The organism is Nocardia tengchongensis, from assembly GCF_054781395.1.
The window spans coordinates 401,953-513,386 of record NZ_BAAGUM010000005.1 but is presented as its reverse complement, the minus strand read 5'-3'; the positions used below and the strand labels follow the sequence as shown (position 1 = coordinate 513,386).

Here is a 111,434-nt window from a genome sequence, read left to right as displayed (position 1 = left end):
GACGCCTGGTTCGAGACCGTGCGCGCCACCGGAAGCTATGCGGCACTCCCCCGTTCGGCCTACGAGTCGGTGCTGGACCTGCTGGCGGGCCGCTACCCGTCCGACGAATTCGCCGAACTGCGGCCGCGCATCGTCTGGGACCGCGACGCGGGGACGCTCACCGGACGGCCCGGTGCGCAACGGCTGGCGGTGACGTCGGGTGGCGCGATCCCGGACCGTGGCCTGTTCCCGGTGTTCATGGTCGGCGAGAAGGCTTCCCGCGTAGGTGAACTCGATGAGGAGATGGTCTACGAGTCCCGCGTCGGCGACGTCTTCGCCCTCGGCGCGACGAGCTGGCGGATCGAGGAGATCACCTTCGATCGGGTGCTGGTGACCCCCGCGTTCGGCCTCCCCGGCCGGCTGCCCTTCTGGCACGGCGACTCCCTGGGCCGCCCTGCCGAATTGGGTGCGGCACTGGGCGAATTCGTGCGCCTCGCCGGGCAGGCCGTCGAACAGCATCGTGCGCCGGGCCGAACCACGGCGACGGGGAAGACCACCGGCACCACGAGCTCCAACCGCAGCGTGAAGTCCACGGGCGGCGCCGGGGGCAGCACGCCAGTCGAATTGGCCCAGGCCCTGGACGAATTCGCCACCGAGCACGATGTCGCGGCGGCGCCGCCGTCTCCGAAGTCAGGGAAGGCCCGCTCGTCGAAATCCGGTGCCGCCGGCACGAAAGCACCCGCCGGCAAGCCGAGATCCGCGCCGGAGTCCGAACTCGAGCGGGTGTCGCGGACGGCGGGTCTGGATGCGAACGCGACCGGGAACCTGGTGTCGCTGCTGGCCGAGCAACGGGAGGCGACCGGGCAGCTGCCGACGGACAAGACGCTGGTGGTGGAACGGTTCCGGGACGAGCTGGGTGACTGGCGGGTGGTGTTGCACTCCCCGTACGGCCTGCCCGTGCACGCGCCGTGGGCGCTGGCGGTGGGGGCCCGGCTGCGGGAGCGGTTCGGGGTGGATGCCGCGCCCACGCCGTCCGACGACGGGATCGTGGTGCGACTGCCGGACACGACCGACGATCCGCCCGGGGCGGAGCTTTTCGTGTTCGAGACCGAGGAGATCGACGACCTGGTGACCGAACAGGTCGGCGGCTCGGCGCTTTTCGCGTCGCGGTTCCGTGAGTGCGCGGCCCGGGCCTTGCTGCTGCCCCGCCGGGACCCCGGCAAGCGGGCGCCGCTGTGGCAGCAGCGTCAGCGCGCCGCCCAGCTGCTGGATGTGGCCCGGAAGTTCCCGGATTTCCCGATCCTCCTCGAGACCGTCCGCGAGTGCCTGCAGGACGTGTACGACCTGCCGTCCCTGCGTGACCTGCTGGGCCGGGTGGGGCGCCGGCAGATCCGCCTGGTCGAGGTGGAGACCGCCGCCCCGTCGCCCTTCGCGAATTCGCTGTTGTTCGACTACATCGGCCAGTTCATGTACGAGGGCGACAGTCCGCTCGCCGAACGCCGCGCGGCCGCGCTGTCCCTGGACTCCAGCCTGCTCGCGGAACTGCTGGGCCGCGTCGAACTGCGGGAGCTCCTGGACGCCGCGGTCCTCGAGCAGACCGAGCGTGAGCTGCAACGCCTCACCCCCGAACGCCACGCCCGCGATATGGAGGGGCTGGCCGATCTGCTGCGTCTACTCGGGCCGTTGACCGCCGCGGAGGCCGCCGAGCGGTGTGTGGACGATCCGCAGGGGTGGTTCGCCGAGCTGGTGAAATCCCGCCGGGCGCTGGAGGTTTCCTTCGCCGGTGCGCGGTGGTGGGTCGCCATCGAGGACGCCGCCCGACTCCGGGACGCGCTCGGGGTGCCGCTGCCCATCGGCGTCCCCGCGGCCTTCATCGAGCCGGTGGCCGACCCGCTCGGCGACCTGATCGGCCGCTTCGCCCGCACTCACGGCCCGTTCACCCTGACCCAGGCCGCCCACCGTTTCGGTCTCGGCCCGGCCGTGGCCGCCACCGCCCTGCACCGTCTCGCCCTCGAAAAGCGGGTGGTGGAAGGCGAATTCACGCCCGGTGCCGCGGGCACGGAATGGTGCGACAGCGAGGTGCTCCGCCGCCTCCGCCGCCGTTCCCTCGCCGCGGCCCGCAAGGAGGTGGAGCCGGTGGCGACCGCCACCCTCGGCCGCTTCCTCCCGTCCTGGCAGCATGTCGGCACCGGCGAGCTCCGCGGCGTCGACGGCGTCGCGGCCGTGGTGGAACAACTCGCGGGCGTCCCCATCCCCGCCTCGGCGTGGGAATCCCTCATCCTCCCGCTGCGCGTGCGCGACTACTCCCCCGCCATGCTCGACGAACTCATGGCCACCGGCGAGGTGATCTGGTCCGGCCACGGCGCCATCACCGCCAAGGACGGCTGGATCGCCCTCCACCCCGCCGAACAAGCCGCCCTCACCCTCCCCCCACCCGACGACATCGATCTCACCAACCGCCACATCGACCTCCTGACAGCCCTGGGCGCCACGGTGATCGGTGGCACCACGGAGTCCGGTAGCAACGCGGAGTCGGATGGCGGGGGCTCGGAGCCCGCCCGCATCGCGCTGCCTCAGGGCGAGTACCAAGTCGTTGCGGGTGGCACAGGGGGCGCGTACTTCTTCCGGCAATTGCTGGACAGCGTCGGCTCGGGGGTTGTGGCCAGTACTGGAGACGGCGCCGATGAGGCCGCGGTGACTGCCGCGTTGTGGGATCTGGTGTGGGCCGGGCACATCGGTGGTGACACGTTCGCGCCGGTGCGGGCGTTGCTGGCGGGGACGGCGCGGACCACGACGGCGCATCGGACTCCGCGGCGGGCTCCGCGCGGGCGGATGTACCTGCCGCGCAGTGGGATGCCGGCGCGCACGGCGGCGCCGCAGGTGGCGGGCCGGTGGTCGCTGCTGCCGGAGCGGGTGGCCGACAACACCGTTCGCGCGCATGCCACCGCGGATGTGTTGCTGGAGCGGTACGGGGTGCTGACTCGGGGGTCGGTGCAGAGTGAGGGGGTGCCGGGCGGGTTCGCGCTGATGTACCGGGTGCTGACGGAGTTCGAGGATCGCGGGCGTTGCCGGCGCGGGTATTTCGTGGATTCGCTGGGTGGCGCGCAGTTCTCGACGACCGATGTGGTGGATCGGCTGCGGTCGTTCGACACGGAACGCACTCGCGGGGCGGGTGACGGCTTCTCGCACGAGCCGGTGGGCAAGGCCGTGGTGTTGGCCTCCTGCGATCCGGCGAATCCGTATGGCGCGGCGCTGCCCTGGCCCAAGGCGGCGGCCGAAGGCGCGGGGCATCGGCCCGGCCGGAAGGCGGGCGCGTTGGTGGTGCTCGTGGAGGGCGACCTGGCGCTGTATCTGGAGCGTGGCGGCAAGACGCTGCTCACGTTCACCGAGGATCCGGCCGTGCGGACGGCGGCCGCGGCCGCCCTGGCCGGGCTGGTCCACGACCGTCGGGTCGACTCGCTGGTCATCGACCGGGTGAACGGGGAGTCCGTGCACGGCAACACCTTCGCGGGCTTCCTGGCCGAGGCCGGTTTCGCGGCCACGCCCAAGGGTTTCCGACTACGGAGCCGCCCGTGATCCGGACCGCGTTTCGGTCGCCGATGTCTGACACACCGGGCGGCTTCCGTGCCTGAGGGCGACGCCGTCTTCCACACCGCCGAGCGGCTTCGGAAAGCGTTGGCGGGCAAGGTATTGACGCGCAGCGACTTCCGGGTGCCGAGGTACGCGACGCTCGACTTGCAGGGGCAGCCGGTCGAGAGCGTCGGCACCTACGGCAAGCACCTGTTCGTCCGCACCCCCGAGCTGAGCATCCACACGCACCTGAAGATGGAGGGCGAGTGGCGGGTGTACGCGCCCGGACAGCGGTGGACCAAGCCGGGTTTCACGGCGCGGCTGGTGCTGGCCACCGCGGATGCCGAGGCCGTCGGCTTCTCCCTGGGCCTGGTGGAAGTGCTGCGCCGGAACGAAGAGCACACCGCCACCGACCATCTCGGCCCCGACCTGCTCGGTCCGGACTGGGATGCCGGCGAGGCGGTGCGGCGTTTGTCCGCGGATCCCGAACGTCCGATCGGCCTCGCCTTGCTCGATCAGACCAATCTGGCCGGTATCGGCAACATCTATCGGAGCGAGATCTGCTTCCTGCGCCGCGTGCATCCCGCGACTCCGGTCGGCGAAATCGAGGATCTGCCCGCCCTGGTCGCCGAGGCGCACCGGGTATTGATGCGGGCGGCCCACGAACCTCCTTGGCGGCCACTGGCTTACGGCCGTCAACGCCGCCCCTGCCGACGCTGCGGCACCGGCCTGGTCGTGCACCTGCTCAGCGATGCGGCCGACGCCACCCGCGCCGAGCGCGGCATCTACTTCTGTCCACGTTGTCAGCCCCGGCCATCCTGACCACCGCATCGCCCCGCTGCATCCGTTCCGACCATGTCCGCCACCAGAAGAATCCCGACCAGTCCGAACTGCAAGGATCTTCATGGGATAGACACATTTCACCGGCCCCGAAATGCGTTCCGAGCCCGGGTTTCCGGGCCTAGGCTGACGCCATGAAAATCGGAATCCTGGGCACCGGCTCGGTCGGGCGCACCCTGTCGGCGCGGTTGGCAGAGCTGGGACACGATGTGGTGATCGGCACCCGTGATGTGGCGGCCACCGAAGCACGGGAGGAGGAACCGTTTCCGGCTCCGCTGGCGATCGCGGCGGAGGCCGCGGCCGGTGCGGAGTTGATCATCAACGCGACAGCCGGGCAGGTCAGTGTGGCCGCCCTGGATGGCGCGGGCGCCGCGAACTTGGCCGGCAAGGTCGTGATCGACGTATCGAACCCACTGGACTTCTCGGAGGGCTTCCCCCCGTTCCTCGCGGTCTGCAACACCGATTCGGTCGGCGAGCGAGTGCAGCGGGCGTTCCCCGAAGCGCGCGTGGTGAAGACGCTCAACACCGTCACCGCCGAGGTGATGACGCACCCGGAGCGGGTGGCGGGCGGCGACCACACCATGTTCCTGTCCGGTGACGACGCCGCCGCCAAAGCAACCGTCACCGACCTGCTCCGCGAGTTCGGCTGGCGCGACATCGTCGACCTCGGCGACATCACCACCGCCCGCGGCACCGAGATGATGCTCCCCCTGTGGGTCCGGCTGATGGGCGCGCTGGGCACCACGGAGTTCAATTACAAACTGATGCGCTGAACGCCGAACCGGCGCCGGGGCATCGATTCCCGAGCGCCGGTCGCGGTCGATCAGAGGCCGCCGGTACCGATCGGCCTCAGACCGATTCGGGCTGGGTGAGCGGCACCGGGTCGAGCACCTTACGGCGCGCCTCGGGGGCTTCCGAGCGCAGAGCGTCCGCGGAGGCGTCGTCGGGTTGGGTCTGGGATTCGATCTCGGCCTTGACCCGGGCGTTGTAGACCTCGACCTCGCGCTGGATGTCGGCTTCGGACCAGCCGAGCACCGGGGCCACCAGCCGCGCCACCTCGTCGGCGGAATCCACGCCGCGGTGGGCGTATTCGATGCTGATCCGGGTGCGGCGGGCCATGATGTCGTCCAGGTGCAGGGCGGCTTCGGCGGCGGCCGCGTAGACGGCTTCGACGCGCAGGTAGCCGGGCGATTCGGTGATGGGTTGCAACAGATCGGGTTTGCCGGCGGCGAGGCCGAGGACCTCGTCGATGAGGGAGCCGTAGCGGTTGAGCAGGTGCTGGATCCGGTAGGGGTGCACGCCGTACTTCTCGGCCAGGTGCGGGGTCTGGTTCATCAGCGCGTGGTAGCCGTCCGCACCGAGCAGCGGCACCTTCTCGGTGATGGTGGGCGGGACGCGGCGCGGAATGTCCTGGGCCGCTTCGTCGACGGCGTCGTAGGCCATATTGCGGTAGGTGGTGTACTTGCCGCCCGCGATGGCGACCAGACCGGGGGCGATGCGGGCGACCGCGTGCTCGCGCGACAGTTTGGAGGTCTGGTCGCTCTCACCGGCCAGCAATGGCCGCAGGCCCGCGTAGACGCCGGTGATGTCGGCCTGGGTGAGCGGGGTGACCAGTACCTCGTTGATCCGTTCGAGCAGGTAGTCGATATCGGATTTGGTAGCGGCGGGGTGCGCGAGGTCGAGGTTCCAGTCGGTGTCGGTGGTGCCGATGATCCAGTGGTCGGTGCTCCAGGCGATGACGAAGAGCACGGACTTCTCGGTGCGCAGAATGATGGAGGTGTCACTGGCGATGCGGTCACGCGGGACCACGATGTGCACGCCTTTGGACGCTCGCACATGGAATCGTCCGCGTTGATTCGCCAGTGCCTGGAGTTCGTCGGTCCACACGCCGGTGGCGTTGATGACGACGCTGCCGCGGACCTCGGTGGTGCGGCCGTCCTCGCTGTCGCGCACCTTGATGCCGATCACCCGGTCGGCTTCCTTGATGAACCCGACCACCTGCGTGGAGGTCCGGATGACCGCGCCGTAGTGGGCGGCGGTGCGGGCCACGGTCATGGTGTGGCGGGCGTCGTCGACGACGGTGTCGTAGTAGTTGACGCCTCCGGTGAGGGCGTCGCGTTTCAGGCCGGGGGCCTGCCGCAGGGCCGCGGATCGGGTCAGATGCCGCTGTCCGGGAACGGATTTCGCGCCGCCCATGGTGTCGTAGAGAACCAGTCCGGCGGTGACGTAGGGCCGCTCCCAGCCCAGGTGGGTGAGCGGGTACAGGAATTTGAGCGGCTTCACCAGGTGCGGGGCCAGCGTGGACAGCGCCAGTTCGCGTTCCTTCAGCGCCTCGCGGACCAGCCCGAATTCCAGCATCTCGAGGTAGCGCAGCCCGCCGTGGAACATCTTGGAGGAGCGGCTGGAGGTGCCCGAGGCCAGGTCGCGGGCTTCCACCAGGGCGACTTCGAGTCCGCGGGTCGCGGCGTCCAGGGCGATGCCCGCGCCGACCACGCCGCCGCCGATCACGATGACGTCGAAGGTGTCCTTACCGAGCTGTCCCCAGGCGGCTTCACGCTGCTCTGGGCCGAGGAACTGCGATCGCGGTTGATTCGTCATGCGGAGACTCCTCCGGGCTATTTTTTGGCTACCCAGCGCTACCGTAGCCCACAGTAGCCCGGCCGGGCGGCCGCCGTCGGTTAGCCTCGATCAATGCGTCGCTATGTAGCCGCCATCGATCAGGGCACGACGTCGAGTCGCTGCATCGTGTTCGATCACCACGGCCGAATCGCCGGAGTCGCCCAGCGGGAGCACGAGCAGATCTTCCCGCAGCCCGGGTGGGTCGAGCACGATCCCGAATCCATCTGGCGCAATACCGAATCCGTGATCGCCGAGGCGCTGGACAACTGCGGCATCGGCGCCGCGGACGTGGTGGCCGCCGGCGTCACCAACCAGCGCGAGACCACCGTGGTGTGGGAGCGCGCCACCGGCAAGCCCGTTCACAACGCCATCGTCTGGCAGGACACCCGCACCGCCGAGCTGACCACCGTCCTGGCCGGCGATCAGGGCCCGACCCGGTACGCCGACCGCACCGGGCTACCGCTGTCCACCTACTTCGCGGGACCGAAGCTGCGCTGGATCCTGGACGCCGTGCCGGGCGCCCCGCAGCGCGCCGAAGCCGGGGAACTGTGTTTCGGCACCATGGACAGCTGGATCCTGTGGAACCTGACCGGCGAGCACATCACCGACGTCACCAATGCCTCCCGCACCATGCTGATGGATCTGCGCACCCTGCAATGGGATCCGCAGATCTGCGCCGAGTTCGGGGTGCCGCTCGCCATGCTGCCCGAGATCCGCAGCAGCTCCGAGGTATACGCGCCCATCACGTCCGGCGCGCTGGCGGGCGTGCCGGTGGCGGGCATCCTCGGCGACCAGCAGGCCGCCACCTTCGGTCAGGCCTGCCTGTCCCCCGGCGACACCAAGAACACCTACGGCACCGGCAATTTCATGCTGATGAACACCGGCACCACCCCGGTGTTCAGTGAGCACGGCCTGCTCACCACCGTCTGCTACCGGCTCGGCGAGCAGCCCGCGGTGTACGCGCTGGAGGGTTCGATCGCGGTGACCGGTTCGCTGGTGCAGTGGCTGCGCGACAATCTCGGCATCATCTCCTCGGCCGCGGAGATCGAGCCGCTGGCCCGCACGGTCGCCGACAATGGCGGCGCGTACGTGGTCCCCGCCTTCTCCGGCCTGTTCGCCCCGCGCTGGCGGCCGGACGCGCGCGGCGTGGTCGCGGGTCTGACCCGGTTCGTGAACAAGGGTCATCTGGCCCGGGCGGTGCTGGAGGCCACGGCTTTCCAGACCCGCGAGGTCATCGACGCCATGCGCGCCGACGCCGAGGCGCAGCGTCTGGACGTCGAGCAGGTCACCTTGAAGGTGGACGGCGGCATGGTCGGCAACGAGCTGCTGATGCAGTTCCAGTCCGACATCCTCGATGCCACCGTGGTGCGCCCGGTCGTCACCGAGACCACGGCGCTGGGCGCGGCCTACGCGGCCGGGCTGGCGGTCGGCTACTGGGCCTCGACCGATGACATCCGCGCCAACTGGGCCGAGGACAAGCGCTGGACCCCGGCCATGTCCACCGCCGACCGCGACCATCTGATGCGCGAGTGGAACAAGGCGGTGGAACGCACCTACGACTGGGCGTGAGCCGCGGCCAGCCGATCGACGGCCTGTTCGAGCGTCGCCGCACCGGATGTGGTGAAGCACAGGCGCATCGAGCGGGTGTAGTCGGTGGAGACGGCGAAGGCGTTGCCGGGGACGTAGGCGACGCCCGCGTCCAGGGCGCGCGGCAGCAGCGCGGTGGTGTCGGTGCCGTCGGTGAAGTCGACCCACACGAACATGCCGCCGGTGGCGTCGGTGCTGACCACCTGGTCGCCGAAGCGGTCGCGCACCGCCCCGACCAGCGCCTTGGCGCGGTCGCCGTACACCTGCCGGACCGAATCCACGTGGGCGGCAAGCCAATCGGTGTCGGCGAGCAGGTCGGCGGTGATCTGCTGGGTGAGGGCGGACCCGCACAGGTCCGCGCCCTGCTTGAGCAGTTCCACCGCGCGGCAGACCTGGACGGGGGCGATCATCCAGCCCGCGCGCAGGGTGGGGGCCAGGATCTTCGAGGCGCTGGAGAGGCGAATCACGTTGGGCGAGTAGGTCGCCACGGGTTCGGGCGAGGACCGGTCGAACCAGAGTTCGCCGTACGGGTCGTCCTCGATGATCCAGAAGCCGTACTGCTCGGCCAGCCGGGCGAGTTCGCGGCGACGCTCCGGAACCAGCGTCACGCCGCCCGGGTTATGGAAGTTGCTGACGGTGTGGACCACGGCGGGCCGCTGCCCCGCGGCCAGCCGGTCCCGCAGGATGTCGACCCGCATGCCCTCGGCGTCCAGGGGGACGGCCTCGATTCGCGCGCCGGCGGCCCGGAAGACCTGCAGCGCACCGACATACGCCGGATCCTCGACGATCACCAGCGCGCCGGGATCGAGCAGCACCTCGGACAGCAGCGAAAGCGCCTGCTGTGAGCCGTGGGTCACGAAGATCTCGTCGACGGGGACGGTGCGGCCCAGGCGGGCGGACTCGCGGACGGCGAGGACCTCGCGCAGCGGGCCCCAGCCCGGGGACTCGGTGTACTGGAGACGGGAGCGGTCGGACAGCGCCGCGTCGGCGGCGGCCGCGATGCGGTCGCGGGGCATGAGTTCGGCGTCCGGCAAACCTCCGGCCAAGCTGATGATGTCCGCGCGCGAGGTGAGCTTGAGCAGGTCGCGGATCGCCGAGCTCTGCAGGCCGTCGAGCCGCCGCGCGAGGGGCGGGAAGGTCGCGGACATGAACCACCTCCGAGGGAACGCCGGGGTATGCGAAACTCCACCATGTCACACCGCGACCAGGATGTGAAATCACTATCCCGGATATTGAGACGGGAGGTCCAGTTTCCAGGGCCTGGACCGCCGCGTTACTCGATCGACTGGATCAGGTGTTTCCCATCCCGTACCGCGGTGACGATGTGCTCCACGTACACCTCGGTGGTGCCGTCCGCCCGATGCTCGGTGATATCCACGTCATAGGACTCCGGGCCGGTCTCGACGATCTTCAGGCAGTAGGTGGTGCCGGGCTTGAGCTGGTCGATGCCCTTCGACTGCATGACCTCGGCGGGCGCCACGGTCGTCGCGTCGGGCACCACGAAGGAGCGCGCCTTCGCACCGCTGCGGTCGACATAGAAGGCGTACTGGAAGCCGAGAATCGCGTCCACCCCGCTGCCGGTGCCGCCGGGGCCGTTGCCGATGGTCAGCTTGCCGTCGTGCTTGGCCGGGCAACTCAGCGCGGCGACCGTGGGCGACGGCTTGCCGGTGGTGACCCCGGCTGTCGGCGCGTCGTCGGTGCCGCCGCGGGTCAGCGCATAGGTCACGCCGGCGGCGACCGCCAGCACCGCGACCACCGCGCCCGCGATCAACCCGATCCGGCGCCACGGCGGGGCCGACTCCGGATCCCGCTCCCGCTCCCGTTCCCGTTGCGGCGCAGGGTTTTTCGGTGCCAGCGCCTTGGCGATCGGATCGTCGGACCAGGACAGTGATTCCTCCCGGGGCGCAGTCGATTCCGCCGGCGGCGCGGGCGGGAAGCCGCCCGAGGTGGAGCGCCACCAGGAATCGACGGACGCCTCGGTCTCGGCGGGGGCCGAATGCCGTTCCGCGGCCACCGAATCCGCCGCGGCGATGCGGGTCGTCTGTTCCACGTCCCCGGCGGCCGATTGCGGGCCACCAGGCGGGATCTTCACGGTCGCTTCGACGTCGGGAGCACTCGGGGCCACCTGAACCGGAAACTGGCCCGTGGCGGGCCCGTTGACGGCCGGGAACTGGCCCGTGGCCGGCTGCCAGGCATCCTGGACCGGATACTGCGGCGCACCCGCGGGCCGCCACGCCAGATCCGGACTCTGGGGCGCGGGCGCCGGGCTCCAGCCCGGGCCCTCCGCGACCGGGGTGGGCCCGAAATCGTTGAGGGACGGCCCGAAATCGTTGAGCGAAGGCCCGAACTCGGTCTCCGGCTGCCCCGGTGCTGCCTGACGGTCCGCGGATTCGTCGTTGCCCGAAACCATCACCCGTCCTTTCGCCACAGACACGTGGGGCGGTCGCTTCCGACCGCCCCACGCGACGACACTGCTGACACCGGCGCTGTCGCCGGCACCGCACGATCTGCTGTCAGTACTGGACCGAACCGCCGGTCTGCGCGGTCACGCCACCGATGTCGATCGACTGCGACGCCCGCTCACCTTCGGGGAGCTTACCAATCTGGGCCGCCGCCTCCAGCACGGTGGCGCCGCCCGGGAGCAGGCGGATGAAGTTCTCCGCGTCGGCCTTCGCGGCGTTGGCCGCGGCCGTGTCCAGCACGAACTCCATCTTCTGATCGTTGTCCGGGCCGCTGCCCGCGAACGCCGTCACCTTGATCTGGTTGACCGTGGTGAAGTCCAGCGACATACCGGCCTCACCCAGCCCGCCCGGCGTGGTGTAGCCGATGGTGCCGACGTAGCCGTCCAGGTTGCTGAAGTGGTGGGTGTTGGCGGCCCAGCCCGGCAGCACCGCGCCGCCGTCGAGGTTGACGCCGAGTTCGGTGTGCGGACCGGTCATGGCGACCACCGGCGCAGCCGGGGCGGCCTCCACCGCGGGCGACTGCCACTGCGGCTGCGGCTTCGGGGTGGCGGCCTGCGGGCCGGTCATGGTGTCGGCGTCCGGGTTCTGCGCCGGGGTGGTGACGGCCGGGTCCGCGGCGCGGTCGTTCGGCTGCACCGGCTGGGCGCCCGGCTGACCCGGCTGACCCGGCTGGACCGTGGTCCCCGGCTGGGTCGGCGGGATGGCCTGGTCCTGCTGCGGGGTGACCACCGCGGGCTGGACCTGGGTCGACTGACCCGGCACCGGCAGCGGCGCGACGCGCGGCACGGTCACACCGGGCTGCGAGGGCCGCACCGACTTCGGCTGGCCCGGCTGCGGATTGGTGCCGGCCGGCTGCGCGCTCGGATCGTTCTTGGGCGCGGTCGCGTCCGGAGTCGGCACGGTGGCATCCGGCTTCGGGGCGTTGGCGTCCGGCTTCGCGTTGGCGTCCGGCTGGGTGGCGCCCTGCGGCTGACCCGAATCCGGCTTGCCCGCACCGTTGTCCGGCGCCGCGTTGTTCGGCGTGGTCGGGGTGGTGACGCCCGGCTGGCTCTGCTGCGGCTTGGTGGTGCCCGGCTGCGGCTTCTCCGGCTTGGGCGCGGGCACGGACTGCGCCTTCGGGTCCGGAGCCGGGGTGTCGGTGGGCTGGGTGCCGTCGGGCTGTTGCTGGTCGGCGGGTACGGCGCCCGGGTCGGCGGGCGCGGCGCTGGCGGGCGCGGACAGCAGCGACACCACCGCGGCCGCACCGGCCAGCGTCAGGGAGGTGCTCGCCTTGATCCGACTCGGCTTGCGGTGCTTCACGTTTCGCTCAATTCCTTCGTCCCTCGGCGGCACGATCGCCGGGGCATCGAGGAGCCTCGAACGAGGGAAACCGAACACCCCCGTTACGTAACACTCGCGACCGCCCTGCCGATCGCTTCCGCCGCGAACTTAATCACAAGGGAGACAAGGCAGCAAGACGGGCCGGTAACAAAGGGGGCGAAACACGTTGCGGCTAGTCCAGATCGTCGTGCCGCATGAGCTGCCGCGCGGCCTCGGTGACCGATCCGGTGAGCGAGGGGTACACCGAGAAGGTCTGCGCCAGATCGTTCACGGTGAGGTTGTTCTGCACCGCCAGCGCGATCGGCAGGATCAGCTCCGACGCGATCGGCGCCACCACGACGCCGCCGATCACCACACCGGTGGCCGGGCGGCAGAAGATCTTCACGAAACCCCGTCGCAGGCCCGACATCTTGGCCCGCGGGTTGGTGTTCAGGGGCAGCATGACCGTGCGGGCGGGGACCACACCCTCGTCGATGGCGGTCTGCGCGACACCTACTGTCGCGATCTCCGGGCGCGTGAACACCGCGGACGCAACGGTCTTCAGGCGAATCGGCTGCACGCCCTCACCCAGCGCGTGGTACATGGCGATGCGGCCCTGCATGGCGGCCACCGATGCCAGCGGCAGCAGGCCGGTGCAGTCGCCCGCGGCGTAGACGCCGGGCGCGGTGGTCCGCGACACCCGGTCCACCCGCAGATAGCCGCCCTTGTCCAGCTCGATGCCGAGCCGGGCCAGGCCCAGCCCGTCGGTGTTGGGGACGGAACCGACGGTCATCAACGCGTGGGTGCCGGTGACGGTGCGGCCGTCGGACAGCTTCACCACGATGCCCTCGGCGGTGCGCTCCACCGCGTCGGCGCGAGCGTGCTTGACCAGCTCCACGCCGCGTTCGGCGAGCGCGTCCTCCAGTACCAGCGCGGCGTCGGCATCCTCGCCGGGCAGCACGCGGTCCCGGCTGGACACGACCTTCACCTGCACGCCCATCTCGGTGTAGGCGGAGACGAATTCGGCGCCGGTGACACCGGAGCCGACGACCACCAGGGTCTCGGGCAGTTCCTTGAGGTCGTAGAGCTGACGCCAGTTCAGGATTCGTTCACCGTCGGGTTCGGCGCCGGGCAGCACGCGCGGGCTGGCGCCGGTGGCGATCAGCACCACCTCGGCCTCGATGACCCGCTCCTGGCCGTCTTCCAGGGTGGCCTTCACCAGGTGGGTGGCCAGCCCGGGGGCCTGGTCGATGAGTTCGCCGTAGCCGGACAGCACGGTCACGCCGGCGGTCTGCAGCTTGGCGCGAATGTCGGAGGACTGCGCCTGCGCGAGCGCCTTGACCCGCGAGTTCACCTCGGACAGCCGCACCTGCGCCTGCGAGGGATGCACGGTGATGCCCAGGTCCCGGGCGCGGCGCAGATCTGTGCGCACGCCGGTGGACGCGATGAAGGTCTTCGACGGCACGCAATCCCACAGCACGCACGCGCCGCCGATGCCGTCACTGTCGATCAGCGTGACGGGCGCCCCGTGCTGTGCCGCTACCAACGCCGCTTCATATCCGGCGGGGCCCCCACCGATGATCGCAATGCGGGTCATTGTTCCTCCGCTCGAGCTCCGGCCCCGGGATCTCCGTTGCCGGTCCTTAACGTTATCCGCCCAGCTCCCTGCTGCTTTAACCGCATCTCCGGAGGATTTTGTCACTGTGGCGCATCCCATTCGCGAAGGTCGCGCGTCATCGCCGGAGAGTCGCGTGCACCCGGCGCGGGCGCCCGGGCGAATCACGCCCGAACGGCACTTTTACGCAAACCGGCGATCTCGCGGCAATCGGTCATGCGGGGACGAACCGCCTTGTGATCGGGATCAGGGGAGGCTTCCGCCGTTTGTTCGATAGGCTCTTATGGTGCCGATTTACGCCGCCTATGGGTCCAACATGGATCCAGAGCAGATGCTCAAGCGCTGTCCGCACTCCCCTGTGTACGGAACCGGCTGGCTGGAAGGGTGGCGACTCACCTTCGCCGGGGACGACATCGGCTGGGAGGGACCGCTGGCGACGGTGGTCGAAGAGCCTGGACAACGCGTCTTCGTAGTCCTCTACGACGTGCCCGACGACGACGAGCTCAGCCTCGACCGCTGGGAGGGTTCGGACTTCGGTATCCACAAGAAGATCCGCCTGCGCGTCACCACGAATCAGGGCCCCACCCCCACGCCGGTCCTGGCCTGGCTCTACGTCCTCGACGCCTACGAGGGCGGACTGCCGTCCGCGCGCTACATCGGCGTCATCTCCGATGCCGCGGAGAAGGCGGGCGCGCCAGACGATTACGTGCACGCGCTACGTACCCGCAACAGTAAGAACGTGGGACCGGGCACCTTCGGAATGTAGGGGCACGGCGCCGCTGTTACGGGTACCGGAACGATCTTCGAACCGTCGAAAGAGGAAGCCGATGCCCGCAACCCCCGTGCCCGCCCCGATCGCCGAATTCCTGTCCCGGCCCAACCCGGCGGTGTTCGCCTCGAACCGCCCCGACGGCCAGCCGGTCTCGGTCGCGACCTGGTACCTGTACGAGGACGGCCGAATCCTGGTGAACCTGGCCGACTTCCGCAAGCGGCTGGACTACCTGCGCGAGGACCCGCGGATCACGCTGACCGTCCTCGGGGACGACAACTGGTACAGCCACGTCAGCATCCAGGGCCGCATCGTCTCCATCGAGAACGACGCGGACTCCGCGGTCATCGACCGCATCGCCGAGCACTACACGGGCGGACCGTACGGGGTGCGCGACCAGAAGCGCGTCTCGGTCTGGATCGAGATCGACCGCTGGCACGCCTGGGGCGACATCGCGACCCAGGCCAGGTAGGGCCTCGCCCCGCCGAATACGAAGCCGGGCCGCACCTTTCGGTGCGGCCCGGCTTTCTCGTCGAGGCTGTCGCCGCGTCAGCGGGCGTTCAGCACGATATTGGTGAAGACCCGGACACCGACCGCGAGCGCGCGCTCGTCGATGTCGAAGGTCGGCTGGTGCAGGTCGAGCTGCTCACCCGAACCGGACCAGACGCCGAGCCGGGCCATCGCGCCGGGCACTTCCTCCAGATACCAGGAGAAGTCCTCGCCGCCGCCGGACTGCTGCGTATCGGCCAGCCCGTCGGGGCCGAGACCGCGGATCGCGTCCTCGAACATGCGCACGGCCTGCTCGTCGTTCACTACCGGCGGCACGCCGCGCTTGTAGTTGAGCTGGTAGCGCACGCCGGTCGGGGCCAGCAGGCCCTCGACGATCTCGCGGACCATGGGCTCGAGCAGCGACCAGGTGGCGTGATCGCCGGTGCGGACGGTGCCGGTCAGCATGCCGGTCTGCGGAATCGCGTTGGGCGCCTTGCCCGCCGACACCGCACCCCACACCATGACGGTGCTGGTGCGCGGGTCGATGCGGCGCGAGAGCAGACCGGGCAGGCCGGTGATGACGGTGCCCATGGCGTAGACCAGGTCGCTGGTCAGGTGCGGGCGGGAGGTGTGGCCGCCCGGGGAATCGAGGATCAACTCGATGGTGTCGGCGGCCGAGGTGATGGCGCCGACCCGGATGCCGACCTGACCCACCTCCAGGCGCGGGTCGCAGTGCAGCGCGAACATGCGCGAAACGTCTTCCATGGCGCCCGCGGCGACCATGTCGACGGCGCCGCCGGGCATGACCTCTTCCGCGTGCTGGAACACCAGCCGCACGCCGACCGGCAGGTCCTCGATCTCGGCCAGCGCCAGCGCGGTGCCGAGCAGGATGGTGGTGTGCGCGTCGTGCCCGCAGGCGTGCGAGACGCCGGGCACGGTCGAGGCGAAGGGCAGGCCGGTGTACTCCTGCAGCGGCAGCGCGTCCATGTCCGCGCGCAGGCCGATGCGCGGGCCCTCCGGGCCGATGTCACAGATCAGGCCGGTGCCGCTCGGCAGTTTGCGGGGTTCGAGACCGGCCTTGATCAGCCAGGACTCCACGAATTCGGTGGTGCCGAACTCGGTGCGGGACAGTTCCGGGTTGGCGTGGATGTGGCGACGCCACGCCATCAGGTCGTCCATGTGCTCGGCGAGCCAGGACTCCACCACCTCGTGCCCGGAAGCCGGATCCATCGCGACGCTCGACGGCGGCTGCGTACTCACGCATGCCGCCGCGACTGGTCCGTTGACACGCGCCGCGGACCGGCCGGTTGTGCTCACCGAATGTCCTCCTGTCGCTGAAACTGCCGTTGACTGACTCGTTCCGACAACCTGTCCCTGTGCATTTTGTCGCCTGCGATATGTATCGCTGTGCGAGCCAGCGCCGTTGCCCCGTCCAACACGGCACGGTCGGCCGAGGCGTTCACGGCGGCGGCCGCGAACGCGGGCTGGTGGGTCACCGCGCCTCCGGCGTCGATGCCGATGACCGGGTGGATGCCGGCGATGACGTTGGTGACGTTGCCCATATCGGTGCTGCCCAGCGGCCTCGCCGCCTCGAATTCCGGGGCGATGGGCTCGCGGCCGAGCGCGGTGATCTGCTCGCGATAGGCACACAGTAGTGCGCTGTCGGGAGTGAGCTCGGTATATGTCGGCGCGAGCTTCCGGATTTCGTGGGTGCATCCGGTCGCCAGGGCACCTGCCTCGAAACATGCCGATGCTCGTTGCATCAGATCATCGAGGGTCGCGGAGTCGACCGCACGTAGGTAATACAGCAGTTCCGCGTGACCGGGCACGATATTCGGGGCGACGCCGCCCGACCCGACTATACCGTGCAGCTGCTGACCGGGAAGGAGATGTTGACGCAGCAAACCCAACGCAACTTGCGTGACGGTGAGGGCGTCGAGGGCGTTCCGCCCGTATTGCGGTGCGGCACTGGCATGCGATTCCCGGCCGTGGAACACCACCGACAGGTCCGCGAGGGCCAGTGAATGCGCGCCGACGATGTCCTCCGGGCCCGGGTGCACCATCATGGCCATGGCCAGGTCGTCGAAGACGCCGCGGTCGAGCATGAGCACCTTGCCGCCGCCCGACTCCTCGGCCGGGGTACCGAGCACCTTCACGGTGATGCCGCAGGCGTCGGCGACCGCGGCCAGGCCCAGTGCCGCGCCGACCGCGGAGGCGGCGATGATGTTGTGGCCACACGCGTGACCGATTTCGGGCAAAGCGTCATATTCCGCGCAAATGCCCACAACCAGATCGCCACTGCCGTATTCGGCGGTGAATGCGGTCGGCAGTTCCGCCACGCCCGTTTCGATGCGAAATCCGCGTTCCCGCAGCGGCTCGATCGTCTTGGCGACACTGCGGAATTCCTCGAACGCCAGCTCGGGCTCGGCGTGAATGTCGTGCGAGAGCGCGATCAGCTGATCGCGATAGCCGGCGATCGCGGCATCGGCCGCGGCCAGTTGCGCCGGATCGGCCGATGCCACCGCCGGATGCGACGACGAGACGGACGTCTCGTGACGTCCGATCGGTACGCAGGATCTCCGGTCATCGCCGTTGCGCGATGGTGACATCCCAACAGTCTGTCACTGCCGCGCAACTCTGTCGCAGCAGGTAAGCCGGAAATTCTCCGGCACCGGCGGGCGGTTACGGGTTGAACGCCAGGTTCTCGGGGGTGGTCTCGACGGCCAGCCCGGCCAGCGCCTGCTGATGCAGGGCCCGCTTGATGACCGGAAGGTTCGGCTTGCGGTTGCCCTTGAGCAGGTCGGCGCGCGCGATCGCGGTCGCCAGCAACGACTCCGCATCCGCCTTGGCGTCCACGATCCCGGCCGCGATGGCGTCATCGGCGGCGTACCGGCGGCCGGTGGTCATGGCCTCCACGGCGACCTGGTTGACCAGGCGGTTGACCAGCAGCGCGTTCATGGCGACCGTGAACGGCATGCCCAGGTGCACCTCGGGCAGGCACCAGAAGCCGCGGTCGGCCCGCATCACGCGGAAGTCGCAGGAGGTGGCGAGCATGGCGCCGGCGCCGAAGGCGTGACCGTTCACCGCGGCCACCGTCGGCATACCGAAGGCCAGCAGGCGACTGTAGAGCGAGTGCACACGGTCCAGGTACCAGCAGTTCTTGTCGAAATTGCCGAACAGCCAGTCGGTGTCGAGGCCGTTGGAGAAGAACTTGCCGTCGGCGGTGACCACCAGCGCGGCCGGACCCTCGGACGCCTCGACCTCGTCGAGCAGCGCGTGGACCTCGGTGATCCAGTCGGGGTGGAAACGATTCTCGCTGTCGATGGTCTGACCCTCGGTCCCGAGGAACAGCACGAACACATCCCCATCACGCTTCAAATACGCCATGCGCAGAGGGTAACGCCCGCAAAAGGGATTGCTACTCGCGGGTAGCAAGGCTCGCAGGTTCGCGGCCCGCCCCGGTCTGGACTGACGGAGCGGGGGAGCGAAGCGGAGGAGCGGAGGAGCGGAGGAGGGAAGACCGGGGTTACGAGGGCCGCGAACAGCCGTAGCGAAGCGGAGGCAATTAGACTCGGCGACATGCTAGCCGAGAAGGCCATGGGCGGGGTTTCCGAACTAGCCGCCACAGCCATTGCCGAACGAACGGGCGTGCCGCAGCACCGAATCGCGGTGGTGCTGGGATCGGGCTGGCAGGAGGCTGCCGCCGTCATCGGTGAGCCATCCACATCCATCCCCATGAGCGAGGTGCCGGGGTTCGGATCGCCCACGGCGCAGGGCCATCAGGGCACCATCCATTCGGTGACCGTCGGCGACTCGCCCGTGCTGCTGCTCATGGGCCGCCAGCACCTCTACGAGGGCCACGAGCCGAGCAAGGTCGTCCACAACGTGCGCACCGCCCTGGCCGCGGGCGCGCAGACCGTGCTGCTCACCAATGCCGCGGGCGGCATCCGCGACGGGCTCTCGGTCGGCGAGCCGGTGCTCATCAGCGATCACATCAACCTCACCGGGCGCACCCCCATCGAAGGCGCGAACTTCGTCGATCTGGTCGACGCCTGGGATCCCGAATTGCGGTCTCTCGCACGGGAAATCGACCCCAGCCTGACCGAGGGCGTGTACGCGGGCCTGACCGGGCCGCAGTACGAGACCCCCGCCGAGATCCGCATGCTGCGCACCATCGGCGCGGACCTGGTCGGCATGTCGACCGTGCTGGAGGCCATCGCCTGTCGCGAGGGCGGGGCCAAGGTGCTCGGTATCTCCCTGGTCACCAACCTGGCCGCCGGCGTCACCGGCCAGCACCTCTCGCACGCCGAAGTCCTGGCCGAAGGCCACGCCGCCGCACCGCGATTGGGCAAGCTGCTGCGCGGCGTGCTGGAACGCCTCTAGGCGCGCGGGCATGCTGCGCTTCGGAACCGCCGGGCTGCGCGGTCCCCTCCAGGACGGCCCGGACGGCATGAACGTGGACACCGTCTCGCGCGCGTCGGCGGGTATCGCCGCCTGGCTGCGCGACCGCTGCCTGGGCGGCGGCCTGGTGATCGTCGGCCGCGACGCCCGGCACGGCTCCGACGAATTCGCCACCGCCGCGGCGGAAGTCTTCGCCGCGGCCGGATTCTCCGTGCTGGCCCTCCCCCACCCGGTCCCCACCCCGGTGGTCGCCTTCGCGGTACGTGAGCTGAAAGCCGTTGCGGGAATTCAGATCACCGCCTCCCACAACCCCGCTACCGATAACGGCTACAAGGTCTACCTGGACGGCGGCTCACAGATCGTCCCGCCCGCCGACAGCGAGATCGAGCGCTGCATCGACGCGGTCCACGGCCACATCCCCCGCACCGATCCCGACCCGACCGCCCCGGACCCCGCCCTGCTCGCCCTCCCCGAGGGCACCTCACCGGATGCGATCGGCGACGAAATCGTCCGCCGCTACCTGACCCGCGTCACCCGGCTGCCCCGCCTCATCGGCGGCGACGCGCCACTCAGCATCGAGGACATCGAGGCAACCGCCGACGATCCCGCCGCGGCCGGGCGAGATGTCCGGCAACGCAGCGATATCCGGATCGTGCTGACCCCCATGCACGGCGTGGGCGGGGAACTGGGCGTCGCCGCACTGCGGGGCGCCGGGTTCGACGAAGTACTGGTGGTCGCCGAACAGTTCGCGCCGAACCCGGACTTCCCGACCGTGGCGTTCCCGAATCCCGAAGAGCCCGGGGCGGCCGATCTGCTGCTGGAGCTGGGCGAGCGGCTCGACGCGGACCTCGCCATCGCCCTGGACCCGGACGCGGATCGGTGCGCGCTCGGCGTGCGCGGGCCGCACGGGTGGCGCATGCTGCGCGGCGACGAAACCGGGGTGCTGCTGGGCGATTTCGTGCTGCGGACCGCGGCTCCCGATGCCCTGGTCGCCACCACGATCGTGTCCTCGCGGCTGTTGAGCAAGATCGCCGCCGCCCGTGGGGCGCGATACGCCGAGACCCTCACCGGTTTCAAATGGCTGGCCCGCGCGGGCGAGGGCCTGGTCTACGCGTACGAAGAGGCGATCGGACACTGCGTCGATCCGTCGGCGGTGCGCGACAAGGACGGCATCTCGGCGGCGGTCGTCGCGGCGGACCTGGTCGCGCAGCTGAAGGCCGACGGGCGGACCCTGCTCGACGTCCTCGACGACTACGCGGTGGAATTCGGCGTGCACGCCGGAGACCAGGTGTCGCTGCGCCTCGCGGACGCCTCGGCCGCCGCCGACGTGGTCGCGCGCCTGCGCGAGACCCCGCCTCGCGAGATCGCCGGCGAAGCGGTGACCTGCACCGACATGTCACAGCTGCGCGGCCGGATGCGCACCGACGCACTCGTTTTCGAGGCGCCTTCGTTCCGTGTGGTGGTGCGCCCGTCCGGCACCGAACCCAAGCTCAAGTGCTACTTGGAAGCGTTCGAGCCCGTCGCCGGCCCGGATGCGCTCGAAGCCGCGAAAGCCCTTGCCGCGCAACGTCTCACCGAGCTCCGCAAGTACTTCGAGCAGCTCTGACCGGGCCTCGGCCCCCGGGAGTCGTTCAGCGGGGGCCGAACTGGCGGTCGCCGGCATCGCCGAGACCGGGGACGATGTAGGCGTCGGAGTTGAGGCCGCGGTCCACCGAAGCCGTGACCAGCCGCACGTCGTGCCCCGACTTCTCCAGGGCGGTAATGCCTTCCGGCGCCGCCACCACGCACAGCACGGTGATGTCGCGGGCATTGCGCGTGGCCAGCAGGTCCAGCGTGTACACCATCGATCCGCCGGTGGCGAGCATCGGATCGAGCACGAACACCGGCATCGTGGACAGGTCGTCCGGCAGCGACTCCATGTACGGCGTCGGCTGATGCGTCTCCTCGTCGCGCGCCAGCCCCACGAACCCGATCCGGGCGTCCGGAATCAGATTCGCCGCCGTCTCCACCATCCCCAGCCCGGCCCGCAGCACCGGCACCAGCAGCGGCGGCGCGTTCAGCCGAGTTCCCTCGGCCGCGGCCACCGGCGTGGCGATCGGGAACCGCTCCACCGGCGCGTCCCGCATGGCCTCGTAGACGAGAATCCCGGTCAAATCCCGAAGCGCCGCCCGGAATGTTGGATTGGTGGTCCGGGCATCTCGCATGGTGGTCAACAACGCGGCAGCCAGCGGATGGTCCACAACGAGTGTGCGCATAGGAAAACGATAGGTCAGCCCCGCCCGCCAAGATCCCCTCCCGCCGCAATTCACCCGCCCCGGAACCGTCCGGCCCCCGCCCGCGTCCAAGCCGATACAGCACGACTCCGCCCTGCGACCGGCATGAAGGGGCTTTTCATGCGCATCTCGATCCACCCCGAGGGACTCACCGCCTACGCGGCGACCACCACCGTCCTCGCCGCCGATCTCGCGGCCGCCACCACCCGCACCGCCACCCCGGACCTACTCGCCCCCGCCTTCGGTCTCGTCGGCGCGGACTTCCTCACCGCCTACGCCGCCGCCCACACCACACACGTCGCCACCCTGACCGACCTCTCGGCAGTCCTCACCGCCACGAGTGCAGCCACCGAAACCGCCGCAACCACCTACTCCGCGCACGACGACGCCCACGCCGCCGCGATCCGCGCCGCTGCCACGGAGCTGGACGCGTGACGGCCCCGCCCGGTCCACGCTGGGCCACAATCCGATTCGCCGACCGGCGTGCCGTGCGCCGCCCCCGGGACCGGACTCCTCGGGGATCGGTCGAGCGAAAAGGTCGACAGCACTCGGTATCTCGATCCGGAGGGGTTGGATGACCGACGAGCCGGCGGTCTCCGGGCTGGACGCGCCGATCATCGAGCTGTTGCGGAGTCTCGGGTCCGGGCGCGGGGCGGGCGCCGCCGAGGTGTTGCGGGACAGCGCCGATGCCGTGGAGCAGGCGCAGGCCCGGAGCCGGGACAGCGTCGATCGGATGTACGACGCCTGGCGCGGGCGGGCCGGGGATGCGGCCATGGATCAGGCGTTGCGGACGCAGACCACGGCCGCGACCGCCGCCGAACGCGGGCGCGCGATGGCGGACATCGTGGATCGGGTCGATGCGGAGATCGAGAGCGGGCGACGGGAATTGCAGGAGATCCTGCGGTCCTTCCGGGCCGAGGTCGAAGGGTTGCGAGCCGGTGGATCGAGCGCGGGCGGGGAGTCGGCCGTGGTCGAGTCGGCGATCGAGCACATCGGCCGGGCGAAGCGGGTGGTCGAGCGGGTGCGGGCGCAGTTGGCGAGCGAGACCACCGCGATGGCGGAGCTGAGTTCGCCGATTCCGGCGCCGGCGGTGGTGCCACCGGCCGCGATCGGGGCCGACGCGATGACCGCTCCGGCAGCGGCGGGGACGGAAGCCGGTGGCGGAGTCCCCCGGGCGACGATCGTGGCGGCTGCCGACCGGACGCCTCCGGCCGATACCGGCGCGTCCGATGGATCCGGTGGCGTGCCACTCGGATCCGGGCGCACCCCGGTCGGTTCCGGAGACAGGCTGCTGGGTTCGCGAGCTTCGTCCCGGGGCGGACCGCGAACCGTTCCGGCGAGTGTGACCACGCCGAAAGCCTCAGGTCCCGGACACGATTCGCCGGCCGCCCGCCCGCGCGGTGGCGGAGTGTGGGTGACATTGCCGGACGGGAGCCGGGTCGAGGCGCCGAATCAGCAGGCGGCGGAGGCGGTTCGGAGCGCTTTGAGCGCGGTGGGGACGCCGTATGTATGGGGTGGGGTGACGCCCGGGGTCGGGGTGGATTGCAGCGGTCTGACCCAGTGGGCGTACGGGCAGGCGGGGGTTGCGCTGCCACGGTTGGCGCAGGAGCAGGGGATCGGGCACGCGAGTGTCCGTCCAGGGGACTTGATGCCCGGAGATCTCGCGGTGTGGGACGGGCACGTCGCCATGGTGATCGGGAACGGGCAGTTGGTGGAGGCGGGCGATCCCGTCCAGATCGGACCGATACGAACGGAGAATTCGGGTATGCGGTTTCTCGGCTTCTACCGGCCCACGGCATGAGCGGGGCGCCGGTGACGGTGGCGACATCGGGTAATCGGGCGGGCACCGTGACGGTGTCGGCCACCGATCAGGGGCTGCCGGTGGAGATCCGGTTCGAGTGCGCCGAATACCGGTACGGCGCACCGGCTCTCGCGGCCGAGATCCTGCGCCTGACGCGGCGCTCGGCCATCGTGGCCCGGTCGCGGCGGCGCGCGCTGCTGGCCGCGGAGGGTGTGCCGGACGCGGTGCTGGACCGGCTCGGCCTGCCCACCCGGCAGGCCGCGGTGGACAAGCTGGATCGGCTCGACGACACCGATACCGGACAAACCAGTTGGTTGAGGAACCGATGAGCGCCGAAATGGACGCCCTGATCCGAGGCGTCACCGACAAGCTCGAGGTCCTGGAGGCGACCCTGCACGGCCTCGGCGAGGTGCGCGGCCGCTGCGCCGCCGCGGACGGCTCGGTCACCGCGGAGGTGGACGCCGAGGGCGAGCTGACCGGGTTGTGGCTGGCCGAGTCGGTGACCGCGCGGGCCCCGGCCGAGGTGTCGCGGCTGATCGTGCGGGCGGCACAGCAAGCCGCGGCGGACGCGACCGCACAGCGTTCCCGGATCATCGCCCGACTGAACGACGCGCTGTCCCCGATTTCAGAAAATGTTGGGGGCGACCCGGATAGTGCCTGACGCGACGACTGGATAGGCTTCCGGTCATGGCTTCTGGAGACATCGTCCCGATCGCGCTCGGCCTGACCAAAGGCGATCTTGTCACCCTCTGGGCACCCCGCTGGCGAGACGGTGACGATGAGTGGCAGGCATTCCTCGGTCACGAGGAAGACCTCTACGGTTTCGACTCCGTAGCGGAGCTGGCCGCGTTCATCCGCACCAACTCCGACAACGATCTGGTGGATCATCCGGCCTGGAAGATCATCGCCGGATTGTCGGCGGCCGAGCTGGAGCCGGAGGAGCAGTACGTCTTCGACCTGGTCGGGGTGCCCGAGCTGGCCGCCGACGACCCGGACCCGGAGGTGGTCTCCGAGCTCGAGGAGACCCTCGAGATGGTCCGCAATATCGGCGACGTGTGCGAACTCGACCCCGTCACCAAGTTCTTCGGCTCGCACCCGGTGCTGGGCGCGCTGGCCGGCGGCGTGAGCGCCTTCCTGGGGCGCGAGGGCGAGGAGCTGTGGGACCAGGTCGGCGCGGCCATCGCCAAGGACTGGGAAAAGGTCATCGACGCCATCGACTCGGTGGTGACGGTGCCCGAGGTGGACGCCGACGCGGTCTCGGTGGCCGAGGCGGAACTGCTTGCGGCGCAGGAGAACATCGTCGACGCCGAGGACGCGGCCGAGGGTGACGACGAGATCGAGGAAGTCGATCTGGACGAGGACGAGGACGAGGACCTCTCGTTCTGGCACGAGGTCGGCATCGACCCGGTCAAGATCATCACCTCCGACGACACCCTCTTCACGCTGCGCTGCTACGTCGACGACGAGCCGATCTTCCTGGGCCGCGACGGATCGATCACGGTCTTCACCTCCGAGCGCGCGCTGGCCCGCTACCTGGCCGACGACCACGAGCACGACCTCAGCCGGGTGAGCACCTTCGGCGAGGTGCAGACCGCCGCCGTGGACGGCTCGCTCGAGGTGGAGGTCGACGAGGAGAACGTCTACGTGCTGCCCGGCCTGTCCGAGGACCTGGGGTCGGGCCCCAAGGCCGTGGACACCGATCAGCTCGACCTGGCGGTCGAATTGTTCACCGACGCCGCCGACTACGCCGACGACGACGCGGTGGAATCGGCGCTGGCGGTCTCCACTCCCCTGGGCTGGTACGTCTCCTACCTGCTCAACCCGGACCCGACCCGGATGGCCCCGAACCCGCCGTTCCAGGCCGAGTCCGAGGCTTGGAAGGCGCTGGAGTCGGTCTTCGAGGCCCGCCTCCAGAAGGGCTGACCCGCAACACGGTTGCACAACAGCATGATTCGGGCCGCACCTCTTGGTGCGGCCCGAATTGCTTTCCCGGGGACCGCTATCCCAGCAGTACGGCGTAGCCGGGCTTGATCACCTCGTCGATCAGCCGCAGCCGTTCCGGGAACGGAATGAACGCCGACTTCATGGCATTGATCGTGAATCTCTCCAGATCGCTCCAGCCGTAGCCGAAGGTCTCCGACAGCTTGAGCATCTCTTTGCTCATGGTGGTGTCGCTCATCAGCCGGTTGTCGGTATTGACGGTGACCCGGAACCGCAGCCGCGCCAGCAGATCGAACGGGTGCTTGTCGATCGAGGGCACCGCGCCGGTCTGCACGTTCGACGACGGACACAGCTCGAGCGGAATCCGCATGTCCCGCACGTAGTTCGCGACCACGCCGAGAACCGGTCCGGCGGGCCCGTCGGTGATGTCGTCGGTGATGCGCACGCCGTGCCCGAGCCGTTCGCAGCCGCAGAAGGCCACGGCCTCGTGGATGGACGGCAGGCCGAACGCCTCGCCCGCGTGAATCGTGAAGTGCGCGAGGTTGGCCCGCATGTAGTCGAAGGCGTCGAGGTGGCGGCTGGGCGGGTAGCCCGCCTCCGCTCCCGCGATGTCGAAGCCGCCGACGCCGCGGTCGCGCCAGCGCACGGTGAGTTCGGCGATCTCGCGGGAGCGGGCGGCGTGCCGCATGGCGGTGAGCAGGCAGACCACCGTGATGGGGGTGCCCGCCGCGGCGGCGAGGGCCTCGCCTTCCCGGAATCCGGCGATGGTGTGCTCGACCACCTCGTCGAGGGTGAGGCCGGCCTCGAGGTGCTGTTCGGGCGCGAACCGCACCTCGGCGTAGACGACGCCGTCGGCGGCCAGGTCCTCGGCGCATTCGCGGGCGACCCGGCGCAGTCCTTCGGGCGTCTGCATCACGGCGACGGTGTGGGCGAAGGTTTCCAGGTACCGCTCGAGCGATCCGCTGTCGGCGGCGTCCCGGAACCAGGCTCCGAGGCTTTCGGCGTCGCTTGCCGGTAGCTGGTCGTATCCGGCGGCGCGGGCGAGCTCCAGCACCGTCGCGGGGCGCAGCCCGCCGTCGAGGTGATCGTGCAGGACCGCCTTGGGAGCCTGGCGGATCGAGGCGAGAGTGAGGGGCGTCGGTCCAGTCATGTAGCAACGTTAGCCGCATTCCCGTTCCGCGGCAGGTCTGTTGACCCGACTCACCGACAGTTCGGCATGTCGTTGCCGTCACGTTGCTGACCGGCGGGAATCCTTCACCTTCCGGCTGTGATCCGGTCCAGGATCAGGGGCTGCGGCGGCAGCTCCGCGGTCTCGGCGATGGTGAACCCGCGCGCCAGGAGCTCGAGCGCCGGCTCGAACGCCTCCGGGGTGTCGGTGTGCAGGGTCAGCAGGGGCTGCCCCGCGGCGATGGAATCGCCTGGCTTGGCGTGCATTTCGATGCCCGCCCCGGCCTGCACCGGATCGCCCTGGCGGGCGCGGCCCGCGCCGAGCCGCCAGGCGGCCAGTCCCACGTCGAGGGCGTCGAGGCGGGTGAGGGTGCCGCCGGCGGGGGCGCGCAGGGTTTCGGTGTGGCGGGCCTGCGGCAGGGGCGCGTCGGGGTCGCCGCCCTGGGCGCGAACCATGGCCCGCCACTGGTCCATGGCGCGGCCGTCGGCGAGGACGTCGGCGGGGTCGATGCCGGTGATCCCGGCCTGCGCCAGCATCTCCCGGGCCAGGGCGAGAGTGAGGTCGACGACGTCGGCCGGGCCGCCACCGGCCAGCACGTCCAGGGATTCGCAGACTTCCAGCGCGTTTCCGGCGGTGTGGCCGAGCGGGGTGTCCATGGCGGTGAGCAGGGCCACGGTCCGCACCCCGGCGTCGGTGCCGAGTTCGACCATGGCGGTGGCCAGTTCACGCGCCTGCTCGGGTTCCTTCAGGAAGGCCCCGCGCCCGACCTTCACGTCGAGGACCAGCGCCCCGGTGCCCTCGGCGATCTTCTTGCTCATGATGGAGCTGGCGATCAGGGGGATGGATTCGACGGTCCCGGTTACGTCACGCAGCGCGTAGAGGCGTTTGTCGGCGGGGGCGAGGTCGGCGCCGGCGGCGCAGATCACGGCCCCGATGGCGGCATCGGACAAGAGCTCCCGCATGCGCTCGGCCGGAATATCGGCCTGCCAGCCGGGTATCGCCTCGAGCTTGTCGAGTGTGCCTCCGGTGTGCCCCAATCCGCGTCCGGAGAGCTGGGGTACGGCGGCCCCGCACGCCGCGACCAGCGGCGACAGCGGCAGCGTGATCTTGTCGCCGACGCCGCCGGTGGAGTGTTTGTCGACGGTGGGACGCCCCAGATCGGTGAAGTCCAAACGCTTCCCGGAGTCGATCATGGCCCGGGTCCAGCGGGCGGTCTCGCGCCGGGTCATGCCGCGCCAGACGATGGCCATGGCCAGCGCCGACATCTGTTCGTCGGCGACCTCGCCCCGGGTGAACGCGGCCACCACCCAATCGATCTGCGCGTCGCTCAGTTCACCGCCGTCGCGCTTGGCCCTGATCACGTCCACCGCCGAGTGCACCGTCACGTCCTCCACCCTGGCACGGGCCCGGCCCGCTTTCCACGGATTCCCGGGTGCGCCACGATGATCAGCGGTTATAGACGTCCGGCATCGAGGTCGTCGGGCCCGAAGGAGTCCGGCAGCAAGGTGTTCAGCGTGACGGGGCCGCTGTGGTGATCGACGAGCAAATCGCCGCCGCCGTGTTCGAGCAGGAGCTGCCGGCAGCGTCCGCAGGGCATGAGCACCGCGCCTCGGGAATCGCACACCGAGACCGCCCGGAGTCGCCCGCCGCCGCCCGAAATCAAGTTACCGACCAGTACACATTCGGCGCAGAGGCCCAAACCGTATGAGACATTTTCCACATTGCAGCCGCTCACCACGCGATCATCGGCGGTGAGAGCCGCGGCCCCGACGGGGAATCCGGAATAGGGGGCATAGGCGGCCTGCATAACTTCAAATGCTTTGTAGCGCAGGGCTTTCCAGTCAATATCGGACATATCGGACCATCCTTCCGGAGACGTGGGAGCACCCGCGCGAAAGCCGTTCCGTCTGGTCATGAAAATCAGGAAAGGCAAACCTAACTCACAACAATTTGGACCAACGAGCGGCACGCCGAATTAGTTCCCCTCCAAAGCTGGGTTTAGAGTTCACGACAGATCGGTTCAGGTTCCCGACAACGGGCCTGCAGCACTGCCACCGGATGTTGATTCCGCTCGTGAGCAGGTGGTTTCGACAGTCCGAAGGCTCCGCGGCCGGATTCTGACCGGGTCCATCAACGACGTTGGAGGCACCGCACTCTATGACCACGCTAGAAGCTCCGGCCAAGCCGAAGCGGACCCTGTACCGAGGCGACCCCGGCATGTGGTCCTGGGCTCTGCACCGCATCACCGGCGTGACGATCTTCTTCTTCCTGTTCGTCCACGTCCTCGATACCGCGTTGGTGCGAGTCAGCCCGGACACCTACGACCGGGCGATCGAGACCTACAAGAACCCCGTCGTCGCCCTCATGGAGATGGGTCTCGTTGTCTGCGTGCTGTTCCACGCGTTCAACGGCATCCGCATCATCCTCGTCGACTTCTGGTCGCAGGGCCCGCGCTACCAGCGGCAGATGCTCTGGATCGTGCTCGCGATCTGGATCGTCGTCGCGGGCGCCGGTGTCGGCCGCCAGTTCTTCTACCTGCTGACGAATTGAGAGCCGACATGACCGCACCCGTTCTCGGTAAGTCCTACGACCGCCCCGCCTCGCTCGACGCCCCGCGCGCGCCCCGCCGCGCCGGCGGCAACAACTTCGAGAAGTACGCCTGGCTGTTCATGCGGGCCTCCGGCCTGCTGCTGGTCGTCCTGGTCATCGGCCACATGACGATCATGCTCATGCTCGACGGCGGCGTGCACCGCCTGAACTTCGCCTTCGTGGCCGGCCGCTGGGCCTCGCCCTTCTGGCAGCTCTGGGACCTCACCATGCTGTGGCTGGCCCAGCTGCACGGCGGCAACGGCCTGCGCACCGTGATCGACGATTACGCGCGCAAGGACTCCACCCGCTTCTGGCTGAAGACGGCGCTGGTCATCTCCATGATCCTGGTCATGGTCACCGGCACCTACGTCATCTTCACCTTCGACCCCAACATCAGTTAGGAACAGGCCACCTCGCATGAGTGAATCCCGACCGATTCAGGAGCACCGCTACGACGTCGTCATCGTCGGTGCCGGTGGCGCTGGAATGCGTGCGGCGATCGAGGCCGGTCCTCGGGTGCGCACCGCCGTCCTGACCAAGCTCTACCCCACCCGTTCTCACACCGGTGCGGCGCAGGGCGGCATGTGCGCCGCGCTGGCGAACGTGGAAGAGGACAACTGGGAGTGGCACACCTTCGACACCGTCAAGGGTGGTGACTACCTGGTCGACCAGGACGCCGCGGAGATCATGGCCAAGGAGGCCATCGACGCCGTGCTCGACCTGGAGAAGATGGGCCTGCCGTTCAACCGCACGCCCGAGGGCAAGATCGACCAGCGTCGCTTCGGCGGTCACACCCGTGACCACGGCAAGGCCCCGGTTCGCCGCGCGTGCTACGCCGCCGACCGCACCGGTCACATGATCCTGCAGACGCTGTACCAGAACTGCGTCAAGCACGACGTGGAGTTCTACAACGAGTTCTACGTGCTCGACCTGATCCTGTCCGACGGCCCCAACGGCCCGATCGCGACCGGTGTGGTGGCCTACGAGCTGGCCACCGGCGAGCTGCACGTGTTCCACGCGAAGTCGATCATCTTCGCCACCGGTGGTTCGGGTCGTATGTACAAGACCACCTCCAACGCCCACACCCTCACCGGTGACGGCATGGCGATCGTGTTCCGCAAGGGACTTCCGCTGGAGGACATGGAGTTCCACCAGTTCCACCCGACAGGCCTCGCCGGCCTGGGCATCCTGATCTCGGAGGCCGTGCGTGGTGAGGGCGGCATTCTGCGTAATGCCTCCGGTGAGCGCTTCATGGAGCGCTACGCGCCGACCATCAAGGACCTGGCGCCGCGTGACATCGTCGCGCGTTCCATGGTGCTCGAGGTCCGTGAGGGTCGTGGCGCGGGTCCGAACAAGGACTACGTGCTCATCGACGTGACCCACCTCGGTGAGGACGTGCTGGAGGAGAAGCTCCCCGACATCACCGAGTTCGCCCGCACCTACCTGGGCGTCGACCCGGTCAAGGAGCCGGTGCCGGTCATGCCGACCTGTCACTACGTGATGGGTGGCATCCCGACCCGCATCCGCGGCGAGGTGCTGCGCAACAACACCGACATCGTCCCGGGCCTGTACGCCGCCGGTGAGTGCGCCTGTGTCTCCGTGCACGGCGCCAACCGACTGGGCACCAACTCGCTGCTGGACATCAACGTGTTCGGTCGCCGCGCCGGTATCGCCGCCGCCGAGTACGCCCAGCGTGCCGAGTTCGTGGAGATGCCGGAGAACCCGACCCAGATGGTGCAGGACTGGCTGGAGCTCATCCTGTCCGACCACGGCAACGAGCGCGTCGCCGACATCCGCACCGAGCTGCAGAACTCCATGGATGACAAGGCCGGTGTGTACCGCACCGAGGAGAGCCTCAAGTCCATGCTCGAGGAGATCCAGGTCTTCAAGGAGCGCTACTCGCGGATCACCGTGCAGGACAAGGGCCGCCGCTACAACAGCGACCTGCTCGAGGCCATCGAGCTGGGCTTCCTGCTGGAGCTGGCCGAGGTGACCGTGGCGGGTGCGGTGAACCGCAAGGAGTCCCGCGGCGGCCACGCGCGCGAGGACTACCCGGACCGCGACGACGTCAACTTCATGCGGCACACCATGGCCTACAAGACCAGCCCGGAGCTCATCTCCGACATCCGCCTGGACTACAAGCCGGTGGTGCAGACCCGCTACGAGCCGATGGAGCGTAAGTACTGATGACTGCTGTCGCTGAAACGCCGCAGAAGGCGGCTCCGGTGCCGGACGGGTCGACCATGATCACGGTCAAGGTGGCCCGCTTCAACCCCGAGGACGGCAAGGGCAACCACTGGGACGAGTTCAAGGTCCCCGTGCTGCCGACCGACCGGTTCCTGAACGTGCTGATCTACATCAAGTCCTACCTGGACGGCACGCTCACCTTCCGTCGCTCCTGCGCGCACGGCGTGTGCGGCTCCGATGCCATGCGCATCAACGGCGTCAACCGCCTGGCCTGCAAGATCCTCATGAAGGACATGCTGCCCAAGGGCAGCAAGGAGCTGACGGTCACCGTCGAGCCGATCCGCGGCCTGCCCGTGGAGAAGGACCTCGTCGTCGACATGGAGCCGTTCTTCGACGCGTTCAAGGCGGTCAAGCCCTACCTGATCACCAAGGGCAACGAGCCGACCTACGAGCGCATCCAGTCCCAGCACGACCGGGCCCGCTTCGATGACACCACCAAGTGCATCCTGTGTGCCTGCTGCACCACCTCGTGCCCCGTGTACTGGAGCGACGGCAGCTACTTCGGCCCGGCCGCGATCGTGAACGCGCACCGCTTCATCTTCGACAGCCGTGACGAGGGCGCCCGCGAACGCCTGGACATCCTCAACGATGTCGAGGGTGTGTGGCGCTGCCGCACCACCTTCAACTGCACCGACGCGTGCCCCCGTGGCATCGAGGTCACCAAGGCGATCCAGGAAGTCAAGCGCGCCCTGCTCTTCGCCCGCTAGAGATTCCCGGCGAGAGCCGAAAAACCAAGGCCGCCCGCATCTTCGGATGCGGGCGGCTTTCGTTCGTTCAAGCGGTGGTCTGATTCTGGAACTGGGCCAGGGATTCCCAGGACCAGGTGAGGGTGCCGTCGGCGAGGTCGGCGAGAACGGCTTCCAGCCAACGCAATTCGGCTTCGGTGACGGCGCGCTGATATTCGTCCTCGAGCAGGGTGACGCGCGGGAGGCCGAACTGGCGAGCCTGTGCCATCCCCGTGTCGATCTCGTCGAGTGCGGCGCGTACGGCGGCGGCCCGCTTCGCCAGTTCGGCGCGTGCCCCATCGGGGCCCAGCAGCATCAGGAACGACAGTGCCGCAGGGAATTCCGGGAATTCGTTGCGCGGGGTGGCGATCATGTCGTTGATCCAGCCCAGGCAGGCGGTGCGGCCGGCGTCGGTGATCTCGTAGACGGTGCGCTCGGGATATTGCTGCTCGCGCCCGGTCTCGCGGACCGCCACCAGTCCGGCGTCCTGTAATCGCGCGATGGTCTTGTACAGCTGCGCCCGCTGCCCCACGTTGACGACCTTGTCCTTGCCCCACTCCTTGATGCGGCGCTGGACCGCGTAGGGGTGCATCGGTTCCAGGTGCAGGATGCCGAGCACCGCCATGGCCAGGGGCGAGCGCTTGAACGAGGCGGACGAGGCTGTCATGTCAACCACTTTACTAGGTGCCCAAAAACTAGTTTCTTCAAACTAGTTGCTTTGAAACTAGTTTGTATGTCACTATTGAGGAGCAGGCGAACCCGACCAGCACCACCGCCCTGAAGGGACAAGGCCATGAACACCACCGGCACCGTCAAGATCCACACCGACCACGAGACCACCAAGCACCTGGGCGACTGGACCGCCGCCGACACCTTCCAGGTGAAGGCCCGCTACGGCAGCGTCGTCATCGACCTGCGCTCGCCCCGGATCGAGGGCGAGGACGAGATCGTGGTCCACGCCGACCTCGACCACGCCATGGTCAAGCTGCTGGTCCCCGAGGACGCGGTGATCGACCAGTCCGAGCTGACCTGGACCGGCCGGGGCCGGGTCAAGGACATGGCCCGCCCGCAGCACGCCGCCGGCCGCGTCATCCGGCTCACCGGGTCCAGCACCAAGAGCGAATTCCGGATTCACCGCGGCGGCATCGCCATCCTGTCGGCCCTGTTCAGCCGCGAGTTCGTCGAGGAGGCCAAGCGCCCCGACCGCGAGACCCGCGTCCCCGCCCTGCTCGACCCGGCCGGCACTCCCCGCTGACGAACGTCCGTTCGGCCCGGCTGCAAACGGGCCGAATGCCTAGCTGACACCGAATCACTACCCGCACTTCACGGATAACGAGGTGGCCCAGCTGGTCAATATGACCAGCTGGGCCACCTTTCGTTGTCTGGAGCACCGCGCGGTGCTTGCCTTGAGTCATGTTCACCGAGGCGCAGCTGTATTCGCCGGTCACCCAGGGGGCCGACGGTGATGTGACGGTGCACTTGAGCGACCAGCACCCCGGCGTGCACGACCCCGTGTACCGGAGCCGCCGCAATGCCATCGCGGCCATGGCTCTGGAGTACCGGCCCGGCGACCCCGTGCCGCGCGTCGACTACACGGCGGCGGAGCAGCAGGTGTGGCAGATCGTGTCCCGCGAGCTGGCGCGCAAGCGGGAGAAGTACGCGTGCACCGAGGTGATCGAGGCGGCCGAGCGGCTGGGGCTGCCGTCGGATCACATCCCGCAATTGGACGAGGTGACCGCGAAACTGGTGCCGCTCACCGGATTCCGCTACGCGCCCGCCGCCGGACTGGTCCCGTTGCGGCAGTTCTTCGGGTCCTTCGCGGACCGGACCTTCCACTCCACCCAGTACATTCGCCATCACTCCGCGCCGCTGTACACGCCCGAGCCGGACGCCATCCACGAAATCCTGGGCCACGCCAATCAATTGGCGAGTCCGCGGTTCGCGGCCCTCTACGAGACGGCCGGGGCGGCGGTGTCCCGGCTCGAGACCGAGCGGGCGCTGAAGTTCCTGGCCGACGTGTTCTGGTTCTCGATGGAGTTCGGGGTGCTGCGCGAACACGGCGAGGTGCGTTGCTACGGAGCCGGATTGCTGTCCTCGTACGGGGAGATCGAGGAGTTCCGCGACGCCGACCTGCGGCCGCTGGACATCCACGCGATGGGGACCGTCACCTACGACATCACGCACTACCAGCCGGTGCTGTACTGCGCCGAATCCATCACCGAGATCGAGGATGTGGTGGGCGAGTTCTTCGAGACCGTGACCGATGAGACGGTGGCGCGGCTGAAGGGCGTGCAGCCGATCTAGAGCGAGGACATCCCGGCTTCGAGGAACTCGATGACCCGGACGATCTGCTCGGGCGAGAACGGATCGTGGTCGATGAAGGCCATCATGGCGCCGGTGAGCGCGCCCGCGAACGCCAGCACCTCGAAATCGTCCGGGGCGCGCCCGGTCCAGCGCGCCGCGATCTCGGCGACCATCAGCAGATTTCGCTGGACTTCCTGAGCGACCGCGCCCCGCAGTTCCGGGACCGAGTAGAGCAACTCGACGCGTTCCTTCTCGAACGCGAACTCCTCGGCAGTGAGCGTGGCGAAGGCGGCCACGGTGGCCTGCTTGAACGCCGCCAGCAGGGACAGTTCCTTCGGCTGGGCTTCGATAGCGGCGATCATCAGCGGGTCCAGGTCGTCGGCCAGCGCCACCTGTTCCTTGGACGGGAAGTAGCGGAAGAAGGTGCTCGGCGAGATCTCGGCGGCCGCGGCAATCTGCTCGACGGTGGTCTCGGTATAGCCCTGTTCCCGGAAGAGCCGAAACGCCTCCGTGCGGATGGTCCGGCGGGTGCGTTCCTTCTTCCGTTCACGCAGACCGCCCCCGGCCGCGGCTTTCGCCGGGGCCGGAGGCGTCGCGGAGGCAGTCTCAGCCGACATGGACCGATTGTCCCGCATCGAGATCGGCGGCCACGACCGGATCCTTGCGCCGGATCACGAGCGCGGCCAGCACCGCGGCGGCCACGCAGATGGCGGTGCACACCCACAGCATCGAGCTCATGCCGTCGATGAACGCGCTCTGCACGTGTGCCAGCAGCGCGGGGTCGCCGAGCTTGCGGGCCACGCCGACACCGGCGTTCACGCCGTCGGAGATCGGCTCGCGGTCGAAATCGCCCAGGCCCGAACGGTATTCGGTAGACAGCACGGTGCCGAGGATGGCGACGCCGATGGTGCCGCCGGCCTGCCGGAGGGCTTGCAGCAGCGCCGATCCGGAACCGGCCCGCTCGGGGGTGAGATCGTCGGTGGCGGCGCCCATGGCGGCCGGCATCACGAAGCCCATGCCGACACCCAGCAGTACCAGCCCGGTGGCCGCGAACCCGTAGCCGCTGTCCACGGTGATCATCGCGGCCAGCCCGAGACCGGCTGCGAGCAAGACGAATCCGGCCACCAGCACCGCCCGCACCCCGACCTTGGGCAGCAGCCGGTCCACCAGCCGCGATCCGACGGCCAGGCCGCCGATGAGCGGCAGCAGGCGCAGTCCGCTGCCCAGGGTGTCCGCGCCCAGGACCGCCTGGAAGTACTGCGGCATGGTGAAGAACAGGCCGAACATGGCGAAGTTGACCAGGATCATGAAGACGGTGCCCCACCGGAATCCGGGCTCGGCGAACAGTCCGAGGTCGACCAGCGGGTGTGCGGTGCGGCGCTGCCACAGCACGAACGCGGCGCCCAGTGCGACGCCCGCGGCGATGGCGGTCCAGGCCACCGGGTCGCCCCAGCCTTCCTGGCCGCAGCGGATGAAACCGTAAGTGACGCCCAGCATTCCGGCCGCGGACAGCAGTGCGCCGGGCAGGTCGATGCGGAAGGCGTTCGCGCTGTTGGATTCCGGCACCAGCAGGGCCACGGCGATGGCGCCGACGATCACCAGCGGCACGTTGAGCAGGAAGGCCGAGCCCCACCAGTAGTGCTGCAGCAGCCAGCCGCCGACGATCGGGCCCAGCGGCAGGCCGATGGCGGTGGAGGTGATCCAGATGGTGATGGCCCGCTGCCGCTCCCCCGGTTCCGGGAACAGTGTGGGCAGCACGGCCATGGACAGCGGCATGGTGACGGCCGCGGCCAGGCCGAGCACCACGCGGCCGGCGACGAGCTGGCCGGAGCTGGTGGCGAAGGCGCACGCGACGGCGGCCGCACCGAACAGCAGCAGGGCGCCGAGCAGGAACTTCTTGCGGCCGTACCGGTCGCCGAGGGCGCCGGCCGGGAGCATGAAGGCGGCCAGGGCCAGGGTGTACGCGCTGCTGAACCACTGCAGCGCGGAGGTGTCGGCATGCAGGTCGGTGGCGAGGGTCGGCAGGGCCACGGTGAGGACGGTGACATCGAGCCCGATGGTCAGCATGGCTATGGCCAGGGCTCCCAGCGCCAGCCAGCGGCGCACTCCATCAGCTTTCATGACAGTTCCAATCATTTGAGTGCTTCTCGATAATGAGAGCGTCTCTCATTTCGGAGACACTGTCAATTGTTGTCGCGTCATGAGCTCCCAAGCATGAGGCGTCATGGGTTCATCCGGGGTCGAATGGGGTGCGTCACCATTCCGCTCTTTGGTACTGGAGTCCCAAATACTTGTCGCGACACGAACTCGTCCTGCTGTTACCGTCATGCGGTCCGTTTTCGAGATCGACGACCCCCCAAGGGGTCTGGACACGTGAGGCACGAAATGACTGACCAAGCAACCGAATCCGTCGAGACCCCTCTGCACCTGCAGGGCCGCGACGCCGTGATCGCCGCCGCCGCACCGGAGGACTGGCGCGAGGGCGCGCCCGACTACCACCTGAGCAAGGAAGTCATTCCGGTCGAGCGCAGCACCCAGCACGCGCCGGATTCGCTGGAGCACATCGTCGAAGAGCTCGTGAAGGTCTTCGAGATGGAGGTCTCGCACAAGAAGGACCCCGCCAAGTGGGTCTCGCTGGTGGCCGAGCACTACCGCGGCCGGGTCAACGGCGGCCAGTGGCAGGACGCCGAGGAATTCGCGCGCATCGGGTCCTACAACATCCTGATCGGCGAGAACCCCTTCTACGACGTCGCCGGTGAGGACTTCGAGTCCTCGCACAAGATCTTCCACACCGCCTTCCCCGGCGGCTTTTTCTGGGAGGTGCTGGAAGTCCTGTCCGGCCCGCCGACCGTCACCTTCAAGTGGCGCCACTGGGGTCGCTACGAGGGCGAGTACAAGGGCCACCAGCCCACCGGCGAGCTCATCGAGATGACCGGCGTGACCATCGCCAAGGTCTCCGAGGACCTGCGCATCGTCGAGCTCGAGCACTTCTACGACAACAACAAGCTGCTCGGTCCGCTCGCCCACGGCTGCCCTGTGAACCACACCGCCAACTAGGCGATAAAGTCGGGCGCGTGAGTAACCGCAGGTATTCGCGCCTTTTCACCGCCGCGACGCTCGCGACGGGCCTGACCGTGTTCTCGGGCGTCGCCTGCGGGCCGTTACCGGGAACCGCGTGGGCCGAGCCGTCGGCTACGGCGCCGTCGACCACCACGACGCCGTTCACCACCCCCAATACCGACACCTGCCCGAACAAGACCACGCCGCCGTCCCCCATCGATTCCTCCGAGGTGCCCGAGCCCGGGCAGAAGGCTCCGGCCGCGCTCCCGATTCCGGATCCGCCCATCGGGGGCAAGCGACTGGGCGGGTGCGGGGTGATCCTGCCGGCCGGGGCCGGGCCACTGCCGGAGGGGATCTCGGCGACCGCGTGGGAGGTGGCCGACCTGGATTCCGGGACGGTGCTCGCCGCCAAGGACCCGCACGGCCGGTATCGCCCCGCCTCCACCATCAAGGTGCTGCTGGCGGCGGTGGCGATCCCGGCGCTGGCCCTGGACACGGTGGTGACCGGCACCCAGGACGACGCCAATGCCGACGGCACCCGGGTCGGCATCGGCCCGGGCGGCACCTACACCAACAAGCAGCTCTTCCAGGCCCTGATCATGGCGTCGGGAAACGATGCCGCGCATGCCATCTCGACCCAGCTGGGCGGGGACGACGCCACCGTCGCGAAGATGAACGCGATGGCGAAACAGTTGCAGGCGTTCGACACTCGCTCCGCCAGCCCGTCCGGCCTGGACGGTCCCGGCATGAGCACCTCGGCCTTCGATCTGGCCATGCTGTTCCGGCATTCGATGACGTTGCCGCTGTTCGCGGAATTGATCCACACCGAGCAGGTGGACTTCCCCGGCTTCCCGGCCGACCCGAAGATCCCCGGCGACAAGGATCATCCGGGCTTCCCCATCGCCAACGACAATCATCTGCTCTACGAGTACGACGGCGCCATCGGCGGCAAGACCGGCTACACCGACGACGCCCGCCAGACCTTCGTGGCGGCCGCCGAACGCAATGGCCGCCGCTACGTGGTGACCCTGCTCAAGGCGGACGTGCGGCCGTTCCGGCCGTGGGAGCAGGCGGCCAAACTGCTCGACTGGGCCTACGCGCTCCCGGCCGGGGCGAGCGTGGGCACCATGCCCGACGCGACCGCGGGCTCGAATCCGTCGGTGGCGCTGGCCAGTCCGCCCGCGCCGCCGGAGGCGGCACCGGAGTCCGATTCCGGCTCGGGCGGCAATCACGAGAATCTGCGCATCACGCTCATCGTCGGCGGCGTGATCCTGGTCCTGGTGTTGCTGCTGGCCGCGCGGAGGCTGAGCCGCCGCCGCTGATCAGCGCCGGCGCAGCGTCGAGAGCAGCACTCCCGCGAAGGCTCCCGCACCGAACCACGCCGCGCCCGCGCCCGCCGGGAATCCCGCCGCCGTGACCCGGGGCCGGATGACGGCGGGCGCCGGCGCCGGAATATCCTCCAGCACTTCGTTTTCCGAGGCGGTGGCGGCCCACGCGGTGGCGAACAGGATGATCCGCGCGGTGAAGTAGCTGAACACCATCAGTCCGATGATGGGTCCGAACACCACGCCCGCCGGGCCGTTGACCACCGATCGCAGGATCACCGAGGCCAGCTGTTTGAAGCCCTCGAACACCACCGCGGCGATCAGGGCCGCGCGGGCCGCGCTGCGGAAGGTGACCGGATGCAGGGGCAGGCGCGCGATGATCCACACGAATACCGCCCAGTTGGCGAGCACTGCGAGCAGCAGCGACGCCAGCGTGAGCAGCGCGGTCACCCAGGCCGTCTGGTGGATGTGCAGCCGCTGCAGCAGGTCGCTGATCAACCCGCTGGAGGCCAGCACCGACAGGCCCAGCGAGACGAGGATGGCCAGGAACAGTCCGATCAGCGCCAGCAGGTCGGAGACCTTGGCCAGGAACCAGTTTCGTTTCACGCTGGGCTGGTCCCACTGCTCGGTGAGCGCGGCCCGCAGATTGCCGATCCAGCCGAGGCCGGCGTACGCACCGGCCAGCAGACCGACGGTGCCTACGCCCGCCCGCGATTCCACCGCCCGGTGGATCAGATCGTTGATCGAACTGCCCGCGGCTCCGGGAATGTTCTCCACGATCTTGTCCTGGATATCGGTGAGCCACTGCGGATTCCGCGACAGCACGAAGCCGGCCACCGCGAATCCCACCATCAGCAGCGGGAACAGCGACAGCACCGTGAAATAGGTGATGCCGGCGGCGTAGTAGTCACCGCGCTGCCGCTGATAACGCCCACCGGCCCGGACCAGGTGATCCAGCCAGGGCCGACGCCGGATCCGGGTCCTGATCCACGTCTCGACGTTCTCCACGACCTTGCCGAACACCGCCACCTCCGCACACCTGGGCGCGCGGCGGCCGGGTCAGCGGGCGAGGAACCCCACCCGGTCGTACACCTGCGCGAGAGTCCGCCCGGCGACCTCCCGCGCCCGCTCGGCTCCGGCAGCGAGGACACGGTCGAGTTCGCCCTGGTCAGACATGTATTCTTGCACCTTCGCACGCAGCGGTGTCACGAACTCGATGAGCGCGTCCGCCGTATCCGATTTCAGGTCACCGTAGCCCTTGCCGGCGTAGTCCTGTTCGAGCGTGACGATCGGAGTGTCGGTGAGCGAGCTCAGGATGACCAGCAGATTGCTCACACCCGCCTTGGTCTCCGGGTCGTAGCGGATCTCGCGTTCGGTGTCGGTGACCGCGGAGCGGATCTTCTTGGCCGAGACCTTGGGGTCGTCGAGCAGGCTGAGCAGGCCGGAGTCCGAAGCCGCCGACTTGCTCATCTTCGAGGTCGGGTCCTGCAGGTCGTAGATCTTGGCGGTGCCGGTCACGATGTGCGCCTCGGGCACCACGAAAGTCTTCTTGTAGCGAGTGTTGAAGCGCTGCGCCAGGTTTCGGGTCAGCTCCAGGTGCTGACGCTGGTCCTCGCCGACCGGCACCAGCTGGGGCCGGTAGAGCAGGATGTCGGCGGCCATCAGCACCGGGTAGGTGAACAGCCCGACGGTGGCGTTGTCGGCGCCCTGCTTCACCGACTTGTCCTTGAACTGGGTCATCCGGCTCGCCTCACCGAAGCCGGTGATGCAGTTCAGCACCCAGGTCAGCTCGGCGTGCTCGGGGACCTGGGACTGCACGAACAGGGTCGACTTCTTGGGGTCGACCCCCAGGGCCAGCAGCTGCGCCGCCGACACCTTGGTCCGCTTCCGCAGTTCCTTGGGGTCCTGCGGAACGGTGATCGCGTGCAGGTCGGGGATGAAGTAGAAGGCGTCGAAGTCGTCCTGCAGCCGCACCCAATACTGCAGCGCGCCAAGGTAGTTGCCGAGGTGGAAGGAATCGCTGGTGGGCTGGATTCCGGACAGTACCCGCTGCTTACGCTCAGCGGTCGGCTCAGAACTCGACATGGGTCGAGCTTAATTCGCCCCGCCCCCACCCTCCGGAGCGGGTTCGCCGCCGCGGTCCGGCATCCGGATGGCAATCCCGGATCAGGCCCTCGAAACAGGTAGTCGACTACTCGGGTACGCAGGTCACGAGCGGCGCAGACTCGATATCCGGGCGCCGGTTCGCGGGCGCCCCGAGTCTCGAAAGGTTTGCCATGCGATGCGGGGCGCGACCGTTCCTCGCCACGGTGGCCGTGGCGGCGGGGCTGCTCGCCGCAATGCCGATTGCGGCACCCGCACCCTCGAGCACCGCACCGACGCCACCGACTTCGACGACGGACGGGTCGGGGTGCTGCGGCGGGAAGCCTGATTCGGCACCGCCGCCCAGCGGCCTCTCCTATGACCCGACACTGGCGGCGGCCCCGTCGGATCCTCGGCGTGGCACCCAGGTCACCGTGTCCGGCGCGGGCTGGCCGTGCGAGACGGTGCAGATCGCGCCGAGCTGGTCCGAGCCCATCCGGAAGACCGTCACGGACTATTCGTTCACCGAGCCGGTCCCTGTCCCCGCTACGACCGAACTCGGATCCCAGACGATCACGGTCACCTGTCTCGTGCAGTACTTCCTGGTTTCGAAATCGACGACCATCACGATCCACGCGGTCCCGGTCGTGAACAGTTCCACCCCGGACACCTCGTCCCCGCAAACGTCCGTCCCGGAAACGTCGGTCCCACAAACGTCCGTCCCGCAAACGTCGGTCACGCCGACGCGGACCGCCCCGCAGCCGGCGCACCCGGGGGACAACCGCATCCGCGACATCCTCGCCATCGCGGCCCTCCTCGTCGCCATCGGTGTGGCACTGCTCGTGCTGCGGCTGCGACGCGGACGCCCGCCCGATCCGGCCGATGGGGATCGCCCCGATCCCCATCCGTCCCGGATTCGGGTGCGGGTGGCCGCCGACCCGAACCCCGCGATCCACGTGCGCGAGCTCGATACCCGATCCCCTGTTCCGGGCATCAGGGTTCGGCTCGCCACGAATGAGCCACAGCTTCACGTCAGAGAGGTTCGGCGATGACGAGTCCGGTTTCGATCACTGCCAGGAACGTGCTGTTCGGGTCCGCCGGCCCCGCAGCCGTCAGGAACGAATTGGCGACCCTGCTGCATGCGAGCGGCGCCGGGGACCTCGCGCTGCGGTGGGCGGCGGGCGTCACGGCGGCTGTGCGGTCGGCGGTGCCGCGCGAGGTGGCCGGGGCGGTCGACACTGTGCTCGCCGTCGACCTCGGCGGGGTCGCGCGGACCGGCTGGCAGCGCTACCGGCGGCTGCACGAGGCGGCGGTGCGCACCCGCTCGGGCGGTGTCGAGCAGGTCGATCTATACGAACACGAGATCACGCAGACCTGCCGCCCGCGCGTCGAGGTCACCATCGATGGGAACCGAGTGGGTGAGTTCGAGCTCGAACTCTGTGTCGCGGAACTGCTTCGCCCGCTCACGGCGACCGTTCGGGACGGCCTGCTGGTGGCCTTGGGCCCAGGCGATTGCAGGGTGACGGTCTCGATGGACGCCCCGGAGGCCGGACCGATCGTCGAGCGCGAGCGAACCTTCCCCATCGCCACCCTGGTCGACCTGCGACGCCCGATCCCACTGCTGGCCCACCACTGAACCAGGAGGACGGCCATGCCCATGGATGACAAGGATCGAATCGGACTGGCTTGGCAGATTCACGCGGCCATCATGGACTGGATCGGCAAGGTCGATGTGAAGGCGAGTTTCACGCTGACCCTCGACGTCGCCTTGCTCGCCGGGGTGGTCACCCTGTCGAGGGACGGTGGGCTGCTGTCCGGCCTGGACGGATTCCCGCTGCTGTTGTACCGGGCGGGCTGGACGCTGCTCTTCCTGTCCGGTGTGATTCTGCTGTCGCTGAGCTTTCTCGGCACCCACGTCGGTCACTGAGGCGCGCCTACGCTCCGAGCCGGTCCGCGAGCGAGCGGGGGTCGACCCCCGGCATGGACGGGCGGCCGGAGCCGATCAGGCGCTGTTCGCGCCGGGTGACCAGCTTGTAGAGCGGGTAGCTGGGGCCGGTCATGGGGGCCTCGAGCGGATTGCCGAGCAGCGGCGGGGAGAGGTGGGCGGTGCGGACCGCGCGGGCGAGGCCACGGAAGGCGACCTCCTCGCGCAGGCCCCAGTCGAGGTCGTACATGTCGCGGATGCGCTTGGGCAGGCTGCCCTGGACCAGGAGGGAGAAGCCGGTGAGGGCCTGCTGGGCGGGCATCGGGAGGGGGTGGGCGACGCGCTGGCCCATCAGGTACGAGCCGACCAGTTTGGCTTCGTCGGTGAGGTGGGGTTCGCCGGAGGCCAGGTAGGCGTCGAAGTAGTCGCGGAATTCGCGGTAGGTGTAGGGCGCGGCGCTGCGCGGCATGCCGAACAGTTCACCCCAGCGCACGTAGTCCTGGTACAGCCCTTCGCGTTCGGTCGGGGTGAGCCGGCGGACCAGCAGATCGTGCATGACCTCGGCGGAGTCGAAGGTGAAGGCCATGGTCATGAACATCAGGTGCGGGTCGTTGGCGGAGTAGCGGGTGCCCGCCGGGTTGGCCGTGCCCGCGGATTCGGGGATGGCGCCTTCGACCGGGGCGTGCCGCTTGCGGGTGAATTCCCGTGCGCGGTCGGCTTCTTCGCGGGTGCCCAGGGAGACGGCCTCGAACAGCCGGCCGGTGAGGGCGAGGCGGGTGTATGGGGTGGTCCGGTGCTGCGTGTTCTCCGCGGTGCCGACGTAGAGCAGCGGATGTACCGCGCCGATGACCAGCGCCCGCTGACCGTAGGTGAGTCCGACCGCGCGCTTGCGCATCACCCGCCGGATCATCGAGTCGTCGGAGAAGTAGCCGCTCTGGGCCTTGCTGGAGCCGCTGCGGGCCGCGCGTGCAGGCATCGTTGCCTCCCGGTCGGGTGTGATGGTCGCCACCACATCTGGAAATAGAGTCCCCCAGATCACGGAATCTGGCAAGACCTTCTGCCAGAATCGCGGCCGTGCCAGAATCGGTTCGTGACCGGGCAACGGACCTACGGCGGCAGCACCGCCGACCAGCGACGCACGCAGCGCCGCACCGCCCTGCTCGGCGCCGCCCTCGACATCCTCGGCACCCAGGGCATCGACAAACTCACCGTCTCCGCACTGTGCTCGGGCGCGGGCCTCAACGAGCGCTACTACTACGAGAACTTCGACGGCCGCGACGCCGTCCTGTCGGCCCTGTTCGACACCATCGCCGAGGAACTGGCCACCGCCCTGCTCGCGGGCCTGCAATCCGCCCCCGACGACACCCGCGCCAAGGCGCACGCCGCCATCACGGCCGGCATCCACGTCCTCACCGACGACCCCCGCAAGGCCCGGGTGGCGCTGGTTGTCAGTACCGCCACCCCCGAATTGCGCACCCGCACCACCCACACCATCAAGGCCTTCGCGAATCTCGTGGCCGCCGAGGGCATCGACTTCTACGGCATCACCGAATCCCAGCCCGACCCACTCATCGGCTTCCGCGCCACCTACCTGGTCGGCGGCCTGGTCCAGACCCTGATGGCCTGGCTCCAGGGCGACATCCCCATGACCCGCGACGAACTCGTCGAAGCCACCACCGACGTCTTCGTCCTGCTGGGCGAGGACCTGGCCCGGGAGATCCGGCGCTGATCAGCGCGCGATCGCGGTGACCGTGGCGTCGTCGGCGGCGGACTCGACGTAGCAGTGGGTGTCGCCGAGGGCGAAGTGCACGTCCTGGCCCGGCTTGTCCGGGATCGTCTGCAGCCAGCGGGTTTTGCTGGTGTGCGCGTCGATGGCGCGCAGGGTGCGGGCGGCCAGCAGGTAGACCGAGCCCGCGGCCTGGTAGCCGGCCGCGTCGACGGCCTCGCCCTTGTCGGAGACGGTGAGGCTCCACAGCGGGGAGGTCTCGCCGCCGGGGCTCATGGCGTGGAGTTTCGCACCGTCGCACAGGAAGTAGGCGTCGCCGGAGCCGAAGACGGTGCCCGCCGGGTACGGCAGGGCGGGTGTGCTCCACAGCGCCACACCGGTTTTCGGGTCCAGGCCGGAGACGGTGTGGGCGCCGTCGCTGGCCAGGACCGCGCCCTTGACCAGGCCTGAGGTGATGGTGCTGGCCGAGACGGCCGCATCGCCCGCCCGCGACCAGGCCGTCGCCCCGGTCTCCGATTCGAGGGCGACGACATCGCCGCCGGTGCCGGACTTCTGGTTGTAGAGCAGCGAGCCGGTCTCGGGCACGGCCAGTCCGTCGTTGACGCAGGGCGTCTTCCACTTCACCGATTTCGTGGTCAGGTCCACGGCCCAGACTTCGCGCCCGGCGCCGCCGTGATCGACGGCGATCAGGTACAGCACCTGGTCACGGACCCCGAACGCGCCGGAGAGCGTGACTCCCTCGGGTGCGTCGAACATCCATTTCCGTTGCCCGGACGCCAGATCCACCGCGACCGCCCGGTCACCGGCGGCATCGGGTTCCGCGCCGCACACCACCAGCGTCCCGTTCCACGGGCAGGCCCGCTGCGCGATCCCCGGCGTGCTGATCGGCAGCCGCCACAGCGCCCGGCCGGTCTTGGCGTCGATCCCGGTCAGCAGTCCGTCGGATTCGGCCACCACCGCGCCCGACCCGTATCGCATCCCTTTGATCGGGCCGTCGGCCTTGAATTCCCAGGCCACGCTGCCCGCCGCCGAGGTCGCGCTGTCCCGGCGCGGTACGCCGCACGCCGCCAGCAGGCCCGCGGCGGCCAGAATCACACCGTCGCGCAACACTTTCCGACGTTCGATCACACCGATTCCCTACTCGCTCGACACACTGTCAGCGACTATAGGTCCCCGCGGGTCCACCCGAATACGAAACCGCCCGGCCCGCTCGGAGCGAGCGGGCCGGGCGGTCGCGGAGCTTCGGGCTAGCTCGCCGCGCCGGTCTTCGGGTCCAGGCGCAGGACGGGCTGGGCGGTCGCCTTGAAGTCGAACAGGGCGTCCAGGGTCCCGGCCTTCTCGTCGAACGAGTCGTCGCCGATGCGGCCGGTCTTCCAGTTGTCCTCGATGAACTTCAGGATCGAGGCCTGGTCGGTGACACCGTGGTCGACGAAGTTGGACTTCGCGTAGGGCGAGACGACGAGCAGCGGAATGCGCTGACCGTAGCCGCAACGACCCTGGTACTTGGCCGGATTCGCCTTGGCGTCACCGCACGCGCCGGGCGCGGTGTAGCCGTCCTGCTCGGAGGCGGAATTCATGACCAGCTTCGGGGCCGCGTGGTCGTACCAGCCGTCGGAGTCGTCGTAGGCGAGCACGACCGCGGTGTCCTTCCACTCCGGCAGCTGCTGCAGGTGGTTGATGGTCTCCACCAGGAACTGCTGCTCGTCCAGCGGATCGGAGTAGGCGGCGTGACCGTCCTGGTAGCCGGCGGCCTTCAGGTAGCTGACGGCGGGCATGTTGCCCTTGTCCGCGGCGGCCCAGAAGTCGGTCAGGTCGTACTGGTGGTTGGCCTGATCGGTCTGCCCGATCTTGTCGACCGAGGTCGGCGGCAGGTGATGCGGGTTGGCCGTCGAGGCGTAGTACTGGAACGGCTCGTGGTGGGGGATGTAGTCGCCCTTGGTGTCCCACGCCTTGTCGCCGGTCTTGCCGGTACCGCCCAGCGCCACACCGACATTGTGGACGCCGCCGCAGACGGCCTTGCCGTCCTTGGTCTCGGTCGGCTTGAAGCCGCCCTGGAAGAAGCCCCAGGTGACGTTCTTCTTGTTCAGCAGGTCACCGATATTGGTTCCGGTCATCTGCACGGTGTCGCGGCTGGAGCAGTCGTCGCCGTAGGGCTGCGGGTCGCCGACCACGGTGCCCTGGCCGTTGCCGGCGTTCTCCAGCACGGTGTCCTCGGGGAAGGGCTGGCCCGGCTTGGGCGGCTCCATCTTGGTGACGCCGTGGGTCTGGCCCGCGACCAGGTTCAGCGCGCCCACGGTGGACGGACCGAAGGTGGTGGTCCAGGAGTTGTCGCTCATGGCGTAGTGCTGCGCGTAATTCCACAGCGCGGTCACCGAATTGCCGTCGTAGTAGTCCATGACCAGGCCCTGCGGACCGTAGGTCGGCTGCTTGCAGGACTTGCCCTCGGACACGTTGGTGTGTTCGACGAACTGGTCCATCTTGCCGCCGTTGAGGGCGAGCTGCTCGTCCTTGTACTCGTGGTCCTGGTCGCAGGTGATCTGCTGGCCGGGGCCGCCGAGCCGCACGGGCTGCGCCTTGTTCGGGTTCTTGGTGAGCAGGTCCGGGGTGAGCCCGTCGACCTTCGGCGTGTTCGGCAGCGCCGTGAAGGTGGTGCCGTCGGTATTGGCGGCGGCCGGGTAGGTGCCGAAGTAGTGATCGAAGGAGACGTTCTCCTGGAAGATCACCACCACGTGCTTGATCGGGGTCGCGGTCTCCGCGGCGGCTTGGTCGGACGACGAGGAGCACGCGCTGGCGCTCAAAGCGACCAACGCGGCGAACGCGGCGGTGGCGCGGCTTCGTTTACGCATATCGGAACCCTCCCAGTATCCGAGGCCGGTTGGTTCGCTCGCAGGTTAACCGCAGGGGAAACTCCGGTGAATCACGGATTCGGCGATTCCGGATCCAATGCCAGTGGGATCACCGGCAATCCGGGCGGGGTGGCGTCCTGCAGCACCACCCGGAAGGGGATGCCGCGCGAGGCCCAGATCGCCGCGCAGTCGGTCATCGCCTCGGCGAACCAGTCCCGTTCGGCGGGCTGCTGATCGAGCATGAGCGCCGCATTGCGGATCACCGCCACGTATCCCGGCGCCGCGCCGACGAAATCGTCTATGTCGCGCAGGCATTCGTCGAAGGCGTCCTTGTTCTCCCCGAAGTAGTACGGGAATTGGAAGGCCGCCGCGAACTCGTCGAAAACCTCGGTGACCGTGCGCATCTTGCGGCCGCGTAGCTCCCGGCAGAGGTAGCCGTCCGGCATCCGGTAACGGACGCCGGAGAATTCGGCCGCGCCGACCGGCAGCACGCCGAGCACCGGGGCGGGCGCCGTGCGCGCGGTGACGTCGGCGACGGCGGGAGCGGAGAGGAACTGCGACAACGGCGTGGGCTGGGTCATTCAGCGCATCCTCGTGAAGGTTTTGTAGTGGTCCCCCGTGTAGTACGCCGACCCGTCGCTGCCGGTGATGATGCGTTCGGCGTCGCGGGTCTGGCCGCGCTGCTTGGGATTCACATCCCATTCCTGATAACTGATGGCCTTGCCGGAGGCGTCCTTGCGGGCCAGGCTGCCGTCCCGGTTCTGCCAGGGGTCGCCGCCCTTGGTGCCGGGCGAGTTGGCCGAATCCGGCCAGCGCCCGGCGTCGATCTCCACCAGGGTCGCGTAGGCGCGGTCCGGTACGCCCGCCACCTTGGACGGCGGCGCGGCCTGATCGGCTGGAGCCGGGGTCGCGGCGCCCGGCTTGGCCGTGGTCCGAACCGTCGAGGTGGCAACGGGTTTCGCGGTGTTGCCGGTGTCGTGCGGGTGATCGCCGGCGCGGTTGGCGAGGAAGGCCACGATCAGCAACAGCACGGCCACGCCCAGCGTCAGCCAGGCGCTCGACTTCTTGGACAGCTTCTTCATCGGTACTGCACCGTCACCGGCGCGTGGTCGGACCAGCGTTCGGCGTAGGTGGCGGCCCGTTCCACGACGGCCTGCTTGGCGCGGGACGCGATCTCTCCGCGGGCGAGCTGATAGTCGATCCTCCACCCGGCGTCGTTGTCGTAGGCGCGGCCGCGGTAGGAGTGCCAGCTGTAGGGCCCCGGCACGCCCGGGTGCAGGTCGCGCACCACGTCGGCGTACCCGGCGGCCAGCATGGACGACACCCAGGCGCGTTCCTGCGGCAGGAAGCCCGCGTTCTTGACGTTGCCCTTCCAGTTCTTGATGTCGAGTTCGGTGTGCGCGACATTCCAGTCGCCCATGATCACGAACTCGCCGGGGTGGGCGAGCATGCGCGCGCCGATGGCGTCGAGGAAGCGGTACTTCTCGTCCTGCATGGGCGTGTCCGCCTCGCCGGTGTGGACATAGACGCTGGCGATGGTGAGGTCGCCGAAATCGGCCTCGACGTAGCGGCCCAGGGTGGCGAATTCCTCGACGGGCGACCAGGTTCCGTCCTGGAACAGTCCGACCCCGATCCGCACCGCGTCGGGCTGGTGCCGGGACAGGATGGCCACGCCCGCGCGGCCCTTCAGACCGGGCTCGGCATGGCTGAGAATCCAGCCGGCGTCCAGCGCGGGCGCTAGTGCGCTACGCGTTTGCTCATCGGTCGCCCGCGTCTCCTGCAGGCAGACGATATCGGCCTCGGTAGCGGCCAGCCACTCGAGCAGTCCCTTGCCCGAAGCGGCACGCACTCCGTTCACGTTGCACGTACTGATGATTTTCGCCACTTCACGACCGTACAATGCGCCTTACCGACTCTCTTCACGGACATCGAGGTCCAGGAAGGGGTGACGACGATGACGTCAGGCACCGCCCGGCCCACCGCCCCGCCCGCGCCCATCCGCGCGCTCCACACCGGCTCCGGTGAACCACTGCTCCTGCTCCACGGATTCATGATGTCCCCGCATTGCTGGGAACAGGTGGCGCAGCGCATGGCCGGCCATTGCGAAGTGTTCGCTCCCGCCTTCACCGGGCATTGGGGCGGGCCCGAACTCGACGGCTGGTTCATCGATATCAGTGCCCTTGCCGACCGGATCGAAGACCAGCTCGACGAGATGGGCTGGCGCACCTGCCATATCGCGGGCAATTCGCTCGGCGGCTGGGTCGGCTTCGAACTCGCGCGCCGCGGCCGGGCCCGCACCCTCACCGCTATCGCGCCCGCGGGCGGCTGGCAAACCCCCTCCACGCTGCAGTTACGGGTGGGATTGAAGTTCCTGTCGCTGCTGCCGCTGGTGGAGATCGGCAAACTGCTGCCCGACGCCATCACCTACAGCGGGCTCACCCGGCAGGCGGTGGCGCTGCTGCTCACCAAGCACCCCGAGGCGGCCTCGCGGGCCGGGCTGGAGGCGGCCATCACCTCGGCCCTGCACTGCAAGGCCATGATCCCGATGCTGGTGAGCGGGTTGCGTTTCCCGGCGCTCGAGCACCTGTCGACCCTGCGCACTCCGGTGCGGCTGCTCATGTGCGAGAACGACCGGGTGATCCCGAATCGCCTGTACGCCAGGCGTTTCCTGGAGGAACTCCCGGATTCCGCGGACCGCATCCTGGTCCACGATGTCGGGCACGTGCCGATGCTGGAAGCGCCGGACCGGATCGCGACACTGATCGCCGAACACGTCTACGCCAGCCGCACCCGGTTGCGCGCGGTCTGACCCGGCGCCGGCGGGCGCCCGGGGTTAGCCGAACGCGCGCCGGAAAGCGTTCTCTTACATACGATTACTGCCATGGAACAACCGCAGATCGATCAGTCCAAGCCCAGCATCGCCCGGGTGTACGACTATCTGCTGGGCGGTAAGGACAACTACGCCGCCGATCGGGAGATCGGGGATTTCTTCATCCGGGATCTGCCCGGGTCGGTGGATATCGCCTATGCCAACCGCAATTGCCTGGTGCGCGCGATCGGCGAGATCTCGCGGGCGGGCATCAACCAGTTCATCGACATCGGCAGCGGCCTGCCCACCGCCGACAATGTGCACCAGGTGGCGCAGCGGCACCTGACCGACCCGCACGTGGTGTACGTCGACAACGACCCGATCGTGCTGGCGCACGGCCGCGCCCTGCTGGAGACCGACGAGTACACCACGGTCCTGCACGCGGATCTGCGCGACTCCGAGCAGATCCGGCACCATACGGAAGTCGAGCGGCTCATCGATTTCGATCAGCCGGTGGCCGTGATCTTCAGCGCGATCCTGCACCACCTCAACAATGACGAGAAGCCCGACCAGATCGTGCGCTACTGGGCCGATCAGATCCCGTCCGGCAGCATGCTCTACATCTCGCATTTCCGATCCGGCTTCAACGAGGAGACCCGGGTGGCCGAGCAGAAGCTGCAGGCCAGTTTCGGCCGCGGCCGCTGGCGTTCCGACGAGGAGATCCTCTCCCTCTTCGGCGGCCTCGAGATCCTCGAGCCCGGGCTGGTCCCGTGCCCATTGTGGCGGCCCGAGCCCACCGCCGAGGGCGTCTCCCGGATCGGCGGCGACCACCACGATCTGAGCGTCTGGGAGCAGTTGATCTCGGCCGCGCTCGCCCGAAAGCCCTGATCTGAAATAACTTCTAGTCGAAAGGGTCCCATTCTGGACGACTGACCAGTAGAGTCTGGGCGGCCACCCCAGCGGCCTCCGCCGCGCCCGCACCACCTCTGGGAGATTCGCCGCGATGAGACCTACGCGCGTCCTGTGTTCGTTCCTGTCGGCCGTGGCCATCGTGGCCGGCGGCTCCGCCGTGGCCTTCTCGGCTCCCGCGGACGTCGCCGGGACCGGCAGCGCCGGCACGGGCAGCGCGGGCTCCGGCAGCTCCAGCGGATCGGGATCGGGTAGCGCCAGCGGGTCCGGGACCGGCAGTTCGGGCGCGCCGACCACGGTGAACCCCTTCGGGTCCGACTTCATGTGGGGCGTCGCCATGTCCGGCTTCCAGTCCGAAGGCCATGCGCCCGACAGCAACTGGAGCCGGTACGCGAACTCCGGCAAAGCACACGACCCGTACCTGAACTCGGTGAACTTCTACGACAAGTACGCCGAGGACATCGACCTCGCCGCCGGGATGGGCCTGAAGGTCTACCGGCTCAGCATCGAATGGGCGCGGGTGCAGCCGAAGGCGGGCGTGTGGGACGACCGTGACTTCCAGTTCTACGACACGGTCCTGCAGAAGATCCGCGCCGCCGGCATGCGCCCCATGCTGACCCTCGACCACTGGGTCATCCCCGGCTGGGAAGCCGACCGCGGCGGTTGGAAGAAGCAGGACATGGTGTCGGACTGGCTGGCCAACATGCGCCGGGTCGTCGACCGCTACGCGAGCTACGACCCGATGTGGGTCACCATCAACGAGCCCATGGGCTATGTCGCGCAATCCATCAAGATCGGTGACATCGGGGTGCTCGACGCGCTGCCCATGTTCGACCGCATGGTGCAGGCGCACAACTCGATCTACGACTACATCCACGCGCACCAGGCCGGCGCGAAGGTCACCAGCAATATCGCGCAGTACCCGATCGTGCAGGACCTGACGGACATGATGTTCGCCGACCGCATCAAGGGCAAGATGGACTACATCGGCGTCGACTTCTATTACGGCGCGTCCCTGACGAACCTGCCCAGCCCGGCGCTGCTCGGCGACGAACTGTGGAAGAACGCCATCGAACCCGAGGGCATCTACTACAACCTGCGCAACTACACCGAGAAGTTCCCCGGACTGCCGATCTACGTGGTGGAGAACGGACTTCCCACCGAGAACGCCGCCCCGCGTTTCGACGGCTACGACCGTGCCGACCACCTGCGCGACACCGTCTACTGGCTGCAGCGCGCCAAGGCCGACGGCATGAATGTCATCGGCTACAACTACTGGAGCCTCACCGACAACTACGAATGGGGCAGCTTCTCACCGCGATTCGGGCTCTACACCGTCGATGCGAAGAGCGACCCGGCGCTGACCCGCCGCCCCACCGACGCGGTGGCCGCCTTCAAGGACATCACGGCGCGGGGCGGCGTCACCGCCGACTACCGCCCCACCCGCAAGCCCGCCTTCTGCTCGGTCGCCATCCCGTTCGGCGACTGCCTACGCCCGGTCTCCGTCCCCAACTAGCGGGCCAGCAGACCCTTGGCGACATGGGTCACCTGAATCTCGTTGGAACCGGCGTAGATCATCAGTGATTTCGCGTCCCGGGCCAGTTGTTCGACGTGGTATTCGGCCATGTAGCCGTTGCCGCCGAACAACTGGACCGCGTCCATGGCCACGTCGGTGGCGACCTCCGAGCAATAGAGCTTCATGGCCGAAGCCTCGGCCAGGCTCGGAGGTTTCCCCGCGCGGTTGCGTTCCAGGGCGTTGAAAACCATGTTCTGCACGTTGATTCGGGCGACCTCCATCTTGGCCAGCTTGAGCTGGACCAGCTGGAACCGCCCGATCTCCTGACCCCACAGGGTGCGGGTCTTGGCGTAATCCACACAGAGCCGGTGGCATTCGTTGACGATGCCCAGCGCCATGAAGGCCACGCCGATCCGCTCGGCGGTGAAGCTCGACCGGGCGCTCTCGCGTCCGTCGCCGCCCTTGTGTTCCTCGGTCTCACCGAGCAGCCGGTCCCTGCCCAATCGCACATTGTCGAAGAACAATTCGCCGGTGGGTGAGGCGTGCAGGCCCATCTTCTTGAACGGCTTGCCCTGGGTGAAACCCTCCATGCCCTTGTCGAGCACGAAGGTCAGCACCTTGCGGTCGCGCTTGTCGACGCCGTCGCCATTGTCGAGTTTGGCGTAGACGACCACCGTGTCGGCGTAGGGGCCGTTGGTGATAAACGTCTTCTGGCCGTTGAGGATGTAGTCCTCACCGTCGCGGCGGACATAGGTCTTCATGCCGCCGAACGCGTCGGAGCCGGAGTCGGGTTCCGTGATCGCCCACGCCGCAACCTTCTTCATGGTCACCAGATCGGGCAGCCAGCGTTCCTTCTGCGCGAGGGTGCCGCGCGACAGGATGGTGGTCGCGCCGAGACCGATGCTCACACCCATGGCGCTCACCAGTCCCATGCACACCCCCGACAGCTCGCTGACCAGCACCGCCATCAGCGACTCCTGCCCGGAGAACGGACCGCCGTCACCGGAACGCTCCTTCTTCTCCGGCAGCTCCTCCCCCGCGGCCAGTGCCGCTTCCCGCTTGCGCTGCCTGGCCAGCAGTTTGGTGATCGACTCCTCGCCCAGCGCGTCGATCCCGAACTCGCTGAACAGCTTCCGGATGATCGGATACGGCAGCAGCTCCCCGCTGTCGAGCGCGTCGAGGTGCGGCCGGATCTCCTTGGCGATGAAGCCGCGGACCGCGTCGCGGATCAGCTCATCTGTCTCGGACCATTCGAACATCGTTGTCCGCCTTCCCTTTTACGGCAGTCGCCCGGCGATATCGTCGATGGCCCACGGGCCCTCGGTCTCGATGGTCTTCACGTCGTGCCACCCCGCCAGCTCCGAGATCGCACCGCCCTGCACCGCGAACACCTTGCCGGTGATCGGGCACTTCTCGGTGGCCAGGTACGCCACCAGCGGGGAGATGTTGGCCGGGCTGAAGGCGTCGAACTCGCCCTCTTCCAGGCTCGCCTGCTGCGCCGCCATCATGTCGCCCATGCCCGGGGTGGCCAGCGTGAGCCGGGTGCGCGCGATCGGCGCGATGGCGTTCACCCGCACGCCGTAGCGGGCCAGCTCATCGGCGGCCACCAGGGTGAGCGCCGCGATACCAGCCTTGGCCGCACCGTAATTCGCCTGCCCGGCATTGGGGATCGTGGTGCCCGACGCGGAGGCGGTGTTGATGACAGCGGCATTGGGCTGATTGCCCGCCTTGGACTGTTCCTTCCAATAGGCGGCCGCGTGCCGCAGCACCGACACATGCCCCTTGAGGTGCACGGCCAGCACCGAATCCCACTGCGCCTCCTCCATGCCCGCCAGGAAGGCGTCGCGCAGGATGCCGGCGTTGTTCACCACCACATCCAGCCGCCCGAACTCCGAAACCGCCTGATCCACCAGGTTTTTCGCGCCCTGCCAGTCGGCCACGCTGTCGGTGTTGGCGATCGCGCGCCCACCGGCGGCAATGATCTCGTCGGCCACCTGCTGCGCCGGGCCCGCGTCGGAACCCTCACCGGCATTGCTGCCGCCGAGGTCGTTCACCACGACCGCCGCGCCCTCCCGGGCGAACAGCAGCGCGTGCTCGCGGCCGATACCGCGCCCGGCGCCGGTGATGACGGCAACCCGTCCCTCGAGTGCACCCATGAATGTCTCTCCTCAGTTCTCGATCAGTGGGCGATCTCGGCAAGGCCGTCGCTCAGGACGGTGTCCTCGCCGCGCACGGTGCGGAAGGCGTAGGTGGTGATCCCGTTCGCCGAGCCCACCTTCCAGATCTGCGTCTCCAGGTCGTCACCGGGGAAGACCAGTTTGGAGAACCGCACCGCGTATCGACGCAGCTTTCCCACGTCCGAGCCCGCCACCTGCGACAACACCCCCCACGAGGACATCGCCATGGTGCACAGGCCGTGCGCGATGATGCCGGGCAGACCGGCATCCTTGGCGACCTGATCGTCCAGGTGCAGCGGCACCGGATCCCCGGAGGCCGGCGAATAGCGGAAGGTCTGGTCCGCGTCCACGTGCGCCGCCGCCGTGGCCAGCGGCGGCTGCTCGGCCAGCGCCTTGTCGAAGCGGTGCGCCGGGGCGGCCGCGCCGGCCTGCCTGCCCACGTCGACATTGCGGAAGAACGCGGTCAGCCAGCTGGGTCATGCCGTCCTTCTCGACCGCCTTGCCCAGCGCGCCCTTGATCAACGCGCCTTCGAAGTCGCCCGAGACGGAGAACTTGCTGCCGTTGCCCTCGGGGGTGATGTCGAAGGAGAACTGCACCTTCACCCCCGCCATGCCGGTGCCGCTGAGCACCAGTTTGTTCGGGGTCTCGACGCTCTCCACCACCCATTCGATCTTGTTGGCCATGCCGAGCATGAGGATCTTGGCGGTCAGTTTCGCGCCGGGCGCAAGCACCGCCGGGGGCTCCTCCATCCAGCGCTCGTGGATGGAGAACCACTTGTCCCAGGTCTGCGGGTCCGAGACCACCGCCCACAGCGCGTCCGGAGTCGCGTTCAGGTTCTTACCGGCTTCGATGTGTCCCATAGCTTTTCACTCCTCGTCGGGTCGGGTGTTCAGCGCTCGGCGTGCTGGTAGGCGGTGACGACGGCCGCGCCGCCGAGCCCGATGTTGTGCTGCAGGGCCGCGGTCACGTCGCTGACCTGCCGCTTGTCGGCGGTGCCGCGCAGCTGCCAGGTGAGCTCACTGCACTGCGCCAACCCCGTGGCGCCCAACGGATGCCCCTTGGAGATGAGCCCGCCCGACGGGTTCACCACCCACTTGCCGCCGTAGGTGGTCGCGCCGGAGTCGATGAGGTGGCCGGCCTCGCCCTCCTTCGCCAGCCCGAGCGCCTCGTACAGCAGCAGCTCGTTGGCGGAGAAGCAGTCGTGCAGCTCGATGACCTGGAAGTCCTCGGGGCCCAGACCCGCCTGCGTGTACACCTTCTCGGCGGCCTGGACATTCATGTCGTAGCCGATCAGGTTCTTGGCGGTGCCGTCGAAGGTGGAGCCGAAGTCGGTGGTCATGGCCTGGCCGACGATCTCCACCGCCTGCCGCGACAGGTCGTGGCGGTCCACGAAGTCCTCGCTCGCGAGGATGACCGCGCCCGAACCGTCGGAGGTCGGCGAGCACTGCAGCTTGGTGAGCGGGTCATAGATCATTCGCGAGCCCAGGATGTCGTCGAGCGAATACTCGTCCTGGAACTGCGAATACGGGTTGTTCACCGAGTGCTTGTGGTTCTTGTGTCCGATCCTGGCGAAGTGCTCGGCGGTGGTGCCGTATTTCGCCATGTGCTCGCGCCCGGCCGCGCCGAACATCCACGGGGCCACCGGGAACAGCACCTCGGAGATCTCCGCGAGCGCCATGATGTGGCGCGCCATCGGTTGTTCGCGGTCGTCCCAGGTGGAACCGAGCGAGCCGGGCTGCATCTTCTCGAAGCCCAGCGCCAGCGTGCAGTCGGCCAGGCCGCCCCGGATCGCCTGCGCCGCAAGGTAGAGCGCGGTCGAGCCGGTGGAGCAGTTGTTGTTGACGTTGACCACCGGGATGCCGGTCATGCCCAGTTCGTAGACCGCGCGCTGACCGGAGGTGGACTCCCCGTAGACGTAGCCGACGTAGGCCTGCTCGACCTCGCGGTAGTCGATTCCCGCGTCCGCGAGCGCCTTGGTGCCGGACTCCCGGGCCATGTCCGGGTAGTCCCAGGCACTGCCGTCCTCGTTCTTGCGCCGCCCCGGCTTCTCGAACTTCGTCATGCCGACGCCGACGACGTAGACCTTGTTCGTCATCGAACTCCTCACATAAGGGAACGGAAACAAACATACAAAGCTGTATGTAAGACCACAAGAGGGTACGACGAATCCCCGATGGGACGACAAGATCAGAAGGTCAGATCGATGCGGCCGCACATACAGCGGCGTCGGTAATCAGTCCGCGAGATGGAAGTCCGGCATCCGCGCCGCGGCCGCCAGGCGCAGCTGCGCCGAGGCCCGCAACCAGCGCCGGTGCGCCCGCTCCGGATCGGGAGAGATGAAGTTGGTGACCAGGATTCCGCGCAGCGTGTCCATGGCGGTGTAGGCGAAATCGCGAACGTTCTTGCGGTCCAGCTCATTCGGCACCAACTGAGCCACCGCCAGCAGCACCGCGTTGTTCACGAACGGCTCGACCTTCTCCATCTCCACCGCGAGCACCCGATCCGTGCGACTGGCCACCCACAGCTCGATCGCCGCGATGAACAGCGGACCCTGATGCAGCTCCCACATGGCCTCGAGGGTCGCGGCGATCGGATCGTCCGTGGTCCGGACCCGCCCGATCTCCTTCATCGCCGCCTCGGTGCGCCGCTGCGCGAGATGACTGATCGCCGCCACCACCAGCTCGCTCTTGGAGCCGAAGTGATGCACCTGCGCACCCCTGGTTACCCCGGCGCGCTCGGCCACCCGCGGCGTCGTGGTCCCCGCGTAGCCGTACTCGACCAGGCACTCGATGGTGGCGTCCAGCAATCGCGTCCGCGTCTCGGTGCTGCGTTGTTCCTGCGTGCGACGCGGCGGCTTCGAGACGGCGGAGCTGGTCATGCCGGAAAGCTTACACTTACATACACCCGTGTATGTTCACGCCCGGTTCCGCGCACAGCCGGTAGCTCGGTATCCTGAGCAACGATGCGGCGGTGGGGCTCGCCGCTCCGGATGGACGGAACAACCGCGGCGAATCGGCCGCCAACAGTCCCTACCCACCAAGGCACGCGACGCGTGCGCTGGCGTAGGAGACCTGTGTGACCAGAGAGCTGGATGCGACCGCCCACCCCGGGCCGGCCGAACCCATCGACCCCGACATCGACCTGCATCAACCCGGACAGCGCCAGGAACTGCTGCGCTCCCACGGCGCGATCCTCACCGCGATTTCCATCGGCGGCGCGATCGGCGCGCTCGCCCGCTACGGACTGGCCCAGGTGTGGCCCACCCCCGCGCACGGATTCCCGTGGGCCACCTTCGCCACGAATGTGCTCGGCTGCTTCCTGATCGGCGTGCTCATGGTCGTCGTCACCGAACTGCGCACCACCCATCCGCTGGTACGCCCGTTCCTCGGCGTCGGCATCCTCGGCGGCTTCACCACCTTCTCCACCTACGCCAACGAGACCCGCGCGCTGCTCGAACCCGGCACCGCGGCAACAGCATTCACCTACCTGGGCGCCACTCTCCTCTGCGCGCTGTTGGCCACCCTGGTCGCCGTGCGCGTCACCCGCGCGGCGGGCGACTACCGGAGGGCCGTCGCATGACCGGATTGCTCGTGGTCCTCGGCGCGATGGTCGGCGCACCGCTGCGCTACCTCACCGACCGCGCCATCCAGACCCGCCACGACAGCGGCTTCCCGTGGGGCACACTCACCGTCAACCTGACCGGCTGCCTGATCCTGGGCGCGCTCACCGGCGCCGCCGTCTCCTCCCCCACCTACGCGCTGGTCGGCACCGGCTTCTGCGGCGCGCTGACCACGTACAGCACCTTCGGCTACGAGACCATCCGTCTCACCGAGGAACGCTCCTACCTCTACGCCGCCCTCAATGTCACGGTCAGCATCATCGCCGGGCTGGGCGCGGCGCTGCTCGGCTTCACCACGGCGCACGCTCTGAGCTGACCCGGCCGCGGCGGGGTCAGCCCGGAGCCGTCGCCGATCAGGTCTCCGAGTTGTACATGCAAGCCGAACAGGTCCAACCCCCGTTCGTCATGACGCAGTCGGTCAGGCGGACATAGGGATTGCCGACCCGCTCCCGGCATGCGGAGGCGCAGCCGTTGAGGTCCTGGCCGCAGCTGATCGCGTCGGCGGAGGCGATGGCGGGTACGGCGAGGGCGGGCACGATCAGCCCGGTTAGCAAACTTGCGGCGAGGACGGCGGTTCTGACTGCGCGCATGACGGATGTCCCTTCGTGGAAAACGATGTCAGCTCAGCGAAACGCGTGCTCCCGCTTTCCGTTGGACACTCGAGCGGGCTGCCAGCACTGTTCCAGCAAACAACACCCGTGCCGATCACCGCAAGACCGGCGCGCACCGCGTCCGGGCGGTGTGGTCCGGCCGACAGTCGTCACCACACCGCCCGGGGCCGCGAACGAATCAGGCCGACGCCGACTGCGCCGCCGGAATCACACCGAGCTGCTGCAGCATTCCCAGCGTGTCCCAGTTCGCCCAGCTCTCACCGATTTTGCCGTCGGTCTGGAAGCGGGTGATGGTCATTCCTTGAATGACGACCGGCTTCCCCGTCGCCGGCATACCCATCATCGGGCCGTCATTGGTGCCCGAGGCCGTCCACCGGGTGACGACGAAATCGCCCTCGGCAATCTGTTCATTGACCAGCATTCTGGTATCGGAGAACGCGGCGATGTACATCTCCGCCTGCCGCTTGAGGGCATTGGGCCCGTGGATCTCCGAATGCGGGTTCTGCGGATCGTGATCGATGGCGTCCGGAGCGACGATCTCGTCGAATACGTCGAGATCCCTGGAATTCCAGGCGTCGAAAACGCGTCTGGCGGTGGCTTTGTTCTGCTCTGACATGTCGTTCCCGTCCTTTCCTTCAGGCCTCATCACTTCCATGATCCACCCACGCGGTCACCGCGAAAACCAGGACGCCGAAGACCGCCAAACCCGCACCGACCGCCGCCGGGGCCGTATAACCGAGGCCCGCCGCGATCACCAGGCCGCCCAGCCACGCGCCCGCCGCGTTCGCGATATTGAGCGCCGCGTGATTCAGTGCGGCGGCGAGGGTTTGGGCGTCGTGCGCCACGTCCATCAAACGGGTTTGCAGCGCGGGGGCCAGCGCCGCGCCGGACGCGCCGATCAAGAACGCGCCGATGCCCGCGGTGTACGGATTGTGCGCCGCCGCAACATAACCGGCGAGGATCACCACCATGGACACCAGCGCGACGAAGATCGCGCGGTCCACACCGCGGTCGGCGAGCACGCCGCCGGCGATGTTGCCGGCCACCATGCCCAGCCCGAACAGGGCCAGCACCAGCGGGACGAGGGTGACGCTCAAGCCGGACACATCGGTGAGAGTGGTGGTGATGTAGGTGTAGACGGCGAACATGCCGCCGAAGCCGATCGCGCCGACCAGCAGGGTCAGCAACACCTGAGGACGACGCAGCGCGGTGAGCTCGGTGCGGGGATCGGTCATGCGGATGCCGTGCAGTTCCGGCACGAAACGGGAGAGGGCGGCGACCGTCGCGAGACCGATGATCGCGACCACCACGAAAGCGTCCCGCCAGCCCAGATGCTGACCCAGCCAAGTCGCTGCAGGAACGCCGACGACATTGGCGGCGCTCAAGCCCAGCATAACGGCGGCGACCGCCTTGGCGCGCTGCCCGACCGGGGCCAGCGACGCCGCCGCCAGCGACGCCACCCCGAAATACGCGCCGTGCGGCAGACCCGATACAAACCGCGCCACGGTCAGCGTGGCGAACGTGGGCGCGACCACGCTGGCCGCGTTGCCCAGTGTGAACGCCACCATCAACGCCATCAGCAGCCGCTTGCGCGGCACCCGCGCGCACAGCGCCGCGATCACCGGGGCCCCGACGACCACTCCCAGGGCGTATGCGGAGACAATATGCCCCGCAGTCGGTTCGGACACGTGCATGGACTCGGCGATATCGGGCAGCAAACCCATGGTGACGAATTCGGTTGTGCCGATTCCGAACCCGCCCAGCGCCAGCGCCAGCATGGCGGGGATGGGCCAGCGCCCGCGAGCCGGCGCGACGGGATCACCCGTCCCGTCACGGATGACGTCTTCGGTGATCGGTGCGACTGGAGCGGCGGAGACAGATTCGGGCACAACCAAGCGCAACACAGTGGCGAACGATCGCGATACCTTCCCGCCCAGTGATTTCACTCACTGACCGACCGACTGGTCAGCCTGCCAGGTAGAAGCCGGCCGCCCCCAAACAGTTCGGGCACCCGCCCACCCACCGGTTCCGGTGGAGGCAGGTGCCCGTGTGGCGCGGTGGATGTTCTGGCCGGGACTGTGGTCCCGGCCGCCATCTTCACCGCTTCGCGCTGTTCACGTCGGTCGGCGCGTGGAGCTTTCGCTCCGGTTCAGGGTTACCCCTGGGGATAAATCAACGAATCTCGCGAGCGAGGTTGGCGTCCAGCACGCCGAGGAACTCCTCGGTGGTCAGGTAGCCCTGGTCGCCGCCGACCAGCAGGGCGAGGTCCTTGGTCATCTGACCGGACTCGACCGTCTTGATGACGACGTCCTCGAGGGTCTGCGCGAAGCCGATCACCTCGGGGGTGTTGTCCAGCTTGCCGCGGTGGGCCAGGCCACGCGTCCACGCGAAGATCGAGGCGATCGGGTTCGTGGAGGTGGGCTTGCCCTGCTGGTGCTGGCGGTAGTGACGGGTCACGGTGCCGTGCGCCGCCTCCGCCTCACAGGTCCGGCCGTCCGGGGTGAGCAGCACGGAGGTCATCAGACCCAGCGAGCCGAAGCCCTGCGCCACGGTGTCGGACTGCACGTCGCCGTCGTAGTTCTTGCAGGCCCAGACGTAGCCACCCTCCCACTTGAGCGCGGAGGCGACCATGTCGTCGATCAGGCGGTGCTCGTAGGTGAGACCGGCCGCGGCGAACTCTTCCTTGAACTCGGTCTCGAACACCTCCTGGAAGGTGTCCTTGAACATGCCGTCGTAGGCCTTGAGGATGGTGTTCTTGGTCGACATGTACACCGGGTAGTTCTGCTGCAGGCCGTAGTTCAGCGAGGCCCGCGCGAAGTCCCGGATGGACTCCTGGAAGTTGTACATGCCCATGACCACGCCGCCGTCTTCCGGCATGCGCACGACCTCGTGCTGGATCGGCTCGGAGCCGTCCTCGGGCGTGAAGGTCAGGGTGACGGTACCCGCCTGGTGCACCTTGAAATCGGTGGCACGGTACTGGTCACCGAAGGCGTGACGGCCGATGATGATCGGCTTGGTCCAGCCCGGCACCAGCCGCGGAACGTTGGAGATGATGATCGGGGCGCGGAAGATCGTGCCGCCCAGGATGTTGCGGATGGTGCCGTTGGGCGACCGCCACATCTTCTTGAGGCCGAATTCCTCCACTCGGGCCTCGTCGGGGGTGATCGTCGCGCACTTGACGCCCACGCCGTGCTTCTTGATGGCGTTCGCGGCGTCGATCGTGATCTGATCATCGGTCTTGTCGCGGGCTTCGATGCCGAGGTCGTAGTACTCGAGGTTCACGTCGAGATACGGATTGACCAGCTTGTCCTTGATGAACTGCCAGATGATCCGGGTCATCTCGTCGCCATCGAGTTCGACGACGGTGCCTTCAACCTTGATCTTGGACATGGATCTTCGTGTCCTCCTAGGAAGGTGGTGCTCCCATTGCACGGCCGGTGAGCACCGCTTGTAGCGGACTCCAGCTGTTCAACAGACAACGTATACGCATGACTCCCGGCACCGGACCTGTGGTACCAGGTCCATGTCCGATGTGGCGTCAAGCAAGACAAGCGTACTGCTGCTATGGACCTCACCGCGCGGGCAGCCCCCGCTGTGCGGGAACCCACCATCGGTTACTCGCAAGTAGGGCGCGAGTGATCGGGCCCACAGCCGTGTCTGCCTTCTACCGTTCGAACACCAGCAGAGGTTTGCCCCCATGCGCGGGAGCTTCGGCCGAGTAGACCGCTTCGCTGAACTTTTCGACGAGAATCGACCGGCCCTCCGGAACCCGCAACGCCCCGCTGTCGACGAGCTGGAGGGTCCGGTCGATCGTTGCGTTCATCCGATCCTTCGGGGTCTCGGCGAACCATCGGAGCAGCCAGAACCCTCGAACGGTCTTGGTTTCGTAGATCAGCGAGCGCGCGAAAACGGGAATGGTGAGTTTGTCGGGATCGGTTTGGCGGTGTGTGGACAGTGCACCGAAGACGATCAGCTCACCGTGCGGTCTCAGCGCACGCGACACGTCCGCGCCCACCTGACCGCCGACACAATCGATCGCCTTGTACACGCCGTCGTGGCCTGCGATGTCGGCCACCCGTTCGCGCAGGTCCTCATCCTCCGTGCAGATCACCGCGGTGCCGCCCAAGGCGAGGATGTCCTCGACAGCGGATCGGCGGCGGACCACGTTGAGGGTCTTGAAGCCGACGTGTGTGCCGAGCTGGATGACCGACTGGCCCACGGTTGAACCGGCCGCCGTCTGCAAGAGCCATTCACCCGGTCGAACATCGAGTTCGTCACCGGTCAAGATCACTGCGGTGAGCGGATTGCCGAGAATCTGGGCAGCCGTGGAATCACTCATGCCGACGGGAACAGGCAAGACCCGCTCGGCGTCGGCAACGACGTACTCCTGCCACGTTCCTCTGACTCCGACCGTAATGACGCGTTGCCCGACGGTCAGACCGTCTGTGCCCCTACCGAGTTCGTCGATCACACCAACGGATTCGATTCCGGGCACGGTGGGGAACTCCGGGGTGAATCCGTATCTGCCGCGGATGGTGTGCAGATCGCTGGCATGAACAGGCACAGCTGCCACCCGGATCCGGACCTCGCCGGGACCGGGCTCCGGGACAGGGCGGGTCTCCAGGTGCAGAACCTCGGACGGTTCACCCACCGCGCCGGCGACAACAGACTGCATGGTTCTCATCTTCCTGACACCCCTTCGGTCGGATCGAGATCCCTCAGCGGTTCGACGTGCACACGTCGGCCCCGCCTGACAGCCAAGACTCGGAACAACTGCGGACCTACCGGCCTCTAATGCTGCCACCGCGGCGATGAGCAGGCACGCAGCCGGAACGACGCGTGCCCGCCGCGAGATTCGCGACGGGCACGGTGCGGAATCACCGGCGGTGGTTCACACGCCCACGTGCACGGCGTGCTCGTCGCCCTCGAGCAGGTTCTCCGGCTTGTCCCGGATCATGAACGCCGCGATCGGAATGCAGAGCACGAAGAAGCCCGCGCCGATCAGGAACGCCACGTTGTAGGAGTGGATCGAGGCTCGCTCCACCACATGATCGATGGTCGCGTTGTTGCGCACGTACCGCTCGGCCACCTGCACCGAGATGGTGGTCAGCAGCGCGGTGCCGATGGAACCACCCACCTGCTGCGCGGCATTGAGCAGGGCGCTGGCCACACCCGAATCCTCGGCGTCGACCTGGTGCAGTGCGGTGGTCTGCATGGACACGAACAGCGAGCCCATGCCGAGCGCGATCAGGATCATCGCCGGCAGCAACGCGGTGGCATAGCTGTCGCCGTATTCCAGCCGCGACAGCCACAGCAGACCCGCCGCGCCCAGCACCGAACCCGCCAGCATCAGCGGCCGCGGCCCGATCTTCGGCAGCACCGTCGAGGCGATGCCCGCCGACACCACGATGCCGGCCGGGAACGGCAGGAACGCCACACCCGTCTTCAGCGCCGAGTAGTGCTCGACGATCTGCAGGTAGAAGCTCAGGTTCAGGAACATGGCGAACATCGCGATGGGCACCAGCAACGCGATCAGATACGCACCACCGCGGTTGATCTCACCCGGAATGCGCAGCGGCAGCAGCGGATTCGCGGTCCGGTTCTCGATCGCCACGAACGCCGCCAGCAGCGCCACGCCCACGACGAAGAGGGCCAGCGTGGTGGAGGCGGTCCAGCCGTCGGAGGCCGCCCGGCTGAAGCCGTACACGATCGAGATCAGACCGAGGGTCACGGTGACCGCGCCGGGCAGGTCGTAGCCGCCGGTGCGGGCCGCGGGCACGTCCTTGACCACGAAAACGAACGCGCCGACCAGGGCCAGCAGCGCGACCGGCGTGTTCACCAGCAGCGACCAGCGCCAGTTCGCGTACTCGACGAGCGCGCCACCGGCGATCAGGCCGAGGGCAGCGCCGGCCGCGGACACGCCGGCGAACACGCCGAAGGCCCGAGCGCGCTCCTTGGCCTCGGTGAAGGTCACCGAGACCAGGGACAACGCGGCCGGAGCCAGCAGCGCGCCGAACGCGCCCTGCAGCGCGCGGCCCGCGAAGAGTTCGACCTGGTTCTGCGCGAGGCCGGCCAGTGCGGAGGCCGCGGCGAAGCCGACCAGGCCGATCATCAGGATGCGGCGGCGGCCGAGGTAGTCGGCGAGCCGGCCGCCGAGCAGCAGCAGACCACCGAAAATCAGGGTGTAAGCGGTGAAGATCCACTGCTTGTCGCCGTCGCTGATGTGCAGATCCTGCTGAGCGAACGGCATGGCAATGGTGACGATCGTGGCGTCCAGGACCACCATGAGCTGCGCCATCGCGATCACGGCGAGCGCGAACCAGCGCCTGGAATCTTTTGCGGGACTTGCTTTTTCGTCTGTACCGAGAGCGTCCGTCGCTACGGTCATGAGCCTCTCCTCTGGAGTTCGAAGGCAGCTTCACCATAGTGACCCCCACTGACAATTGGCGTCAAGGGAAAAATGTCGCACTGCGACAGTTGTCATAATGTGACAGTAAGAAGCATCGAGGACCTACCATGGAGGCATGTCGGAGTTGTCAAGTCACATCGGTGTGATCTCGCGCCATCGCCCCGGCCTGCGTGAACGTAAGAAGCAGCAGACCCGGACCCGGATCATCGACGTCGCCCTGCGGCTGTGCGACGACCAAGGGTTCGATGCCACCACTGTGGAACAAATCGCCGACGCCGCCGACGTCTCGCCGCGCACCGTGAACCGGTACTTCGACAGCAAGGAGGCGATCGTCATCGCCCCCATCGAAGGCTGGGGACAGGCGCTCGCCGATCAGCTGCGCGCACAGCCGATCACCGGCGACGAGATGCAGGCGCTGCTGGGCGCGTTCATGGCCGTCGTGGACCAGATCATCGACTCCGACGCCCCCGTCCCGTTCCGGTGGTTCCAGCAAATGCAGCGCATCAGCCGCGACAGCGTCGCGGTGCGCGCGCTCAGCATGGAGTCGGCCGAGACCAAGACCCGCGCCATGACCGAGGTCCTCGCCGAACGCCTGCGGCTGCCGCAGGACCACATGACCGTGCGGATCATCGCCGCCACCTGGCACGGCATCGTGCGCATCGGCATGGAATGCGAATTCGACGACGAGTCCGAGTTCCCGGACTGCACCACCGCCACCACCGCACACCAGCTCGCCGAGAACGTGCTGGCCGCGTTCGGCGAATTCCGGCGGGTGTGCTGCGGAACGGCCACGACAATTCCCCCCGTGAACGCGGAAAATCTCCTGGCGAATGCGACAAACCCCACTGCGTAGGGGGGTCGGAACGGCCGCTAGAATCGCGCAAAGGTCAAGAGCATCAGCGTTAAGGCCCCGGCTTGCTGATCGGCAACCCTCCAGCTGCGGCGGGGTGCTCCGGGTGCAGACCGGGCGTTCGAGATCCGGACGCAAGCGCAACTAGGAGGTCTACCGAAATGTGTTGTTGTCGAAGCCCATTCGCTTCTCGATAACGTCAAACTTCCGCCATTCGGCGACCTCGCATTTGGAGCAGAACAGATGAGTGACTCGACCGCGGCCCAGGCCGCCGGGGCTGACGGCACCCTGGATCCGGCCAACTGGTCCTTCGAGACCAAGCAGATCCACGCCGGACAGTCTCCCGATCCGGCCACCGGCGCCCGCGCCCTGCCCATCTACCAGACCACGTCCTACGCCTTCCGCGACACCGACCACGCCGCCGCGCTGTTCGGGCTCGCCGAGCCGGGCAACATCTACACCCGCATCATGAACCCCACCCAGGACGCGGTGGAACAGCGCATCGCCGCCCTCGAGGGCGGTGTGGCCGCGCTGCTGCTGGCCTCCGGGCAGGCGGCGGAGACCTACGCGATCCTGAATCTCGCCGAGGCCGGCGACCACATCGTGGCCAGCCCGCACCTCTACGGCGGCACCTACAACCTGCTGCACTACTCGCTGCCCAAGCTGGGCATCCAGGTCAGCTTCGTCGAGGACCCGGACGATCTCGAGCAGTGGCGTGCGGCCGTGCGGCCCAACACCAAGGCGTTCTACGGCGAGACCGTCGCCAACCCGAGCAGCTCGGTCCTCGACATTCCCGGCATCGCCGAGGTCGCGCACGCGGCCGGACTGCCGCTCATCGTGGACAACACCGTCGCCACCCCGTACCTGATCCAGCCGCTGCGGCTGGGCGCCGACATCGTCGTGCACTCGGCCACCAAGTACCTGGGCGGGCACGGTTCCGCGGTGGCGGGCGTGATCGTCGACGGCGGCACCTTCGACTGGACCGTGAAGAACGCGGCGGGCGAGTCCCGTTTCCCCGGCTTCACCACCCCCGACCCCAGCTACCACGGCGCGGTCTTCGCCGACCTCGGCGCTCCGGCCTTCGCGCTCAAGGCCCGCGTGCAACTGCTGCGCGACCTGGGCGCGGCGGTCTCGCCGTTCAACGCGTTCCTCATTGCGCAGGGCCTCGAGACGCTGAGCCTGCGCATCGAACGGCACGTGGCCAATGCCCAGGCGGTCGCGGAGTTCCTGGCGGAACAGCCGGGTGTCGAGAAGGTCTACTACGCCGGACTGCCCGCCTCGCCCTGGTTCGAGCGGGGCAAACAGCTGGCACCGAAGGGCGTCGGCGCGATCGTGTCCTTCGAGCTGGCCGGCGGCGTCGACGCGGGCAAGAAGTTCGTGGAGGCGCTGGTGCTGCACAGCCATGTCGCTAACATCGGGGATGTGCGCTCGCTCGTCATCCACCCGGCTTCCACCACGCATTCCCAGCTGACGCCCGCCGAGCAACTGGCTTCCGGCGTCACGCCTGGTCTGGTGCGGTTGGCCGTGGGTATCGAGGGCATCGGCGACATCCTGGCGGATCTCCGCGGCGGACTGACGGCGGCGGCAAGTTGACCGTGAACATCGACTCGCAAACGTCCCGGCATGCGGCGGAGCTGCTGCTACCGCCGCCGGACGGGACGCTGGGCAGCATCGCCATCGGGGACTTCACGCTGGAGAACGGTGTCGTCATCCCCGATGCGACGCTGGCGGTGCAGCGCTGGGGCGAACTATCCGCGAACGCGGACAACGTGGTGCTGGTGGAGCACGCGCTGACCGGTGACTCGCACGTGGTGGGTCCCGCCGACGTGCATCACGGCCAGCCCGGCTGGTGGGACGGCGTCGTCGGCGCCGGCGCGCCCCTGGATACCCGCGAGTGGTGTGTCATCGCCACCAACGTGCTCGGCGGCTGCAAGGGCAGCACCGGTCCATCCTCCCTCGCCCCGGACGGAAAGCCTTGGGGCACACGGTTTCCCGAGCTGTCCATCCGCGACCAGGTGAACGCGGAGGCCAAGCTCTTCGATCTGCTCGGCATCGACCGCCTGGCCGCCGCGATCGGCGGCTCCATGGGCGGTATGCGGGTGCTGGAATGGATGGTCGGCCGTCCCGAGCGGGTCGGCGCGGCCCTGGTGCTGGCGGTCGGCGCGCGCGCCACCGCCGACCAGATCGGCACCCAGACCACCCAGATCGCCGCCATCAAGGCCGATCCGGACTGGCAGGGCGGCGACTATCACGGCACCGGGCGCGCGCCCATGACCGGCATGGGCATCGCCCGCCGCATCGCGCACCTGACCTACCGCACCGAGGGCGAACTCGACCACCGCTTCGAGAATCACGCCCAGGGCGACGAGGATCCGCTCGCGGGCGGCCGCTACGCGGTGCAGAGCTACCTGGAGTACCAGGCGGACAAGCTGATCGCGCGTTTCGACCCGAGCACCTACGTGCTGCTCACCGAGGCGATGAACCGCTACGACGTGGGTCGCGGCCGTGGCGGCATCGCGGCGGCGCTGGCCTCGACGCCGGTGCCGTGTGTGATCGGCGGGGTGGACTCGGACCGGCTCTACCCGCTGCGCACCCAGCAGGAGCTGGCCGATCTGCTGCCCGGTTCCAAGGGGCTCGAGGTCATCCATTCCAAGGACGGCCACGACGGCTTCCTGACCGAGACCGAAGCGGTCGGCAAACTCATGCAGGAGACGATGGAACTGGCCCGCGCCCAGCGCGTGTCGGGTCACTGATCCGCCGCCGTACCGAGGCCGCGGCGCCGCCGCCCGCCTGCCGTGTGGCGGTGCTGCCCACCCGCCGTGGCGGCACTGCCCCTGCGCCGTAACACCGCTGCCACAGTCGGACTGCGTTACGGGACGTGTCGCGCCTGTTTCGTGCGAATTGTCATGACGCGCTTCCGGTTTCGCGGACATGACGCGTTCGTAACCGGACTTCCGGAATACGTGTGCGACAGGCGTTTCGGTCGTAATATTTCATCCATGACCGCCGCATTCGATGACATGGATCTTCGTGATCTCGTCGATCTGCTCTCCGACGACGAGCAGCGTGAACTCCGCCCGGCCATACTCCGTGTGCTGCACAGACTCCCCGATCAGGAAGTGCTGCGCCGAGAACTCGGTCGCCGCATAACCGCCGTCTAGCAATCCCTCAGCGCCGCCGGTTCACCCCGGCGGCAGAACATCGCTCACCTTTTCCAGCGCCGCGACTCCGGTCGCGGCCCCGGCCCCGCGGTTCCGCGCGGCCCGCCGCAGCGTCCGGCTACGTGACGCCGAGACTGCTGATGGTCGCCGCCAGCACGATGATCGCGACACCCAGCACCGTCAGCCAGACGACATCGAATCCCTTGCTGCGTACCGCGAGCAGACCCGCTCGATCGGTCGGCAACGTCAGTCGCAGCGCCGCGGCCAGCAGGGTCGCCCCGCCGAAGAAGAACGTCCCGCGCCGCCAGCGGTCCCAGGCCAGGAAGACCACGGCCACCACCAGCACGGCACCCACCAGCAGCATGGGCAGATTCTCGCGGGCGAACTCCCCCGCGCGACTGCTGCGACTCTGGGGTGCGGCATGGGCTGGACTCACCGCACGAGCTTAACCGGCCCTCTGCAATGCTGGATCCCGTGTTCCATCTCGTGTTCTTCGAACCCCGCATCCCGCCCAACACCGGCAATGCCATTCGGCTGGCGGCCGGTACCGGCTGCGCGCTGCACCTGATCGAACCGCTCGGCTTCGACCTGTCCGAGCCGAAGCTGCGCCGGGCCGGCCTGGACTACCACGACCTGGCGGTCGTCACCGTGCACCCGAACCTCGCCGCCGCCTGGGAGGCCATCGCCCCCGGACGCGTCTTCGCCTTCACCGCCGCGGCCACCACCCGCAACACCGACATCACCTACCGCGACGGCGACGTCCTGCTCTTCGGCCCCGAACCCACCGGCCTCCCCGACGAGGTGCTCACCGACCCCCGAGTCACCGACCAACTCCGCATCCCCATGCTCCCGAACCGCCGCTCCATGAACCTCTCCAACGCGGCCGCGGTCGCGGTCTACGAGGCCTGGCGGCAAATGGGCTTCCCCGGCGCGGTCTAGTCGTCGATTTCGAAGCGCTTGAATCGGGAGGTCGCGCCGGCGGTGAGGCGGACCGCGGATTTGGGGACGCCGTAGTGGGCGGCCAGCAGTTCGATGGCGGCCTTGTTGGCCTTGCCCTCCACCGCGGGCGCGCGGACGTACAGCTGCAACGCGCCGTCGTCGAGGATCTCGACGAGCGGGCCCTTCTTGCTGCCGGGTTTGATGGTCGCCCGGACCACTGTCACGCCGTGCTCCTCTCCTGATTCCGCTCGCCGATCTCTTCCGCTCGCCATTGTCTCGGATGCGCTCGGGGTTAACAGTCGCGGTCTGCGATGGAAGCCACAGAATTCCGGGCGGCGATCGTGGTGGGAAGGCCGTAGTGTCGCGGGTGCCGTGGTGGCGGGAAGCCACCCGGGAAGGAAAAAGGCAAGATGGTCAAGCGTTTCGTATTCATGCTGACGGCCGTGCTGGGGGCGCTCCTGCTGCTGGCGACGGGAACGGCGACGGCCGGACCGGTCACCGTGCACGACGATTCGAAGGTGCTGGATGTCGCCAAGGTGACGAACGCGGCGAACCAGCTGTCGAATCCGGTGCAGATCTTCACCACCGAGAAGTTCTCCGACGATCACGGCAAGTTCGATCAGGAGACGCAGAGCCACGTCAAGGATCCGGCGGACGTGGTGCTGGCCATCAACACCAAATCCAAGTTCCTGTCGATCCGCACCGGCGCGAACTCGCACATCCGCGAAACCGGTTCCGCGGGTACGGCATTCAGGAACGCCTTCGGCAGCGGCGACTACACGGGCGCGACCATCGCCGCCCTGGGCGCGCTGAAGTCGGCGACCGACCAGGCCGCGCCCAGCAATGCCAAGGCCCCCAACCCGGCTCCCGCGCCCGCCCCTGCCGCGCACCACGAGACCAAGAGCAGCGGCCTGGGTTGGCTGGGGTGGCTGTGCCCGATCGTCGTCATCGGCGGCATCATCGCGGCCGTCGTCTTCTTCCTGCGCCGCCGCAACTCGAACCCGCCGCCCCCGCCCGCCCCGTTCGGCGGCTTCGGTGGTAGCGGTTTCGGCGGTGACCCCGGCTACGGCGGACCCGGTTACGGCGCACCGGGTTACGGTGGCGGCCGCGGCGGCATGAGCCCCGGCGCGGCCGCGGGCCTGGGCGCGGTCGGCGGCGCACTCGGCGGCGGCCTGCTCGGCTACGAGCTCGGCCGCATGGAAGGCCAGGACGAAGAACGCGACCGCCACGACTACGCTCCCCCGCCGGAATCCGGCGGCTACGACCCCGGCCCGCAGCAGTGGGGCGGCGGTGGCGGCGACTACGACTTCGGCGGCGGCGGAAGCGATTTCGGCGGCGGTGGCGACTTCGGTGGTGGCGGAGACTTCGGTGGCGGCGACTCGGGTGGAGGCGGCGGCGACTTCTGACGCCGCACCGCCTCAACGGAAGTCGCGCGAGCGCCCTTCGATGCGCAGATCCATGCGTTGCAGGTGTTCGGCGACGATGGTGACCGCGCCCTCCGCGTTTTGCACCCGTCCACGGATGAGCAGGGCGGGTGCGGTGGTGGCCAGGCGGCGGTAGCGGGCCCACAGTCCGACCGAGCAGACCACGTTCACCATGCCGGTCTCGTCTTCCAGGTTGAGGAAGGTGACCCCGCCCGCGGTGGCCGGGCGCTGCCGGTGGGTGACCGCGCCGCCGACCAGGATTCGAGTCCCGTCGCGAATGTCGAGCAGCCGGTCGGCGGGGATGACGCCGAGCGCGTCGAGTCGTTCGCGCAGGAATTCGGTCGGGTAGCTGCCGGGCGAGACGCCGGTGGCCCACACGTCGGCGGCGGCCAGTTCCAGCGCGCTCATGCCGGGCAGGGCGGGTGCGGCGGTGGCCGCGCCGGTGCCGGGCAGCCGGTCGGGGCGTTCCCCCGCGGCCGCACCGGCCGCCCACAGCGCCTCGCGGCGGGTGCCGCCGAGACTGTCCAGTGCGCCCGCGGTGGCCAGCGCTTCGGCTTGCGGCACCGTCAGTTCCACGCGTCCGGTGAGGTCCAGGAACGAGGTGTAGGGCCCGGTTTCGCGGGCGGCCACGATCTGCTCGGCCAGTTCGGTCCCGATGTGCCGGACCGCGGCCAGCCCCAGCCGGATCGCCATCCCTTTCGCTTCGAGGGTCGCCTCGGCGAGGCTGTGATTGATGTCGGGCCCGTGCACCGTCACCCCGTGCCGGCGCGCGTCGGCGACCAGTGACTGCGGCGAGTAGAACCCCATCGGCTGGGCGCGCAGCAGCCCGGCGCAGAAGGCCGCCGGATGATGTAGTTTGAACCACGCCGAATAGAACACCAGCGATGCGAAACTCTGCGAATGGCTTTCCGGGAAACCGAAATTCGCGAAAGCGTACACCTTCTCGTAGATGCGGTCGGCGACCTCCCCCGTGATCCCGTGCAGCTCCCGCATGCCCTGGTAGAAGCGGGCCCGCAGCCGTTCCATCTTCTGCGTGGAGCGTTTGGATCCCATGGCGCGGCGCAGTTGATCGGCTTCGGCGGGAGTGAATCCCGCGACGTCGACGGCCATTTGCATGAGCTGCTCCTGGAACAGCGGCACACCGAGGGTGCGTTCCAGTGCGTTCTCCAGTGACGGATGGTCGTAGTCGGGTTTCTCCCGGCCGTTGCGGCGCCGGATGTAGGGGTGCACCGACCCGCCCTGGATGGGCCCGGGCCGGATCAGCGCCACCTCCACCACCAGGTCGTAGAAGTTGCGTGGTTTCAGGCGCGGCAGGGTCGCCATCTGCGCGCGGGACTCCACCTGGAACACGCCGACCGAGTCGGCACGGCACAGCATGTCGTAGACGCCTTCCTCGCCCAGGTCCAGCCGGTGCAGTTCGACGGTCTGTCCTTTGTGCTCGGCCACCAGGTCGATCATGTAGTGCAGCGCCGAGAGCATGCCCAGCCCGAGCAGGTCGAATTTGACCAGTCCCGCCGCAGCACAATCGTCCTTGTCCCATTGCAGGACACTGCGATCGGCCATGCGCGCCCATTCGGTCGGGCACACGTCGGCGATGGGCCGGTCGCAGATCACCATGCCGCCGGAGTGAATGCCCAAATGCCGGGGCAGCCCTTCCAATTCGCCGGCCAGCGCGAGCACATCGCCCGGGATCTCGGTGTGCTGTTCCTCGGCGACCCCCGTCCAGCGGCTCACCTGTTTGCTCCAGGCGTCCTGCTGTCCGGTCGAGAAGCCCAGGGCGCGTGCGGCATCGCGCACCGCGGACCGTCCGCGATAGGTGATCACATTGGCCACCTGCGCCGCGTACTCGCGCCCGTATTTGGCGTAGACGTGCTGGATGGCTTCCTCGCGCCGATCCGATTCGATGTCGATGTCGATATCGGGCGGCCCGTCCCGCTCCGGCGACAGGAACCGCTCGAACAGCAGCTTGTTGGCGACCGGATCCACATTGGTGATGCCGATGGCGTAGCAGACCGCCGAATTGGCGGCCGAACCTCTTCCCTGGCACAGGATGTCGTTGTCGCGACAGAAGCTGACGATGTCGTGCACGACCAGGAAGTAGCCCGGAAAGTTCAGGGTGGCGATGACGGCGAGCTCGTGTTCGAGCTGCCGGTAGGCGGCCGCGTTCCCGGCGCGCGGCCCGTAGCGCCGGGCCGCACCCGTGCGGGTGAGTTCCCGCAGCCACGAGTTCTCGTCGTGTCCGTCGGGCACGTCGAAGGGCGGCAGTTCGGGTGCGATCAGCCGCAGGTCGAACGCGCAGTCCCGGCCCAGCGCAACGGCATTGGGCACGGCCTGCGGGCAGGCCGCGAAAAGCCGCGCCATCTCGTCGCCGGAGCGCAGGTGCGCGCCGCCTGTGGGGGCCAGCCAGCCCGCCATGTCGTCGAGGCTGGAGCGGGCTCGGACGGCGGCCAGCGCCATGGCCCGGCGGCGCTGCGGCGGGCCCGCGAAATGCGCTCCGGTGGTGGCGATCACGGGCAGCCCGGCCCGGTCGGCGAGGGCGAGCAGGCGGGCGTTGCGCTCGTCGTCCTCGGGGATGCCGTGGTGGGTGAGTTCGACGCTCACGTGGTCGCGGCCGAATCGTTCGATCAGCTCGCGCAGCGCCGCCTCGGCGGCCGCGTCACTCTGCTGCAGCGCTTGCCGCACCGCCCCTTTGCGGCAGCCGGTGAGGATGTGCCAGTGCCCGCCCGCGGCTGCGGTGAGCCGGTCCAGGTCGTAGCGCAGAATGCCTTTCTCGCCCGCCGCCATGTGCGCGGCGGCCATTTCCCGGGAGAGCCGCCGGTAGCCTTCCTGCCCGCGCGCCAGCACCAGCAGGTGTGGTCCGGCCGGGTCGGGGGTGCCGGTGCGGGGTTCGGAATTCAGTGCGTCCGACTCGGATTCGCGGCCGCGCCGTCGCGATGCCGCGCCGCATCCGCGGGGCGCGAGGTGGGCTCCGGCCCGAGCCGCGGTGCCGATGGACAGCTCGGCCCCGAAGATGGTCGGCATCCGCCATTCCCGGGCGGCTTCGGCGAAGCGCACCACCCCGTAGAACCCGTCGTGATCGGTGAGCGCGAGAGCCTCGAGCCCGAGCCGCACCGCCTCCTCGACCAGTTCCTCGGGCTGACTGGCGCCGTCGAGGAAGCTGTAGGCCGAGTGGGTGTGCAGTTCGGCGTAGGGCACCGTGGATCGGGCGGCCCGCTCGAGTTCCCCGGCCTCGTATTTCTCGCGTTTCCGTGACCAGGCCGGGCTGTCGCCGCCGTCGCCGTCGATCCGCTTGCGCGCCGGGTCGGGGCGCCCGGACAGCACCCGTTCCATTTCCGCCCATGTCGGCGGGCCGTTGCCCCAGCCCATGGCCCACCTCCTCCGCGATCCGACCGGTCTCGAGTATCGAACATACATTCGAAACCGATCGGTCTCTACGGCGGCACGCCAATCCATCGTGGCGCAGTAACTTACTTTGGAGTAAGTTCGAGGCAATTCCACCTGCAAGGGAGCAGAGATGATGGCATCGCGAAGCGATTCGACCGGGGGCGGCGGCGGGGCGACGGGTGGGCGTGATCACTCGGATGACAACGACACCGGTTACCTGGCCCGACGGCGTGCTCGCCGCGATCTGACCGGCAAGCACGTGGTGATCACCGGCGCATCCTCCGGCATCGGCCGCTCGGCCGCGCTCGCCGCCGCGCAGAAGGGCGCGCTCGTCATCCTGCTGGCCCGGCGCGCCGACGAACTGTCCACCGTGGTGGACGAGATCACCGCCGCGGGCGGCGCCGCCTTCGGCTACCCGTGCGACATCACCGACCAGGACTCGGTCGACCGCACCATCGAGGCCATCCTCGCCGCCCACGGCCACGTCGACATGCTGGTCAACAATGCCGGCCGCTCCATCCGCCGCGCCGTGCACCGCTCCACCGACCGCATGCACGACTTCGAACGCACCATGGCCGTCAACTACTTCGGCGCGGTCCGCATGACCCTGAGCCTGCTGCCCGGCATGCGGGAACGCAAGGACGGCCACATCGTGAACATCTCCAGCGCCGGCGTCCAGGTCGCCACCCCGCGCTTCGCCGCCTACCTGGCCAGCAAGGCCGCCCTCGACAAGTTCGCCGAGGTGACCGCCGCCGAAATGCGGGCCAGCAACATCACTTTCACCACCATCCACATGCCCCTGGTCCGCACCCCCATGATCACCCCCAGCGGCGACCAGGGCACCGGCACCCAATCCCCGGAATGGGCCGCCGCCCTCATCATCCGCGCCCTCACCGAACGCCCCCGCCGCATCGACGTCCCCCTCGGCACCCTCGCCGAATACGGCAACCTGGTCGCCCCCGGCATCAAGGAGCGCGTCCTGCACCGCTACTACCGCGCCATCCCCGACTCCCCCGCCGCCAAGGGCGAAGCGGTCACCGAGCCGGAAACCACCGACGTGGAAATCATTGCCCCGCAACGCCACCGCCGCAGCGTCCCGCCCGCGGTCCGCGCCACCGGCACCGCCCTGCGCCGCGCCGCCCGCCTGGTCCCGGGCACCCACTGGTAGGCGATCCCAGAAAAGCGGTTACCGCTCAGTCGAGTTGGCGGAGCCGGTCCAGTACCACCGCGGTAGCGGGTTTCGGGCCCGCGCCGCAGCTGGCCTGGCGGGGCGAGTAGGCGGCCGTGCGGGTGGTGACCAGCCAGCGGCGGCCGTCGCGGTGGGTCACCAGGGCCGCGCCCGCGAAAGTGGCGGGGTCGGTGGAGTGTTCGGCATCGCCGGCGGCGGGTTCGACGGTGAGGTCGTCGATACCGGCGGTCGGGTCCGCGTCGCCGGAAGCGGTGGTCCGGCCGCTGCTGTCGCCGGGCGCGGTGACCCGGGTGAAGGTGGCGTCGGCGATGCGCTGGCGGACCGCGACTTCCGCGACCTGCTCGACCGGCGGGTAGCAGCTGCGGCCGCGCAGGCCGGTGAGGGAGACCTCGCCCTTGTCGGCGGCGGCGAGCATGGTGTGGGCCGAATCCTCGTCCAGGCGGCCGTAGGTGAGGCCGGTGGGCAGGACGATGACGGCGGGGGCGAAGCGGTGACCGCCGGTGTGGGAGCACTCCCACACCCGATCCGGGTGGGCGGCGGCCAGGCTCGCGGCGATGGGCCGGCCCAGCAGCGCGCAGCATTGATCGCGTTTGCCGTGGGCGCACACCAGCACCAGCGGATCCGTCACGGCCGCACCGATTCCGGGGGCCGGGCCGTTGAGCAGGTGCAGGTCCAAGTCCAGGAGTTCGCGCAGGTCGGTGATCTCGAGCCGCTCACACCAGGAGCCCTCGGGCCGGGAACTGGCGAGTAGAACGGTTCGCGCGCCGGTGAATTCATGGCGGCCGGGCCGCCGGATCAGGGTGGGCCGCACGTGTGCCGCCTTGGTGCGGGCCGCCAGTTCGGGGGTGATGTCGGGCCCGAGGACCTGGTCGCCGATCACGTCGCGACCCCACGCCCCGGACTGTTCGACGCACAGCCACCCGGTGATGCGGGTCGCGCTGCCGGGTAGTGGAACCTCCAGCGCGGCAGCCGAACACGACAATCCCTCGAACCCCGTCACAGTCGTCCCTCGGTCACAATGGTTTCCCGTCGATCAATTTCGCGATGACCTGCTCCAGCCGCCGCTGCCGGGTCTCCGGCCGCACCGCGCTGCCCAGGTGGTATCCGACCGCGAGGCGCGACTGCGTGGGCAGGGTCTGGAAGAAGGCCGCCGCGTCCGGATACCGGGCCAGCGCGTCGAGGAAGTCCTGGGGCAGATCCCGGCCGACGGCATTGTCCCAGCGGCCGTCTTCCTTGGCCCGATCCACTTCGGCCTGCCCGGCCGGGTGCATGAGCCCGGACTCGATCAGCTCGCCCGCCAGCCCCACATTGCGCTGTGACCACTGGCTGCGCCGGCGGCGCGGGGTGAATCCCATGACGAAGAAGTCGTCGTCGAGTTTCCTGGACTGCCCGTCGATCCAGCCGAAACACAGGGCCTGCCGGAGCGCGCCGTCATAGTCGAGTGAGGCGTAGGCCGAGCCCTGCTTCGCGAACTTCAGCCAAATGCCGTCCACCGCCGCGTGATTGGCCGACAGCCAGTCCCGGAACGAGGGCTCGTCGGGAAACCACAGCGTGGGACGCTCGGATGCGGACACCGTTCAACTCTAGATAACGGCAGCTCAGTGCCCCAGGAAGGGGAGCACTTCGGCCTCGAAGGCGGGGTAGCTGTCGCGGTGGATGCTGTGGCCGCAGTCGAAGGCGCGGACGGTGCAGTCGGTCAGGCCGGCGCGCAGCTGCTCGAGCTTGCCCGGGTCCACCATGCCGCCGGGTCCGCCGCGCAGGAACAGGGTGGGCGCGGTGATGTCGGACAGTCCTTCCCACCATTCGGGGTACGGCTTGCGGAACTGCTCGAACATGGTCCCGGTCATGGATCGGTCGAAGGCCAGGACCGCACGCGGGTGCCGGATCACGCTGGTGGTGGCGTGCCACAGTTCGGGGATCGTCGGGAACCGCCGGGTGAGGCTCAGCTGCTCGTCGCCGGAGCGCAGCGGCAGCGGCTGTTCCTCGATGACCAAGCGCCGCACCAGTTCCGGGCGTTGCATCGCGACCCAGGAGCTCGCGTATCCGCCGAGGGAGTGGCCGACCAGGTCGACGGTGCCCAGGCCGAGCCGGTCGCACAGGTGCAGGACGTCGTTCGCGAATTCCGGTAGTAGATAGGACGCGGTGTGCGCGCTGCGTCCGTGCCCGCGCAGGTCGGGGATGATCACTCGCCGTCCGCGTCGCACCAGTTGGGCGGCGAACCGGTCCCAGGTGTGCCCGTCGCCGCCCAGACCGTGGACGAGGAGCACCGGCGTGTCGCTGTAGAGGTGCCCGCCTGTCGCCCCGGAATCCCGATAGGCGATCGACACGTCATCGAACTCGACCCGGGTGACCGTTGACTCCACAATCGTCCAGAGTACGGATCGCTGGGAGGTCGCCGCCGCAATTTGTGTGCTCCGCCATATCGAATACAGATACGGTTGCCTATTCATTCACTTGACGAATGAATGCGGAACTGCGCAGGTCCAGGCGTGATGCCAAGCCGTTTGCGCTGTGAAATAGATCACTTTCACATTTTTCGGTAATCGGTCAGCCCTGACGGTAGCGTGATCCCCGATTTAGCAATACTTGTTTGTCGGGGAAATATGGTTCTCAATGCTGCCGCCCCCGCGGTCGAACTCGATGAACCGAGCCCGCCGCGGCCGACCTTCGCTACCGCCTGGGTCTTCCTACTAGCCGCGCTGTGCGGGACCTTTCTCGCCGTCCCAACCCTGCGCTACGACTTCTTCGGTGACGAACTCTATTTCATCGCTGCCGGAGCCCACCGCAGTCTCACCTACGCCGACCAAGGCGTCCTGATACCGCTGGTCGCCCACCTGGCCGACGCCGTCGCGCCCGGCTCCGCGCCGATGCTGCGACTCCCGGCCGTCCTGATGACCGCCGCCGCCGTCGTGATCAGCGCCGCGGTCGCCTACGAACTCGGCGGCTCCCGCACCGCCCAACTGGTCGCGGCCGCCGCCTACGGCATCTCCCCGCTCGCCGCCACCCAGGCCGTGCAACTGAGCACCTTCTCCTTCGATGCCACCCTGCAGGCCGCCCTCATCTGGCTGCTGATCCGCTGGATCCGCACCCGAGACGACCGCCTGCTCATCGCGGTCGGCGTCGTCGCCGCCATCGACCTCCAGGTCAAGTGGTTCATCCCCACGATCCTGCTCTGCCTGGCCGCCGGCGTGATCGCCGCGGGCCCGCGCGAACTGCTGTGGCGCCGCGGACTCTGGATCGGCGCGGCCATCTTCGCGGCCTCGGCCCTGCCCGGACTGTGGTGGCAGAACCAGCACGGCTGGCCGGCCCTGGCCATGAGCAAGGTGATCGGCGCCGAACAGGACGCGGCCGGCGGCGGACCACTGGCCTGCCTGCCGCAGATGATCGGCCTGACCGGACTGCTCGGCGGCCTGCTCGCGGGCTGGGCGTTGTGGAGTCTGGCCCGCGAACGCTGGCTGCGGCCCTACCTGTTCATGCTGGTGGCCTCCGGGCTGCTGGTCGCCGTCGTGCTGTTCGGGCACGGCCGGCCCTACTACACCGCGGGCTTCCTGCCGGTGCTGTTCGGCATCGGCGCGGTCGCCCTGCCGTACTACCGCGGTGAGCGGTTCAATCGGGTGCTGCGGGTGATCGCGCTGCCCGTGATCGGGTTGTCGCTGGTCATCATCACCGCGCTGGTGGCCGCCCTGCCGCAGTCGTCGTCGCGGGTGCACAGCGAGATCCGCACCCAGGCCGACTTCGCCATGCGAACCAGCATCTACGGCTCCTCCGGCTGGTCGGATCTGACCGCGAAGGTCGCCGACGCCTACCGGCGACTACCGGAATCGGAGCGCCCGAGAGCGATCATCGCCCAGAACTATTGGCAGGCCGCCGCGATCCAGAACTTCGGACGCGACTACGGCCTGCCGCCCGTTTACAGCCCCAACCGCGGCTTCGGCTACTTCGGGCCGCCGCCGAGCGACATCGGCGCCGTGCTCTACGTCGGCCTCGACAGCACCGAACCGACCCTGGAACGGCAGTTCGGCAACGTGCGCGCCCTCGACCAGCTGAACATCCGCAACGGGTTCCCCGGCGTCAACACCGACATCGCGATCTGGATCTGCCGCGGCCCCATGCACCCCTGGCCCGACCTGTGGCCGGACATGATGGATCTGCACCTGCCGCTCGGCATCTGAGCCCTACTCGTAGAGGCCTTCCACATGCCAGGCGTTGTTGTAGCCGATCAGCAGTAGCGCGCGCAGGCGCGTCTTGTCCTCCGCGTCCAGCTGCACCTGGGCTCGCGCGGCGAAACCGTCCTCGAAGCGATGCGCCCACCAGCGGTCGTCCACCGGCCACGGCCCGGCCCAGCCCGACAGCCGCCAGGAACTGCTCCCCCACTGCAAACGCGCCGGATCGGCGGTGAACATCCCGCGGTCACTCACCCAGATCGGCGTACCGTCGGCCGCCTCCACCCGCACCTCCGGATGATGAGTGAGCACCAGCGCCGGCGCCGGCTCGGGCAACCGGCCCGGCCACGGCTGAGCCGGATCGGTCTCGGGCACCGGCTCGTCCCCGAGCGTCACCATGGTGATCCGCTCCTCCGGCCCCCGCCCGCCACTGAGCACCCCCATCCGCACGGCGTCCCCGCCCAGCAGACTCTGCACCCGGATCAACGCCCGCCGAGCCCGCTCCTCGTCCTCCCCGACCCCACCCCACAACCCGAGCTGCAACGCCCCCGCCGACACGACTTCGACGGGCTCCAACCGCAACAGCGTGATGGCCGCATCCGGCCCGGAATCCTCATGGTCGACCGGATCCGGCTCGTACCCGTCGGCCGACGTGCTGCCGGACCGCCACGCGCCACGCTCGTTCCGATCCGCGCCGCGGCCAGTTCCAGCCACGCCACGGCCGTCCTCACGCGCAGCGCGGCCATCTCCCTGCGTGGCGCGGTAGGCGCGGGCACGGTCCAGGGCGCGGTGGGTGAGCCAGCCGTCGAGTTGCCAGCGGATGCGGTCGGCGGTGCTGTCGGGGGTGAGAGGTTCGGCGCAGCGCCAGATGCGCGAGAACTGTTCGCCCGCTTCGGTTTCGGCGTGGATCACCAGGCGGGTGCAGGCCACGGCGGCGGCGGAGAGCTTGGTGTGCAGTTCGGCGGCGAGCATGCGGCCCGCGAAGGCCGCCATGTCGACGCGTTCGATCGGCGGATCGCAGCGCTGCTCCACGGTCAGGTCGGCGGCGGGCAGACGGGCGGCGGGCGGCCGCTCCGGCACCGCGCGGGCGCACCGGTGCGCGACGATCGCGTCCGCGCCGAACCGCGACGCCACCTCGGCGGGCGTGAGCGCCGCGAAGTCGCCGATCCGGCGCAACCCCAGCCGGTGCAGCAGATCCACCAGTTCGACCCGCCGCGGCGCGGCCAGCACCGGTTCCCCCGCCAACTCCGAGATCGACATGGGCGCAAGGAATTCCGCCCCTTTGCCGGACGGCACCAGGGTGGCGCGGCGGGCGGCGAATACCGCCGTGGACAGTTCGTCGGCGATCCCGATCTGGCATTCCACCCCGACCGCCGCCACCGCGTCCACCAGCCGTTCGGCCGCGGCCTCCTCCGACCCGAAGAACCGTGCCGCGCCGCGCGCCGAGAGCGCCAGCATCCCCGGCCGCAGCACCTCCACCCCCGGCACCGTCGCGTCCACGGCCACCACCACCGGCTCGAACAGCCGCGCGTCCCGATCCGGATCATCCTGCGCCACCAGCAGATCCGGGCACCGCCCCTGCGCCTCCCGCTTCCGCAGCCCGCGCCGAATCCCCTCCGCCCGAGCGGTGGCGGTACACGCCACCACCCGATTGGCCGCCAGCACCGCCACCGCCCGCGTAGCCTCCGCCCCCGCCTCGGCGGCAGCCGCCACCGCGGGCCAGTCCGGGCACCACACGACCAGCACCCGCCGCGCTTTCACGACCAACCCACTCTCACAGCTCTACCGAATGATCCGAAGCCACTGCCGCGCAAGGCACTACCGCCCCGTAAGGCCGCCTTACCACACAGGGCACTTCCCCCGCGCAGGGCACAGCCGCCGCACAAAGGACTGCTGCCGCGCAGGGTGCCGAGGCCGCTAGGCCGCGGCATGGCGGTCCCCCGCAGCGCGGTCAGGACGCGGCATGGCGCACGAGCCGCGGCAGCTCGGGGGTCGCGGCCGGCTGGGTGGTGTCCGCGGTGGTCACCCATTCGACGCGGCCGTCGGCGGGGCTGAGGGAGAGGTGGCCGAGGCGGGGTTGGGCGGAGCGGCCGCGGACGGAGACGTCCAGGCGGACGGTGCGCAGTCGACCGCAGCCGCGGCCCAGGCCGCTGTAGCCGGCGACCCGGGTGTCGATGTGCAGCGCGGAGCCGGACCAGGAGCCGTTGGTCACCATCAGGGTGGAGTTCTTGCCGCGGGCGCGGGCGGCGAGGACGCGGGCGCGGGACATGGGCACGGACAGACCGTTCAGTCCGAGAACCACCAGGTCCAGCCCGTCGAGCAATACCGAGGCAACTTCGAGCGGGTCGGGCCCGGGATCGGAGACCACGGCCAGCCGATCCAGTCGCGCCCCCATCTCGGCGGCGGCCAGCAGACCCAGTCGCGGCAGTCCGACCACGGCGGCATGCCCGCCGGAACTCGTCACCGCGGCCAGCAGTCCGGAGATCAGCGACCCCGCACCGTTGTAGACGACCACCGATCCCTTGGCCAATCCGCCATCAGGCAAAAGGTTTTCGAGCGCGGCCGGCACCGGCAGCGGTTCCCGCCGCGGCTCCTCGGCCACCGGTACGCGCGCCGTCGCCTCGGCCCCGCGTGCCGGGACCGCGGCCATCCGCCGCCGCAATTCCGCCAGCTGTGCCCGCCTGGCCTCCGCACCCATCTATTGACCACCTCTCCCAGTCGACGGGCTGTTGTTGACGCAGAAAACCAAACCTCGGCGCCTGATGAGCCAGCACCGATTCAGCTACCTGACATAATCGAAAGTGTGTTCGATTCACCCAGTAGAACTCGAGTCCCGGGACGCGTCAAGAGTCAGTGGCCCCCGCCACGGCCACACAACCTGTGCGACCCCACCGGCCCGCGGCGCCGGCCTTCGGCAACCGGCTGTGAGATATAAGGAGGCGCGAGCGGGTCGCACGTCGTTTCGTCCGGAAGATCCCCGGACCTCCGAGAATCTCCCCCACTCCCCCATGACCGGAGCGCGGACGAAACGCGGTGTGTCCGTATGGGTCTGGGAGGCAATGTCCGCCCCCGAGCCGCAAGCCCCAGCAAACCCCGGGTTTCGAACCAGGCCAGTCAGGATGGTTTTCCGCTACCCTGCACCCGTGACCGAACGCGCCCGTCCCATTGTCGGCCCCGATTATCTGGTGGCCGGCCGCTACCGACTGCAATCCAAGCTCGGCGGTGGTGGCATGGGCGCCGTATGGCTGGCCACCGATCGGCTGCTGCACCGCGATGTCGCGATCAAGCAGGTCCTCACCACGCAGGGCCTCAGTGAGGAAGAGGCGCGCGAGGTCCGCAGCCGGATCATGCACGAGGGCCGGGTGGCGGCCAAGCTGTCGCACGAGCACGCCATCGCCGTGTACGACGTGGTGCTGGAGGCCGGTGAACCCTGGCTGGTGATGGAGTACCTGCCGTCGCGCAGTGTCGCCAAAGCCCTTGCGCTGGTGGATCAGCTGTCCCCGATCGAGGTGGCGCAGATCGGCGCCCAGGTCGCCGACGCACTGGCCGCCGCGCACGTCGCCGGCATCGTGCACCGCGACATCAAGCCCGGCAATATCCTGGTCGCCGACCGCGGCGACGAGGTCGGCATGGTGAAGCTCTCCGACTTCGGCATCTCCAGCGGCGCCAACGACACCAGCGAGGAGATCGGCGACGTCATCACCGGCACCCCCGCCTACCTGCCGCCGGAGGTCGCCCGCGGCGCCCGCCCCACCACCGCGAGCGACGTATTCTCGCTCGGCGCAACGCTGTACACCGCCATCGAGGGCCGACCGCCCTACGGCTTCGACGAGGACAGCAATGTCATCGTGGAGCGCGCCGCGATGGCCCAGATCACCCCGCCCGCCCGCAGTGGCCCGCTCACCGAGGTGCTGCTGCACATGATGGAGCCCGCCCCGCAGCGCCGCCCCACCATGACCGAGGCCCGCAACGAGATCCTCACCGCCGCTTTCGGTCCCGGCACCGCGCCCTACATCCTGAACGCGCCCGTCCGCACCGAGGACGGGACGATTCCGGCGTGGGCGGCCCGCAATTCCGCGGCCGGCCTGCGCAGCCCCAATTCCAGCCCGCTGCCCCGCCCGCAGCGCGCGACCCCCGCGGCTCCGGTTGCGGCGCAACCCAAGTCGAAGGGCCTGGACTTCGATTTCAGCAAGCTGGGCCCGAACGCGGGCCCGCTCGCGGTGGCGATCGGCCTGCTCATCGGCCTGCTGATCATCATCGTGATTCTGATCGCACTGTAACCACCTCCCCGCGACTGCCGCTCCGCCTCCCCGCGCGGCGCACGGCTGAGAGCCGTTGGAGTTGGGAACGCGTGCCGGAGGTTGAGAGCCGAACCGATTTCGGACGTCCCCGAGGAGTTACCCCGACCGTTACGAAATCAGTTGTCGCCTCGGCTGATCGTCAGTCGATGCGGCGGCGGTGCGCCCAGCGCGTGAGCGCGTTCCGGTTCGACTGCTGGGTCTTGCGCAGCACGTTCGAGGCGTGCGTCTCCACCGTCTTCACCGAGATGAACAGCGTCTCGGCGATCTCGCGGTAGGTGTAGCCGCGCGCCAGCAGTCGCAGCACTTCCAGTTCGCGCGGGGTCAGCGAATCCAGTTCCGGATCCAGTGGCGGTTCGGGCACCTGCGACTTGCCGGTGAACGAGTCGAGCACGAACCCGGCCAGCCGCGGCGAGAACACGGCGTCCCCGCCCGACACCCGGCGAATGCCGTCGGCCAGCTCCGGCCCCGAAATAGTCTTGGTGACGTACCCGCGCGCGCCCGCCCGGATCACCGCGATCACGTCCTCGGCCGCATCGGAGACGCTGAGCGCCAGGCACACCGGCCCGGCGTCGATGCCCTGCAATACCGCGACCCCGCCGCCGTCGGGCATGTGCACGTCGAGCAGCACCACGTCCGGCGCGGTCGCCTTGATCCCGGCGATGGCCTCGCCGACCCCGCCCGCCTCGCCGACCACTTCCATATCGGATTCGCGGCTCAGCTCGGCCCGCACCCCGGACCGGAACACGGCATGGTCGTCGACCAGAAAGACCCGGACGCTCACCTAGTTCTCCTCACCCTGACGAACCCCTGCCCACATCGGTACCACAATCCCCGGCCCCCGGCCGCTCGTCCCGGACTCATGCCTGGGCGGCGTCCTCGGGGGCGTCGGTCTGCACTACCAGCCGCTCGTCGCCACCGTCCTTGCGCGGCATGAAGATTCGCACCTCGGTGCCGTTGCCGGGCGCGGACTTGATCTCCACGTGCCCGCCGCGGCGGTCGATGCGCGCGTGAATGGATTTGGCCACGCCCTGGCGGTCCTTGGAGACCGAGTCCGGGTCGAAACCCTTGCCGCGGTCGCGCACGAACACGCTCACCTGATGCGGTTCCACCTCGGCGTACAGGTCGATGGTCGGCACCCCGGCATGCTTGGCCGCATTGACCAGCGCCTCGCGGGTGGCGCCCAGCACCGCGGTGAAATGTTCCTTGGGCAAACCGATTCCGCTGTCGTCGAGGTCCATGGACACGTCGCCCACGGTGACGGGGGTGACCTTCACCCCGTGCTGGTCCTCCACTTCGCCGGCGATGGTGCGCAGCGCGGCGGCCAGACTGGACTGCGCGGGCCCGGCGTCCTCGAACAGCCACTTGCGTAGTTCGCGTTCCTGGCTGCGGGCCAGCCGCACCACTTCCTGCGGATCGTCGGCCTGCCGCTGGATCAACGCCAGCGTCTGTAGCACCGAATCGTGCAGGTGCGAGGCGATCTCCTCGCGCTCGTCATTGCGAATCCGCGCCGCCCGTTCGGAATTCAGCGCCCGCACCATGCGCAGCCACAGCGGCACGGTCAGCAGCCCGGCCCCCACCAGCGTCACCGCGACCGCCAGCAGCGCCGACCCGAGTGAACTCAGATTGATCCGCCCCAGTACCACCACGCCCAGCCCGACCACGATGAGCGTGGCCCCGCCGACGATCCGCGCCCACGTCACCACCGACGGTTTCGCGGGCAGCCCGATCACCGATCGCGGCCCGTCCGCATCGAATTCGCGCCACACCAGCGCCGCGCCGATGGCGACCACGATGACCGGCCCGACCACATGCGCGGCGGTCCCGTTGAACACCCACGCGGTGGCAACCGACAACGCCATACCCAGCAGGGCCAATCCGATGGCCTGCCGCCGCTCCGACCCCGTCGGCGGGGCCGCGTCACCGCCGCCCGGCGTGAAAATCCACAGCATGCCGTAGGCGACGATCCCGGCCCCGGCCAGCGCGGACAGCAGCACGAACGCCACCCGCACCTTGAAGACGTCGATCCCGAGGTGATCCGCGATCCCGCCCGCCACCCCGCCGACCACGCGCCCACCGGTCCGCCGCACCAGCTTGGGCTGGGTCACGGAGGTGACCGCCCCGCGGGCAGGGTCGTACAAGGGCGCGGACGGGTACATACCTCGATACTGGCACGGGTATCCGACGCCCGGCATCGGGAAACACCCCGATTCGACCCCTGAGCCGGTCCCGGCCCGGAATCGACCCGCGCGGCGGCTCCTGGATTCGCTCAGCCGGCGGCCAGCAGGTCGCGCTCCCACGGGCTGATCGCGACGTCCGCCTCCTCGATGACGGCTCTGGCTTGTTGGAGGGCGAAGTGCGCTTCATCAGATCGGCCGGTGTCCCGGAGGGCGGCTGCCAGCATCAGCAGGGATCGGCCTTCGATGCCGCGTCCGCCCCATTCCGCGGCGATGATCGCTTCCCGGGCCGCGGTTTCGGCGGCTGCGGGGTCCCCGGCCAGCAGGCAGGCGCGGGCCAGCAGCATCCGCGTCCAGCCCTGGATGGAGCGCGCTCCCGATTGGCCGGCCAGCTGAACTCCCTTGGCGCACAGGCTCACCGCGTCGGCGCGGCTGCCCCGGCCGGTGTCGAACACGGTGCTGCCGAGCAGGGACAGGCAGCCGGCTTCGAAATGGAGCATGCCCGCCTTTCGAGCCACGGTGTGTGCCCGCTGTGCTGCGGTATGGGCGGCTTCCGCCGCCCCGATCCACAGAAAGCTGTAGCCGGCGAAGTAGTCGGCGCCGAATCCGACCAGTGGATCCCCGGTCTGTTCGGCGTACCGCGAGCACTCCTCGTATTGGTGCGCGACCTCCGCCGCGGTGCCGTCCATCCAGCAGATGCTCAGGCGCGCTACCGCCGCCGATCCGGCCAGTCGAGGGCTCGGTGGCGGTCCGTCGGCGGGGAAGGCGCTGATCAGGTGGTCGCGGCTGACCTGGTACCCCACCAGGGTCATGGCCAATCCGGCGCCGAGCGCGATGTGCAGTCGCTGCTGCGCCCGCGGATTGCCGGTGCGGATCGCCGCGTCCAGCACGGTCGTCAAGGCGGCGGACAGGTCAGGGGTGTGCGGTCCCTCGGCGGATTCGGTTGCGGCGAGCGCGATATCGGCCATCAGGTCCACGCTGTGGCCGCCCAACCGGGCGGCCTGACGGCTGAGGGCGATCAGATTGCGTCGCTCTCCGAAGAACCACAGGAAGCCGGTGATCACATCCGGAAACGTGGTGTCCGACCACCGTGTGGCTGCCAGCTGTGCGGGCAGTGTGGTGCCGGGGTTGATCACGATGTTGAGGGCTTTCATCGTGGCCAGGTAGTAGTCGAGCAGGTCGACGACCACGTCGTCGATGGGGTCGCCGATCCGGCCGAGTGCAAAAAGCCGGACCAGGTCGTGGTAGCGGTATCTCCCCGGTGACGTGGTCTCGAGTAGCCCCAGGTTCACGAGTGTTTCGCAGATCTCCTCGGCGTCGTGGGCGGAGACACCGAGTACCGCGGCCGCGCCGTCGCTGGAAAGGTCGTCGCAGTCCGGTGCCGCGAGCCGCCCGAAGGCGCGGCGGTGCTCCGGGTCGAGCTGGTCGTAGCTGAGCTGGAACGCGGCTTCGACACTGACTTCTCCGGCGCGCAGCGCGGTCAGCCGCTGCTGTTCGTCGGCGAGCCGTTCGGCCATGCTCGCGAGCGTCCAGCCCGGTCGATGCGCCAGCCGCGCGGCCGCGATCCGGATCGCCAAAGGCAGTGCCCCGCAATGGCTGACGATCCGGGTGACCGCGGCGGGTTCGGCGGCCGCCCGCTCCTTGCCGACGATCTTGCCGAACAGCGTGGCCGCCTCCTCGGGCGTCATGCCCCCGAGTGGCACGGGGGTCGCGCCCGCGAGTTCCGGCATCGCGACCCGGCTGGTGATCAGGACAGCGCAGCCCGCCGACCCCGGCAGCATCGGCTTGACCTGTGCCGCGTCCGCGGCGTTGTCGAGGACGAGCAACACGGACTTGCCGTCCAGCACGCTGCGCAGATACGCGGTCCTGGCGGTCAGGGTGGCCGGTATCGCGCCTTCGCCCACCCCGAGGTCGCGCAGGAAGTCCCCGATCACGTCGAACGGTTCGGCCGGATTGTCGCCCGCCCCACGCAGATCGATGTACAGCTGCCCGTCGGGGTACCGATCCCGGATGTGGTGTGCGACGCGAACGGCGAGGGCGGTCTTGCCGATACCGCCCATCCCGGTGATCACGCCGACGGCGACCGCGTTCGGCGAGGCGGCGATCAGTTGCGCGGACAGCCGCTCGGCCACCTCGTCCCGCCCCGTGAAATCAGCGATGGCGCGCGGCAATTGGTGCGGGACGGCAGTGGAGGCGGCCGCCGAGGACGCCGCATCCTTCCACAGTGCCCGCCAGTCGGACAGGCTGGTGAGGGCCGCGGGGAGTGGCGTGCCCGCCCGCCGGGCCATGTCCATCAGGGTCAGCAGCACCGGGGTCAGCGACTCGAATCGTGCGGGCACACTACGTCCCACCCGCCAGTCACTGACCCGCTGAATGGTGGCCTTGCCGACCTCTCCGCGCGCCCGCGCCGCCCGCATTCTGGCGTTGGCGGCGTCCACCACGCTGCGCAGGGTCGGCTGGCCCGCCGCCGCGAACAAAACACTGAACCGCGCCGCGAACAGCGCACGCGGCGAGCTGGATTCGACGCTCTCGCCGGTCCCGGCCTGCGAATTCATGGCCCACTCCGATCGTGATCTGGTGTAGGACAGAGGATCTCACGACTTTTCCGGACCGGAATCCCACTCGCCTCCGCCGAGGCGGCCGACCGGATCAGAGACGACCCGATCAGGCTGCGACGTCGGTGAGCACCTCATAGGTAGTGAGCCGGTTGCTGTCGATGGGCGCGTGGTCGGGCCAGTGGTGGGCGGCCCGGAACGCGTCCGACTCGAGGAACTCGGAATACGCCTGCGCGTCATCGAATTCCAGGACCGACAGGTAGCCCCGGCCGGGCTCCGCGGGTTGCAGCAGGCGGGCGCCTCGGAGCCCGCTGACGCCCGGCAGGGTGCCGTGCATGCTGGCCGCGAAGTTTCGCTCGAAGACTGCGCGGTTCTCCTCGGTGACGAAGAGTTCATTGATGACGACGAACATGATGACTCCCTGACGGGTCAGTGTGTTTCGGTTATTTGCAGTGCACGGCACAGGAATTCGAGCGTCCCCCGGGTGACCTGATCGACGGGGCGTCCGGCATCGAGTTGATCGATAGCGCGTCCGAGCGCCCCGTTGACCAGCTCCGAGGTCAACTCGGGATCTGGGTCGCCCCGTTCGGCGAGCGCCACCTGCAGCGGCGCGGCGAGATCACGATGGTGCCCCGCCAGCGTTTCCCGCGCAGCAGGATCACCAGGCCTGCCCCCGCCGAGCACGGCCACCCGATGCGCACCGGCGGCCGCCAACTCGAGCGTCACCCGCACATACGCGACAGCCTGATCATCAGCGGTATCGCACTGTTCGACCGCGGCCCGCACCCGCTCACCCCATTCGGTGAAGGAATCGGCCACGATCCGAGCCAGCATCTCGTCACCGGATCGGAAGTACTTGTAAACGCCACTCCGCCCCAACCCGGCCACCGCACCCACCGCAGCCGGTGTGACGGCACTCGGCCCACCCTCTAGCAATAGCCCGCGCGCAGCGTCGAGCAGGGCCTGCTCTTGATTGGCCCGATGCTCGGCGACGGTAGGCGCATCGATCCTCGGCATCGCCGCTCCAACCTTTTGGTGACACTGCGTCGCCAACATAGCACAGTTGGCGACACAGTGTCACCAAGATGCCCTGGTCGTCCCGGAATAGCACCTATCCCCGCACCGGTTGCAGTCCAACAGATTCCGAACAGGACAGGTGGAGATGAACGCATTCAACGAGCAAGTGATCGCAGAGTTCCGCGCCAACAACGGCCAGGTAGGCGGCCCCTTCGAAGGCCGCGACAACATGGTGCTGATCACCACCACCGGCGCGAAGTCCGGCCGCCCGACCACCAACCCGCTGGTCTACGTCCCCGACACCGACCGCATCATCCTCATCGCCTCCAACGGCGGCGCCGACAAACACCCCGCCTGGTACCACAACCTCCGCGCCAACCCCGAACTCACCGTCGAACTGGGCACCGAAACCTACGTCGGTAAAGCCGAATTCCTTACCGACCCCGAAGCTTCCGACCTCTACGCCCGCATGATCGACCTCATGCCCGTCTTCGCCGACTACCGAGCCAAAACCACCCGCCAAATCCCGGTAATCGCCATCCACCGCCAACCCGCGTAGGCCTCAGCCGTTCGGATGATCGAACGCGCCGCCGCTCACACCGCCGGTGAACACATCCCAATCCCGCGGCGTGAAGACCAGCGCCGGCCCGTTCGCATCCTTCGAATCCCGAACGCCGACCATCCCGTCGAGAAACGCAACTTCGACACACTCGCCGCCGGCTTGGCTATAGCTGCTCTTGAACCACCGCGCGTTGGATAGGTCGACGTTCACGATGCGTACTCCCTTGCGATCCGTCTCAACAGGTTTCGAGAGGCTGTCTCGTCCAAGGCGGCCTGACGGAGGATCTCGTGGGCGGATTGGTAGATCCTCACATCGTCCCGATCTTCAAGGTACATACTGCCGACCGTCCCCTCCAGATACACGACGGGAGGCTCCGTCGGCTCACCGGAAGGCGGGGTACCGAAATCCAGAATCACGAACGGCAGCATCGACATGCCACCCGGATAGCCTGCACTCAGCGGCAATACGCGAACCGAAACGTTGTCGCGCGTCGAACTGTCCGCGAGATGCCGTAGCTGCGATGCCATCACCGCGGAACCACCGACCGGGCGACGCAGCGCCGCCTCCCCGATCACGACGTCGAGGTCCAGAGGGTGGTTCTTCCGTGTGATCGCCACCTGTCGGCGCTGCTTGATCTGCGTGCGCCGATCCCGTTCATCCGCAGGGTCATTCGGCCACCGCGCGCAGAGCAGCGCACGATCGTATCCTTCGGTTTGCAGCAGCCCGGGGATCAACTCCGGTTGGTAGGTAACGCATCCGGCGGCCGCCGCTTCCAGCCCCACGTACACATCGAGGTGCTTGGGCATCAGGTCCCGATACGAATGCCACCAGTTCTTCACCTTGGCCTGCTGCGCAAGCCGCACCATGCCATCGGCGATGTCTTCGGGCACACCATAGACACCACACGCTTCCTTGATGACGCCGGTCCGCACCCGCGTGATCTCGGCCTTCTCGATCCGCGCGAGACTCGTCGCCCCCATTTCGAGTAGTTCCGCCGCTCGCGCCTGACTCAGCCCGGAGCGGTTTCTCCACTCGAGCATCAGGCGGCCGAGCTGCCGCAGCGGAACTGTCGAGCCGACACCGAGATCAGACATCGCCACGTCCTCCGTTTCGAGTGGTCACGTTCACCCACTTCGGACACCGCCGGTCACCGCTTCGGTGCAAGAGTCTCACCGAATTCGGAGATCGTGCAGGCCTTTCGCAGAAACCGGTCCGGAGTCTCCGAATTGGCGTCACCGCCGCAGCTTCGAGGCGTCCCATCGATATGCGTCCGGTCGAGGGTGCGTCCACTCCGACACCCTCACCGGGCGCGCCCCACTCGCACCGACCGAGGGGTTTCGATGAATCTTCTTGATTGCGAGCACGATCCCGGCCCACTGACCCGGGAACACGCCTGCCTGGCGTGGCGAGTACACCGCTACTGCGACCGGGAAACATGCCGGGTGCGGCAGCGGGCGCGGCGAGTCCTCGAGGAGTTCGCCAGCAGCACTTCGAGTCTCGAAGCAGGGCCACGATGACCACCATCGAGCCCGGTTCATGGATCGATGACCACTGCCGCGACGGGCGGATCGTCCCGGTCACCCGCACACGAGCCCGAGGCATCCTGATCCTCCACGCCACCTGCGAACCCCCGTGCCCGCGGTCACTCAGCGCCCGCGCCTACCTCGACTCCCTGCCGAAGCATCGGCAACAGTAGCCATCCAGTCCACTCAAGAGGCTGTCCATGTATCTCGAATTCTGTTTGTTCACAGCCCTGTTCGCCTGCGCGATAGCGCTCGCCCTCCGCCCCCACCGGCCGGCACCTTCCACCGCGCGCCACAGCCGCGACCGCTACTCGGTTGCCGCCATCCGAACCCGCATCGAAACCGAGAGAGCGGGTCAGTTCACGGTGAAGTTCCAGATGCCGGCGCAGGCGCCTTCGCGGAACTTGCCGTCGAACGCCCAACTACCGGCCGGGGCGTTGATGTTCCAGTTGCCGTCGGGTGACAGCAGGTAGTTCCCCGCCTGGTCCACGAGGGTACTGACGGTGCGTGCGGGGATGTCGTAGCTCCAACCGGCCTCGTTTCCGATGGGCGCGGTGATCATCACGACGCGAATGTCGTTGTAGCTGTCGTTCGCGATGGTCAAGCACGCACCTCGACCAGACGGGTCGGCGGCGGCTTCCGGAGCGGTTACCGCCAGCGTCGCGGACAACGCCGCGAACGCGAGTACGACACGAGTGACGACGGTCTTCAGCATGATTCTCTCCTCGAAAGCTCCCCCCAGAGGAGCATTAAATTCTTTGAGTCGTAACGTCTTTCGACTCTTGCAAAGCTATCCGCGCAGCTTTCAAGATCCTGAACGGAAGCTTGGAGTCATCGGCTCGCTTCGGCCAGGTCATGAGTTTGCCGATGGATTGCTCCGGCGCACGGCGGTATCGTATGTGCGAGTCTCCGCCGTTGGATTGGAGAGCACCGTGAGCGACGATCCGGCCCGCAAGAAATTCTCCGAGCTCAAGCAGCGCGCCGGACAGCGTCTGGTGACCGGACCACAGCGTTTCCTCATCCCCGACGCCGACCTCGACGAGTTCTGGGCCACGCTGGAGCCCGCGACCATCGACTTCATGATCGGTGCATGGGAGGGCGGCGAGTTCGACACCGGCCATCGCGAAAACGGAACGCTGGCCCTGATCAACTGGTTCGGCAAGACCTTCCATTCGGCCACCGACGTGCAGCCCCTGGTCTGTGTCGACGCCGACGGCAACAAGTATTCGAACACCGAGAACGGCGAAGGCAGCCTCTGGATGGAAGAGTTTCGCGGCGAGGTCACCGCGACGATGGTCTTCGACGAGCAGCCCGTTCACGACCATTTCAAGAAGATCGACGACAACGCCGTGATGGGCATCATGGACGGCAAGAACGCCCTCGACGACGGCCGGTACGCATATTTCTATCTCGAGCGGGTCTAGTGCCATCTCATGAGGTTGGTGCCACCGGCCTGGCCGACACCGTACGGTCCATGCCACATCTCATCAACGCACCATGATGCCGCTGACCGAACCGACCAGCGCGAGGTGCCGACGGCCGGAGAGAAGCCGGAGAGAAGACTGCCGCGCGATTCAGGCTCAGCCTGGGGTACGGATGTCGGTGTCGATGAGTACAGGGGTGAGGTCGACGTCGGGCGGCGGACGCAGGCGGCGTAGGTTGCCGTCGATGCTGGTGACATACAGCGCCCAGCCCTGTCCGTCGCGAGCGATCCGGACCGAGGTCGGGCCGTTGGGCAGCATCGGGCTCGAGGTCTGCCAGCCGGTAGCGATGGCGCAGACACCGCCCGTCGCCGGATCCATACTGTAGACGCTGCCGGAGGTGTCGCCGGCGAGATAGAGCTGCCCGGCCCGGGTGGCCTCCATATCGTCGAGGCCCGGGAAGAGGCCGTCGTGAACACCAGCGACCACGGTGGCGGCCATCGGCGCATCCAACGGAATCCTCAGCACCTGCGAGGTCAGGTCGTTCACGGTGTAGATGGCTGTCTGGTCCGCTGTCAGCGCAATACCGTTGGGGTAGGGCGTATTCGACCAGTGCGGGGTGAATTCACCGGTGGACGGCCGATACCGGCTCATGCCCACCGGTACGGGAATCGACAGGTGGGAGATGAGCAGGTCCCCGTCGGGAAGCAGCAGCAACCCGTTGGGTTGAACCAGCCCGGTCAACAGCGTGGTGACCGCGCCGGTGGTGACGTTGTAGCGCTGCAGGGTGCCAGTGCCGGTGAACGCGGTGCCATCGCCGGTCAGGAAGTACAGATCGTCACCGACCAGCCGCAGCCCAGCCGGATTGTCCAGACCCGACAGCAGCGCGGTGGCTTCGCCGCTGAAATCGACGTGGTACAAGACGCCTTCGACAATGCCGGACAGGTAGAAGCCGCCGCCCCCGTCAGGCTCGAGATTCTCCAGACCACCCAGACCCGACGCGAGAATATCGGCTTGCCAGCCCTGCGCGCACGAAGCGCCATCGGTCTGCGCATGCGCGACCGGAACGATCGCCATCAGTCCGGCCACAGCGGCCGCCACACACGCGCTCGACAGCAACCTATGAACTCGATGCACTGCTCCCACCCCGATCGACATACGGCAGATCCTATCGATGGGGACCACATCTGCAGCGCCAACCGACCGCGTGCCGTTGCCGCGTACACAGAATCCGCTTTTAGTTAGACCCGCGAAAGGCACTGTTGCTGAGGGTATCTCGCGAACGCAGGTATCCGGACGACCCGAGTACCGCCGGATCGCTTCGGATGCGACTTTCTCGCGCGACGAGGCCCGACGATGAATGAGCTTGGCCAACCAACCAACTGGTCGGGGATTTTCTGCCGAGCGGGGCCGGCTGTTCGATCGTGCATACGGCCACAAGACGTTGTTTCATACCCGGAGTGGGGTGGAAGGGCCCCCGCCCGGCAACCGGACGGGGGCTCCGCTTCGGAACTCGACCCAACTGACGTCCAAAATCGTGCAGAAACTCCTCGTCCTACTGCGCTTGTTCGGCCACCTGCCCGCCGGTGCCGCCCGCGCGAACTCGAGGCTTCTCAACGCGGCGACCAAGCCGTTCAACGCAATCAACTTCCACGGTTCCCGGCGGCCACGCGGGTGTACAACCGGCGCAGGATGGGCGCGCAAATGGATCGGGTCATCGCATCGCTGCAGCGGTCCCTGTGCAAGGAGGCAGAACAGAACTTCGCTCGCGGAATGCAGTACCCCGACCGTTGGGACCCGTACTTCCGCGGCTATATGACCCTCGCCGAAATCGACCGATACCCGGGTCGGCACTACGACCATCACCGAAAACAGCTGACAGTCAGCGGAGTCCGGAAACCGTAGCGAAAGCCGCGATCGTACCGACACACCCCTTGACCTTGTACCTAGGTACAGGGTTGAGAATATGGGTATGCGATCCGGTGAGCTGGCCGCGCAAGCGGGTGTGAACGCTCAGACGCTGCGCTACTACGAGCGCCGCGGACTGTTGACGCCACCGCCGCGTTCCCCGTCGGGGTATCGCAGCTATCCCGACGAGGCGGTCACCAGCATGCGGTTCATCAAACGCGCCCAGGATCTGGGTTTCAGCCTCGATGAGATCGAGGAATTGCTCGACCTGGCCGAGGGCGGACCCGAGGACTGCGACTCGGCTCGAGCCTTGGCACGAAACCGAGTGGCGCAATTGGCGGAACGGATCGCGGATCTGCAACGAATGCAGCAGTCGCTGACCGAACTCATCGCTACCTGCCAACGCCCGCGAGAACAGCGCAGCTGCCCGATCCTGACCTCCCTCCAGGAAGGTGAACACCCATGAGACTGGAGATCCTCCAAGTCCCTGACTGCCCGAATGTCACCGTCCTCGAGGACCGTATCGGGCAGGCCATCGCCGGGGAACCGGTAACTGTCGACATCGAACACCGATTGGTGACCGATCAAGAACAAGCCGTCGCCACAGGCATGACGGGTTCGCCGACCCTGCTGATCGACGGCCGCGACCCGTTCGCGGTAGCCGGATCGGTACCGAGCCTGTCGTGCCGGCTGTATCCATCCACGAACGGCCTGGACGGCGCACCCAGCGTGCCCGCGCTACGTGCGGCCCTGGGCCTGCCCACCATCGACGACCCGGGCGGCAACGGCGACACCACGTCGTGCTGCCCACCAGCCGCCGGCAACGAGTCCGCGGCCGAGGCACTGAATTCCTGGCGAGCAGATGCGCGTCCGGCCGACCCAACCTCACACGCGGTACATCAGGCGATCCTTCGCTCCTACGCCGACCGAGGTCGCCCGCCCACCATCGACGAGCTCTCGGACGCCGTTGCAGGACAGGCTATTTCAGCTTCGTCGATACTGCGCCAACTGCACGACACCGATGCCATCCGTTTGGACGGGCACGGCGCGATCGCCTCGGCCTACCCGTTCTCCACCGCCCCGACTCCCCATCAGGTCCGCATCGCGGACGGTCCGGTCGTACACGCCATGTGCGCGGTGGATGCACTCGGACTGGCAGCCATGCTCGACACAGACATCGAAGTCACCTCCAGCGACCCACTCACCCAGGCACCGATCACGGTCACCATCCGCAACCAGCACCTGAGCGCCGACCCCGCAAGCGCCGTCGTGTTCGTCGGAAGCCAAGCAGCGCAAGGACCTTCCGCCGACACCTGCTGCAACTACCTCAACTTCTTCACCGACCGTTCCACCGCGGCCCGATGGGCCACCGATCATCCCGACATCGGCGGCGAGGTTCTCGATCTGACCCAGGCACACACTCTCGGCAACCAGATCTTCGCGAACCTGATCGAATCACCGTGACCGAGCGGATCAGTGGATGCCGATGACCACCAACAGTCAGTGGCGGCTATCAGGATCCGTTCTTGGTGCTCAACGCTTGATTCGCGGCTGCCATGGCGAGGATTTCCGGTACATCCTCGGCCAGCAGGAAACCTGCCGCCACCGCCTTGTCGGTTGCCGCTCGGAATGCCGGGAGGTAATCGTCCGGAGGGGGTCCCGGGAGGGGTCGCGTGCAGCCGAACATGATTGCCGGGCCGCCGTTCTCCTGTCCGAGCCCGGACAGCACCGCCAAGGGTACGTCCAGCCATGGTGTGCGGATGCCGCCCAGCGCATTGCCGTGGGCGTCCAGCTCCAGTTCCCCGGCGGAGACCGTGAGCCGATCGGCCTGCGCCGGAGCGGGTCCGCCGGCGGCCCATTGGGACAGCGCCGCGATGGCTCGCTGCACGACGTAGTGATGTTGCGGACCGGAATTGATCGGCTCGGGGAAATCGACGCCCAGTGGATTGCGGCGCGGCGCCATCCGCTCGGCCAGTTCCTCCGCGCTCAGGGCGCCGGAGTCGGTGAACGCTGCGCCGACGAGGTAGGAGTCCGCGTGCGCGGCACCGGGCAATTCCCAGAGCCGGAAGCGGTCGGAATCGGGCTGACGGGAGCCGATCGAGCGCATCAGGCCGACCACGTCGGTCTCGGTTTGGAGCATGAGCACCGGTGCCGTCGAATCCGCACGCACTCGGGTACCGCCGTCCAGCTCGTCGACTCCCTCCCAACCGGTCAGCGTGGCAGGGCGGCCCGGCCGGCCGTCGATGAGGTACGCGTCGTACGGCGAGCCATGCGGCGCAATCGCATTCACATATGTCACGAGCGTGGCCGCGGATTGGGACTGCCCGGCCGCGAGCAACTGCCGGGTCCCCGGCAGCAGCGTTCGAACCAGTTCTCCCGCCTGCCGGTAGATGTCGTAGCAGTAGGCATCCCCGGGATGCGAAAGATCTGAGTACCGCACCGGATCCGACTGCTTCAGCGGCGGCAGCAGAACCGAGTTCCAGGTGTCGTCCCCGTCGGCCGCCGCGGCCATCACACTGCCGCCGTGAATCGGCGCGTACTGCGCGGAAACCCCGACCCAGGCCATCCGAGCCCGGATCAGATGCCGATGTGCCAGCAGCCAGATCGGCGGCGCGTCCGCACCGGAAGAGGCGTTGAGCCACTCCACGACAGCGGTTCCGCAGTAGCCCTCGACCGGCCGGTACACCACGAGTCTGGTCGTGAACGGCGCGAGACCGTCCGGCTCGGTCGCCCACTCCCCGTCGTCACCGGCCGAACCGGTCAGCCGGTAGGACCCGGCGGTACCGGACAGGAAGTACTCCTCGGCGACATAACCGACGTCGGACAGTGGGAAGAACGTCGAGATCAGGTTGATCGAACCAGCCACCGGACCGGAAAGCTCCATCTCGAAACCCTAACAAGTGCTTGGTTTTTGGACAATCACCGGCAGCTGGTACCGGTCAGCCCAAACGGGGCACGGCATTACGAAGCGGACAGGGCCGTTATCTGCTTGGCGAGGTCGGCGAGATCGACAGCGCATGTGGTGTCGACCGTGACGATAGGAGCCAGTCCGAGCGGCTCAGCGTAGGCGGCCCAGTTGTCCCAATTCTCGGCCAAGCGTTCCCGGTCTCGGTGTATGGCCGCGCGCCGTCGGGATTCGTATCGATTTCTGGCGACCGCTGCCGGAACATCACACCAAACCTCCACAACACGGCGGGCACCGGATTTCTCGATACCAGCGCGGGCGAAGGCCCGATCTCGCGGTCTGAACCACCATGAGTCGATGACAACGTCGCCTGGCGACGACCTCGCCAACGCCCAGACCGTATCCATGGCGACCCCTCCCAGTTCCGGTATCTCGAAGGCGTTCTCGAGGCAGTCGGCCAATGCTTCCTTGACGACGTCCTTGGACAAGAACCAGGCGTTCAGAGAACGCGACAACGCATGACCCAAGGTCGTCTTGCCCGCGCCAGGAAGTCCGTTGACCAAGACCAGCAATCTGTCCACCGGTAGATCCTGTCCCAATACCAGGCCCGAACCACTATGGAATGCGGGGCGGCGGGGGCGGTTGGGGCGGGATGGGGGATGGATGTTGTGGCGGGGACGGTGGTGGTCGGGTTCAGGGTGAAGTCGGCGGTAAGTCAGCGCTGACCGGGGGTGGGGGCAAGTTCAGGTGGGCATTCAGGGTGATCCCCGATGCGGGTAAGCAGGGGGCGACAGCACGATGGGTGGCATGACGAGAACGAGCGACTGGTCCGGGAGCGGCGGGCGTACCGGCTTCTCCGATCAGCTTCACGATCTGTGGCAGACGCGGCCGGTGCGGTTCCCCAAGGACGGGCCGATCGCCGGAGTGGCCGTCGGGTTCGGGCGACGGTACAACGTCGATCCCGTGCTGGTGCGGGTGGCGTTCGTGGTGTCGGCGCTGTTCGGCGGGGCCGGGATCGTGCTCTACCTGCTGAGCTGGCTGCTACTCAGCCAGGCGGGCGACCAGTCGTCGGCGGCGGAATCGCTGTTCGGGCGCGGCCGGTCGTCGCAGAACTCGTCCAAGACCATCGTGCTCATGGTGGCGTTGGGGATCACCGTGAGCACGATGGGACCCGTCGGGGTCGGCCTCGGCGGGTCCGGCGTCATCAGCTTCGCGCTCATGCTGGGCGGATGGTGGCTGCTGTATCAGCGCCAAAGCCAGCCCACCGCAGCATATTTCGAGCAGACATCGGCAGCCGGGCTGATGGACACCGGCTACCCGAGCACCGCGGGACCGTACTGGACCGGCTACCCGGGCACCAACGCGGTCACCTTCCAAACCTACGGGCCGTACACGACACTGCCCGACCATTACGAGCCCGACCCGAACCAGTCTGCGAGCACCCCCGAAACCGGTGCAGCCGGGGCCGCCCCCGAAGTGGCAACGGAACAGGCTGCGGCACAATGCTTTCCGGACACCGACAGTGTGACCGAAGTACTCGACACCCGCTACGCGCCCGCATCGTCGGTGACCGACACCGTGGTCCTGCACAAGTCCGAATCCCCCTCGGGCCCAGGCACTTCGGGCCAACCGGATAACGCTGCTCAGCCCCCGGCGACGCCGGTGGATCTCGCCAAACCCGGATCCCCGGACGCGACAACAGGCGAGAACAAAGCCGACGAGGACCGTGGCGGCGAGACGCCCATAGCGCCCGCCGCCGCCCCCACCATCGGCGAACCGCCTGTCCTGCACCGCATCCCGTCGGCGGCAGATCGCCCCCGCGCCGGATTCGGCCCCGCCCCCATCTCCCCCGACTTCGGCCCCACCCCACCCGGCTGGGATCCACTCGGTGTAGCCCCACTCGCCTGGCAACTGCCGGAGCCGACCGCACCGGTCCAGCAGGCCGTGCACGCTCCCCCGGCCCGCCCACGGTCACGACTGACCCCGGTCACCATCGGCCTCGCGATTCTCGCTGCCGCCGCAGCCGGTTCGGTCGCCGCGTCCGGAGTGGATTGGATGACACCGGGCCGCATCGGAGCCGCCGCCCTCGCGGTGGTCGCGGTCGGCCTCATCGTCGGCGCGTTCATGCGCCGCGGCTACGGCCTCATGGTGCTGCTGGCCCCACTGGCCGGCTTCGTGATCCTGGCCTCGCTGATCGGCCCCATCCAGTTCGACGAAGGCGCGATGGGCGACCACAAGTGGTCCGCCGCAACAGGTTCCGAACTACTGCCCGTCTACCACGTCTCGATGGGCTCCGGCACCCTCGACCTGAGCAAACTGCAGCTGACCGAGGATCGCGCCGTCGAAGTGAAGGTGCGCATGGGCGATGCCCGCGTGGTGCTGCCGCCCAACCTGCGCGTCAACACGACCTGCAATGTCCGCATGGGTGATTCGAATTGCCTGAGCGGAATCTCCGGCCCGGCAACGGGTCCCGTCCTGAACCTGACCGTCGACGTACAGATGGGAAACGCGGAGGTGAACCGTGGCTGAGAACAAGAACAAGAACCGTCGTCCCTCGTTCGGACTCCTGCTGGCCGGCCTGCTGGGCCTGGGCGTGAGCGTGTGGGCCTTCATCGGCCCCCACTTCTGGCCCGTCTCCGGCGCGCTGTCGCTGGGCTGGATCGTCGTCATCGCCGCCATAGTCGTCGGCATCGTCCTGGTTCTCACCCCGAAGAAGAACCGGGACTAGCGCGCCGACCGCGCTGCCCCATCCCTCGCCGGGACAGCGCACTCCCCTTCTGGGAACTGCCCTTCCGAGAAGGCGCAAGGCCCCGCATCCGAACGGATGCGGGGCCTTGCGCGTTGTCAGCGGGAGAACGTCACTCCCATTCGATGGTGCCCGGCGGCTTGCTCGTCACGTCGAGCACCACGCGGTTGACATCGGCCACCTCGTTGGTGATACGGGTGGAGATGCGCTCGAGCACCTCGTAGGGCAGGCGAGTCCAGTCCGCGGTCATGGCGTCCTCGGACGACACCGGGCGCAGCACGATGGGGTGGCCGTAGGTGCGGCCGTCGCCCTGCACGCCGACGCTGCGGACATCGGCCAGCAACACCACGGGGCACTGCCAGATCGACTTGTCCAGCCCGGCGGCCGTGAGCTCCTCGCGCGCAATGGCATCGGCCTGACGCAGCAGCTCCAGCCGGTCGTGGGTGACCTCGCCGATGATGCGGATGGCCAGACCCGGACCCGGGAACGGCTGGCGCGCAACGATTTCCTCGGGCAGCCCCAGCTCGCGGCCGACCGCGCGGACCTCGTCCTTGAACAGCAGCCGCAGCGGCTCGACCAGCGCGAACTCCAGGTCGTCCGGCAGACCGCCGACATTGTGGTGCGACTTGATGTTCGCGGTGCCCGCACCGCCGCCGGACTCGACGACGTCCGGGTACAGCGTGCCCTGCACCAGGAACTCGACCTTGGTCTCACCCTGCTCGCCGACCACCTCGGAGACCGCGTCCTCGAACGACCGGATGAACTCCCGGCCGATGATCTTGCGCTTCTCCTCCGGATCGGTGACGCCCTTCAGCTCACCCAGGAACTTGTCGACCGCGTCCACGGTGACCAGCTTGGCCCCGGTCGCGGCGACGAAATCGCGCTGCACCTGCTCACGCTCGCCCGCACGCAGCAGACCGTGGTCGACGAACACACAGGTGAGACGGTCACCGATGGCCCGCTGCACCAGCGCCGCCGCGACCGCGGAGTCCACGCCGCCGGACAGACCGCAGATGGCGTGGCCGTCACCGACCTGCTCGCGCACCTGGTTGATCAGCGCCTCGGCGATATTGGAGGCCGTCCAGGCGCCCGGAATCTCGGCGATCTCGTGCAGGAAGCGGCTCAGCACCTGCTGGCCGTGCGGCGAGTGCAGCACCTCGGGGTGGTACTGGACACCCGCGAGCTTGCGCGCCCGATCCTCGAACGCGGCGACCGGCGCGCCCGCGGAGGTCGCGGTCACCTCGAACCCGGCCGGGGCGTCGGTGACGGCGTCGCCGTGGCTCATCCACACCGGCTGCCGGGTGGGCAGGCCGCCGTGCAGGATGCCGCCGTCGACGCTCAGCTCGGTGCGCCCGTACTCGCGAGTCCCGGTGTGCGCCACCGTGCCGCCGAGCGCCTGCGCCATCGCCTGGAATCCGTAGCAGATACCGAAGACCGGCAGATTCAGATCGAACAGCCGCGCGTCGAGCTGCGGAGCGCCCTCGGCGTACACACTGCTGGGTCCGCCGGAGAGAATCACGGCGAGGGGCTGCTTCTCCGCGATCTCCTCGACGGTGATCGTGTGCGGCACCACCTCGGAATACACACTCGCTTCGCGCACCCGGCGCGCGATCAGCTGCGCGTACTGCGCGCCGAAGTCGACAACAAGGACTGGTCGCTGGGTTTCTGCCACCGCCATAGTCTAGTGAGCGATACAGGACACATCGCCGCCGGGCAACCCGTGATCACACAACGCCCGGACTCGAGCGCGACCCGCGTTTGGACCATCACCCCGGGCCGGGCTGCGCCGCGGCCTCGAAGGCGGTTGCCCGCCCGGCCCGGAAGTGGTGGCAGAGGGACGCTATTCGCTCGGGTGGAGGCGCGGATAGGGACTTCCGGCCCTGCCGAACGGAGAATTCCGGCCCTGTCCTCGGAGGTCCAGCGACACCCGGGGTACCGGTGGGCAGGAAAGCTCGCCAGTTTGTCACCGCTGCTGGCTATCCTCTACCTCGTGCCATTCGCCCGTGCGATCGATGCCGAGATCCACTACGAAGACAGCGGGGGCGAAGGTCCGGTTGTGCTGCTGGGGCACGAATTCCTCATGGACCGAACGATGTTCGCGTCGCAGCAGGCGGCGCTGACTCCGGAGTTCCGGATCGTGACCTGGGATGCGCGCGGACACGGCCGCACCCGCGACGAGGGGCTGCCGTTCACCTACTGGACCTCCGCCCGGGACGCGCTGACCGTGCTGGATCAACTAGGCGCGGATCGAGCCGTGGTGGGCGGGACCTCGCAGGGCGGATTCATCGCCCTGCGCACCGCGCTGCTGGCCCCCGACCGCGTCGCCGCCCTCGTCCTGCTGAGCAGCGAGGCGCACGAACCGACAGCCGCCGAACTCGTCAATGCCCGAAAGTTTCTGGACAAATGGCATGAGGACGCCCCCCGCCCCGCGCTCGCCGAATACCTCGCCCGCTGGCTCATCGGCGATGACGACTGGTATCGCGCCGTCTGGGTGAAGCGCTGGCTGGCACGCGACCCGGCGGCCACCGAGATCGTCGCCGGCGCCCTGCTGAACCGCGACTCGGTCCTGGCCCGATTACCCGAAATCACCTGCCCCACTCTGGTCATCCACCCGACCCGCTCCGGGGTCCCCCGCTCCCACGCCCGCGAACTGGCCGACCGCCTCCCCCGCGCCAGCTACGTGGAGATCGAGGGCGCCCGCCAGACGGTGAACATGACCCACCCGGTGGCGGTGAACTCCGCGATCCGAGAGTTCCTCCGCGACATCACTCCCCCGCCTCCCCGTACCTTCAGCGGCCGGCTGGGAGCCGTTTGACAGTCTCGCACCCGTGCCGGCGGCTGAGTGCCGAACCGATTTCGGACGTACCCGACGAGTTACCCAAATCGGCACGAAATCAGCTGTCACATTTACACACGGAACGACTGACCGAGAGCTTCGACAATCGGCTCGACTGAACGGATCCGTCAGACCGCGAATACAGCTCGCGCCCTTGCGCATTCGAACGAATGCACAAGGGCGCGAGGCCGGGGTCTTGCTCAGCCCCGAACGTTCAAACCGACCTTCTGGAATTCCTTCAGGTCGCTGTAGCCGGTCTTGGCCATCGAACGACGCAGGCCGCCAACCAGATTCAGCGAACCGAACGGGTCGTTGGACGGGCCGTTGAGGACCTGGTCCAGCGGGACGCGCTCCTCCTCGACCGCGTACGGCAGCACCGCGCCACGCGGGACCGACGGGTGAGCCGCGGCCGACGGCCAGTACCAGCCGTTGCCGGGGGTCTCGCGGGCCATGGCCAGTGGCACGCCCAGCATGACCGCGTCCGCGCCGCAGGCGATGGCCTTGGCGACATGACCGGAGGTCAGGGTCTCGCCGTCGGCGATGACGTGCACGTAGCGGCCGCCGGTCTCGTCCAGGTAGTCGCGACGCGCGGCGGCAGCGTCGGCGATGGCGGTGGCCATCGGCACCCCGATGCCGAGCACCTCGTTGGTGGTGGTCGCGCCCTGCATGGAGCCGTAGCCGACGATGACGCCCGCCGCGCCGGTGCGCATCAGGTGCAGCGCGGTGCGGTGATCGGACACCCCGCCCGCGACCACCGGCACATCCAGCTCGGCGATGAAGGTCTTCAGGTTCAGCGGCTCACCGTCACCGACGTGCTCGGCGGAGATGATGGTGCCGTGCACCACCAGCAGGTCGATCCCGGCCTGCACCAGGCTCGGGGTCAACGCGCGCGCGTTCTGCGGGCTGACCCGCACCGCGGTGGTGACGCCGGCGGCACGCACCTCGGCGACCGCGGCGGCCAGCAGATCGGCCTTCATCGGCGCGGCGTGCAGCTCCTGCAGCAGCACGATCGCCGCCTCGGTGCCTTCCTTCTCCGCGACCTCGGTCAGCTGCTGGATCTTCGCGTCCACGTCGGCGTGCCGGGCCCACAGACCCTCACCGTTGATGACGCCGAGCCCGCCGGCCTTGCCCAGTTCGATGGCGAACTTGGGCGAGACGAGCGCGTCGGTCGGATGCGCGAGGAACGGGATCTCGAAGCGGTACGCGTCGAGCTGCCACGCCAGCGACACCTGCTTGGACGAGCGGGTCCGCCGCGAGGGAACGATGTCGATATCGTCCAGCTCATAGGTGCGCCGGGCGGTGCGGCCCATGCCGATCTCGACCATATCGCGCATCGTTGTTCAGTCCTTTCGGTGTTCGGTTGCCGGACATGACAAAACCGGTCCGCGGCATGCGCGAACCGATTTCGGCCGGCTACGAACGGGTGGTGTAGTTGGGGGCCTCGACGGTCATGGTGATGTCGTGCGGGTGCGACTCCTTCAGACCCGCCGCGGTGATCTGCACGAACTGCGCCGCCTGCAGGTCCGGGATGGTCTGCGCGCCGGTGTAACCCATGGCCGCACGCAGGCCGCCGACCAGCTGGTGGATGACCTGGTCCAGCGGGCCGCGGAAGGGCACCCGGCCCTCGATGCCCTCGGGCACCAGCTTCTTCTCCGACAGCACGTCGTCCTGGAAGTAGCGGTCCTTGGAGTAGGACTTGGCCTCGCCGCGGCCCTGCATCGCGCCCAGCGAACCCATGCCGCGGTAGCTCTTGAACTGCTTGCCGCCCACCAGGATCAGATCGCCCGGCGACTCGGCGGTACCGGCCAGCAGCGAACCCAGCATCACGGTCGACGCGCCGGCCGCGATGGCCTTGGCGATGTCACCGGAGTACTGCACGCCACCGTCGGCGATGACCGGCACGCCGTGCGGACGGCACGCCGCGGTGGCCTCGAGGATGGCGGTGATCTGCGGCGCGCCGACACCGGCGACCACGCGGGTGGTGCAGATGGAGCCGGGGCCCACACCCACCTTCACCGCGTCCACACCGGCTTCGACCAGCGCCAGCGCACCCGCGCGGGTCGCGACGTTGCCGCCGACGATCTGCACGCGGTCACCGACCTCGGCCTTGATCTTGGAGACCATCTGCAGCACACCCGACTGGTGGCCGTGCGCGGTGTCCACGATCAGCACGTCGACACCCACCTCGGCCAGCGTCATGGCGCGGGCCCAGGCGTCCTCGCCGACACCGACGGCCGCGCCGACGAGCAGTCGCCCGTCGCGGTCCTTGGTGGCGTTCGGGTACTGCTCGGTCTTGACGAAGTCCTTGACGGTGATCAGCCCGCGCAGCTTGCCGGAGCCGTCCACGATCGGCAGCTTCTCGATCTTGTGGCGGCGCAGCAGACCCAGCGCGGCCTCGGCGGTGACGCCCTCCTGGGCGGTGATCAGCGGCGCCGGGGTCATCACCTCGGAGACGTGGCGGTCCTGATCCACCTCGAACCGCATATCGCGGTTGGTGATGATGCCGACCAGCATGCCGCGCTCGTCCACCACCGGCAGACCGGAGATGCGGAAGCGGGCGCACATGGCGTCGACCTCGGCCAGCGTGTCGTCGGGGCGACAGGTGACGGGGTCGGTCACCATGCCCGCCTCGGACCGCTTCACCGTCTCGGCCTGGGCGGCCTGCGCCTCGACCGACAGATTGCGGTGCAGCACACCCATTCCGCCCGCACGCGCCATGGCGATGGCCATGCGCGCCTCGGTGACGGTGTCCATGGCCGAGCTCACCAGCGGGGTGCGCAACGAGATGTCACGCGTCAGCTTGCTGGAGGTGTCGACCGAACTCGGGATCAGATCGGAGGCCGCGGGCAACAGCAGCACATCGTCGAAGGTGAGGCCGAGCATGGCGATTTTATTGGGATCGTCGCCGCCCGTATGGGGGCGGCCTGCGTTACGTTCGCCCGTCACGGGACTGCTCATTCGGATCGACCCCTCCTGGACCTCGGCAACACCCACCGGGCCGGGTCCCGGCGGATGCGTAGATGAATGGCAATGCCGGCGATTGCTACCCGGCCTTTGATCAACCATGGTATCCGCCGCTGGATTCCCGCCCGCACCCGCGTGCGGACCACCGTCGGCGACCGTCCGCACGCCTGCAACCGCTGCGTTTTGCCGCCGCTGGCATTACTGTGTCGACTGTCACGACACGACCCTGCCCGCCCACACCGGCAAAGTGCGCTGCACCACCAGCGAAGTGGAGGCAAATCCCCCTCAGCGCTGGCGCACAAGGGGTGGTTCTGCGTACCGTGGGACTGTGCGTGACCATCTACCACCTGGCTTGCCGCCGGATCCATTCGCCGGAGACCCCTCCGACCCGTCGGCCGCGCTCGATGCCATCGAGCCGGGGGAACCGCTGGATCCTCACGAGCGCCTAGCGGTCGAGGAAGATCTCGCCGACCTCGCGGTGTACGAGGCGCTACTGGCCCACCGCGGCATTCGCGGACTCGTGGTCAGCTGCGAGGACTGCCGGCAGGATCACTACCACGATTGGGACATGTTGCGCGCCAACCTCCTCCAGCTACTGGTGGACGGCACGGTGCGACCGCACGAGCCCGCCTACGACCCGACGCCCGAGGCCTACGTCACCTGGGACTACTGCCGCGGCTACGCGGACGCTTCCATGAACGAGGCACTGCACGGCGACGGATTCGACGGTTTCGACGTCTGAATTCATCGGAAAGGGCCTGCATCCGCTGGGATGCAGGCCCTTTCCGTTTTCGCCTCATGAAAAGCTGATGGCCACAGGGTCATCGGTCGAGCTGGTGCCCCTCAGTGCGTCCCGGGTACCGGAACCGGCACGGCGGGGCCTCCGGTCGGCACCGCGAGCGAGGACGGCAGCACCGGCGCAATCGTGATCGGCGGCTGCTGCTGAGTCGGCGGCTGGACGGGCGGCTGCGTGCCACCGCCAGGTGTTCCGGGGTTGCCCACGGTCGGCACCACGACCGTCGTCGGATTCACGACGGTCGGCGGCACGGTCGGCGGTTCGGTCTCCACCGGCGGGATGGTCGGGATCGTGGTCACGGGCGGCACCACCGGCTGGGTCGAAATGCCCCCGCCGGAGGCCGGATTCGGGTTGGTCCCGCCGAGCACCGACGTGTCGACCGTGGTCGGCGGCGTGCCATCGGTCTTGGTCGGCGGAATGACCGGCGACACCGGCACATTCGCCGAGGTCGGGACGACCGTGGGCTTGGTGGTGGCAGGCGCGACCGCCGCCAGCGACTCGGCAACCTTCGGAGCGGTCGCCTGCAGCTGGGTGTAGAGCTGCTGCCAGCGATCGTTCAGGTTGTCCTTCTTGCCGGAGTCATTGACCTGGGAGGCATTGTCCGCGGCACGCTCCATCAGCGGCTTGGCCTCTTCGGCCTTGCCCTGCGCGATGAGCTCCTTCGCCTGATCCAGATCACTGTCCGCCCGCGAGACGACCGTGGACTGGGCCTGCTCGCTGAACACGACCGTCTTCATCTTCCACAGCGGATCGCCGGGACTCGCGTTGTAGGAGAACGCCGTCAGGCCACCGAAGATGAGCGCCAGGGCCGCCGCGGAACCCAGGATCGGCCGGACCAGCCGTAGTCGCCCGCGGTTGCCCGCGCCGATTCTGGCCTGTCGTGCGCCGATCTCCTGATTGACCGCGGCGACGATGGCATCCAGGTCCGGTCCGGCCGGCAACGGCTCGGCCATGATCTCCGCACGCCAGTCGGCCAACAGGGCCGCCAGCTGGTATTCCTCCGAAGTGCCCGTCTGCACGGGACCGTCACCGGAGATGGCGTCGATCAGCGCATCGTCGCGTCGCACCGCGGCGATATCGACCGGCCCGGTATCACCGGACGCCTCGGCGTAGGGACCGCTGTTCTGCGATCCAGGTTGCGCCTTGAAGTCGCCCCGACCGCGCTCGCCATCCCTAGCCATACATTTCACCTGCCCTCGCCACTTGAGACTTGAGTTTCGCGAGTGCCCGGTGCTGGGCGACTCGTATAGCACCCGCCGTACTGCCCACGGCGACTGCGGTTTCTTCAGCCGACAGACCCATGACCAGGCGAAGGATCAGGATTTCTCGATGCTTCTCCGGAAGCGTCGCCAGCAGAGCGTTCATCTGCCGGCTTGTTTCGGATTCGAGTGCTCGCTGCTCCGGTCCCTGGTCGGTGGATATGACATCCGGTACTTCGGCCATGGCGTCCGCCTTGTTACGGGCGGAATTTCTGTGGGCGTCCGCGACCTTGTGCGAGGCGATGCCGTAGACGAACGCCATGAACGGTCTGCCCTGGTCCTGGTACCGGGGAAGCGCGGTCATGACGGCCAGGCAAACCTCCTGCGCGACGTCGTCCGCGGAGAGCTGGCCGCGTTCGGCCGATCCGATACGCGCACGGCAATACCGCACCACGAGGGGGCGGATGCTGACCAGTACCTGGGAGAGGGCCGCCCGGTCGCCCTGCGCTGCGGCAGCGACGACAGCGGGATCCAACTCCTCACCCGTGTTGTTCATCGTCAGAGCTGTTCCTGGCGTTTACGAGAGTGGCACGGCGGCGGGAAGGCAAGCCGGTGCTTCCGCGGAGGGGCGGAACGGTCCAACAATAGCGGCTGACGTACTCGAGCCACTCGTTACGGGGTCCTTCTCGGGGAGGACTCAGGGAAGTGCCGGAGATCACTCAGGGACGACCGAGAACCTCGCTCGCCGAACGCAATCGCCCACCGCGAGCAGCCAGCAACCGCGCGCACTCGGCCGCCACCTCCGCACCGTCGCCACCGGGCTCGACGCCGGAACGGAGCATGGCGCAGGCCCAGCGCAACGGGAGCAGCTCGTGTTCGGCGCAGGCGCGATCGACTTCGATTGCGAGAGCGCGGGATCGATCGAGATCGCCGGCGGCGGCACTGGCGGCGGCCAGCAGTAGCCGGGATTTCACTCGATGCCGCAGCGAGGGCGAGCTTTCCGCCAGGGCGACCGCGGCCTCGGCATGTCCCAGGGCGGGGTCGGCGGCGGACGGGCGCGCGCCCGCGGCGGGATCGACGGTGGGCGCGGAGATCAATCCGGAGCCGGGGGCCGACAGCGCCGTCTCGGCACTCACCCAGTGCAGGCGCACCCGCGGTCGCCACGCCGTGTCCGGGTCGGGCAGATGAACGTCGAGATAATTCCGGCAACGATTCAGCAGCCGGGCGGCAAGCGCCGGGCGCAGGGTGCCCAGGGCATCGGCGGCGAGTCCGGTCAACGCATCGCAAATGGCTTCCGCGCGCCGGATGTCCTCAGCTGTCGCGGCGGGGCCGGCGGCATCGGCGGGGAGCGCGGGCAGCGCCAGGGCGGCGGCGCGCCCGTCTGCGACAGCGGCGTGCTGGTGCCAGCCGAGCTGGCGCAGCAGGGACGCCTCGGTGCTGTGGGTGAGTGACAGCAGAGCGGGATCGGTGGCGCCGCGCCGGGCGTGGCGGAGCTCGGCGCGCGCGGCGGCGTAGTAACCGATTCCACTGAGTGAGACCGCGCGCAACCAGGATCCGGCGGGGTCGGGCGCGGCGGGCAACCCGGCGGCAGCGCGTTCGGGGGTGGCACCGAAGGCGGCATCGGCGAGTACGGAGTTCACTTCGAGCACAGGCACAGCCGCACTGTAACCAGTGCCGCGACAAGTGAAGGCGGCCGCCATAGCATAGTCCGCCAGCTAACGATCA

107 protein-coding genes, 2 pseudogenes and 1 riboswitch (1 of these 110 running past the window's edge) are annotated in these 111,434 nt (G+C 68.5%); of the genes and pseudogenes, 49 read left to right on the top strand and 60 right to left on the bottom strand.

Translation table 11 applies throughout. The features are described 5' to 3' along the window. From ACYVKL_RS10920 to ACYVKL_RS10910, 3 genes are all read left to right on the top strand, one after another. Positions 1-3,555, top strand: the 3' portion of a protein-coding gene (locus ACYVKL_RS10920; protein ID WP_379168852.1) for an ATP-dependent helicase. Its footprint begins 1,374 nt before the window's first position; only the last 3,555 of its 4,929 coding nucleotides appear in the window; its start codon lies beyond the left edge, outside the window; its stop codon occupies positions 3,553-3,555. A 48-nt stretch (positions 3,556-3,603) separates the two neighbouring features. Continuing rightward, positions 3,604-4,371 (top strand): DNA-formamidopyrimidine glycosylase family protein, encoded by a 768-nt coding sequence (locus tag ACYVKL_RS10915; RefSeq protein WP_379168850.1) that lies wholly within the window; start codon positions 3,604-3,606, stop codon positions 4,369-4,371. A gap of 152 nt (positions 4,372-4,523) precedes the next feature. Continuing rightward, positions 4,524-5,162: an NADPH-dependent F420 reductase gene (locus ACYVKL_RS10910; protein WP_379168848.1), complete on the top strand. Its 639-nt coding sequence runs from the start codon at positions 4,524-4,526 to the stop codon at positions 5,160-5,162. A 76-nt stretch (positions 5,163-5,238) separates the two neighbouring features. Here the strand turns inward: ACYVKL_RS10910 and glpD are convergent, their stop codons facing one another. Continuing rightward, complete coding sequence (glpD, locus tag ACYVKL_RS10905; RefSeq protein ID WP_379168846.1) at positions 5,239-6,987, bottom strand: glycerol-3-phosphate dehydrogenase; 1,749 nt, start codon at positions 6,985-6,987, stop codon at positions 5,239-5,241. A 93-nt stretch (positions 6,988-7,080) separates the two neighbouring features. On the opposite strand from glpD, the gene glpK reads away from it, so the two are divergent. Further along, positions 7,081-8,577, top strand: coding sequence for a glycerol kinase GlpK (glpK, locus tag ACYVKL_RS10900; RefSeq protein WP_379168844.1), 1,497 nt, complete (start codon positions 7,081-7,083; stop codon positions 8,575-8,577). On the opposite strand, the gene ACYVKL_RS10895 is transcribed toward glpK, so the two are convergent. The 4 genes from ACYVKL_RS10895 to ACYVKL_RS10880 form a co-directional block, all read right to left on the bottom strand. After that, the gene (locus ACYVKL_RS10895) at positions 8,562-9,743 is read right to left on the bottom strand and encodes an aminotransferase-like domain-containing protein (protein WP_379168842.1); all 1,182 of its coding nucleotides are present in this window, start codon (positions 9,741-9,743) and stop codon (positions 8,562-8,564) included. The genes glpK and ACYVKL_RS10895 overlap by 16 nt on opposite strands. Before the next feature lie 125 nt (positions 9,744-9,868). After that, positions 9,869-11,005, bottom strand: a complete 1,137-nt coding sequence (locus tag ACYVKL_RS10890) for a DUF8176 domain-containing protein (RefSeq protein WP_379168840.1) — start codon at positions 11,003-11,005, stop codon at positions 9,869-9,871. Positions 11,006-11,108: 103 nt separating this feature from the next. After that, positions 11,109-12,356 (bottom strand): hypothetical protein, encoded by a 1,248-nt coding sequence (locus ACYVKL_RS10885; RefSeq protein WP_379168838.1) that lies wholly within the window; start codon positions 12,354-12,356, stop codon positions 11,109-11,111. 193 nt (positions 12,357-12,549) lie between these two features. Next, on the bottom strand, positions 12,550-13,953 hold the full coding sequence (locus ACYVKL_RS10880; protein WP_379168836.1) for an NAD(P)H-quinone dehydrogenase: 1,404 nt from the start codon (positions 13,951-13,953) through the stop codon (positions 12,550-12,552). Between the two features lie 304 nt (positions 13,954-14,257). Between ACYVKL_RS10880 and ACYVKL_RS10875 the strand changes: the two genes are divergently transcribed. After that, positions 14,258-14,737 (top strand): gamma-glutamylcyclotransferase family protein, encoded by a 480-nt coding sequence (locus ACYVKL_RS10875; protein WP_213557841.1) that lies wholly within the window; start codon positions 14,258-14,260, stop codon positions 14,735-14,737. Between the two features lie 61 nt (positions 14,738-14,798). Continuing rightward, entirely contained in the window at positions 14,799-15,212 is a 414-nt protein-coding gene (locus ACYVKL_RS10870; RefSeq protein WP_379168834.1) for a PPOX class F420-dependent oxidoreductase, read from the top strand. A 77-nt stretch (positions 15,213-15,289) separates the two neighbouring features. Here ACYVKL_RS10870 and ACYVKL_RS10865 read toward each other — a convergent pair whose 3' ends face one another. From ACYVKL_RS10865 to ACYVKL_RS10855, 3 genes are all read right to left on the bottom strand, one after another. After that, positions 15,290-16,459 carry a M20 family metallopeptidase gene (locus ACYVKL_RS10865; protein ID WP_379168911.1) on the bottom strand — a complete coding sequence of 390 codons (1,170 nt, stop codon included), beginning with the start codon at positions 16,457-16,459 and terminating at the stop codon, positions 15,290-15,292. 83 nt (positions 16,460-16,542) lie between these two features. After that, on the bottom strand, positions 16,543-17,751 hold the full coding sequence (locus ACYVKL_RS10860) for a M20 family metallopeptidase (protein WP_357203215.1): 1,209 nt from the start codon (positions 17,749-17,751) through the stop codon (positions 16,543-16,545). A 160-nt stretch (positions 17,752-17,911) separates the two neighbouring features. Beyond that, positions 17,912-18,616 (bottom strand): enoyl-CoA hydratase/isomerase family protein, encoded by a 705-nt coding sequence (locus ACYVKL_RS10855; protein ID WP_213557844.1) that lies wholly within the window; start codon positions 18,614-18,616, stop codon positions 17,912-17,914. A 192-nt stretch (positions 18,617-18,808) separates the two neighbouring features. Here ACYVKL_RS10855 and ACYVKL_RS10850 point away from each other — a divergent pair, with 192 nt between their 5' ends. Continuing rightward, entirely contained in the window at positions 18,809-19,612 is an 804-nt protein-coding gene (locus ACYVKL_RS10850) for a purine-nucleoside phosphorylase (RefSeq protein ID WP_379168832.1), read from the top strand. Between the two features lie 10 nt (positions 19,613-19,622). Then, a complete protein-coding gene (locus ACYVKL_RS10845) occupies positions 19,623-21,236 on the top strand; it encodes a phospho-sugar mutase (protein WP_379168830.1) in 1,614 nt (537 codons plus the stop codon). A gap of 25 nt (positions 21,237-21,261) precedes the next feature. On the opposite strand, the gene upp is transcribed toward ACYVKL_RS10845, so the two are convergent. Beyond that, the gene (upp, locus tag ACYVKL_RS10840) at positions 21,262-21,885 is read right to left on the bottom strand and encodes a uracil phosphoribosyltransferase (RefSeq protein WP_213557847.1); all 624 of its coding nucleotides are present in this window, start codon (positions 21,883-21,885) and stop codon (positions 21,262-21,264) included. Between the two features lie 138 nt (positions 21,886-22,023). Here upp and ACYVKL_RS10835 point away from each other — a divergent pair, with 138 nt between their 5' ends. From ACYVKL_RS10835 to ACYVKL_RS10815, 5 genes are all read left to right on the top strand, one after another. Further along, on the top strand, positions 22,024-22,338 hold the full coding sequence (locus tag ACYVKL_RS10835) for a type VII secretion target (RefSeq protein WP_379168828.1): 315 nt from the start codon (positions 22,024-22,026) through the stop codon (positions 22,336-22,338). A gap of 139 nt (positions 22,339-22,477) precedes the next feature. Then, on the top strand, positions 22,478-23,704 hold the full coding sequence (locus tag ACYVKL_RS10830) for a C40 family peptidase (protein WP_379168826.1): 1,227 nt from the start codon (positions 22,478-22,480) through the stop codon (positions 23,702-23,704). Beyond that, positions 23,701-24,033: a hypothetical protein gene (locus ACYVKL_RS10825; protein ID WP_379168824.1), complete on the top strand. Its 333-nt coding sequence runs from the start codon at positions 23,701-23,703 to the stop codon at positions 24,031-24,033. The genes ACYVKL_RS10830 and ACYVKL_RS10825 overlap by 4 nt, the downstream gene beginning before the upstream one ends. Continuing rightward, complete coding sequence (locus tag ACYVKL_RS10820; protein WP_379168822.1) at positions 24,030-24,365, top strand: YbaB/EbfC family nucleoid-associated protein; 336 nt, start codon at positions 24,030-24,032, stop codon at positions 24,363-24,365. The genes ACYVKL_RS10825 and ACYVKL_RS10820 overlap by 4 nt, the downstream gene beginning before the upstream one ends. Before the next feature lie 26 nt (positions 24,366-24,391). Continuing rightward, positions 24,392-25,627 (top strand): primosomal protein, encoded by a 1,236-nt coding sequence (locus ACYVKL_RS10815; RefSeq protein WP_379168820.1) that lies wholly within the window; start codon positions 24,392-24,394, stop codon positions 25,625-25,627. Between the two features lie 76 nt (positions 25,628-25,703). Here ACYVKL_RS10815 and ACYVKL_RS10810 read toward each other — a convergent pair whose 3' ends face one another. The 3 genes from ACYVKL_RS10810 to ACYVKL_RS10800 all read right to left on the bottom strand — a co-directional run bounded on the left by ACYVKL_RS10810 (position 25,704) and on the right by ACYVKL_RS10800 (position 28,668). Further along, the gene (locus tag ACYVKL_RS10810) at positions 25,704-26,795 is read right to left on the bottom strand and encodes an adenosine deaminase (protein ID WP_213557853.1); all 1,092 of its coding nucleotides are present in this window, start codon (positions 26,793-26,795) and stop codon (positions 25,704-25,706) included. Positions 26,796-26,899: 104 nt separating this feature from the next. Next, on the bottom strand, positions 26,900-28,198 hold the full coding sequence (locus ACYVKL_RS10805; protein WP_379168818.1) for a thymidine phosphorylase: 1,299 nt from the start codon (positions 28,196-28,198) through the stop codon (positions 26,900-26,902). A gap of 68 nt (positions 28,199-28,266) precedes the next feature. Then, on the bottom strand, positions 28,267-28,668 hold the full coding sequence (locus ACYVKL_RS10800) for a cytidine deaminase (protein ID WP_379168816.1): 402 nt from the start codon (positions 28,666-28,668) through the stop codon (positions 28,267-28,269). A gap of 302 nt (positions 28,669-28,970) precedes the next feature. Here ACYVKL_RS10800 and sdhC point away from each other — a divergent pair, with 302 nt between their 5' ends. From sdhC to ACYVKL_RS10780, 4 genes are read left to right on the top strand one after another with little or no spacing between them, the layout of a single operon-like run. Continuing rightward, a complete protein-coding gene (gene sdhC, locus ACYVKL_RS10795) occupies positions 28,971-29,363 on the top strand; it encodes a succinate dehydrogenase, cytochrome b556 subunit (protein ID WP_213557854.1) in 393 nt (130 codons plus the stop codon). Between the two features lie 8 nt (positions 29,364-29,371). Beyond that, the gene (locus ACYVKL_RS10790; RefSeq protein WP_213557855.1) at positions 29,372-29,803 is read left to right on the top strand and encodes a succinate dehydrogenase hydrophobic membrane anchor subunit; all 432 of its coding nucleotides are present in this window, start codon (positions 29,372-29,374) and stop codon (positions 29,801-29,803) included. A 34-nt stretch (positions 29,804-29,837) separates the two neighbouring features. After that, positions 29,838-31,589, top strand: a complete 1,752-nt coding sequence (gene sdhA, locus ACYVKL_RS10785; RefSeq protein ID WP_379168909.1) for a succinate dehydrogenase flavoprotein subunit — start codon at positions 29,838-29,840, stop codon at positions 31,587-31,589. Next, positions 31,589-32,356 carry a succinate dehydrogenase iron-sulfur subunit gene (locus ACYVKL_RS10780; RefSeq protein ID WP_379168814.1) on the top strand — a complete coding sequence of 256 codons (768 nt, stop codon included), beginning with the start codon at positions 31,589-31,591 and terminating at the stop codon, positions 32,354-32,356. The genes sdhA and ACYVKL_RS10780 overlap by 1 nt, the downstream gene beginning before the upstream one ends. 67 nt (positions 32,357-32,423) lie before the next feature. On the opposite strand, the gene ACYVKL_RS10775 is transcribed toward ACYVKL_RS10780, so the two are convergent. Continuing rightward, positions 32,424-33,041 (bottom strand): PadR family transcriptional regulator, encoded by a 618-nt coding sequence (locus tag ACYVKL_RS10775; protein ID WP_379168812.1) that lies wholly within the window; start codon positions 33,039-33,041, stop codon positions 32,424-32,426. Positions 33,042-33,167: 126 nt separating this feature from the next. Between ACYVKL_RS10775 and ACYVKL_RS10770 the strand changes: the two genes are divergently transcribed. After that, positions 33,168-33,629: a hypothetical protein gene (locus tag ACYVKL_RS10770; protein WP_379168810.1), complete on the top strand. Its 462-nt coding sequence runs from the start codon at positions 33,168-33,170 to the stop codon at positions 33,627-33,629. A gap of 158 nt (positions 33,630-33,787) precedes the next feature. Further along, positions 33,788-34,678, top strand: a complete 891-nt coding sequence (locus ACYVKL_RS10765; protein ID WP_379168808.1) for a phenylalanine 4-monooxygenase — start codon at positions 33,788-33,790, stop codon at positions 34,676-34,678. Here ACYVKL_RS10765 and ACYVKL_RS10760 read toward each other — a convergent pair. Continuing rightward, a complete protein-coding gene (locus ACYVKL_RS10760) occupies positions 34,675-35,295 on the bottom strand; it encodes an acyl-CoA-like ligand-binding transcription factor (RefSeq protein WP_379168807.1) in 621 nt (206 codons plus the stop codon). The two genes, ACYVKL_RS10765 and ACYVKL_RS10760, sit on opposite strands and share 4 nt — an antisense overlap. Then, on the bottom strand, positions 35,285-36,799 hold the full coding sequence (locus ACYVKL_RS10755; RefSeq protein WP_379168805.1) for an MFS transporter: 1,515 nt from the start codon (positions 36,797-36,799) through the stop codon (positions 35,285-35,287). The genes ACYVKL_RS10760 and ACYVKL_RS10755 overlap by 11 nt, the downstream gene beginning before the upstream one ends. A gap of 264 nt (positions 36,800-37,063) precedes the next feature. Between ACYVKL_RS10755 and ACYVKL_RS10750 the strand changes: the two genes are divergently transcribed. Together ACYVKL_RS10750 and ACYVKL_RS10745 are read left to right on the top strand one after the other, a co-directional pair. After that, the gene (locus ACYVKL_RS10750) at positions 37,064-37,735 is read left to right on the top strand and encodes an ester cyclase (protein WP_357203260.1); all 672 of its coding nucleotides are present in this window, start codon (positions 37,064-37,066) and stop codon (positions 37,733-37,735) included. 17 nt (positions 37,736-37,752) lie between these two features. Next, positions 37,753-39,060: a D-alanyl-D-alanine carboxypeptidase family protein gene (locus ACYVKL_RS10745; RefSeq protein WP_379168803.1), complete on the top strand. Its 1,308-nt coding sequence runs from the start codon at positions 37,753-37,755 to the stop codon at positions 39,058-39,060. Here the strand turns inward: ACYVKL_RS10745 and yhjD are convergent, their stop codons facing one another. Further along, on the bottom strand, positions 39,061-40,092 hold the full coding sequence (gene yhjD, locus ACYVKL_RS10740) for an inner membrane protein YhjD (RefSeq protein ID WP_379168801.1): 1,032 nt from the start codon (positions 40,090-40,092) through the stop codon (positions 39,061-39,063). Positions 40,093-40,122: 30 nt separating this feature from the next. Next, a complete protein-coding gene (gene trpS / locus ACYVKL_RS10735; protein WP_379168799.1) occupies positions 40,123-41,148 on the bottom strand; it encodes a tryptophan--tRNA ligase in 1,026 nt (341 codons plus the stop codon). A 196-nt stretch (positions 41,149-41,344) separates the two neighbouring features. Here trpS and ACYVKL_RS10730 point away from each other — a divergent pair, with 196 nt between their 5' ends. From ACYVKL_RS10730 to ACYVKL_RS10715, 4 genes are all read left to right on the top strand, one after another. Further along, positions 41,345-41,494 carry a hypothetical protein gene (locus tag ACYVKL_RS10730; RefSeq protein ID WP_379168797.1) on the top strand — a complete coding sequence of 50 codons (150 nt, stop codon included), beginning with the start codon at positions 41,345-41,347 and terminating at the stop codon, positions 41,492-41,494. Positions 41,495-41,579: 85 nt separating this feature from the next. Next, on the top strand, positions 41,580-42,197 hold the full coding sequence (locus tag ACYVKL_RS10725) for a hypothetical protein (RefSeq protein WP_379168795.1): 618 nt from the start codon (positions 41,580-41,582) through the stop codon (positions 42,195-42,197). Further along, a complete protein-coding gene (locus ACYVKL_RS10720) occupies positions 42,194-42,781 on the top strand; it encodes a hypothetical protein (RefSeq protein WP_379168793.1) in 588 nt (195 codons plus the stop codon). Before ACYVKL_RS10725 ends, ACYVKL_RS10720 begins: the two co-directional genes overlap by 4 nt. A 15-nt stretch (positions 42,782-42,796) precedes the next feature. Further along, positions 42,797-43,072: a Pycsar system effector family protein gene (locus tag ACYVKL_RS10715; protein WP_379168791.1), complete on the top strand. Its 276-nt coding sequence runs from the start codon at positions 42,797-42,799 to the stop codon at positions 43,070-43,072. A gap of 7 nt (positions 43,073-43,079) precedes the next feature. Here the strand turns inward: ACYVKL_RS10715 and ACYVKL_RS10710 are convergent, their stop codons facing one another. Further along, positions 43,080-44,045 (bottom strand): oxygenase MpaB family protein, encoded by a 966-nt coding sequence (locus ACYVKL_RS10710; protein WP_379168789.1) that lies wholly within the window; start codon positions 44,043-44,045, stop codon positions 43,080-43,082. Between the two features lie 114 nt (positions 44,046-44,159). Here ACYVKL_RS10710 and ACYVKL_RS10705 point away from each other — a divergent pair, with 114 nt between their 5' ends. Then, positions 44,160-44,798: a TetR/AcrR family transcriptional regulator gene (locus tag ACYVKL_RS10705; RefSeq protein ID WP_379168787.1), complete on the top strand. Its 639-nt coding sequence runs from the start codon at positions 44,160-44,162 to the stop codon at positions 44,796-44,798. On the opposite strand, the gene ACYVKL_RS10700 is transcribed toward ACYVKL_RS10705, so the two are convergent. From ACYVKL_RS10700 to ACYVKL_RS10680, 5 genes are all read right to left on the bottom strand, one after another. After that, entirely contained in the window at positions 44,799-45,923 is a 1,125-nt protein-coding gene (locus ACYVKL_RS10700) for an outer membrane protein assembly factor BamB family protein (protein WP_379168785.1), read from the bottom strand. 119 nt (positions 45,924-46,042) lie between these two features. Then, positions 46,043-47,641, bottom strand: coding sequence for a phospholipase C (locus ACYVKL_RS10695; protein WP_379168783.1), 1,599 nt, complete (start codon positions 47,639-47,641; stop codon positions 46,043-46,045). 71 nt (positions 47,642-47,712) lie between these two features. Further along, positions 47,713-48,222: a barstar family protein gene (locus ACYVKL_RS10690; protein ID WP_379168782.1), complete on the bottom strand. Its 510-nt coding sequence runs from the start codon at positions 48,220-48,222 to the stop codon at positions 47,713-47,715. Beyond that, on the bottom strand, positions 48,223-48,723 hold the full coding sequence (locus tag ACYVKL_RS10685; RefSeq protein ID WP_379168780.1) for a guanyl-specific ribonuclease: 501 nt from the start codon (positions 48,721-48,723) through the stop codon (positions 48,223-48,225). It lies immediately after the preceding gene. Further along, positions 48,720-49,526, bottom strand: a complete 807-nt coding sequence (locus ACYVKL_RS10680) for an exodeoxyribonuclease III (protein WP_379168778.1) — start codon at positions 49,524-49,526, stop codon at positions 48,720-48,722. Before ACYVKL_RS10680 ends, ACYVKL_RS10685 begins: the two co-directional genes overlap by 4 nt. Before the next feature lie 69 nt (positions 49,527-49,595). Between ACYVKL_RS10680 and ACYVKL_RS10675 the strand changes: the two genes are divergently transcribed. The 3 genes from ACYVKL_RS10675 to ACYVKL_RS10665 all read left to right on the top strand — a co-directional run bounded on the left by ACYVKL_RS10675 (position 49,596) and on the right by ACYVKL_RS10665 (position 52,875). Further along, complete coding sequence (locus tag ACYVKL_RS10675; RefSeq protein WP_379168776.1) at positions 49,596-50,450, top strand: alpha/beta fold hydrolase; 855 nt, start codon at positions 49,596-49,598, stop codon at positions 50,448-50,450. A 72-nt stretch (positions 50,451-50,522) separates the two neighbouring features. Further along, complete coding sequence (locus tag ACYVKL_RS10670) at positions 50,523-51,338, top strand: SAM-dependent methyltransferase (protein WP_379168774.1); 816 nt, start codon at positions 50,523-50,525, stop codon at positions 51,336-51,338. A gap of 115 nt (positions 51,339-51,453) precedes the next feature. Then, on the top strand, positions 51,454-52,875 hold the full coding sequence (locus tag ACYVKL_RS10665) for a family 1 glycosylhydrolase (RefSeq protein WP_379168772.1): 1,422 nt from the start codon (positions 51,454-51,456) through the stop codon (positions 52,873-52,875). On the opposite strand, the gene ACYVKL_RS10660 is transcribed toward ACYVKL_RS10665, so the two are convergent. The 6 genes and pseudogenes from ACYVKL_RS10660 to ACYVKL_RS10635 all read right to left on the bottom strand — a co-directional run bounded on the left by ACYVKL_RS10660 (position 52,872) and on the right by ACYVKL_RS10635 (position 57,931). Continuing rightward, positions 52,872-54,134, bottom strand: coding sequence for an acyl-CoA dehydrogenase family protein (locus tag ACYVKL_RS10660; RefSeq protein WP_379168771.1), 1,263 nt, complete (start codon positions 54,132-54,134; stop codon positions 52,872-52,874). The genes ACYVKL_RS10665 and ACYVKL_RS10660 overlap by 4 nt on opposite strands. Positions 54,135-54,152: 18 nt before the next feature. Continuing rightward, the gene (locus ACYVKL_RS10655; RefSeq protein ID WP_379168769.1) at positions 54,153-55,031 is read right to left on the bottom strand and encodes an SDR family oxidoreductase; all 879 of its coding nucleotides are present in this window, start codon (positions 55,029-55,031) and stop codon (positions 54,153-54,155) included. A 23-nt stretch (positions 55,032-55,054) separates the two neighbouring features. Next, positions 55,055-55,522, bottom strand: a pseudogene (locus ACYVKL_RS10650) (MaoC/PaaZ C-terminal domain-containing protein); the annotation flags it as partial. Beyond that, a pseudogene (locus ACYVKL_RS10645) lies at positions 55,500-55,913 on the bottom strand (type II toxin-antitoxin system Rv0910 family toxin); the annotation flags it as partial. The pseudogenes ACYVKL_RS10650 and ACYVKL_RS10645, both read right to left, overlap by 23 nt. A gap of 29 nt (positions 55,914-55,942) precedes the next feature. Beyond that, entirely contained in the window at positions 55,943-57,148 is a 1,206-nt protein-coding gene (locus ACYVKL_RS10640; protein WP_379168767.1) for a lipid-transfer protein, read from the bottom strand. Between the two features lie 138 nt (positions 57,149-57,286). Beyond that, positions 57,287-57,931: a TetR/AcrR family transcriptional regulator gene (locus tag ACYVKL_RS10635; RefSeq protein ID WP_213557877.1), complete on the bottom strand. Its 645-nt coding sequence runs from the start codon at positions 57,929-57,931 to the stop codon at positions 57,287-57,289. A gap of 197 nt (positions 57,932-58,128) precedes the next feature. Between ACYVKL_RS10635 and crcB (ACYVKL_RS10630) the strand changes: the two genes are divergently transcribed. Then, entirely contained in the window at positions 58,129-58,632 is a 504-nt protein-coding gene (crcB, locus tag ACYVKL_RS10630) for a fluoride efflux transporter CrcB (protein WP_379168765.1), read from the top strand. Continuing rightward, on the top strand, positions 58,629-58,988 hold the full coding sequence (gene crcB, locus ACYVKL_RS10625) for a fluoride efflux transporter CrcB (protein ID WP_379168763.1): 360 nt from the start codon (positions 58,629-58,631) through the stop codon (positions 58,986-58,988). The genes crcB (ACYVKL_RS10630) and crcB (ACYVKL_RS10625) overlap by 4 nt, the downstream gene beginning before the upstream one ends. 37 nt (positions 58,989-59,025) lie before the next feature. Here the strand turns inward: crcB (ACYVKL_RS10625) and ACYVKL_RS10620 are convergent, their stop codons facing one another. The 6 genes from ACYVKL_RS10620 to ACYVKL_RS10595 all read right to left on the bottom strand — a co-directional run bounded on the left by ACYVKL_RS10620 (position 59,026) and on the right by ACYVKL_RS10595 (position 65,671). Next, positions 59,026-59,262: a hypothetical protein gene (locus ACYVKL_RS10620; RefSeq protein WP_357203317.1), complete on the bottom strand. Its 237-nt coding sequence runs from the start codon at positions 59,260-59,262 to the stop codon at positions 59,026-59,028. Between the two features lie 199 nt (positions 59,263-59,461). After that, positions 59,462-59,938, bottom strand: coding sequence for an ester cyclase (locus tag ACYVKL_RS10615; RefSeq protein WP_379168761.1), 477 nt, complete (start codon positions 59,936-59,938; stop codon positions 59,462-59,464). Further along, positions 59,919-61,121, bottom strand: a complete 1,203-nt coding sequence (locus ACYVKL_RS10610; RefSeq protein WP_379168907.1) for an MFS transporter — start codon at positions 61,119-61,121, stop codon at positions 59,919-59,921. The genes ACYVKL_RS10615 and ACYVKL_RS10610 overlap by 20 nt, the downstream gene beginning before the upstream one ends. Positions 61,122-61,455: 334 nt before the next feature. Then, positions 61,456-62,673 carry an NADP-dependent isocitrate dehydrogenase gene (locus ACYVKL_RS10605; protein ID WP_213557881.1) on the bottom strand — a complete coding sequence of 406 codons (1,218 nt, stop codon included), beginning with the start codon at positions 62,671-62,673 and terminating at the stop codon, positions 61,456-61,458. Positions 62,674-62,947: 274 nt separating this feature from the next. Beyond that, positions 62,948-63,958 carry a zinc-dependent alcohol dehydrogenase family protein gene (locus ACYVKL_RS10600; RefSeq protein ID WP_379168759.1) on the bottom strand — a complete coding sequence of 337 codons (1,011 nt, stop codon included), beginning with the start codon at positions 63,956-63,958 and terminating at the stop codon, positions 62,948-62,950. A gap of 216 nt (positions 63,959-64,174) precedes the next feature. Next, complete coding sequence (locus ACYVKL_RS10595; RefSeq protein ID WP_379168758.1) at positions 64,175-65,671, bottom strand: MFS transporter; 1,497 nt, start codon at positions 65,669-65,671, stop codon at positions 64,175-64,177. A 136-nt stretch (positions 65,672-65,807) separates the two neighbouring features. On the opposite strand from ACYVKL_RS10595, the gene ACYVKL_RS10590 reads away from it, so the two are divergent. From ACYVKL_RS10590 to ACYVKL_RS10575, 4 genes are all read left to right on the top strand, one after another. Beyond that, the gene (locus tag ACYVKL_RS10590) at positions 65,808-66,545 is read left to right on the top strand and encodes a TetR/AcrR family transcriptional regulator (RefSeq protein WP_379168756.1); all 738 of its coding nucleotides are present in this window, start codon (positions 65,808-65,810) and stop codon (positions 66,543-66,545) included. Between the two features lie 32 nt (positions 66,546-66,577). Beyond that, positions 66,578-66,689: riboswitch (SAM riboswitch) on the top strand. Between the two features lie 96 nt (positions 66,690-66,785). Next, entirely contained in the window at positions 66,786-68,135 is a 1,350-nt protein-coding gene (locus tag ACYVKL_RS10585) for a bifunctional o-acetylhomoserine/o-acetylserine sulfhydrylase (RefSeq protein ID WP_379168754.1), read from the top strand. A 41-nt stretch (positions 68,136-68,176) separates the two neighbouring features. Then, the gene (gene metX, locus ACYVKL_RS10580) at positions 68,177-69,295 is read left to right on the top strand and encodes a homoserine O-acetyltransferase MetX (RefSeq protein ID WP_379168905.1); all 1,119 of its coding nucleotides are present in this window, start codon (positions 68,177-68,179) and stop codon (positions 69,293-69,295) included. Between the two features lie 246 nt (positions 69,296-69,541). Then, positions 69,542-69,703, top strand: a complete 162-nt coding sequence (locus ACYVKL_RS10575; RefSeq protein ID WP_379168752.1) for a hypothetical protein — start codon at positions 69,542-69,544, stop codon at positions 69,701-69,703. Between the two features lie 118 nt (positions 69,704-69,821). On the opposite strand, the gene ACYVKL_RS10570 is transcribed toward ACYVKL_RS10575, so the two are convergent. Continuing rightward, on the bottom strand, positions 69,822-70,067 hold the full coding sequence (locus tag ACYVKL_RS10570) for a DUF3017 domain-containing protein (RefSeq protein ID WP_213560632.1): 246 nt from the start codon (positions 70,065-70,067) through the stop codon (positions 69,822-69,824). Between the two features lie 110 nt (positions 70,068-70,177). On the opposite strand from ACYVKL_RS10570, the gene ACYVKL_RS10565 reads away from it, so the two are divergent. After that, positions 70,178-70,642, top strand: a complete 465-nt coding sequence (locus tag ACYVKL_RS10565; protein ID WP_379168750.1) for a tRNA (cytidine(34)-2'-O)-methyltransferase — start codon at positions 70,178-70,180, stop codon at positions 70,640-70,642. On the opposite strand, the gene ACYVKL_RS10560 is transcribed toward ACYVKL_RS10565, so the two are convergent. Continuing rightward, positions 70,639-70,914, bottom strand: a complete 276-nt coding sequence (locus ACYVKL_RS10560; protein ID WP_379168748.1) for a DUF167 domain-containing protein — start codon at positions 70,912-70,914, stop codon at positions 70,639-70,641. The genes ACYVKL_RS10565 and ACYVKL_RS10560 overlap by 4 nt on opposite strands. Positions 70,915-71,052: 138 nt before the next feature. Here ACYVKL_RS10560 and ACYVKL_RS10555 point away from each other — a divergent pair, with 138 nt between their 5' ends. Then, entirely contained in the window at positions 71,053-72,048 is a 996-nt protein-coding gene (locus ACYVKL_RS10555; protein WP_379168746.1) for a hypothetical protein, read from the top strand. A gap of 12 nt (positions 72,049-72,060) precedes the next feature. Here ACYVKL_RS10555 and ACYVKL_RS10550 read toward each other — a convergent pair whose 3' ends face one another. Further along, positions 72,061-75,432 (bottom strand): error-prone DNA polymerase, encoded by a 3,372-nt coding sequence (locus ACYVKL_RS10550; RefSeq protein ID WP_379168744.1) that lies wholly within the window; start codon positions 75,430-75,432, stop codon positions 72,061-72,063. A 151-nt stretch (positions 75,433-75,583) separates the two neighbouring features. On the opposite strand from ACYVKL_RS10550, the gene ACYVKL_RS10545 reads away from it, so the two are divergent. After that, complete coding sequence (locus ACYVKL_RS10545; RefSeq protein ID WP_460771738.1) at positions 75,584-76,618, top strand: SDR family NAD(P)-dependent oxidoreductase; 1,035 nt, start codon at positions 75,584-75,586, stop codon at positions 76,616-76,618. A 25-nt stretch (positions 76,619-76,643) separates the two neighbouring features. Here ACYVKL_RS10545 and ACYVKL_RS10540 read toward each other — a convergent pair whose 3' ends face one another. The 3 genes from ACYVKL_RS10540 to ACYVKL_RS10530 are packed head-to-tail and all read right to left on the bottom strand — an operon-like array spanning position 76,644 to position 79,002. Next, a complete protein-coding gene (locus tag ACYVKL_RS10540; RefSeq protein WP_379168741.1) occupies positions 76,644-77,639 on the bottom strand; it encodes a sucrase ferredoxin in 996 nt (331 codons plus the stop codon). Positions 77,640-77,652: 13 nt separating this feature from the next. After that, positions 77,653-78,213 (bottom strand): YdeI/OmpD-associated family protein, encoded by a 561-nt coding sequence (locus ACYVKL_RS10535; RefSeq protein WP_379168739.1) that lies wholly within the window; start codon positions 78,211-78,213, stop codon positions 77,653-77,655. 24 nt (positions 78,214-78,237) lie between these two features. Then, complete coding sequence (locus ACYVKL_RS10530; protein ID WP_379168737.1) at positions 78,238-79,002, bottom strand: alpha/beta fold hydrolase; 765 nt, start codon at positions 79,000-79,002, stop codon at positions 78,238-78,240. A 240-nt stretch (positions 79,003-79,242) separates the two neighbouring features. Between ACYVKL_RS10530 and ACYVKL_RS10525 the strand changes: the two genes are divergently transcribed. Next, positions 79,243-80,811, top strand: coding sequence for an ArnT family glycosyltransferase (locus ACYVKL_RS10525; protein WP_379168736.1), 1,569 nt, complete (start codon positions 79,243-79,245; stop codon positions 80,809-80,811). Between the two features lie 3 nt (positions 80,812-80,814). On the opposite strand, the gene ACYVKL_RS10520 is transcribed toward ACYVKL_RS10525, so the two are convergent. Further along, positions 80,815-82,563: a DNA polymerase Y family protein gene (locus ACYVKL_RS10520; RefSeq protein WP_379168735.1), complete on the bottom strand. Its 1,749-nt coding sequence runs from the start codon at positions 82,561-82,563 to the stop codon at positions 80,815-80,817. A 190-nt stretch (positions 82,564-82,753) separates the two neighbouring features. Next, on the bottom strand, positions 82,754-83,500 hold the full coding sequence (locus ACYVKL_RS10515) for a hypothetical protein (RefSeq protein ID WP_379168734.1): 747 nt from the start codon (positions 83,498-83,500) through the stop codon (positions 82,754-82,756). Positions 83,501-83,921: 421 nt separating this feature from the next. Here ACYVKL_RS10515 and ACYVKL_RS10510 point away from each other — a divergent pair, with 421 nt between their 5' ends. Continuing rightward, positions 83,922-85,082: a serine/threonine-protein kinase gene (locus ACYVKL_RS10510; protein ID WP_379168732.1), complete on the top strand. Its 1,161-nt coding sequence runs from the start codon at positions 83,922-83,924 to the stop codon at positions 85,080-85,082. A 160-nt stretch (positions 85,083-85,242) separates the two neighbouring features. Here ACYVKL_RS10510 and ACYVKL_RS10505 read toward each other — a convergent pair whose 3' ends face one another. From ACYVKL_RS10505 to ACYVKL_RS10485, 5 genes are all read right to left on the bottom strand, one after another. Continuing rightward, complete coding sequence (locus tag ACYVKL_RS10505; protein WP_213557894.1) at positions 85,243-85,884, bottom strand: response regulator; 642 nt, start codon at positions 85,882-85,884, stop codon at positions 85,243-85,245. A gap of 76 nt (positions 85,885-85,960) precedes the next feature. Continuing rightward, positions 85,961-87,259 carry a PspC domain-containing protein gene (locus ACYVKL_RS10500; protein ID WP_357203377.1) on the bottom strand — a complete coding sequence of 433 codons (1,299 nt, stop codon included), beginning with the start codon at positions 87,257-87,259 and terminating at the stop codon, positions 85,961-85,963. 110 nt (positions 87,260-87,369) lie between these two features. Then, on the bottom strand, positions 87,370-89,832 hold the full coding sequence (locus ACYVKL_RS10495; protein WP_379168730.1) for an ATP-binding protein: 2,463 nt from the start codon (positions 89,830-89,832) through the stop codon (positions 87,370-87,372). A gap of 109 nt (positions 89,833-89,941) precedes the next feature. Then, entirely contained in the window at positions 89,942-90,244 is a 303-nt protein-coding gene (locus ACYVKL_RS10490; protein ID WP_379168728.1) for an antibiotic biosynthesis monooxygenase family protein, read from the bottom strand. 17 nt (positions 90,245-90,261) lie between these two features. Next, entirely contained in the window at positions 90,262-90,849 is a 588-nt protein-coding gene (locus ACYVKL_RS10485; RefSeq protein WP_460771731.1) for a TetR/AcrR family transcriptional regulator, read from the bottom strand. A gap of 145 nt (positions 90,850-90,994) precedes the next feature. Here ACYVKL_RS10485 and ACYVKL_RS10480 point away from each other — a divergent pair, with 145 nt between their 5' ends. Further along, positions 90,995-91,408 carry a nitroreductase family deazaflavin-dependent oxidoreductase gene (locus tag ACYVKL_RS10480; RefSeq protein WP_379168724.1) on the top strand — a complete coding sequence of 138 codons (414 nt, stop codon included), beginning with the start codon at positions 90,995-90,997 and terminating at the stop codon, positions 91,406-91,408. A gap of 3 nt (positions 91,409-91,411) precedes the next feature. Here the strand turns inward: ACYVKL_RS10480 and ACYVKL_RS10475 are convergent, their stop codons facing one another. Both ACYVKL_RS10475 and ACYVKL_RS10470 read right to left on the bottom strand, forming a co-directional pair. Continuing rightward, the gene (locus ACYVKL_RS10475) at positions 91,412-91,621 is read right to left on the bottom strand and encodes a DUF397 domain-containing protein (protein WP_379168722.1); all 210 of its coding nucleotides are present in this window, start codon (positions 91,619-91,621) and stop codon (positions 91,412-91,414) included. After that, the gene (locus ACYVKL_RS10470; RefSeq protein WP_379168720.1) at positions 91,618-92,505 is read right to left on the bottom strand and encodes a helix-turn-helix domain-containing protein; all 888 of its coding nucleotides are present in this window, start codon (positions 92,503-92,505) and stop codon (positions 91,618-91,620) included. Before ACYVKL_RS10470 ends, ACYVKL_RS10475 begins: the two co-directional genes overlap by 4 nt. 419 nt (positions 92,506-92,924) lie before the next feature. Here ACYVKL_RS10470 and ACYVKL_RS10465 point away from each other — a divergent pair, with 419 nt between their 5' ends. Further along, the gene (locus ACYVKL_RS10465; RefSeq protein ID WP_379168719.1) at positions 92,925-93,107 is read left to right on the top strand and encodes a hypothetical protein; all 183 of its coding nucleotides are present in this window, start codon (positions 92,925-92,927) and stop codon (positions 93,105-93,107) included. A 182-nt stretch (positions 93,108-93,289) separates the two neighbouring features. Here ACYVKL_RS10465 and ACYVKL_RS10460 read toward each other — a convergent pair whose 3' ends face one another. Continuing rightward, on the bottom strand, positions 93,290-93,649 hold the full coding sequence (locus ACYVKL_RS10460; RefSeq protein WP_379168717.1) for a hypothetical protein: 360 nt from the start codon (positions 93,647-93,649) through the stop codon (positions 93,290-93,292). A 217-nt stretch (positions 93,650-93,866) separates the two neighbouring features. Between ACYVKL_RS10460 and ACYVKL_RS10455 the strand changes: the two genes are divergently transcribed. Further along, entirely contained in the window at positions 93,867-94,358 is a 492-nt protein-coding gene (locus ACYVKL_RS10455) for a DUF4334 domain-containing protein (RefSeq protein ID WP_379168903.1), read from the top strand. Positions 94,359-94,514: 156 nt separating this feature from the next. On the opposite strand, the gene ACYVKL_RS10450 is transcribed toward ACYVKL_RS10455, so the two are convergent. Continuing rightward, positions 94,515-95,513 (bottom strand): SMP-30/gluconolactonase/LRE family protein, encoded by a 999-nt coding sequence (locus ACYVKL_RS10450; RefSeq protein WP_379168715.1) that lies wholly within the window; start codon positions 95,511-95,513, stop codon positions 94,515-94,517. Positions 95,514-96,321: 808 nt separating this feature from the next. Here ACYVKL_RS10450 and ACYVKL_RS10445 point away from each other — a divergent pair. Together ACYVKL_RS10445 and merB are read left to right on the top strand one after the other, a co-directional pair. Continuing rightward, positions 96,322-96,729 carry a MerR family transcriptional regulator gene (locus ACYVKL_RS10445; protein ID WP_379168713.1) on the top strand — a complete coding sequence of 136 codons (408 nt, stop codon included), beginning with the start codon at positions 96,322-96,324 and terminating at the stop codon, positions 96,727-96,729. Continuing rightward, positions 96,726-97,727 (top strand): organomercurial lyase, encoded by a 1,002-nt coding sequence (gene merB / locus ACYVKL_RS10440; RefSeq protein WP_379168711.1) that lies wholly within the window; start codon positions 96,726-96,728, stop codon positions 97,725-97,727. The genes ACYVKL_RS10445 and merB overlap by 4 nt, the downstream gene beginning before the upstream one ends. Positions 97,728-97,776: 49 nt before the next feature. Here merB and ACYVKL_RS10435 read toward each other — a convergent pair whose 3' ends face one another. Together ACYVKL_RS10435 and ACYVKL_RS10430 are read right to left on the bottom strand one after the other, a co-directional pair. Then, the gene (locus ACYVKL_RS10435) at positions 97,777-99,147 is read right to left on the bottom strand and encodes an alpha/beta hydrolase domain-containing protein (RefSeq protein ID WP_379168709.1); all 1,371 of its coding nucleotides are present in this window, start codon (positions 99,145-99,147) and stop codon (positions 97,777-97,779) included. Between the two features lie 77 nt (positions 99,148-99,224). Further along, the gene (locus tag ACYVKL_RS10430; RefSeq protein ID WP_379168707.1) at positions 99,225-99,749 is read right to left on the bottom strand and encodes a P-loop nucleotide/nucleoside kinase family protein; all 525 of its coding nucleotides are present in this window, start codon (positions 99,747-99,749) and stop codon (positions 99,225-99,227) included. Between the two features lie 226 nt (positions 99,750-99,975). On the opposite strand from ACYVKL_RS10430, the gene ACYVKL_RS10425 reads away from it, so the two are divergent. After that, a complete protein-coding gene (locus ACYVKL_RS10425; RefSeq protein ID WP_379168705.1) occupies positions 99,976-101,697 on the top strand; it encodes a PspC domain-containing protein in 1,722 nt (573 codons plus the stop codon). Continuing rightward, positions 101,690-101,896 (top strand): hypothetical protein, encoded by a 207-nt coding sequence (locus ACYVKL_RS10420; protein WP_213557914.1) that lies wholly within the window; start codon positions 101,690-101,692, stop codon positions 101,894-101,896. The genes ACYVKL_RS10425 and ACYVKL_RS10420 overlap by 8 nt, the downstream gene beginning before the upstream one ends. Positions 101,897-102,026: 130 nt before the next feature. Here the strand turns inward: ACYVKL_RS10420 and guaA are convergent, their stop codons facing one another. Next, positions 102,027-103,592, bottom strand: coding sequence for a glutamine-hydrolyzing GMP synthase (gene guaA, locus ACYVKL_RS10415; protein WP_379168703.1), 1,566 nt, complete (start codon positions 103,590-103,592; stop codon positions 102,027-102,029). A gap of 312 nt (positions 103,593-103,904) precedes the next feature. Between guaA and ACYVKL_RS10410 the strand changes: the two genes are divergently transcribed. Beyond that, positions 103,905-104,729, top strand: a complete 825-nt coding sequence (locus ACYVKL_RS10410) for an alpha/beta fold hydrolase (protein WP_379168701.1) — start codon at positions 103,905-103,907, stop codon at positions 104,727-104,729. 221 nt (positions 104,730-104,950) lie between these two features. Here ACYVKL_RS10410 and ACYVKL_RS10405 read toward each other — a convergent pair whose 3' ends face one another. Continuing rightward, complete coding sequence (locus tag ACYVKL_RS10405; RefSeq protein ID WP_379168699.1) at positions 104,951-106,084, bottom strand: GuaB3 family IMP dehydrogenase-related protein; 1,134 nt, start codon at positions 106,082-106,084, stop codon at positions 104,951-104,953. A 79-nt stretch (positions 106,085-106,163) separates the two neighbouring features. Continuing rightward, complete coding sequence (gene guaB / locus ACYVKL_RS10400) at positions 106,164-107,708, bottom strand: IMP dehydrogenase (protein ID WP_379168697.1); 1,545 nt, start codon at positions 107,706-107,708, stop codon at positions 106,164-106,166. 334 nt (positions 107,709-108,042) lie between these two features. Here guaB and ACYVKL_RS10395 point away from each other — a divergent pair, with 334 nt between their 5' ends. Continuing rightward, positions 108,043-108,456 carry a DUF5319 domain-containing protein gene (locus tag ACYVKL_RS10395; RefSeq protein WP_029923780.1) on the top strand — a complete coding sequence of 138 codons (414 nt, stop codon included), beginning with the start codon at positions 108,043-108,045 and terminating at the stop codon, positions 108,454-108,456. Between the two features lie 101 nt (positions 108,457-108,557). Here ACYVKL_RS10395 and ACYVKL_RS10390 read toward each other — a convergent pair whose 3' ends face one another. The 3 genes from ACYVKL_RS10390 to ACYVKL_RS10380 all read right to left on the bottom strand — a co-directional run bounded on the left by ACYVKL_RS10390 (position 108,558) and on the right by ACYVKL_RS10380 (position 111,364). Then, positions 108,558-109,691: an anti-sigma-D factor RsdA gene (locus ACYVKL_RS10390; protein WP_379168695.1), complete on the bottom strand. Its 1,134-nt coding sequence runs from the start codon at positions 109,689-109,691 to the stop codon at positions 108,558-108,560. After that, entirely contained in the window at positions 109,684-110,265 is a 582-nt protein-coding gene (locus ACYVKL_RS10385) for a sigma-70 family RNA polymerase sigma factor (protein WP_213557917.1), read from the bottom strand. Before ACYVKL_RS10385 ends, ACYVKL_RS10390 begins: the two co-directional genes overlap by 8 nt. A 163-nt stretch (positions 110,266-110,428) precedes the next feature. After that, positions 110,429-111,364, bottom strand: coding sequence for a hypothetical protein (locus ACYVKL_RS10380; protein ID WP_379168693.1), 936 nt, complete (start codon positions 111,362-111,364; stop codon positions 110,429-110,431). Between the last annotated feature and the right edge of the window lie 70 nt (positions 111,365-111,434).

Excerpts from the sequence above, each read along its gene's own strand:
- ACYVKL_RS10405 (WP_379168699.1), bottom strand. The coding sequence starts at position 106,084 with ATGCGCGATATGGTCGAGATCGGCATGGGCCGCACCGCCCGGCGCACC.
- ACYVKL_RS10495 (WP_379168730.1), bottom strand. The coding sequence starts at position 89,832 with ATGAATTCGCAGGCCGGGACCGGCGAGAGCGTCGAATCCAGCTCGCCG.
- ACYVKL_RS10890 (WP_379168840.1), bottom strand. The coding sequence starts at position 11,005 with ATGGTTTCGGGCAACGACGAATCCGCGGACCGTCAGGCAGCACCGGGG.
- ACYVKL_RS10570 (WP_213560632.1), bottom strand. The coding sequence starts at position 70,067 with ATGCTGCTGGTGGGTGCCGTGCTGGTGGTGGCCGTGGTCTTCCTGGCC.
- ACYVKL_RS10855 (WP_213557844.1), bottom strand. The coding sequence starts at position 18,616 with ATGGCGTATTTGAAGCGTGATGGGGATGTGTTCGTGCTGTTCCTCGGG.
- ACYVKL_RS10655 (WP_379168769.1), bottom strand. The coding sequence starts at position 55,031 with ATGGGTGCACTCGAGGGACGGGTTGCCGTCATCACCGGCGCCGGGCGC.
- ACYVKL_RS10670 (WP_379168774.1), top strand. The coding sequence starts at position 50,523 with ATGGAACAACCGCAGATCGATCAGTCCAAGCCCAGCATCGCCCGGGTG.
- ACYVKL_RS10790 (WP_213557855.1), top strand. The coding sequence starts at position 29,372 with ATGACCGCACCCGTTCTCGGTAAGTCCTACGACCGCCCCGCCTCGCTC.
- ACYVKL_RS10880 (WP_379168836.1), bottom strand. The coding sequence starts at position 13,953 with ATGACCCGCATTGCGATCATCGGTGGGGGCCCCGCCGGATATGAAGCG.
- ACYVKL_RS10675 (WP_379168776.1), top strand. The coding sequence starts at position 49,596 with ATGACGTCAGGCACCGCCCGGCCCACCGCCCCGCCCGCGCCCATCCGC.
- ACYVKL_RS10660 (WP_379168771.1), bottom strand. The coding sequence starts at position 54,134 with ATGTTCGAATGGTCCGAGACAGATGAGCTGATCCGCGACGCGGTCCGC.
- ACYVKL_RS10825 (WP_379168824.1), top strand. The coding sequence starts at position 23,701 with ATGAGCGGGGCGCCGGTGACGGTGGCGACATCGGGTAATCGGGCGGGC.
- ACYVKL_RS10575 (WP_379168752.1), top strand. The coding sequence starts at position 69,542 with ATGACCGCCGCATTCGATGACATGGATCTTCGTGATCTCGTCGATCTG.
- ACYVKL_RS10775 (WP_379168812.1), bottom strand. The coding sequence starts at position 33,041 with ATGACAGCCTCGTCCGCCTCGTTCAAGCGCTCGCCCCTGGCCATGGCG.
- ACYVKL_RS10585 (WP_379168754.1), top strand. The coding sequence starts at position 66,786 with ATGAGTGACTCGACCGCGGCCCAGGCCGCCGGGGCTGACGGCACCCTG.
- ACYVKL_RS10690 (WP_379168782.1), bottom strand. The coding sequence starts at position 48,222 with ATGACCCAGCCCACGCCGTTGTCGCAGTTCCTCTCCGCTCCCGCCGTC.
- ACYVKL_RS10695 (WP_379168783.1), bottom strand. The coding sequence starts at position 47,641 with ATGCGTAAACGAAGCCGCGCCACCGCCGCGTTCGCCGCGTTGGTCGCT.
- ACYVKL_RS10760 (WP_379168807.1), bottom strand. The coding sequence starts at position 35,295 with ATGTCGGCTGAGACTGCCTCCGCGACGCCTCCGGCCCCGGCGAAAGCC.
- ACYVKL_RS10810 (WP_213557853.1), bottom strand. The coding sequence starts at position 26,795 with ATGACTGGACCGACGCCCCTCACTCTCGCCTCGATCCGCCAGGCTCCC.
- ACYVKL_RS10550 (WP_379168744.1), bottom strand. The coding sequence starts at position 75,432 with ATGGGCTGGGGCAACGGCCCGCCGACATGGGCGGAAATGGAACGGGTG.
- ACYVKL_RS10830 (WP_379168826.1), top strand. The coding sequence starts at position 22,478 with ATGACCGACGAGCCGGCGGTCTCCGGGCTGGACGCGCCGATCATCGAG.
- upp (WP_213557847.1), bottom strand. The coding sequence starts at position 21,885 with ATGCGCACACTCGTTGTGGACCATCCGCTGGCTGCCGCGTTGTTGACC.
- ACYVKL_RS10815 (WP_379168820.1), top strand. The coding sequence starts at position 24,392 with ATGGCTTCTGGAGACATCGTCCCGATCGCGCTCGGCCTGACCAAAGGC.
- ACYVKL_RS10490 (WP_379168728.1), bottom strand. The coding sequence starts at position 90,244 with ATGTTCGTCGTCATCAATGAACTCTTCGTCACCGAGGAGAACCGCGCA.
- ACYVKL_RS10560 (WP_379168748.1), bottom strand. The coding sequence starts at position 70,914 with ATGGCGAGCGGAAGAGATCGGCGAGCGGAATCAGGAGAGGAGCACGGC.
- ACYVKL_RS10465 (WP_379168719.1), top strand. The coding sequence starts at position 92,925 with ATGACCACCATCGAGCCCGGTTCATGGATCGATGACCACTGCCGCGAC.
- ACYVKL_RS10910 (WP_379168848.1), top strand. The coding sequence starts at position 4,524 with ATGAAAATCGGAATCCTGGGCACCGGCTCGGTCGGGCGCACCCTGTCG.
- ACYVKL_RS10460 (WP_379168717.1), bottom strand. The coding sequence starts at position 93,649 with ATGCTGAAGACCGTCGTCACTCGTGTCGTACTCGCGTTCGCGGCGTTG.
- ACYVKL_RS10770 (WP_379168810.1), top strand. The coding sequence starts at position 33,168 with ATGAACACCACCGGCACCGTCAAGATCCACACCGACCACGAGACCACC.
- ACYVKL_RS10835 (WP_379168828.1), top strand. The coding sequence starts at position 22,024 with ATGCGCATCTCGATCCACCCCGAGGGACTCACCGCCTACGCGGCGACC.
- trpS (WP_379168799.1), bottom strand. The coding sequence starts at position 41,148 with ATGTCGAGTTCTGAGCCGACCGCTGAGCGTAAGCAGCGGGTACTGTCC.
- ACYVKL_RS10870 (WP_379168834.1), top strand. The coding sequence starts at position 14,799 with ATGCCCGCAACCCCCGTGCCCGCCCCGATCGCCGAATTCCTGTCCCGG.
- ACYVKL_RS10780 (WP_379168814.1), top strand. The coding sequence starts at position 31,589 with ATGACTGCTGTCGCTGAAACGCCGCAGAAGGCGGCTCCGGTGCCGGAC.
- ACYVKL_RS10640 (WP_379168767.1), bottom strand. The coding sequence starts at position 57,148 with ATGACGAACAAGGTCTACGTCGTCGGCGTCGGCATGACGAAGTTCGAG.
- ACYVKL_RS10895 (WP_379168842.1), bottom strand. The coding sequence starts at position 9,743 with ATGTCCGCGACCTTCCCGCCCCTCGCGCGGCGGCTCGACGGCCTGCAG.
- ACYVKL_RS10715 (WP_379168791.1), top strand. The coding sequence starts at position 42,797 with ATGCCCATGGATGACAAGGATCGAATCGGACTGGCTTGGCAGATTCAC.
- ACYVKL_RS10555 (WP_379168746.1), top strand. The coding sequence starts at position 71,053 with ATGGTCAAGCGTTTCGTATTCATGCTGACGGCCGTGCTGGGGGCGCTC.
- ACYVKL_RS10750 (WP_357203260.1), top strand. The coding sequence starts at position 37,064 with ATGACTGACCAAGCAACCGAATCCGTCGAGACCCCTCTGCACCTGCAG.
- ACYVKL_RS10485 (WP_460771731.1), bottom strand. The coding sequence starts at position 90,849 with ATGCCGAGGATCGATGCGCCTACCGTCGCCGAGCATCGGGCCAATCAA.
- ACYVKL_RS10850 (WP_379168832.1), top strand. The coding sequence starts at position 18,809 with ATGCTAGCCGAGAAGGCCATGGGCGGGGTTTCCGAACTAGCCGCCACA.
- ACYVKL_RS10525 (WP_379168736.1), top strand. The coding sequence starts at position 79,243 with ATGGTTCTCAATGCTGCCGCCCCCGCGGTCGAACTCGATGAACCGAGC.
- ACYVKL_RS10665 (WP_379168772.1), top strand. The coding sequence starts at position 51,454 with ATGAGACCTACGCGCGTCCTGTGTTCGTTCCTGTCGGCCGTGGCCATC.
- ACYVKL_RS10500 (WP_357203377.1), bottom strand. The coding sequence starts at position 87,259 with ATGTACCCGTCCGCGCCCTTGTACGACCCTGCCCGCGGGGCGGTCACC.
- sdhC (WP_213557854.1), top strand. The coding sequence starts at position 28,971 with ATGACCACGCTAGAAGCTCCGGCCAAGCCGAAGCGGACCCTGTACCGA.
- ACYVKL_RS10755 (WP_379168805.1), bottom strand. The coding sequence starts at position 36,799 with ATGAAAGCTGATGGAGTGCGCCGCTGGCTGGCGCTGGGAGCCCTGGCC.
- ACYVKL_RS10470 (WP_379168720.1), bottom strand. The coding sequence starts at position 92,505 with ATGTCTGATCTCGGTGTCGGCTCGACAGTTCCGCTGCGGCAGCTCGGC.
- ACYVKL_RS10425 (WP_379168705.1), top strand. The coding sequence starts at position 99,976 with ATGACGAGAACGAGCGACTGGTCCGGGAGCGGCGGGCGTACCGGCTTC.
- guaA (WP_379168703.1), bottom strand. The coding sequence starts at position 103,592 with ATGGCGGTGGCAGAAACCCAGCGACCAGTCCTTGTTGTCGACTTCGGC.
- ACYVKL_RS10445 (WP_379168713.1), top strand. The coding sequence starts at position 96,322 with ATGGGTATGCGATCCGGTGAGCTGGCCGCGCAAGCGGGTGTGAACGCT.
- ACYVKL_RS10765 (WP_379168808.1), top strand. The coding sequence starts at position 33,788 with ATGTTCACCGAGGCGCAGCTGTATTCGCCGGTCACCCAGGGGGCCGAC.
- ACYVKL_RS10390 (WP_379168695.1), bottom strand. The coding sequence starts at position 109,691 with ATGGCTAGGGATGGCGAGCGCGGTCGGGGCGACTTCAAGGCGCAACCT.
- guaB (WP_379168697.1), bottom strand. The coding sequence starts at position 107,708 with ATGAGCAGTCCCGTGACGGGCGAACGTAACGCAGGCCGCCCCCATACG.
- ACYVKL_RS10845 (WP_379168830.1), top strand. The coding sequence starts at position 19,623 with ATGCTGCGCTTCGGAACCGCCGGGCTGCGCGGTCCCCTCCAGGACGGC.
- ACYVKL_RS10635 (WP_213557877.1), bottom strand. The coding sequence starts at position 57,931 with ATGACCAGCTCCGCCGTCTCGAAGCCGCCGCGTCGCACGCAGGAACAA.
- merB (WP_379168711.1), top strand. The coding sequence starts at position 96,726 with ATGAGACTGGAGATCCTCCAAGTCCCTGACTGCCCGAATGTCACCGTC.
- glpK (WP_379168844.1), top strand. The coding sequence starts at position 7,081 with ATGCGTCGCTATGTAGCCGCCATCGATCAGGGCACGACGTCGAGTCGC.
- ACYVKL_RS10515 (WP_379168734.1), bottom strand. The coding sequence starts at position 83,500 with ATGGGTGCGGAGGCCAGGCGGGCACAGCTGGCGGAATTGCGGCGGCGG.
- ACYVKL_RS10620 (WP_357203317.1), bottom strand. The coding sequence starts at position 59,262 with ATGCGCGCAGTCAGAACCGCCGTCCTCGCCGCAAGTTTGCTAACCGGG.
- ACYVKL_RS10600 (WP_379168759.1), bottom strand. The coding sequence starts at position 63,958 with ATGCAGTCTGTTGTCGCCGGCGCGGTGGGTGAACCGTCCGAGGTTCTG.
- ACYVKL_RS10595 (WP_379168758.1), bottom strand. The coding sequence starts at position 65,671 with ATGACCGTAGCGACGGACGCTCTCGGTACAGACGAAAAAGCAAGTCCC.
- ACYVKL_RS10480 (WP_379168724.1), top strand. The coding sequence starts at position 90,995 with ATGAACGCATTCAACGAGCAAGTGATCGCAGAGTTCCGCGCCAACAAC.
- ACYVKL_RS10385 (WP_213557917.1), bottom strand. The coding sequence starts at position 110,265 with ATGAACAACACGGGTGAGGAGTTGGATCCCGCTGTCGTCGCTGCCGCA.
- glpD (WP_379168846.1), bottom strand. The coding sequence starts at position 6,987 with ATGACGAATCAACCGCGATCGCAGTTCCTCGGCCCAGAGCAGCGTGAA.
- ACYVKL_RS10545 (WP_460771738.1), top strand. The coding sequence starts at position 75,584 with ATGGCATCGCGAAGCGATTCGACCGGGGGCGGCGGCGGGGCGACGGGT.
- ACYVKL_RS10800 (WP_379168816.1), bottom strand. The coding sequence starts at position 28,668 with ATGTCCGATATTGACTGGAAAGCCCTGCGCTACAAAGCATTTGAAGTT.
- ACYVKL_RS10710 (WP_379168789.1), bottom strand. The coding sequence starts at position 44,045 with ATGCCTGCACGCGCGGCCCGCAGCGGCTCCAGCAAGGCCCAGAGCGGC.
- ACYVKL_RS10510 (WP_379168732.1), top strand. The coding sequence starts at position 83,922 with ATGGTTTTCCGCTACCCTGCACCCGTGACCGAACGCGCCCGTCCCATT.
- ACYVKL_RS10615 (WP_379168761.1), bottom strand. The coding sequence starts at position 59,938 with ATGGAAGTGATGAGGCCTGAAGGAAAGGACGGGAACGACATGTCAGAG.
- ACYVKL_RS10820 (WP_379168822.1), top strand. The coding sequence starts at position 24,030 with ATGAGCGCCGAAATGGACGCCCTGATCCGAGGCGTCACCGACAAGCTC.
- ACYVKL_RS10435 (WP_379168709.1), bottom strand. The coding sequence starts at position 99,147 with ATGGAGCTTTCCGGTCCGGTGGCTGGTTCGATCAACCTGATCTCGACG.
- crcB (WP_379168763.1), top strand. The coding sequence starts at position 58,629 with ATGACCGGATTGCTCGTGGTCCTCGGCGCGATGGTCGGCGCACCGCTG.
- ACYVKL_RS10730 (WP_379168797.1), top strand. The coding sequence starts at position 41,345 with ATGCGGGGCGCGACCGTTCCTCGCCACGGTGGCCGTGGCGGCGGGGCT.
- ACYVKL_RS10590 (WP_379168756.1), top strand. The coding sequence starts at position 65,808 with ATGTCGGAGTTGTCAAGTCACATCGGTGTGATCTCGCGCCATCGCCCC.
- ACYVKL_RS10685 (WP_379168780.1), bottom strand. The coding sequence starts at position 48,723 with ATGAAGAAGCTGTCCAAGAAGTCGAGCGCCTGGCTGACGCTGGGCGTG.
- ACYVKL_RS10720 (WP_379168793.1), top strand. The coding sequence starts at position 42,194 with ATGACGAGTCCGGTTTCGATCACTGCCAGGAACGTGCTGTTCGGGTCC.
- ACYVKL_RS10605 (WP_213557881.1), bottom strand. The coding sequence starts at position 62,673 with ATGTCCAAGATCAAGGTTGAAGGCACCGTCGTCGAACTCGATGGCGAC.
- ACYVKL_RS10450 (WP_379168715.1), bottom strand. The coding sequence starts at position 95,513 with ATGTCGATCGGGGTGGGAGCAGTGCATCGAGTTCATAGGTTGCTGTCG.
- ACYVKL_RS10865 (WP_379168911.1), bottom strand. The coding sequence starts at position 16,459 with ATGGATCCGGCTTCCGGGCACGAGGTGGTGGAGTCCTGGCTCGCCGAG.